The organism is Sporomusa acidovorans (genome assembly GCF_900101845.1).
Taxonomy (GTDB): domain Bacteria; phylum Bacillota; class Negativicutes; order Sporomusales; family Sporomusaceae; genus Sporomusa; species Sporomusa acidovorans.
The window spans coordinates 1-94,128 of record NZ_FNAM01000022.1; the positions used below are offsets into that span (position 1 = coordinate 1).

A 94,128-nucleotide genomic window follows, 5' to 3' on the forward strand; every position below is an offset into this window, starting at 1 on the left:
CTCAATATTTGGCTAATTCAGAAGAAGGACGTTCTACCGGTGCTTTAGATTTGGTGATTCATTACCTTGTTACCGAAGTATATAAAGATAAAATCTATTTTGATTTTGGCATTTCAAATGAAAAACAAGGTCGTTTTTTGAATACTGGTCTTATTGCGCAAAAAGAAGGTTTCGGTGCTAGAGCAGTGGTTCATGATTTTTATAGTTTAGATATTTAAGTAGGTGATAATCATGAGTGGTTTACATGATTGCTGTATTATTGATTTGCCTAAAATTACAGATCCGCGAGGAAATTTAAGCTTTATCGAAGGTGCACAGCATATACCATTTGAAATAAGACGTGTTTACTATTTATATGATATACCGGGTGGCGAAACACGTGGAGGCCATGCGCATAAAGAGTTGCAGCAATTAATTGTTGCAATGTCAGGTAGTTTTGATGTCATTCTGGATGACGGGTATAATAAGAAAACGTTTAGTCTAAACCGAAGTTATTACGGTTTATATTTAACAAATATGGTATGGCGTGAAATAGTCAACTTTTCCACTGGAGCGGTCTGCATGGTCTTAGCATCAGAGCATTATGATGAAAGTGATTATTTTCGGGATTATAGAGAGTTCCGCAATGCAGTAAAGGAGTGGCACATTTAGCATGAATATACCATTCTTAGATTTAAAAGCACCCTATCAGGAATTGAAGAATGAATTAGATGCTGCTTATACGCGAGTAATGAATTCTGGCCGGTATTTACTTGGAAAAGAATTAGAGCAGTTTGAACAAGAGTTTGCAGCATATTGTGGAGTAAAACATTGTATTGGTGTAGGTAACGGACTGGAAGCATTGCATTTGGTACTAAGAGCATGGAACATTGGTGCAGGTGACGAAGTAATTGTACCTGCTAATACTTATATAGCTACTTGGCTAGCAGTGTCTTATGCTGGTGCTGTACCGGTTCCGGTCGAACCAGATGAACATACATTCAATATTAATCCTGATAAAATTGCAACTGCTGTGACCAAAAGAACTAAGGCGATTATTCCTGTTCATTTATATGGGCAGGCTGCTAATATGCAAAAAATCATGACTGTTGCCCAAAATTATAATCTAAAGGTTTTGGAAGATGCTGCTCAAGCTCATGGTGCCGAATATGGCGGCAAAAAGGTCGGGGGTCTCGCCCACGCAGCAGGATTTAGTTTTTATCCGGGAAAAAATTTCGGTGCCATGGGAGATGCTGGTGCGATTACGACAAATGATGATAAAATTGCTGAGAAAGTGCGGCTGTTGAGAAATTATGGAGCTAAAATAAAATATGATCATGGAGTTAAAGGTCATAATTCGCGGATAGATGAACTGCAAGCGGCCTTTTTGAGAGTAAAACTTAGATATTTAGACTCATGGAATGAAAGACGCAGAAAAGTTGAAGCTTGCTATTTTCGGCAATTGAAGGATACGGATTTGGTATTGCCAATCGTAGCAGATGGAAATCGTCATGTTTGGCATTTGTATGTAGTGAGAACAAAAATACGTAGTTTGGTGCAGGAGCATTTTGCGCAAACGGGGGTTGGAAGTTTAATTCATTATCCTATTCCTCCTCATTTATCAGGTGCTTACTCTGAAATGGGATTACAAAAGGGATGTTTTCCAATAACAGAGCAATTGGCTGATGAAGTACTTAGCTTACCTATGGGGCCTCATCTTACTGAACAAGAGATTAACTATATTTGCAGTCAATTAAAAGTGTTATGTAATAAGTCATAAGCAAAACCTCCAAGGTTATCAAGGTCAGCAGATAATTTTGTGTAATTCGGGTTTCTTTGTGGCAAGAAATAGTGGCTTTTTAAGCAAATTCGTTCATTGCCCCTTGTTAAATCTAATCCCTAGACAAGACGGAAGTATGCGCGCGTTAGCGTGAATGCTTCTGTCCTGGCTGGGGAATCACACTTTTAAGGGCCAATTAACCTGTGTAGCGATCTTCGAAAAGTATAAATGGTTCAAAAACATATCCCAATCACCGCAACGTTGAATTCACTTTTTTACAATATTACTCGACGCTAAGTATAAGATTTTGCGTAAAATCCGAGAGAAATTGTTTTCTTATGTTCCTGTTCCTCTGTCCTGGCGTGACGCATTCGGGACAGTTTTTACCAACTCATCATACACCAACCCAAACTGCCGTTCCGAAACCGTTTTATTAGTCATATAATGTTCAAAATACTTCCACGAATCCTCCTCATTTAATAGTATCCCGTCTGTTGTCTTAATATGTGAGAAGCTACCGGTTTTAATATGTTTTGAACCGAAGGCCCGCAGCGAGATATTTTTCACAAAGCGCGGGTTGGGATTCATGTTAATCTTGATGGCATGGTAATCATAATGATTGAAATGCAAAGAAGCCAGCGTTCGGGCCGAGATTTGGATCATAAAGTCTAATAACAACTGATTGGCAATTGGCCGTTCAAAACGCAACCACACGTGATAGCCGCGACCACTCTTAACACTGACGGCTTCCATGCCATATGTTCCGAGATGCTGTTGTAGATAGTCGACGGCAAGCTCTATTTCCGGTATGATTTCGTTATTATTTTTCTTATAGTTATTGTCTATATTGAAACATAGTGTGTTATTGGCTGTTTCATTGAAGTATAAGCAGACATTATAGTCTTGGTTTACATGTCCTTGCAACAGACTTTGTCTACGGTGCCCTGGGACATTTAATAGCCTGTATTTGTGGATAAAATGGTTTTCCATCTGTACATAATCTAGCGTTTCCCCTCCAGCCGTCAGATCTTTGACAAACTCAAATCCATAATTTTTAGTTTCCAGTTTCACTTTATCTTCGCACATAGCTTGATAGAATGCAGATAATAATTCTACTCTTGTATCCATTGTTTAATCTCCTCAAATTGGGTAAACCCTTTTGCCGTTTGGTAAACAATTGAACTATGCTTGGTCATAATCGGGTAAAAGACCTGGATGCCATAGTGCTCACCATAGGTAATATTTAATAGATCATCATCAATTAAATAGGGCACATCCCATAACTTACAAAAAACAATTTTATTAAGGGCCATAACTAGGTAATCATAGGGAATCTGGTTTTCATACAGCCATTTTTTCGTACATTCTCCTGCTAAACGCAAATTTCGTTTTGTGCAAATAACTACTTTCCAATCATTCGCTTTTAACCAGTTCATAAATTTTACGCCATCCGCATTGGCTTGTGCGAGCGGATAACATTCTTCGTGAATGCGATGTCGAAAATCAGAAAACTTATTCGTTAAAAATTTGCTTTCAGCAAAATCATCGCGCTTTACCAACTTAAGATAGTGAGAAAATTTTTCCTGCGATATGCCGTATGAATCTTTGAATATAAACGTAGACTGGGCTAAGGTATCTGAAAAATTGTTCAAAACGTTGTCGATATCAACAGCTATTACTTTCATATAACACACCTACTGCATTTGAAATAGTAAACAAAGATTAAATATTACCTGGTTATAATTTAAGACAGATCATTGAAATGGAATAGAATTCATACTATGGTGCAATGAACGGGTAAAGCAAAGATAAAGGGAGCGTAATAATATGCAGGCTATAGTCCATTATGTTAATGAAGAAATAGTAAACATAAAGAAGCTAATGAATAAGTTCATGGAGTTTTCCAATATTGTCCGCTGGAACTACTCAAAGATAGTAGTGTCAGGGGCTGGCGACTATCAATGGGAAGTGTTGAACGATAATGGGCGAGAGATTCAAAACCAATTACGCGGCCATTATGCCCATTTAATAAAATGGATTCGATTTTTGACAACTGATATGGCGAGTACTCAGCAACGTAATTTGAATGTTTCAATTCAAACGGTACAGAACCTCATTGAACAGAATGGATTTCTTTTTAAAATGGATAAAGATGAACAGCTTAATTATGCGGTGAAATCAATGGATTTATTGTTTGATTTAGTATCATCAGCATACGAAGTGACGGAAGATTACTGTATAATGATTCCCGACAGCCGCACTTTGCTTGCTAATCCGGAGTTTGAGAAATGGACATTTGAGGGAATAGAAAAATTTAAAATATTATTATTGCCGATAATAGCAAATGAGCTTGATAAAGCGCCTGCAAATGATGAAATTAAAAATAAAATACTAGATTATACAAAACGCGGAAATCTTTTAGACGGCGTAAAAATTAATGAGAAAAATAGCATTCAGTTTGCTGGTAATTTGCAAATAGAAAAAACACTACCCTGGCTAAATCTGAATGACCACTATGATAGCATAATTGCAGCTTACTTTGAAATGGTAAAAACAAATCCGCATACCCGGGTAATTCTTGTAACAAAAGATGCAAACCTGGCGGAAAAAGCATTCTCATTAAACGTTACCCATATGAAACCACCTGCCCTAAAAATTGACAGTACACCAATAAAGAGCAGCGAGCCAGTAGCGGATATAAAACCCGCTGTTCAACCAGTGAAGCCAGCTCCGTCAAAAGATAAATCCCATAAGCCTATGCCGCCACATGCGGATAATAAGCCTGAGAAACCAACAAAAGTTACAATTCCACCTAATATACAAAATCAACCACCTGCAGGTATGAAACCAAGACCACCTAAACCTAGGATTAAGTCTAGGCTTAATAATAATGTGAAACCAGATAGCAAATCATCAAGGATAAAAACGAAACGGTAATACGGTGTAAATCCCGGTTAATGATGGTATGGCCTATTTTTATCATTATCTCATTTTATTATTGGAATAATCTTAAGTTAAATATCTGATAGGAGGCAGCAGTCCGGATTTTTGCAATTCCCGGGCTGTTGTTTTTTGGCTTTACTTTAGGTTTACCATATAAACTTTTCTTTTTGGTTCAGATACAAGTTCATGGTATATGGACTTTATGCTGCCTTCGTGCTAAACTATCATCAAATACTGAATATTAACAAAAATATAAAGTAATATATTATATATAGTTTATAATTATCAACAATATACAGATGCAATATAATAATGCCAAGGGGGAGGAACTTATTTTGGATAATAATGAAAGAAAAGAGGTTGCTGGGGATATACTTCAACTGGTGTTTCAACTTCAAAAAAAAGTTATGAGGCATGTGATGCAGGAATCTAAATTAGATGTCAGCCCGTTGCAAGTGCATGTGCTGGATACCCTTAAGGAGGAAAAGATCGCCACAATGACAATGATGGCCAAAGAAACACGGATGCCCAAAACACAAATGACACGTATTATCGACAAATTAGTGACTCAGGGCCTTGTTCAGCGGGAATATGACGCTGCCGATAGACGAATTATTAAAATCAAGCTTACCGAGGCCGGCTTAACGTTAGTAGATTGCATTAAAGCAGAAGCTGTCGAGGTAGTGAATGAAAAACTCAAAATTTTGGATGATAAACAGTTGACAAGAATAAAGGAAAGTGCAAGCCGGATGTTTGAGGTAATTAAGGGACTCCCCTGACAGAAGAATTAATCCACGCAAAAATGAAGATAGATGTACGGTGTTGCTAAGTGCAAGTTCTGCAAAATTGTAGGGTTTGCATTTTTTTATTTGTAGTGGATTTGATTTGGGTCTGGGGCGCAGTAGATTAGTGCCGGCAACTGTAATGCAAAAGGATGTCGCCAAATTTTCGTTGACAGTAGAATAGTAAAAAGATAATATATGCGTATAGTTAATATTAGTTAATTATATACAGTAATATACTTTAATTTAAAAATAACTATAATATAAAATTAACATTTATTAGATATCATGGTTTTTGCGATCCCTTGTCGCAAACCCATTGATTTTCATGCTGGTAATTTGAAATAGGCAATTACCCTGAAATAAGATTTTAAGCAGGAGGAATGGCAATTGAGTAGCAGAGGTTCAAAAAAATTGTACATAGGATTATTTTTGATAGTTATTGCGCTGGGAGTGGTTGTTGCCCGCAGCGGAATATTGTCTAAAACTCAGCCGGCTATGGCTCAGGCTGTAGCGGTGAAGGCGATGCAGGTAATAACGCGCGATACGCCGGTCAATAGTGAATTTGTGGGACAGGTAAGAGCAAAAAGTGAAATAAAAGTCATGTCCAAAATTTCCGGCAATATTGTGGAAAAAATGGTTAATGGCGGTGATAACGTTTACAAGGGACAACCGTTGTTTCGCATAGATAATAAGCAATACCGGTCAGCAGTTAATTCAGCCAGGGCCACGTTGAATAAATCGCAAGCAACGCTAAACAATACCCGGATGGATGTTGCGCGCTATCAAAAATTAGCGGCAGTAGACGGGATTGCCCGGCAGACGCTAGACTCATACATAGCTAAGGCTGAAGAGGAGGAAGCAGAAGTAGAAGCTAATCAGGCCAATTTGCAGCAAGCCATGGAAGCTGAGCAGGATACGCTAATTATTTCACCGGTTGACGGCCGGATTGACGTGAATGATGTAAGTCTTGGTTATTATGTGGTGGCCGGTTCCACTACAATGGCTACTGTATCTTCGATTGACCCTATCTGGGTACAGTTTAGCATGAGTGAAAATGAATATTTAACATTTATTCGAAGCGGCAATGGTACACTGCCGGAGTCTTTCAAAGATCACTTAAAATTGGTTCTCAGTGACGGCAAGGAATATTCGCTTATTGGGCATGTAGAGCAAATTGACAAAGGAATAAATGATACGACCGGCACGATTACCATCAAGGCTAGTTTTGATAATCCACAAAGATTTTTGCTGCCGGGGATGTTTGCCCGGGTAGTTGTGCAGGAAACTGTGCGGCCGGGAGCTTTGCTGATCCCCCAGAAGGCGGTAAAGCAGGTATTAGATAATACGTTCGTTTTTGTCGTAACCGATGATAATAAAGCAGAAAGCAGGCAGGTAAAGCTGGGAGAGCGTATTGGCGATATGTGGTTGGTAGAAGATGGACTTAGCACTACGGACCGGATTGTGGTCGAGGGAATTGACAAGGTAAAACAGGGAAACGATCTGCAAGTAACCATGGTACAGCCGGATGAACAGACTCCGGCCAGGCAATAGGGGGCGCTAGCTATGGCTAATTTTTTTATTAACCGCCCTGTGTTTGCCATCGTGTTATCCATTATTATTACCCTATTGGGCACAACGGCTGCCTTTACTCTGCCGGTTGCGCAGTATCCGCAAATTTCGCCGCCAACAATTTCGGTCTCTACTACCTATCAGGGAGCGAACGCGGATGTTGTTGATCAAACAGTTGCCCAGGTTATTGAGGAACAGGTAAACGGGGTTGAAGATATGGTTTATATGTCCTCCACCAGTACGGACTCAGGTTCTTATTCACTGAACGTACAGTTTGAAACCGAGAAAAATTCCGATACGGCATCTGTACAAACACAAAACAGGGTTTCTCAGGCTAATGCTTCGTTGCCTGGTACGGTGCAAACAACCGGAGTTACCACCCGCAAAGCCTCGCAAGATATGTCCATGATTTTTACCCTTTGGTCGCCAAGTGACAGCTATAATGCCAATTTTTTAAAAAACTATGGAACTATTTATCTGATTGATGATATCAAACGGGTAAAAGGTGTTGGCGAGGTAGATGCATTTGGCTCAGATTACAGTATGCGGATTTGGCTGCAGCCGGAAAAGATGGCACAACTCGGGATTTCAGTCGATGAAGTGACTTCCGCGATTGAAAAGCAAAATGTCCAGGCGGCTGCGGGGGCATTTGGTAAAATGCCGGCGGCGTCTGATCAGCAATTCCAGTATACGGCCAAAGTAAAAGGTCGTCTCACGGATGAAAAAGAGTTTGAAAATATCATTGTCCGTTCGCAATCAGACGGTTCCTTTGTCCGGATTAAAGATATTGCCCGGGTGGAACTTGGCAGCAAAGAATATAATTTTGACAGCTTGATGAACGGCCATGTGGCTGCCGGCTTTGCCATTAAGTTGACCAGTGATGCCAATGCTTTAGAGACCATCAGTAACGTAAAAGCCGTACTGGAAAAATCATCCAAGAATTTTCCCGGTGATATGGAGTATAAAGTTGTTGTCGATAATACCGAATTCGTACGCGAATCCATGCTGGAAGTCGTTAAAACTTTTGCCGAAGCACTGTTGCTGGTTGTCATCGTGGTTTTTGTGTTCCTGCAAAGCTGGCGGGCTACTTTAATTCCTTTGCTGGCAATTCCCGTATCGCTTTTGGGTACTTTTGGCGCCTTTAGTGTTTTAGGATTTACGATCAATACTCTTACCCTGTTTGCGCTGGTGCTGGCCATCGGGCTGGTTGTTGATGATGCCATTGTTGTTATTGAAGCGGTCGAACATCATATGCGCTATTCCGGTCTTTCCCCCCTAGCGGCCACTAAACGGGCTATGAGCGAAGTTTCCGGCCCGGTTGTTGCGATTGCCTTTGTGTTGGCGTCAGTATTTATTCCGGTTGCATTTCTAAGTGGTACTACCGGGATTTTATATAAGCAATTTGCTTTAACCATTGTGGTATCGATGGCCCTGTCAGCCATTGTAGCTTTGTCACTTACGCCGGCCTTGTGCGTGCTTTTGCTTAAGCCCGATGAAGAACAGGAACATAAGGGCGTATTAGCTCGTTTTTTTGGCCAATTTAATAATTGGTTTGAAAGAAATTTGGCCCGCTATGGCAAGGGATTAGGCAAACTAATTCCTAAAGCCCGCTTGTGCCTGGTTCTGCTTGTGGTGTTGCTTATTTTGACCGGAGGAATATACAAACTGGTGCCTTCATCCTTTGTGCCTGATGAAGACCAGGGCTTTTATATAACATCGATTACGTTGCCGGAAGCATCCAGTTTGAATAGGACGATTGAGGTCATGCGCCAATTTACCGAAAAAGTCAGTGCACAGCCCGGCGTTAAAAATATTATGTCGTTATCCGGTATGGATATCATGGGGGGCGGCACCAAGACAAATGCCGGCGCGATGTTTGTTTCCATGGATTCTTGGGATAAGCGCCAAAAACCTGAATTGCAGCTAAAGGCTGCAATTGGCCAGACTTTTGCGAGCGGCGCCCAATTTCCGGAAGGTACAGTCATTGCCTTTACCCCACCTAGCTTACCGGGATTGGGAATGGTAGGCGGTTTTACTCTGATGCTGCAAGATCGAAGTGGTGGCTCACTGAATGATTTGGACAGCATGGCCCAAAAATTCGTGGCGGCCGCCAAAGAGCGTCCGGAGATTGCTTCGATTTCGTCAACTTTTAAAGCTAATACGCCGAGCTATGAATTTGAGGTAGACAGGGAGAAGGCTGAACAACTGGGCGTGGCGGTTGATGATGTATTTACGGCGTTGCAGGTATTCCTTGGTGGTACGCAGGTAAATGATTTTAATAAGTTTGGTCGTTCTTACAAGGTTACCGTGCAGGCCGAAAATACATTTCGTGGTGATGTAAATGCAACCCGGTTTCTTTATGTAAAAAGCGCCAATAATGCAATGGTGCCGTTAAACACACTCCTTAAACCCAAGCAGATTAATGCACCAACGATTATTACCAGGTTTAATGGCGTAAAAGCGGTTCAAATCAATGGCACACAAGCGGCCGGATACAGTTCCGGACAGGCTATGACCGCCCTGGAAGAAGTGGCGCAGCAAACTTTATCTAATGGCTATACCTATGAATGGTCGGGGCAGAGTCGCGAGGAAAAACTCGCCGGTTCGCGTACGGCAATTGCCTTCGGGATGGCAATTGTATTTGTCTTTCTATGTTTGGCTGCTCTGTACGAAAGCTGGAGCGTCCCGTTCGCGGTATTGCTTTCCGTGCCAACTGGTGTGTTTGGGGCTTTCCTGTTTCAATATGTATGTGACTTAGAAAATAGTGTTTATATGCAAATCGGGCTAATTATGCTGATTGGATTGGCTGCGAAAAACGCGATATTAATCGTTGAGTTTGCCAAAGTCAGGGTTGACAAGGGGATGAATCCGGTTGAAGCTGCGATTGAAGCCGCGAAACTCCGTTTGCGGCCCATTATCATGACATCCTTAGCCTTCATTATTGGCTGTATTCCACTAGCGGTAGCCACTGGTGCCGGCGCCGGTGCCAGAAATTCTATGGGTACGGCTGTTGTAGGTGGTATGTTTACCGCTACTACACTAGGAATTTTCTTAATCCCAGTGCTTTTTGTGGTAGTAGAAAAGATTACGGAAAAAATCAATTTATTAGGTAAAGGAAAGAGCAGTAAAATCTAAAAGTACGGTCAAATAGGGAATATAAGAAAACTAAAAAAAGACTACCAAACCCAACCGGAAAGATTAGGTTTTGGTAGTCTTTTTGCAATTTATAACTGCTGATTTGGTGACTAGCCTTTTTGAAAAAGCAGCTTTAGTTAGCAGCCAAAGAAGTATCTTTCTCCTTATGTAAATAATAGCCTACTCCCCAGACAGTTTTTAGGTTAGATAGCTTGAGCTTTTTGCGTAAGTAATGAATATAGAGATTGACTGTAGTAAATTCAGCTTCAGAAAAATATCCCCATACTTTTTGAATAATTTGTTCCTTGGTTACTACATGACCATAGTTGCGAATTAATAACTCCAACAACTGAGATTCTTTTAAGGTTAACTGGATAACTTCATTGCCTTTGATGACTTGACAGCGTAGTGGGTTTAAAATTAAATCATCGGCCGTTAGCACTGTCTCCGATAACGTCTTGCCACGGCGCCGGGTCAGGGCTTTGAGCCTTGCTAATAGCTCCACTGAGAAGAAAGGTTTAACGAGATAATCGTCAGCACCGGCGTCCAGACCTTCAGCCCGGTCTTCGGGGGAATCTTTGGCGGTTAAAAAGATAACAGGCGTATCATGACCTAAGCTGCGAAATTCTTTTAGTAAAGAAACACCATCCTGGTAGGGCAGCATGCGGTCTAATACAATAATGTCATAAACCCCGGTACAGGCCATTTCCAAGCCCGCTTGCCCGTCAAGCGCGGTATCCACTACAAAGCCGTTCTTTCTGAGTAAGTGAGATAATGATTCGACTAATTTGCCTTCATCCTCTACGAGCAGTAGTTTCATTTACTACACCCTTTTTAAAACCACAACCTTGTGAAAAATTTTCCATCCATGGATATTATATTAACAATTATGACAGAGAACTGTTGGAAATTTATTTAATTCCAATATTTATTTAAAAAAAATTAAACAGTGGAATGAATGGGAAGATTAACAGTAAAGGTTGATCCTATATCAGGCATACTGCTTACGGCAATTGAGCCGCCGTGACTTTCGGTAATCCATTTGGCAATAGCCAGACCCAAGCCCGAGCCTCCTTTATTCCTAGACTTATCCACTTGGTAAAAACGGTCAAAAATTCTTTCCAAGTGTTCAGGCGCGATACCCTCACCAGAGTCGGTAACATTTATCTCAGCTTTATTACCTGCTTGTAGCAAACTGACTGAAATTGTACCGCCAGGTGAGGTATGGCGACAGGCGTTATCCAGCAAGATAACAATTACCTGTTTAAGCTGAGACTCATCACCGTAGACTTCGATAGCGGGAGTGGACTGCACTGTAAGACACAAATTTTTTTGCTGGATTACTGCCTCGAATGGAGCTAAAGCCTGTCGTAATGCGGAGTCTAAGCAAAAATGTTGTTTGTTAAGTGGCTGCCGTTTGGAATCGACCCTGGCTAAAAACAGCAGAGAATTTACAAGGTTTCGCATGCAGAGGCTTTCTTCCTGGATGTTATCCAGCCACTTGCTTTGACTGGCTACCGTTTCGTCCCGGCTCTCATTGACAATATCCAGATTGGTTTGAATAACGGTCAGTGGAGTGCGTAATTCATGCGAAATGTCGGAAATGAAATCCTGCTGCTGCTGCCAGGCTTTTTTTATTGGAATCATCGCGCGATTAGCTAAATAAAAACTGGTCCCAAAGGAGAGAACCGCACAGAAGATACCGACTGTCAGGAGGATTGTCAGTGTAAGACGCAGCACAGTCTTTTCAAAAGTTAAATCACAAAAAACAATGACCCATCCAGACGGATTATCCAACGGGGCCTTTAGATACGAATAATCTGTATCCTCCAAAGTAAGAGTGCCATAGTTATCGTTCAGAAGTAAAGCGTACTCACTCAGTGTTGCCAGCGAGTCCGCATCAAGTGGCTGGTTGGAAGACTCAAAGGTAATGGTGCCCTCTGGTGAGGTTTTAACAAAGAAAAACCCAAATTTTAACGGGGGGAGTATTACCGGCAGCTTAGACGGTGGTTCAGGCGGGGGAGGGGGAGGAGGCGGAGGGTTATCGAGCCTTTTGGCAAAGTCACGAGGCCGTGGGGGAAAATCACTAATTAGACCGGTTTGAACCTCAGTGGCAATTCGCAGTGACATAGACTCCGTACGATTGTTGATGTTGATGCTTAAGAAAAAATAGGTACCACAAATTAGCAAAAAGAAAAGGGCTAGCATGATGGCTACGTTAATTAAAGTAAGTTTAAGGCGCAGCTGTTGAAACATAGATTGACTCCTTAATTCACAACCGTGTGAAAAGTACCCATCCTTGGATATATATTTATTTTTTCAAATAAATGTTAGAATTTTATTGGTTTTGACTAGTAAATTAGCAATAATAGTTAATAAAATATCTCATTTTACATTATAAAGGAAGAATGGAAGGTTGCCAACCTTAGCCAAGAAGAGTGTTCATTTTTTCCGGCTGCCTTCCTGAACAATGTTTCAATGATTAGGTGCGAAATATAAGTGAAAGCCCACTTTTCTCGCTAGCAGGCTTGAAAGTGGGCTTTGTTTATTTATTTTAGTATTCCCAGAACATTTTTTGGATTTTTTGTGGATCAGTGGTTTTGGTTAAGGCCAGCATTAAGAGAATACGAGCCTTTTGCGGATTAAGGTTATCGCCAGCGACAAAATTGTATTGATCATCGTTTGCCTCGCCGTTGCGAGCGACTATGCCATTGCCAACACGGGCGCTTCTTACAATAACAACGCCTTTTTTCTGAGCAGCTTCAATGGCAGGGTATTCGGCCTTGCCAATACTGCCGTTGCCTGTGCCGGCGTGAACAATCTGGTATATGGTTATAAAGTTTCATTTTTATATGCATTGATATCGGTGCGGGCTAATAGGATTATAGTAGCAAATACGGAACAGGAGTAAAGAAAAATGCGATTTTGTGACTTAAATTCCAAGCGGGCGAAAACCAGGTTTAGTTTTATTCTTGCTGCTTTATTTGCTGTGTTTGGCGGCATTTGGCTGTTTGAATATATGGATGCCGCTGTTCTGAACTATTCACTGACTCAGCCGAGCAAAGCACCCCAAGGTGAAATGCGTATCCTTATTAGGATCTCCGACCGGGTACTGGAACTCTATGACGATGGGAAACTATTCAAACGATACCGGGTAGCTGTTGGCAAACAGGCGACGCCAACACCGATTGGGGAATGGAATATTGTGTATAAAGGCTGGAGTCCCAGGGAGGTGATGGGCACTCGCTGGATGGGGCTTGATGTGCCATGGGGAAGTTATGGCATACATGGAACAAGTGCGCCGTGGTCAATCGGCAGTTTTGCCAGCCATGGCTGTATTCGTTTACGCAATCAGGATTCGGAAGAACTGTATGAATGGGTGCCGGTTGGCACTCCTGTTGATATTATTGGACCGAAACCAAGGATAGACAGGGTGCTGCGCCGGGGAACCCAAGGCCCCGATGTTATTGTGCTGCAGCTTAGATTAGTAGCGTTGGGGTATTATCAGGAGCGGGCCAAAGGAACTTTCGGCAAAGAGACGGAAGCAGCATTGCGGGCTTTTCAGCGGGATAACAGGCTGCCGGAATCCGGGATAACTGATAAAAAAACCTTAGAATTGCTCAGATTGTGAAATGTAGAAGGCTCCCATTGGCATCATGCCGGTGAGAGCCTTTAGCAGGACTAGAAATACCGCAGGTAGAGATAAATGTGAGCAATAATGATTGATACAAGCATCAGCGGGAAAGCAATCTTCAAATAATAGTTGAATGTGAGCGGAATGCCGTTTTTTTCGGCAATTCCGGCCACGATTACATTGGCGGAGGCGCCAATGAGTGTACCGTTGCCGCCGAGGCAGGCGCCGAGAGATAGCGACCACCATATAGGCTCTAAATTCATGCCGGAAAGTTGCCCCATTTCCAGGATAAGGGGAATCATTGTTGCTACGAAAGGAATATTATCAATGAACGCGGAGGCTATTGCCGATACCCATAAGATAATCAAAGTTGTTTGCAGTAAATCGCCGTGAGTTACGGTAAGGGTCCAGTGAGCTAATGCACCAATTACACCTGTGGCCTTCAAACCGCCTACCAGCACGAATAATCCGACAAAGAAAAAAATCGTAGGCCATTCAACGTGCAGCAAAACATCTTCAGGTTCTTCCCGGCTGACTAACATAAGCAGAACGGCCCCTGTAAAGGCGATCGTTGCTGATTCCAAATTCAGCATACCGTGGAAGATGAAGCCGACGATGGTAATGCCAAGCACAACTAGTGATTTTTTTAATAGCTGCCAGTCTTTAATTTCATCTTTGAAATTAAGTTGCAGGATGGCTTGCCGGTTTTGGTCGTCCACCTGCAAATCTTTACGGTAAGTCAGGAGCATCAGGGCAATGGTTGCCAGCAAAATGACCAGAATAACGGGAGTTAGGTTTGCTAAGAATGCGTTAAAGTCAAGGCCGACCGCACTACCGATCATAATATTGGGAGGATCGCCAATCAAAGTGGCGGTGCCGCCGATATTGGAAGCGATAATTTCGGCAATAAGAAACGGGGTGGGGTTAACCCGCAGTTTATCGGTCAACGTTAGTGTCACCGGTACGATTAATAAAACGGTGGTGACATTGTCCAAAAAGGCTGAGGCTAAGGCGGTTATAAAGGCTAACAGTGCCAGCAGCCACAGCGGTTGACCACGGGTGATCCTGGCAGCCCAGATGGCCACGGCTTCAAAAACGCCGGTACGGCGTGTAATGGCAACCAGAATCATCATACCGATTAACAGTCCGAGCGTATTAAAATCAATATTGTCTTTGATGGCAGTTTCCTGGGTCAAAAAACCCAACAGCAGCATCAGCATGCCCCCGGCTGTCGCGACTACCATCCGATGGATTTTTTCCGAGATAATTAGAGCGTAAGTAGCCAGAAATACAAGAACCGAGCCCCAGAATGCAAGATCATGCAAGGTAAGTGCGCCTCCTAATATTGTATTCAACAAAGATTTTATTCCGATAAAATTTACATTGTCAGATGTTCAGGTTGCTATTTATTTTACTCATATTCAAAATTGCTTTACATAAAATGGCGTGATAAAAATAGTGACATGGTTCTAAGCCTACAAATTCTTTTAGCTTATCAAGCCGAAACTTCAAAGTATTCCTGTGTATATACAATTTACCGGCAGTAAGCGAGACATTTAAATTATTGTCGAGGAGACATTGCAGAGTTTGCTGCATGTCATATTTTGTCCCCATAGCTTCGAACCTGGATTTTAATTCTCTCAGTGCGAGACAGTCGTAGCCTAAACACGAATGTTCAAACAAATAGTTTGCCAATATATTGTATTCGCTAATTGAACGAATGGTATTTGGGCTTTGATAGCTCAAAGCAAACAACGCTTCATGGTAGGAGTGCGAAATCTCAGTCGGTTTTGCCGTCATACTACCGATTCCTACGCGCACATTTAACTCGTGGTGTATTAACTGCAAGCGTTTAATTGTACTGGTTGTAAAACTCTTTATTTTTCCTGCACTGCCGGAGTCCGTCGCAGATTTTAAGATACACAGATTTTTTTTATAAAATAGGCTAAAGTCATTGATGTGGAAAGAGTCGGCTTCTTGAATAAGCTTCAGAACACTTTCGCGCATCCGGTCTGAAACTAAATTTTGCAGACTGTTAGTTGCAAAGTCGTTAATCTTCGGTTCCAAATTAAACAGTATTACAACTCGCGGCAAATCAAGCCGGTAGTGGACCATATCCGCCATGGCGGCCAAGTCAGTGGCTGTATCTGCATTGTTGGCAAACAGTACATGTACTAACTGCTCCTTCATCCAATTTTCTAAGCGATAATCGGCAAGAAACATCTCACGTTCCAAGAACAATTCAGTGACAGTCTTAACTAATTTAGCGGTATTGCGCACTTCGGGCGGCTCGCCTGTCACACCAACTACGCCAACAATCTTTTCTTTGAGATTAATCGGCCACATGACTCCGGGCAGCGCACCGCAAAAATTGTGGACATCATCAGTATATATTTCTACAACGTCTTGCTCATCTACTGCTAGTTTGCCGCCTTGATGAAATGTATTTATCCGGTCAAATTGCCCGGAAGCTATGATTATACCGCTGCAGTCCATAATATTGACATTATGTTGGACAATACCCATAAGATGATCAACGACTTTCTGCGCAAACTCTTTTGAGATAATCAACTTAAATCGTCAACTCCTACAAATATAATGTTTCGATAAATGTCAACCTTACTGACATAAATTTGCGGTTTTTACATATAATATATAATATACTACTATTGTAAAATTTTCTCAATTAGTTACCGCTTAACTGTCTTGCCGAACAAGTTCTGTTACCTCGCTTTCAATTTCCATAATTTTTTCTCCGATTGTCTGTAGCGCACTGGATTGCTGCTCTGTGGTAATGGCATTTTTCTCGATACCATTTACAATACTATAAACTGAAGATTTTGTCTCAAACAATACCTTGTTGATATTTTGCAGCGAACTGGCCGAATTAGCTGAAAGCTTACGTACCTCCTCGGCTACAATGCTGAAGCCACGCCCGTATTCTCCTGCCCGTGCAGCTTCAATCGCAGCATTCAGTCCCAGCAAATTGGTCTGCTTTACAATCGAGCCAACCAAATCCAGCACCTGATTGATATCATTAATATAGTCTTCGATTTGTTTCGCAGTAATTTCCATATTATGGCTGGTAGCAGCGATTTCTTCCGCCCCGGCCGCAACTTCCTGGATGTTCGAAGAAGCATCTTGAATTTTATTAGCTACTCTATTTAACATTATTTGTTTTGCCTGTTGTTCTTTTTCTTTTCTAAGTTGCTCAACGACAATATGAGATGCCAATTTTTGTAATGGTTTAACCTCCTCAGGCTCGCCGGTGATACCCATACAACCAATTCTCTCTCCATCCATTTCAATCGCACCCATGTAACCTGCCAAAACGCCTTCCATTGCAGCAGCCTGCTCGGAAGTAAGGGATACGAATGCTGCTTCTCCGGAAACTACTCTTCGACCGCCCTCATGAATTGTACCCAACCGGTGAGGTTGCATTGTCGCAATGATTTCGCCTCCTTCACCCATGATGTTAACGTTATGACCGGTAGCCTCATGTATGATCCGCACAATATTTTCGGCGACTTCTTTTGATATTCGATGTTTCCATTCCATATTATCATCCTCCATTGTATTAAGAAGTTTATATAAACTCATAACATAAAGCACCACCTCGTGAGAGATGATGCTTTATGTTATTATTTGAATAAATTTTAATTACAAAAATGCATTAACAATTATTAGTATAATCGAAGCGCTCACCGGTATAATGGCAGTTCCAATCGACCATGATTTGAGGCTTGTCTTAACATCCATACCGCTAAAACGGGTAACAACCCAGAAATAGCTATCATTAGGATACGAAATAAACATAGCTGTGCTGCACAGGCACAGCGCCGCAATAACCGGTTCCAGACCAAGTGTAGGCAACATTGGAGCCAAAATGGACCCGCCGGTGATCATAGCAACCGTACCGGAACCTTGCGGGATCCGCAAAAGAGCTCCCAGCAGCAACGGCACCAGTATAACCGGAATACTCAGAGCAATAATCCCATGAGCGATGGTATCGCCGATATTTGTCACTCGAATTACATTTCCCAACGCGCCGCCCGCACCGGTTACCAGAATAATAAGGCCTGCGTCGGCAAGCGAGCTTTCCATTATTTTCTGAGCCTCTTCTCGGGTAAGAGTGGCGCACAAACCGTATACGGACAGTAAAACTGCAATGAACACAGCAACAATAGGGTTACCCAAGATGCCAATAACACTGCCGGCAACTCCACCAACTTTTAAAGCACCGGCAATGGTATTGGCCAATATTAACAGGACAGGTACGACAATGGGTGAAAAAGATAGCAGCGTTCCGGGAAGTTGTTCGGTTGCTGCGATTTCTTTAAAATCCTCTCCGGTCAGTTCCTCCATAGATTTATGTTTGGCCAGGATATTTTCAAGGGTTTGTTTTTGTTCACCATTAATGCTGAGATCGTCTAATGTCCTTTCCGGAATTAACGCCGGAAATCTTTTTTCAACATGCCGGAAATAGGCAAGAGAAATTAAGAAAATTGGGATTGATAATAAAATGCCGCATAGAATCATAATGCCAAGGTCAACTTTAAAAAAGCCTGCTACCGCCAAAGGTCCGGGGGTTGGCGGAACCAAGAAATGCGTAATATATAAGCCCATGCCAAGTATTCCGCCTAATCCAACCATAGATCGTTTGGTTATACGGGAAAACTCCTTGGCAAGCTCGGAAAGAATAACAAAACCTGAGTCACAAAATACAGGTATGCCAACAAGCAACCCCGATAGACCAAGCGCCACATCCGCATTTTTTACTCCAACCATTCGCAGGATGGTGAGCGCCATTTTTTTAGCTGCACCGCTTTTTTCAAGAAATTTCCCCATGATGCAGCCAAACCCGATTACAATGCCGATACTACCCAATGTTCCGCCAAATCCACCTGAGACCGCCTTCATAGTTTCGGCGGTCGGTAGTCCAGCCAGTAGTCCAACTAAAATTGAGGTAAAAATAAGTGCCGGAAAAGCCTGAATTTTAGTCTTGATAATCATCCATAAAAGTACGGCAATTCCGAGAATTAATGCAATAATACTGCCCATAATCATTCCTCCAGTTTCGTCATATAGGTGAACTCTGAGGGGCGCGCCGGCCCCTCAGTACAACACTGCATATAAAGAACGTTTCCTGGAATGTATAGAGATTTCAGTTGTCCGCAAGCTTATGTTTTTTCTTTCATCACTCCTCAATGCAAATTAAATCACCGGCCCCCACATATAAATATCCATTGAGTTGGTATACCCGGATATTTCCGCCTTTGTCATACCGCCGGATGCGACGCTTACCAATTCTTCCAAAACACGCCGTCCCGCGTCGGGAATGGTGTCGCCCCCGTCGATCACCGCACTGAGATTCATGTCAATATGGTCGCTCATTTTCTCAGCCGCGGTACGACTGCCGGTAATTTTTAATACCGGTACAAAAGGAAATCCTTGCGGCGCTCCCCGACCGGTCGCAAAAGCAATAATATTGCAGCCGGCAGCTGCTAAGCCGGTTAGAATTTCCGGCTCCCGGCCCGGTGAGTCCATAACAACCAGCCCTCTGACCTGCGGCCGTTCGCCATATTCGTAAACCGCCTGGATAGGCGCAGACCCGGCTTTGGCAATAGCACCTAAAGACTTTTCTTCGATGGTGGTAAGGCCGCCCTTAATGTTGCCGCCGGTAGGCTGTCCGCCCCGAATATCTTCTCCTACAGCCATAGCGCGTTTCTCCATACGCGAAACCAGGTTCAGAATGCCTTGTGCCACTTGCTCATTAGCGGCATGTCTGGCCAAAATATGTTCTGCGCCGATAAATTCGGTAACTTCTCCCAATACGGATGTTCCGCCTGCCGCTACCAATAAATCGGAAGCTACCCCAATAGCTGGATTGGGCACTAAACCGGATGTTGTATCTGAACTGCCGCACTTCATACCTAAAACCAGCTCGCTGATTGGAAAGGCTTCCCGTTGCTGTAAAGACGCCTCCCGCACCATTTCCTGAGCCAGGAGTATGCCTTGCGCCGTGGTCCGCGCCGCGCCGCCGATTTCCTGCACGACCAGATGCTCCACTCGCTTGCCGCTGGCCTGGATGCCTTTAATGACGGCCGTTAAGTCGGTACTCTCACATCCCAAGCTGACAATGATTACAGAATGCAGATTGGGGTTGCTCCCCAGTCCGACCAGAGTATGGTTAACACGCCCGATATCAAGCGGAGTCTGACAGCATCCCTGGTGGTGCGTGAATCTGACCGTTCCCTGAACCTGACCGGCAATTGCCTCTACTACCTCGTTAACGCATACAACCGCTGACAAAACGCCAACATAATTTCGTGTCCCAACTGTTCCATTAGCGCGACGATAACCCATAAAATTCATAACTAAGCCTCCTTCTGCAAATCACCGCGACCGCGCAAACTTTCAATATTTTGAACATGGGCATGATGCCCTGCAAGAATATCTTGTGTTGCCCGCCCGATAACTTCTCCGTATTTTATGATGTCTTGTCCCTTCCGAATGGAATATACGGCAATTTTATGTCCGTAAGGAATGTCCTCGCCGATCAGGACCTGTTTAATATCATGTCCCAAACGGACATCTGCCTTCTGTCCCGCCTTAAGTACTTGAACAGCTGTTGCGACATTATCTGCCGGGTTTAACATAATTGCATCAATGGCCAAAATCTTACCCTCCAATCTTTTTGTTCTATAATTTTTACACTATAACCGCAACTCCATCAGGAATGACTGTAATTTTGGAGTGTGAACCGGCAATCTGTCCGGCGGTTTTTAAAGCCGCCTCAAGAGTATAAGCGGTTTTCATACCTATGGTTTTTGCTATCTGATGATCACACTGGTCCGTTACTAAAATAACGGTATGCTTTAATAGGACACGGGCGATAATTTGAGCTGCCCACTGATCTGGGATAGTTGACTCTGACGGGATTTTCATAATTTTATCCATAATTTCCATCGCCCCGCCCGGCGCTTCCTGAAACCATTTATAAAAGGTATCTCCGCCATGCCCATCGTTACAAGCTGCGCAAATAATAATAACACCGCCTGGCTTACAAGTAGCCTCCGCAGAAGATAATCCTTTTACAAGCTGATAAATATTTTGATCCAGTGGATACCCGCCATTTGAAGTAATTACAATATCGGCAGGCTTTGCTGCCACTTTGGCCAGACCGCTGACAAATTTACAGCCGGCAATGTGAGCTTGTTCCCTATCGCCGGCAAAGGCTTTTATAATTCGCTTATCGGCGTCGATTACCACATTTAGAATAAATGCCAGCTTAGCCTGTTGTGCAGCATACAGCATATCAATATGGATTGGATTGCCATCAAGTATCCCTACTCTTGCTTTTTCATGGGCAATAAATTTAGCACAGTGGTTAGCCATAACGGTTACGCCGCTGACAATACCCGGCAAAATACTTTTTCGTCCGCCGGAAAAACCGGCGAATAAATGCGGTTCAATGAACCCTTCAGAGATTAATAAATCAGCCTCCATTGCCAGTTTGTTAATCACAAGAGCACCGCCGGAGGGGAGTTTGCCTATATCGACCAAATTATCCTTATCCCAGCAGTTATGAACCACAATTTTTTCGTTTTTCATGATATCATCGCCAAATTTGTCCAAAAGCTCTTGCTGAGTACTGGCGCGATGAAAGCCGGTAGCAATCAGAAACGTAATATCTGCCTCCGGATTAGTGCTTCTAATTTCTGCAAGCATTTGCGGTGCCATGATTTTTGTTGGAACCGGACGGGTATGGTCACTTGCAATAATAACAATTTTGTGACATCCCTTAGCTAAATCACGCAGACGTCGCGAACCGACAGGATGTTCGAGCGACTGCTTAACAAGTTCTGCTTCCGCAGCTTCTGGTCTGTAGTGATGGGCACTGGATTCCAAGACTGCTTCGATGCGTTCTTCCGCTACGTTGGCTTCCATAAAAGTTTTACCGTAAGGAATCTTAATTGTAGTCATCATTTACTCCTTCCAACGCAAATTCACCGATTATTTATTTTTCGGCAGAAATCAAAATTAATAAATTAGATAACAACTGTCATATAACTATCAATGTTATAAATTTTCAATCTTTTCAGCCGAAGCCCTTTGTGCCCTATTGACAACAATAATTGGTAGGCAACTTATTTTTTGTTCACTGTGCACATATCGGGCGTTTCCAACAATACTCCATCTAAACAGATCACATTTGAAGATTTCAACCAGCCGGTCGGAATGCATCTGAGTCCGAGAAATCGCTGGGTTAAAAAAGCCGAACTCATTCCATGGGATCAAATCGAAACAGACTATGCCAGGTTGTTCAAAGGATTTAAGGGCCAGATTGCCAAGCCAGCACGTATGGCTTTGGGAGCGTTGCTTATCCAAATCGAATATGGCTATTCAGACGAAGAAACGGTTGAACAGATCAAGGAAAATCCATATCTGCAGTTCTTCTGCGGTTTGCCCGGCTATGAATATAAGGCGCCATTTGACGCATCTGCTATGGTGAGATTCCGTAAACGCCTGACACCTGAAAAACTAGCGGCAATCAACGAAGAAATCATTAAAAGAACCGAGACCGCCAGAAAACAGCAAAAATACATGTATGATCACCGTCAGCATAGTGTCGGCCAGCGAATTGTAAACTTACGACAACCCTATCTGCGGCCGATTGTAAGGGGAAAGGCGAAGGCGGCGACGGAATTTGGAGCCAAACTGGACATCAGTGTCGTAAATGGACTTGTCCGATTAGAGAAACAAAGTTTTGAGGCCTATAACGAAAGCGAGCTGTTGAAGACAGAGGTAGAACGGTATCGAGAAAGGTACGGATGCTATCCAAAGCGAGTGCTTGCGGATAAAATCTATCGAAACAGAGACAATCTGTCTTATTGCAAGGAAAATAGAATTCGTTTATCCGGGCCGGCATTGGGCAGGCCCAAAAAGAATACAGTTGTGGATAAGAAAGCCGAATACAGAGATATCTGTGAGCGTATAAATTTTTGCTTTGGTATGGAAAATATGGCAAGTGACTTTTAGCGGATTAAAAGATGATCGCTTTCAAAAGGTATCTTTTGTGCAGTAGACATTAATTAACATCTTTGTGATGACAAAAAAATTAAACAGCCTAATTCGGCTGTTTAATTTTCATATAATTGAGCTGTTTGTAAGAGAGGGGTTAACCAATAAGTATCATATTTCAATATGAAAAATACTATTTCATATTGAAATATGATACGTTAATAATGGAATTCGCTGAATTAATTAGCCTAATATATCGTTATATTGATATATTAGGCTTTCAATTTGTAATAACATAATATGCGACTAATTATAATTATACAATGATTTTGATAACTTGTCCGCAATATTGCTGGTATTGCGGAAATATAAAGATTAATCCAAAAAGTGGCACGAATTTTGCATAATAAATTTTGCAAGGAGAAAAGACGAACAGCAGTAGCGCTGTTATATGTGTTTTATAGTGCCAAAGACTTTGACTAGCAGGATAAGGGGGGATAAATTAAGTAAGAGTAGAGTTTGACTGGCACTAAATAAAAATATAGGGGGAAATTATGAAGAGACTTTCTTTGGTATTGTTGTTAGTATTTAGCATTGTGGCATTGGCTGGATGCGGCGGGAACAGCGCAAAAAGTGATTCTGGCTCCGCTAAGAAGCCTGTTACATTAAAACTAGGGCATATTCAAAGTGAAACTGATTTGTGGCATCAAGGCGCGAAAAAATTTGCCGAACTTGTTGAGAAAAAGACTAACGGCGAAGTAAAAGTCCAAGTATTTCCAAACTCTACAATAGGTAATGACCGTGATATGGCTGAAGGCCTGCAAATGGGTTCTGTGGATTTTGCCTTAATTGCCGGCGTCCTTGGCAATTTTGAGCCTTCGTTGCAAATTATGGAAATGCCTTATTTGTTTAAAGATGAAGCACATTTACGCAAGGTAATCTACGGACCAATCGGTGATCAACTACTCGATAATTTGCTGAAAAGTTCAAACATTAGGGGACTATCTTTCTGGGAACGCGGCCCGCGTCAATTAACGACGAATAAGCCGGTTAATTCACTTAATGACATTAAAGGGGTAAAAATCCGGGTGCCTGAGATTCCGCCTATGGTTGCCGCATGGAAAGCGATGGGGGCCAATCCCACACCGATGGCCTGGGGGGAAGTGTACACGGCATTACAACAAAACGTAATTGAGGCCCAGGAAAATCCCGTACCATACATTCACGCCGGTAAAATTTATGAAGTACAAAAGTATATTGCTATGACGAATCACAAGTATGAGTATGTCATTATGGCGATGAGCAATAAGACGTGGGAGAAACTGACGCCTGAACAACAAAAAGCAATTAGTGAAGCCGCCAAAGAAGCTACTGAATACGAAAATAAATTAGTTGCTGAAAAAACCAATGATTTATTCAAGGATTTACAGGCAAAAGGCATGCAGGTAACCAAACCGGATACGACCGAGTGGGCTAAACTAGCACAAACTACCCATAAGGAGTTTGCTGAAAAATACGGAATTGACCTCTATAATAAAATTATTGAAGCTGGTAAGTAATTAGAACGTATACCGCTCCAAAACAGAGGATTTCTCCGGGGGTGAATCTATCCGGAGAAATCCTCTACTAAGAAAGGGGAAATGCCTGTGTTTTCTGCAATCGAAGAAAAATTGTACAAATTGCTTTTAGGAATATGCTTTTTACTAATGTTGGGCATGGTAGCAATCATATTTGTACAGGTAATTGCCCGCTACGCTTTTAGCAACTCACTGACCTGGTCAGAAGAAGTGGGCAGGTATTTGTTTGTGTGGATGACATTCCTCGGTACGGCTTTGGCTGTACGCAATAAAGCCCATGTGGCTCTCGATGTTCTGGTAGGCAAGTTACCGCCTCTTTTACAAAAAGCAGTTATCGTTTTTGGCTATTTGTCAATGATGGTATTTGCCGGTGTTTTGGTATATGCGGCAGTAAATATGATGACACTGGGCACGCGGCAGGTAAGTGCCGCTCTGCAAATACCCATGCGGTGGGTATATATGGTTTTGCCGGTGAGTGGTGTGCTGATTATTTTTTACTTAGCTAAAAACTTGTATGAAGAGTGTTGGCAAAGGAGGTCTTAGAACTTGGCTCCCATATTATTTTCAACTTTTGTCGCCTTTGTTTTTCTTGGAGTGCCAATTGCGTTTGTTTTGGGTATAGCCTCCTTAGCAGCTATGGTGTTGGTCGGTAATTATCCCTTGCAAGTAGTGTTACAGCGGATGTTTGCCGCGGTAGATTCTTTTCCGTTGATGGCGATCCCTTTCTTCATGCTCGCAGGATCGCTTATGGAAAAAGGAGGGATTACCAGCCGTATTATTGGATTTGCTCTTTCACTGGTAGGGGGCATCCGCGGTAGCTTGGCGCATGTGGTTTCCATTACCGGGGTCATTATGGGCGGTATCTCCGGTTCCGGTGTTGCCGATACGGCTGCCATTGGAAGCATCATGGTGCCGGAAATGACCAAACGCAATTATCACAGAGAGTTTTCCGCCGCGCTGGTAGCTGCTGCCGGCAGTATCGGCCTGATTATTCCGCCCAGTATTGCAATGATTATTTACGGAGTGTCAGCCGGCGCTTCTATCGGTGATCTGTTTATGTCCGGGTTTGTGCCGGGGGTTCTGATTGCCGGCGGCTTTATGGTTTATTCCCACTATATAGCCATTAAGCGTGGTTATCCTTTTGAAGGAACCAAGTCCTGGCCTGAACGGTGGGTTTCCTTTAAAGAATCGATTTGGGCGCTCATGATGCCGGTAATTATTATTGTCGGCATTCGCTGCGGCATATTTACACCGACCGAAGGCGGAGTTGTCGCTGCCGTATATGCACTCGTGGTCGGCAAGTTTATTTATAAGGAACTGAAGTGGAGCGATTTGCCTACTATTTTTGGGGAAGCCGTCATTAGTACGGCCACAATTTCTTTCCTGATTGCCACAGCCTCGTTATTTAGCTGGCTGTTAGCCTGTGAACAAATACCGCAGCAAATTACCGAGTCCATTTTAAGTATTTCCGACAACAAACTTATTATTTTATTTATGATCAACATTCTGCTGCTTATTGTCGGTATGTTCTTGGATAGCGGGCCGGCTATTATTTTGCTGGTGCCTGTGCTGGTGCCGGTAGCGCAGTCACTGGGGGTTAACCTTGTTCAGTTTGGTTTGATGATGGTAATAAACTTAACGATCGGCCTGTTGACTCCGCCGGTAGGGACAGCCCTGTATGTTTCCAGCAATGTATCGAAAGTCCCTTTAGTAACGCTAAGCCGGGCAATTCTTCCGTTTATCGGCATTATGCTGGCAGTGCTCATGCTAATTACCTATGTGCCGGGAGTAACAACATGGGTAATCGGAAAATAGTATTCTTGGAAGGCGGTGTATCAATGAAACAGGCATTGTACTTAATAACAGACACAGAGAGACCGGAAAAACTAGAACTTGTCGATATATTCCGCCAGCTTGACGAAGGATTCAAACGCCAAACGACGGGAAAATCACTGGCAGGCAAAAAAATCGGTGTGTTGTCAGGCAGCCGGGGAATTTGCAATATCAAGGAAATTGTTAAACATGTTGTCGGCCTGCTGCAGTCGGCAGGGGCAGAGGTAGTTGTTTTGCCGGCCATGGGCAGTCATGGTGGCGCTACGGCTGAAGGCCAGAAAGCTGTTTTGGCCGATTATGGACTTACCGAAGAATATCTCGGGGTGCCGATTGTTTCCGGCATGGAAGTCGAGCAGGTGGGGGATGTTAACGGTCATCCTGTGTACGCCGATAGAAACGCGCTGGCACTGGACGGCATTGTGCCTATTAATCGCGTTAAGGCACACACGGATTTCCACGGCCCTCATGAGAGTGGCGTCGTAAAAATGCTGACAATTGGGATAGGCAAGCGGGCACAGGCTGAGGCCGTTCATCGCCACGGTATTAGAGGCCTTAGGGAACTTATACCGCAAGTGACTGCTATTGTGTTGAAACGAATTCCGTTAATAGCGGCAGTTGCTATAGTTGAAAATAAGTTTGATGAAACTGCAATCATCGAAGTATTGGGAGCCAATAACCTTTTTGCACGGGAAAAGGAACTGTTGATACTGTCCAAAACGCTGCTGCCTCAAATTCCTTTTGACAACCTGGATGTCCTGGTTGTTCAGGAAATGGGGAAAAATATTTCAGGTGTCGGGATAGACCCCAATGTTACGAAGCGGATGCGTATTGAGGAAGTTATCGACGAACCGGGAGGAGCAAAGCGGATAGTGGCCCTGGATTTAACTAAAGAATCCGGGGGGAATGCAGTTGGTTTGGGAATTCCGGACGTTATTACCGAACGTCTCTATAGTAAAGTGGATTTTAAAAAGACGTATATTAACACGATTACTTCCGGTTTTTTAGAGCGGTGTTTTGTGCCTGTGAGGATGCCTGACGATTATGAAGCCGTGCGCATCGCCATCAAGACATGCGGCCGGGCCGTCGACTGGGACAGTGCACGAATCGTGTTTATCAAAAACACGCTTTCGCTTAGCAAAATGTATATTTCACCGGCATTGCTTAAGGAAGTACCGCCCCAATATATTGTTGAAAACACGGCTGTAACTGAGATGTTTAATAATAATAGAGAACTCATATTGGCATGGTAAGAATGACCGGCTGCTGACGTTATGATCGCTTCATAGCTTTACTTTTAGTGGGAAAAGTATCGAATGCAAGCAAAGGGCAGTATTGACAATCGTCCGGGTTTTGCTTATGATAGAGTCACAAAAAAATATGTTTTATCTGAGGAGGAGCCTGTCGCCAAGGGCTCCTTCTGTTTTTTTTCAGGAGAAGATCTAAATAAATTTAAGGAGTGAGATAATGGCGAATCAGGCCACTATTGCCATAGGTATATTCCTTATCGCCTATGGGTTAATTATTTCAGAAAAAATTCATCGTACGATTGTTGCTTTAGCAGGGGCGGTACTTGTCATTATGTTTGGGGTTTTGACCCAGGAACAGGCCATTCATCATATTGATTTTAATACCTTGGGATTATTGGTGGGTATGATGGTTATTGTGGCGATTACCGGTGAAACCGGGTTGTTTCGGTTCCTCGCGATTTGGGCCGCCAAGGCGGTGGGCGGAAATCCGCTGAAGCTAATGGTTGCCTTGAGTTTTATAACCGCTTTATGTTCGGCTTTGCTGGATAATGTGACAACGGTGCTGCTAATCGTGCCGGTAACCCTAAGCATTACGAAACAACTGAATGTCAAACCGGCTCCTTATCTGATATCGCAAATTATTGCCGCCAACATCGGCGGTACGGCAACCTTGATCGGCGATCCACCGAATATCATGATTGGCAGTGCCGTAAAAGAGCTGGATTTTCTGGCTTTTATTAATAATCTTGCCGGCATATCCTTTGCCATTCTTATTGTGACTATATTACTATTAGCGCTGATTTATCGCAAGCAGCTTAGGACCACTAAAGAGTTAAGCGAAAAGATTATGAGTCTTGACCCCGGTAAACAGATTAAGAACAGTAAATTGTTAAGGATTAGTCTGGCAGTTCTGGCGCTTACCGTTACCCTGTTCTTTTTCCATCAACAGCTTCACATGGAGTCGGCGACAGTGGCAATCTTTGGCGCTGTTTTACTGCTGATTCTGGCTAAGAAAAACTCTGATCATGAATTGGAATCGATTTTCCATAAGGTGGAATGGGTAGCGCTGCTCTTCTTTGTCGGTCTGTTCATCTTAGTTGGCGGGCTTGTCGATACCGGGGTAATCTCTTTGCTGGCGCAAAAGTCGATGGAATTGACAGCCGGCAATCCGGTTACTACGGCTATGCTTATTCTCTGGCTTAGTGCGCTTGCTTCAGCCTTTGTTGATAATATCCCTTTTGTGGCCACGATGATACCCTTAATCAAAGATATGGGAGCCTTGGGAATAACGAATCTGGAACCGCTTTGGTGGAGTCTGGCGCTGGGGGCCTGCCTGGGCGGCAACGGCACCTTGGTGGGAGCCAGCGCTAATGTTATTGTGGCCGGCCTGGCTGCGCAGGAAGGGTATCCTCTTTCCTTTATGAGATTTTTAAAGATTGCTTTTCCGTTAATGCTGTTGTCAATTTTAATGGCCAGTGCTTATGTTTATCTGCGGTATCTTATGTAATACAAACCGCCAGGCGAAAGAAATATTTTGCCTGGCGGTTTTCGCTATGTCTATTTTTTTAGACGTTCGGTTATAATTCTGGCAACATGCACGCCGCTGGCACTGGCTTGTGACAGGCCGCGGGTAATTCCGGCACCGTCGCCGATGGCAAACATGTTTTCAATCTGGGTTTCCAGTTCTTCGGTCAGCTTAAGCCGTGAACTGTAGAATTTAACTTCGACGCCATAGAGCAAGGTGTCGTCATTGGTCATGCCGGGGGCAATTTTATTCAGGGCATAAATCATTTCAATAATATTATCAAGATGGCGTTTGGGCAATACTAAGCTTAAATCGCCCGGGGTTGCCTTCAGGGTTGGTTGGGTAAAACTTTTCGACAGACGGTGTTCGTTGGTGCGGCGGCCTTTTAAGAGATCGCCGAACCGCTGCAGCAGGACCCCGCCGCCGAGCATGTTGGAGAAGGAAGCGATTCTTTTGCCGTATTGATGGGGTTCGGTAAACGGTTCGGTAAACCGGTTGCTGACCAGGAGAGCAAAGTTGGTATTTTTGCTGTGCAGTTTTTCATCCCGGTAGCTATGACCGTTGACAGTTACGATGCCGTCGGTATTTTCCGCTACCACATAGCCTTTGGGATTCATGCAGAAGGTGCGCACTAAGTCGCCGTACTGTTTGGTCCGGTATACCAGTTTGGCCTCATAGACTTCATCGGTAATATGCTGGAAGACCTCGGCCGGTATTTCCACCCGTACGCCGACGTCAACTTGATTATTGGTTAAAGACAGACCAAGGTCGCGGCATTGGTGGGAAAACCATTCAGAGCCGGCGCGGCCGGGAGCGGCGATCAGATAATCACATTCCACGGTTTCGTTTTTGGACGTTTCCAGGCAAAAGGTAGTGCCTTGCTTTTTAATTGCATTGACGGTTACGCCAAACAGCATGGTGATATTTTCTTTGAGATAATCGTACAATGCTTGCTGGATTTTTAAATTATTTTCCGTTCCTAAATGACGTACTTTGGCATCAAGTAAATGCAAATCGAATTTTAAAGCGTCTTTACCCAGGTTGCTGTTTTGCGTGCTGAAATATTCCGCCGGGGCGCCGTACTTCAAGTTGATTTGGTCAACATAATCAATTAGATCGAGTACGGTCTGATCAGTAATATATTCATTCAGCCAGCCGCCGAATTGGGTGGTAAAGTTGTATTTGCCGTCGGAGAATGCACCGGCGCCACCAAAACCGCGCATGATACTGCAGGGATTGCATTTAATGCAGTCAGATACTTTTTTTTCGGAAATGGGGCAACACCGGGAATAAATATCATGTCCGGCTTCTATTAAAATAATATTGATGTTAGGGTTATTGTTGACAAGTTCATAAGCCGCGAATACGCCTGCCGGACCACCGCCGACAATGCCGATATCAAATTTTTTTGCCATACGAAAACCACCTTTCTTGGTCAAACAGAATTTGTAATTGAATTCTGTTTGACATAAGTGCAACCAGCGGCTAGTGCTCTCGCCAAAGGCTCGGCGTTAGCCGGGTTTTCTAAATGATTGTGGCACGAACCGTTACACAGTATACTTTACCAAAGAAGGTTTGTAAATAGCAAATCAATCCTTAGTTATCAATCATGAATAAAAATTATATTATTTTGATCTGTTGACAATGCGTCATGTGTGCACAATGATGCACATTATGATTAAGAGTACTTGTTGCATACTACTTTCTGAAAATATAATAAAAATTTTTCTAATAGGGGACTCCGCAGTTCATCTTTTTCTGCTATTATTAAAGTAATACGGTTAAATATGGGTTGGGGGGAAAGTCGTGCCAGGGATGGATGTACTTTTGGTTATTGTACTTAATTTGTTCATTCTAGTTATTGTTCTTTATATTGCTGCCGCTTTACATCATAGGAAGAGTCCTGGTTATGGTGCGAACGGCATACTGGCAGTTAAGAACGGCACACGTTTAGTCAATAAGGAAAAATTATTTGATATCTTTTGGCGGCATAGTCCCTGCGCCATTACTGCCATCTCTCCTGACTTTCAAATACTTATGCTGAATGAGGCAGCAACCGCTATCCGCGGTATTCCTCATGAAAAGGCTATCCATACTAAGTGCTATGAGGCATTTAACAAGGATGGTCCCTGCCCCCAATGCCCTGTTGGCCAGGCGCTTACCACCGGCCAAATTCACATGCGTACCAAGCAGGAAGTGAACCATGACGGCGTGGTTAAGTATCTGGATCAGACGGTGGTGCCCATCCTGGGAAGTGACGGGGCAGTGGATTATGTGCTGGAATTCACTGTTGATGTTACGGAAAGAACTGAACTGGAACAGCAAAATCGGCAATTAGCTGTTGAGACAGTTACTTCGTTAAGCACTTTAATTGGCAGTCGCGATAAGTATACCGGCGAACACTCCATCCGGGTGCGGGATATTGCGCTATCCATTGGCAGTGAACTTAGGCTTAGTTCTGCCGTTATGAGTGAATTGGCCATTGCTGCCGTGCTTCACGATATTGGAAAAATCGGTATACCTGAACAAATTTTAAATAAAACCGGCAAGCTTACTGACAGTGAATTTGCCATTATCCAGAAACATCCGCAAATAGGGTATGACGCGCTGATTAGCATTAAGCAATTAGAGAAAATTGCGGGATATATTCTGTATCATCATGAATGTTATGATGGCCGGGGTTACCCCAGCAGGAAAAAAGGACAGGAAATTCCCTTGATTTCCCGGATCTTAAGCGTTGCCGATGTGTATGAAGCCATAACTTCCGACCGGATCTACCGGAAAGCCATGAATCTTGAGCAGACGATGATGGTGATGCGTTCCGGGCGGGAAACCAAGTTTGATCCGGAGATCCTGGACGCATTCTTTTGTGTTTTGCGGCGGGAGCGGCCGGACATTCAGTCGTCTTTGTATGAGGGCGCGGCGGTGTCATAAGCAAGATTTGATGATCGTTCACTCTTTGTTCACACTTCTGTCACACTTCAGCTGGAAAAATGCGCTATACTTAAGACAAATAATAAAATAAGGAGTGATTGACATGAAAAAAATTACTGGTTTTGCCTTGATTGGGGTGCTGGTTCTTTCATTGATCGGTGCAGTAGCCCTAGCAGCACCGGACGCCAATTCCGATCAGGGACAGCCTGGTTTTTTTCCAAGACCCTGTGGACCGACCGCTGCGCAATTAGCCAACATGACTGATGAACAAAAAGCCCAGATTGCTACCTGGCAAAAAGAAATGTTTGAACAAAGAAAGCAAATGCTGCAAAAAGAGGTTGAGTGGGGCTGGATAACGCAGTCTCAGGCCGATGAACATATTTCCTTTATGGAGCAATGCATAAAAAACGGTAATTTCGGCATGATGGGTATGGGGTTTGGTCCTGGCATGCGGCATCATGGACGAGGCATGGGACCGGCAAACGGTGGTTGTGTATATAACAACGTTCCGGCTCAACAATAGTAAATAGAGAAAGAGCCTGCTGCAGTTTGCGGCAGGCTCTTTTGGGCAGACGCAGCTTGTGGTATGCTTGAGATAAGAGGTGAAAAACATGACCGGCAAAACGGTACTCATTGTAGATGATGAACAAGCAATTCGGGAATTATTGGCTCTTTATTTAACAAAAGAAGGATTTGTGGTTCAGGAAGCGGCGGATGGTGCCGAAGCGTTGATAAAGAACCAGGAATATAAACCGGATATCATTATTTTAGATATTATGATGCCTGTACTGGACGGAATGGAAGTTTGCCGTCAAATTCGCAAATTCTCAAACATACCGATTATCATGTTGACCTCGCGGGCAGAGGACGAGGATCGTATCCTGGGGCTTGAGATCGGAGCGGATGATTATGTGACCAAACCTTTCAACTCCCGGGAAGTAGTTGCCCGGGTTAAGGCTGTATTGCGCCGGCTGGACGCTCCCAGGCAACAGCCGGAAGCCGCTATCAATTATCCCGAGCTCCTCATTGATATGGCCGAGCATACGGTTAAGGCCTATGGCCGCGAGGTTTCCCTAGCTAACAAAGAAATGGAGTTATTATGGCATTTGGCCTCGCATCCGGGCCGGGCATTTTCGCGGGAACAGTTGTTGGAGAGTGTCTGGGGATATAGCTATTGTGGAGATACGCGTACGGTTGACACTCATATCAAACGAATTCGTAAGAAATTGGCGATTGGCACAGCGACACCGTGGGATATAAAAACAGTATGGGGCATAGGTTATAAGTTTGAGGTGAAAAAGTGAGAATATCACTGCAACACAAATTGTTGGGCAGTTTCATTATTGTCGTTGCCTTAGTTCTGGCAATTGTCTCAACCGGGGTTTCGCTGCTCATCCGGGATTACTTTTTCGCCAGCAAGGAACGCGAGCTGACTGAGAAAGCCTATGAAACCGCACGGGTGGTCAATGGATATTATGATGAAGAAATTAATTATGGCCAACTGGCCGGGTTTATTAATAGTATTGACAGTATACTGGGCGCCAGAGTATGGATCGTGGACAATTCGCTTAATTTGCTTGCCGCTTCCGAAGAGCGGCAGGCACCTGTAGGGACTTTTCATCACCGGGCCGGTATGATGAAGAAAAGTCCTCTGGACAGAAGGCCGGATTGTGATATGCCGCCGGAAGGACAGGGAATGGGTTGGCGGCACGGAACCGGCAGGAGACATGGTATGCTGCCTCCTCCTGGTATGCTGCCGGGCAAGGAACCGGGACCCGGCCAGCCGAAAAATCTGGTGTCGATAGACGGAATGGAAGGGGTAACACAACAACTGACAGAGTCCGCGGGGACAGCCTGGACTAAAATTGTTTATCATCCTTATTATGAAGAAAATATGCTGCTTGTCGCCGTTCCTCTTATCCGCGACGATGGACAATCCCGGGGAACCGTGCTAATAAATGCTCCTTTAGCCGGTTTTGATAGTTTTCTTAACCGGATCTACTGGTATATTGCCGCTTCGGGAACGGTAGGTATCCTTATTACGATTTTTATTGCGAATTATCTTTCTGCCGGTATTATCCGGCCTTTGAAGTCTATGCAAGCGGTTGCCTCGGCCATGGCGGGCGGTGATTATTCGGTTCAGGCTAAGGTCAAGACCAACGATGAGGTGGGAGATTTAAGCCGGTCATTGAATTTACTGGCCGAAGCACTCAATGATTTTGTCAGGAAGACTGAAAAAACCGATAAACTCAGACGCGATTTTGTTGCCAATGTATCCCACGAACTTAGAACACCGCTAACCATTATGCGCGGTTATAATGAAGCGTTTTTGGACGGGACAATATCTGAGCCCGAACAGGCGGAAAAATACCACAAAATTATGCGGGACGAATCAGTACGGCTGGAGAAGCTGATTCATGAGCTTTTGGATCTCAGTCAACTGGAGGCCCGGACCGCCTCACTGGAAACAGAGCCGGTATCGTTGGCTGAGATTGTTGACAACCTTGCCGCCTTATTCGGTCAGCGCAGTGAGGAAAAGAGGGTAACCTTGCTGACGGATGTTGAGAAAGATCTGCCGGATATTCAGGGCAATGGCGACAGATTAACACAAATGGTGCTTATTCTGCTAGATAACGCGTTTAAGTTTACGCCGGCCGGTGGAACGGTCAAGGTTTCTTTAGCGGCAGGCAATGGTTGGGAGACACTCACCATCGCTGATACCGGTGTCGGTATTTCGGCAGAAGATTTACCGTATATCTGGGAACGGTTTTACAAATCCGATAAAGCCCATACCCGTACCGGCGGCGGTACCGGCTTAGGGCTGGCTATTGCCAGGGAAATCATAAATCTCCATGGAGCGGAGCCTGAGGTAAGCAGCCAAGCAGGTCAGGGAACAGTTTTTTTAATTAAGTTTCCGCTTGCCAAAACGGCATTGAGTTAAACGCCGACAGCAAATACCAATGCAAGAAAAATTCCTATTGTCAAAGTGATTGAAATTATGTTATTATTTTAACAAATACAGCTATGAAGGCTGTGCAGGTCGCAAGGCAAAAACAAGAGTATAATGTGAACAAATAAAACCACGAAGGGTGTACGGTTAAGAATGACCGGAAATCTTTGTGGTTTTTTATTTTGGAGGTGCGTAGGGTTAAAACTTAATTTAACTAGTAAGAGGGGGGAGTTACAGTTATATGGAGGTTATTGGCAGTAGTCTGGAACTGTTTAAAAAGGGCGGTCTGGTGATGTATCCGCTGCTTCTGTGTTCGTTGCTGGTTGTAACGATTGCTGTAGAAAGGTATATGGTTTATCGCAGGGCGGCGACCGACGACAAAAAACTGTTGCATGAGCTTATGGTTTCCCTTGACCGCTATGACTGGGAAGGCGCCAAAAAGGCATGTGCCGGTGCCGGCGGTGTTACGGGCATGATGGTGGCGCGCGGGCTGGAAAATATTCGCTTTGATGCCTGTGATTTAGAAAGTGCTATGACTGCTGCCGCCGCTCAGTCGGCGGCGAAACTTAGGAACAAGCTTGGGTATCTTGACACGATTGTTACTTTGTCGCCGCTTTTGGGACTGTTAGGTACGGTCATCGGAATGATTTCCTCTTTTAGCATTATGAATATTAAGGCGGGACAGCCTCAGGCAATTACCGGCGGTGTCGGTGAGGCGCTGGTAGCGACGGCTACCGGTCTTTGTGTAGCCGTTATGGCACTGATTGTTCATACTTATTTTAGCCATTGGCTGGATACGATTATCACCGGTATGGAAGAGTGCAGCGCGGTACTGATTGAAGCCAAGAGACGGAGTGACAGACGTGAAACTGCGTAATTTGCGGTTGGAGCGCCAGCCCAGGATTATGATTATTCCCATGATTGATATCATTTTCTTTTTGCTGGTGTTTTTTATGATGAGTACCTTATATATGGTGGAGCAGCGGACCTTGCCTGTCAATTTGCCGCAAGCGGCTGCTGCCCAAGCCGAGTTGGCCAAGAACGTTGCCATTACGATTGCAAAAGACGGAATTATCTATATCGACCAGGAGCAGATTCCGCCGGAACTATTTAAAGCGCGTATTCAGGCTCAGCTTGCCCGTCAGGCGGAAGCGGCATTTATTCTGCGGGCGGACAAGCAGGCGGAATACGGCCGGGTGGTAACGGTTCTGGATGAGCTTAAAGCGTTAGGCATAAAAAAAGTAGCTGTGGCTACAGAACAGGCGCAGAGGTGAGAGCATGCTGGAACAATCCTATGGCCGGCGTGCCGTGGTCTTCTCCTGCTGTTTTCACTGCCTGCTGTTTATCGGAGCAGGCTGGTTAGGGGGCGGTCTATTCAGTCAAGCGGCAGAACCTGAAACGATCGAGATGGAGCTGGTTAGCAGTAGCGCTCTGCCGGCTCAGGCTGCTCCTGTGCCGATCACCATGCCGCAGGCGGCCAGTTCGGTTATCCAACCCGGTGTGGCAAATTCCTTGCGGCCAATGACCGCAAGTGCGGCAGCCAGTGACGGCATTGCCGAACGCGTTAGTCCGGCGGCCGCTGTGTCTGCCGGTGGCAATGGCTTGGCCGACGCCGCAGTACCGGCAGTGGCAGCAGGCAATGCTGCCGGCGGAGAAGCAGCGGCGGCAAGTTTGACGGCAGCTCCACCGCAACCTAGAAAAATAGCGGCACCGCGGGTTTTAAACAGAGTTGACCCCGATTACCCGGACGATGCCAGGCAGGAAGGTTTTGCCGGCACGGTAAAAGTAAAAGTCGAAGTATTGGAAAATGGCCGGCCCGGCGAGGTGTTTGTTGTGCGTTCTTCCGGCAGGCAGTCTATTGATGAAGCTGCGCTGCGCGCCGTTCGCAGGTGGCGGTTTGTACCGGCGCAGGAAGTCGGCAGCGGCGAGGCTGTTCGCTGCTATACAACGTTTTCGGTAGTTTTTGAATTGAATTAGCACGCCTAAATATTCTTTTGTGTGTTGGATATTGATATTGCGCAGCTAATAGCAAGATTATAGCGATGATCTAAGGTATGAAGCCTTATGGGGATGTGATGATCCCCTTGGTCTTTATGCCTTTTATTTTTGAAGTTTGTGGGAGAGGTGCAGAAATATTGAATAAAAAATTACTTGCCATTGCGGCAGTGGCCGGTATGATGCTGGCCGGAAGTTCTGCAATGGCAGAGGAAACGCCAACCTTCAACCTTGAAGAAATTGTGATTCAGGCGGAAGGAGTTGTCAAAAGCAATGCGGATACAACCGTTAATGTCAAGACTGTTAGTCCGGGCAAAGCGTCCACGATTCCCGAACTTTTACGCAGCTCTGCCGGTATTGATATTCAGCAGCGGGCTACTGCCGGCGACAACCAGGACGGCACGGTCAAGCTGCGGGGCTTTGACGCCAGACGTTATACGGTGCTCTTAAACGGCCGACAAATCAATTCCGCCGGGGTTATGGGCGGACAGTACATAGACTGGACTACCATTCCGCTTAATACAGTGGAGAAAATTCAAATTATCAAAGGGGGAAAATCAGCCGCCCACGGCAATACCCTTGGCGGTGTAATTAACATTATTACCCGTGACAAAGGGGTAAATGGCGGGGAAATTAATATTCTTTCAGGCAGCAACGGCCGGTATGACTATTTGTTTAACTATAGCGGTTCGGCCGGAAAGTTAAATTTCAATATTATTGCCAATAAAACAGGCGCAGACGCGTATCTGCGCAACAATGACTATGACGCCAAGCAATACGGTCTGCGGCTGAGTTATGATATAACGAAAGATGATAATATTTTATTTGGCGTCAACCGTACGGAAACAAAACGGGGGTATATTATTGCCAATGTGCCGGGGGTGAATTACGATCCTAGCTATCCGGCCAGCGATGGCGAGAGCTTGTCGCCGTTTCCCTCTTTTAGTCCCTCCCGTTCCTATGCGCTTAATCCGGGTGCGTATTGGAAAAAGTACAATACCTATTATGATTTTGCCTATAAGCATAAGACGGGCAACGGCTTTTGGCAGGTTGACTACTGGAAGAATGATGAGAAACGCCGGGAGGTCAATTATAATGCCGCAGGTACGGCGGTTGACCTTGATCGTACCATTGTAAGCGACAAATCCGACAACATTGGTTTATCCGGTCAAATGACAGTCAATGGCCATACCATCGGGTATGGGGGCGAATATAAGCGGCTGCGTTACGGTTATGGATATTATGATATTCGCCCGGCAGGAGGAACCGATCAGATTTATCCGTCGCAAAAGATCAATTTGTGGGGAACCTATGTGGATGATAACTGGAAATTAAATGACCGGTGGTCCGCTTATGCAGGCTTGCGGTATGATCATTTGTCAGCAGGCCGGGATGACTCCAGAGGCACGGAGATGCGTGATTATGATACCGGTTCCCTGTCGCCTAAGCTAAGTTTGTCTTTCCGCAATAATGCGAAAACCAATACTTTTATTTCGATAAACCGGTTGTGGCGCTCGCCGTCCATGGCGGAATACTACTGGTGGTCACAAAACTATAGTCAGGCCAAAAAAGCCGGTTCAATCAATCCCGGCTACCGGCAGCAGATTAAACCGGAGAAAGGATATAGCTATGAGACGGGAGTCGAACAAACAGTAAGTGATAAATACAGTACAAAAGTTACCCTGTATTATCAGGATATTGAGGACTATATTAACTTCCAGCATGAATTTCCGTTCTTTTGCTATAACATTGATAAAGCCAGGGTGTGGGGTGCCGAGTGGGAAAACGTCTTTAAACTGGACGATAAAAATAAGCTGATCCTTAATTATACGAACGAGCATACGGCTAAAGAAGGAGCCACCCGTACTGACGCCGGCATGACCGATGCGCTGGACTACCGTCCGCTGCACAAAGCCTCTCTTGCCTATCAATATGACGCCAAGCCCTGGCAAGTACGCTACAGCGTGAATTTTACCGGTCAGCAGAAAGCCTTGTATAAAAATACGGTTCATACCATTGGCAGCTATACCATTCATAATTTGGCTGTAGTGAGAGAGCTTGACAAGACAAGAAGTATCAGTCTGTATGTAGATAACATTTTTGACAAACGGTATGTGGAGCAAATTGGTTATCCGATGCCCGGACGTGCGTACTATGTTAGTCTGACTCAAAAAATATAACGGTGATGTTATAAGCGAGAAGGTGAATCATGAACTCTACGCGAAAATTAATTTATGGTGCTATGTTTATTGCATTAGGGGTGACATTGCCGCTTGCCTTTCACTTTTTCGGCGGTGCGGGGTCGGTGTTTCTGCCGATGCATATCCCGGTGCTGATGGCAGGTATGATGATCGGCGTAAAAGGCGGCCTGGCTGTTGGTCTGCTGACGCCGGTTATTAGCAGTTTTGCTACCGGTATGCCGCCGGTAATGCCATTTCTGCCGATTATTACAGCTGAATTAGGCGTATACGGCGCTGTGGCCGGATATTTGTACCGCCAGTGCAAGCTGCCGCTGCTATGGTCACTAATCGGCGCCATGCTGGCAGGCCGTTTAGCCGCTATGCTGGTAGTGGCCGGTATGGTCACCGTATTGTCCGTTACACTTCAGCCTCTAACCTATATGATTGCTGCCGTTTCTACCGGGTTGCCAGGAATTATTATCCAATTACTATTTGTTCCGCTGCTGGTAAAGAGGCTTGAAACAGCTTCCGGGACATGCAGGCAGGTGAATGTACATGGGGAATGAATGCGAGTTTTTTGATAAAATTGCCAATGAGTGGGATAGTACGAGGACAGTTGATGCCTCAAAAATAACTGAGCTGGTAAAAATGGCCTGGTTAGAACCGGGATTTAACGTACTGGACGCCGGCAGCGGCACCGGTGTGCTCCTGCCGTTCATCAAAAAGGCCATTGGCTCCGCCGGAAAAATTACAGCCGTGGACTTCTCGGCCAATATGCTTGCCAAGGCGGAGGAAAAATACGGCGGGCTTGGCGGTATTACGTTTACTGTTGCCGATATTATGGAGTTTGAACCGGAAACGGATCTCTTTGATGCGGTGCTGTGCTTTAATTTTTTCCCGCATATCAAAGATAAGCTTAAGTTTATGACCCGCATGCGGAGCCATCTGAAAGAGAAAGGCTTTCTGGTAATCATGCATGACATCTCCCGGCAGCATGTGAATGCCGTTCACCGGGACAGTGCGGCTGTCAAAAATGACCGGCTGGCGTCAGCTGAAACTGTGGGTGGCTGGCTAATAACGGCAGGTTATCAGGTCACCAAAACGCTGGACGCCGCTGACCGTTATTTTATCAAAGCGATCAAAAATTAGACGCCAATAAGCAATAGTGTAAGATGAAAGCCGCGAATTTGCGTTTTTTAGCACGAAGCTAACGCTTACTGAATACTAAGTTTACAAAAGTGCATAGTTTATAAACGTAGGTATGAAGCCGACGGTATTTTTGCCGCGACTTCATACTTTTTTCTTTCAAAGAAATTAACTTGAAGGGGATGACGATAAACATGATTAAGGCACGAAAAGAAGTATCCAAGCTCACGATTGAAAGAATGGCTGTATACTATAACACGTTGATGAAAATGAAGGAGGAGGAGGGCGTAGAGATTTGTGCTTCAACTCAATTGGGAGAGAATACAGGAATCGCTTCTTCAGTTATCCGCCGTGATTTGGCTTGCTTTGGCGGTTTTGGCAGAAAAGGGGTTGGCTATGATGTGGATTTTTTACTGTCTTGGATTCAGGAAATTCTTGGCTACAATACAGAGTGGAATGTGCTGCTGGTGGGGATTGATATTCCGGTGACGGGAATTGTCAGCTATTACAGTTTTTTGCCGCCAGGTTTTAAAATTACTGCGGTCATTGATCTGGATAAAAATAACCGCGGCTATACATTTCCCGCATATAACCTTGCCATCCAGCCACTGGAAAACCTGAAAACTGTCATAAAAAAACAGGATATAGCAATCGGCTTTATTAACGTGCCGCCCAAACAAGCGCAAAAAGTGGTTACCATGATGGTTAAAGCCGGCATTAGGGGGATCGCTAATTTTTCGTCTGTTCCGGTGGCGGTACCGGAGCATGTTTTCCTCAGTCAGGTGAATGTGGCTTCCTGCCTGAGTCAGCTGTCTTATAGCCTGAGAACCGGCATTGCCGATGGCTATCTCTAAGGGCAGACAACATAAATTAAGGTCAGTTATGCAGCAACTATTATATTTCTATTGACAGAAAAAAACGGTACGTGTAAAATGTAACGTAGTTAGTAGCTGAAGCTACAATTAGGTGAACACGGCAGCTTGCCGTCGATTTTTTGCAAAATTAAATACGGGGTAACTCAGCCATGAAGGTTATTGTCTTATAACGAGACTGTAATTTCGTGGTTTTTTTATTGCCTTGCGGTTTTAAGGGTTAGCGGTACAATGAAAGACTGCGTTTAACCTATAAGATCAATAAGAGTTATCAAGCCGGTTAGCCATGAAGGTGAACAAATCTCGCAGAAGGTGAGATGTTCATTTGTTATGGCTATTCATATTTTTAGAGGAGGGATGCCGTAAGGCTGCGTACCAATTTATACCTACGGTAATACGCACAAGTCATTATGGGGATAGAATTTATCCTAAAAGCAATGGAGGCAACATAATGAACAAGAAATGTAAACAAAAAAGTACACTCTTAGCACTGATGGTGGGACTGACGCTGTCTTCGCTAAATTTTACTGCCGCGACAGCAGACGAGGACCCGACTTTTGACTTGGATCAGGTAGTCGTTACGGCTACTAAAACGGAGAAAAAGGTCAAGGAAGTACCGGTAGCCGTAGAGATTATTACCAGAGAAGAAATGGACAAGAAAAATATTAAGCGTGTAGACGATGCCCTGAAAAATATTACCGGTGTCTATGTTCAGCAAGGTAAAGGTATTATGGGCGGAGCGAGTACAGATAAAATTGTCATGCGGGGATTTGGCTCGCAAAAACAAGTGCTTGTTATGATTGACGGTCAACCGATTAATGAAGGTTATAATGGCGGGGTTAGTTTAGCGAATATACCTACGGACAATATTGATAGAATTGAGGTAATTAAAGGCCCGGCATCGGCGTTGTATGGTTCTAATGCGATGGGCGGTGTTATCAATATCATCACCCAAGATAAAGCCAAGCAAGAGACGATAATTCGCAGCGGTATCGGCGGCCAGGGAACAAATAGTCAATCTGTTTACACCAGTGGCAGTGCCGGTAATTTTGATTACTTCATTACAGCGCAAAGAACCTCTGCCGATGGATATGTAACCAATCCCGGCAACCCTGCGCAAGGCGACAATGGAATGAAGAGAGAACTGCTTGATGGTAAATTGGTCTATCATGTGGATGATCATAGCAAGATAAGCCTGTCCGGGGGGAGCAACAACTTTAAATATTTCTATAAGGGTATTACTGACCGTGGGGAGTCAAATGAAGATAGCTGGACATTAAGCTATGAAAATAAACTAAATAGCACTAGTTCTCTAAAACTAAGCTATGGCGAAAAAAAAGTAGATTATTGGTATGTGTCTAGCGGCAGTTATACCGCTAATCCTTCTAAAACCACCCAGGGAGAAGTCCAATATGATTTTAAGCTAAGGGACAAAGATTCGCTTACTGTTGGCTATTCATATCGAACAGAGCAGGCAAATTCTTTTGCCAAAGCTGCAAATATTGGAGGAAAAACCGAAACTGACTCCTTCTATTTGCAGGATGAACACAAGGTAAATGATAGTACCATGCTTTATTTGGGTGGACGGTATGACAACTGGCGGTTCTATGACGGGTATACCACTGTAAATAGTAAGGGGACTACTAATCAAATTCCGGAAAGCAAGGAAAACAGCTTTAATCCTAAAGTAGGGGTAGTTCATAAGGTTAATGACAAATTGACACTGCGTTCTTCTATCGGTACGGCATTCCGGGCACCTAATGAGTACGAATTGGCTAAAGACTGGGTAAACGGCAGTACGATTTATAAATGCAATCCCGGTTTGCAACCTGAAAAAAGCACGAACTATGAGTTGGGCTTTGATTATCAGGCAGATAAAACACTGCTGGCTAAGATGAGTATTTTTCACAGTAACGTTACGGACGCCATTGGTCTGAAATCAACGAAATCAGGGGCGACAACCGTAAAGCAATACATTAATTCGGATAAGGTAAGAATCAATGGCTTGGAGTTTGGCTTGACTAAGCAGTTGAGCGATGCTTGGAGTAGTTTTGTTAATTATACATATACTGATGCGAAAATAGTAAAAAGTGCCATAGCGCCTGAAGATATAGGCGAACAACTTGCCGACGTTCCCAAACATATGTTTAATATTGGCGTTAATTATTCGGCAGGCCGTTGGCAAGGCAGTCTAACCGGCAATTATCAAAGTAACTCCAACGAGCCGGGTAAACAAGGACAAAAAGGGTATGGTACCAACGAATCCCATTTTATTGTAGATACGAAGGTATCGTATAAAATGACGAAAGATACTAGTATTTCCCTTAGCGTAGACAATCTGTTTGATAAAAAATACTATGTATATTACTTGGCCGCACCCCGGACAGCTTATCTGGAACTCACTCATAAATTTTAAGGATTATCGTTAAACAGTTACATAAGTTTTGGCAATTAAGAGGTTGTTTTATTTTTGAGAATGTTTTCATTGATTTATAAGATACCAAGGAAGGTGAGGAATTTTGCCGGAAATCAGCAGCAGCATTTGTGCTCAGGACGGTGCAGCAAAACTCAAAGCGATCTATGTCAGGCAGACAGGAAAAAAATATGTCATTTTAGTATTCCTTGTTTTGCTGCTGACAACGCTGGCCTTGTTTTCTATTTCGATTGGCACAGCTTCGATCAGTGTCGGTGATGTAGTGAAGGCTATCAGCAATAAGGTGCTCCCTACGCAATACGAATATGCCAACAATCTGGCTGATACGATTGTTATGAAACTCAGGTTTCCGCGTGTTCTGTTGGCTGTTCTTACCGGGATCAGCCTGGCTGGTGCGGGCGCTGTTATGCAGGGCATTCTCCACAATCCGCTGGTCAGTCCTTATACGTTAGGGATGTCGGGGGCGGCGTCCTTAGGTGCAGCCATTGCCATTGTGCTGGGGAAAGGCGTATTTGGCAGCATTTTTGACAGTATGGGCCCCTATTTTATTGCTTTTAATGCATTTATTTTCGGGTTTGTTACCATCTTTGTCATTATCGGCTTTGCCCGGATGAAGGGCGGTTCACCGGCTACCCTGGTACTGGCCGGGGTTGCTCTAGGCTATATTTTCTCTGCCGGGGTATCGGCTTTGAAGTATTTTTCCAATAATGACGCTTTAAAAGACCTTGTTGTCTGGCTGATGGGCGGTATGTGGGGCGCAACCTGGCAGTCGGTGGGGTTATTAGTGCCTATTGTAACTATCTGTATGCTGATTTTGCTAAGTTTTTCCTGGGACATGAATGCGCTTGCGGCCGGCGAAGCCGTGGCATCCAATCTGGGGGTGGATATCAAACGCCTGCAGTTTATCTGCCTCACGGTGGTGACGCTGGCCGCCTCCGCTACCGTGGCGTTTACCGGTATTATCGGCTTTATCGGCCTGATTGCGCCGCACATATCCCGGATGCTCATCGGCAGTGACAACCGTTTTTTAATTCCCTGCTCCTGTATCATGGGGGCGCTCATTTTGCTTTGTGCCGATACCGTGGGCCGAACGATCATTTCGCCTGTCGAGATTCCGGTCGGGATTGTGACCGGTTTGCTGGGCGGTCCCTATTTTCTCTATATGCTTTTAAAGAAAAAACAATTTAGTTGAAAATCCGCAACATAAGGGTGGGAACCATGAATATTGCCGTGCAGAATGTCTGCTTTTCTTATAACAGTCATCCTCTGTTACAGGACGTGAGCCTGAATGTACAGCAGGGTCAGGTTGTCAGTATCGTTGGGCCTAACGGCGCAGGCAAATCCACACTGTTAAAATGTATGGCCCGCTTATTGAAACCGCAAGCAGGTGCAGTGCATTTAGACGGCAGGGATATTGCCGGGAAAAATTCGCGTGAACTGGCAAAAGCGCTGGGGTATGTGCCGCAAAACACCGGCGATGTTTTCACATTTACCGTTCTGGAAACCGTATTGATGGGCAGAAAACCGCATGTTGTCTGGGAAGTCGGCGATGAGGATTTCCGGGTGGTTACACAGGTTATGCATTTTTTAGGTATAGAAAATTTGGCCGAGCGGCCGCTTGATCAGCTAAGCGGCGGACAAAAGCAAAAAGTGTTTGTCGCCCGGGCATTGGCCCAGCAGCCGGCGATATTTCTGTTTGACGAACCGACAAGCAACCTTGATGTCAGACATCAACTGGAGGTTTTTGCCACCATTAAGCAATTGGCGGCGAACGAAGGGCGGACGGTTATTGTGGTGGTTCATGATCTGAATCTGGCAGCCCGGTTTTCCGATACTATGGTGATGTTGAAACAAGGCTCAGTCTATGCGGCGGGAAAACCGGCTGAAGTAATTACGGAAGACAATATTCGGGACGTGTATCATGTTTCAGTTGCAGTTATGGAAACGAAATACGGCCGGTATGTTGTACCCATTGAGCCGCTATAAACAGCGACAGCATAAAAACCCGCCGTTATTGAGGAAAGGAAGTAAAAAATGGCCAAAAACGTAATTTGGATAGGTCTGGCAATTATTTTGGCAGGGCTGTTTGTAACAGGCTGTGGCCGGACAGAAACGGCAAAACAACAAGCTGTCAGTGGTTCGGCAGCCGGAGCAACCATCAAAGACTCGACAGGCAGAGAGATCAAGATCCCGGCGAAACTGCAGCGGGTAATTGTGTTAAATTCCTCAACCTTTAATGTGATTACAGCCATTGGCGCGGCTGATGCCGTTATCGGCGTAAATGACAGCACGCAGCAAACCGAGCCGGCGGCAGCCAAGCTGGCGGTTTTCGGCACGTTCAGGCAGCCGAATGTGGAAAAAATAATCGAGGCCAGGCCGGATGCGGTGCTTGGAACCAGCAATATCAACCCGGCGCAGGTCAAACAACTGGAAGATGCGGGTATTACGGTACTATTTTTTGAGTTGTATCTGCCATCCATTTTGCAGGAAGAAATTTTTACCTTAGGAAAACTATTTAACAAGGAAGCCGAGGCCCAAAAGTATGCTGACTTCATAATGAGATATCAACAGCTTATTGAAGACCGGGTGAAGGATATTAACCCCCAGGATAAAGCGACTGTGTATTTTGAGGGCTATGGCGATTATTCCACTGTGGCTAAGGGAACAGGCGGTGATGAACTGGTCAACAGGGCCGGCGGCATTAACATTGCCGGTCAGGAAAATGTAAAATACCCCAAAGTCAGCGCCGAGTGGGTATTGCAAAAAAAACCCCGGGTTATTGTGAAAACGGTTTCCAGCAATAGCCGGGCAATGGGAGAAGGCTATACGGACAGGACGGCCGTGAAGGCTGTTTATGACAAGGTGATCTCCCGGCCCGGCTGGAACGAGCTGGCAGCGGTAAAGAATAATAAAGTGATCTTGCTGGCACAGGACATCGGCACGACGCCGGAAGGCAGCATTATTGGTATGCTATATATGGTAAAAACGATGTACCCGGACAGATTTTCGGACATTGATCCTTATGAAATTTATAAACAGATGAAAAAAGAGTTTTATCATGTTGCGGCAAAAGGGATTATTATTTATCCCTGATAGTTGGCAAGCGAGGTTTATGTTAGTTACTATTCTCTATAGGGGGAAATGCTGTGTACAAAATCGGGGCAATTATGTGGACAAGTTATATGGTGCCTTTAGCGGCGGCAGCCAGGGAGATTGCCGGCTTAGAACTTAAGATGTGCAGTATGCGTGACCTGGAAGATAGCGGATACCGGGAAGAATTTTTCCGGTATCTGCAAAAAGAGGCTGACGCGCTGCTGATGTTTCCCTCTACGAACGGTATTTGGGAAGAAATAGCCGGCGATATCCGTAAGATAACAGCACACAGGCCAACAATCGCTTTTGGCTATGATCCGGGTTTGCTGGCCTACAATACCGTTGACGCGGAAATAGCGCTGACCGTACAACGTTACTTGACAATTGGCGGTCAGGAAAATGCGAAGAATGCCCTGCTGTATATCATGAAAGAGGTTTTGGGTGCTGCCGTAGCGATTGCTCCGCCGGAAGAAATCGCCTGGCAGGGTATCTACTATCCGGGCAGCGAGGTCTTATATAAAGATATTGACAATTTTATGAACAATTGTCCGGGCTGGCGGCCGGGCAGGCCCGATGTAGGCATTTTGTTCTACCGTCATTTATGGGTAAATTTTAACACGGAAAGCATTGATGCCCTTGTTAGCGAATTGGATGAGCTGGGGTTGAATGCCATCCCGGTATTCAGTACCGGACGGCATGATATAGAAACAGGCTCGCGGGATAATGCGTATGTGCTGAAAACTTGTTTTTTCAAAGATAATACCCCGGTGATTGACTGTCTTATCGATTTGCAATCGTTTCTGCTGGTTAAACAAGGTAAGAACGAGCGGACAGCCAGACCGGCAGGCGAGGAACTGCTGAAACAACTGGATGTGCCGATTGTCAAGGCGCTGTTTACTTATGGGAAAACCGCGGCAGAGTGGCGGAGTGACCCGCGGGGAATCGGCGGCGCGACAATGGTCATGTCGGTTTCCATGCCGGAGATGAACGGGGTGATTGAGCCTACCGTCATTGGCTGTCTGGACAGGATGGTGAACCCGGAAATTGGCGGGTCGCTGGAATATTACCGGCCGTTGGCCGGGAGGGTGCAATATTTATGCCGGCGGGTAAAAAAATGGATTCAGCTCCGGCGAAAAAAACCGGCCGAACGTAAGGTGGCATTTATTTTACATAACAGTCCCTGCCATGGCGTGGAACTGGCTGTCGGCGGTGCGGCCAATCTGGATTCGCTGGAAAGTGTCGCCCGCATTATGGCGGCCATGCAGGCAGCCGGGTACTGCATTGAAAATCCACCTGCATCAGGCAAAGAACTGATTGAGCGTATCATGGGGGCGAAAGCCATTTCCGATTTCCGCTGGACACCTATTGAGGAGATTGTGCAAAAAGGCGGTGTTATCAAGTATCTGGCAGCAGAGGAGTACCGGCAGTGGTTTGACGCTTTTCCGGCTAAGGTGCAGCAGGCGATGATTGATACCTGGGGAAACCCGCCGGGCGAAGAAAAGGACGGCGTTCCTGCTGCCATGGTCTATGATAACAAGATACTGATTACCGGTGTGGAATACGGCAATGTCGTTGTTTGCTGTCAGCCCAAGCGGGGCTGCGCCGGTCCGCGCTGTGACGGCCAGGTCTGTAAAATCCTGCATGACCCCCAGTGTCCGCCGACGCACCAATATGTTGCCACCTACCGGTATCTGGAGAAAATGTGGGGAGCCGATGCGGTGGTTCATGTCGGGACACATGGCAATCTCGAATTTCTGCCGGGTAAAGCGGTGGGATTGTCGGCGACCTGTTTTCCGGAGGTTGCTTTAGGAACACTGCCGCATTTATATATTTATAATACCGATAATCCGCCGGAAGGCACTATTGCCAAACGCCGCAGCTACGCAACCCTTGTCGGTCATATGCAGACCGTGATGGTGGAAGCCGCTACCTATGGGAATATTGAGGAGCTGGAACATTTGCTGGATCAATATATCCAGGCCAGGCATACCGATCCGGCCCGCAGTCATGAATTGGAACATTTAATTATGGAAAAAGCGGCAGAAGCCAAGCTGACAGAGGATATCGGCCAGCAGCACGGCGAGGACGGTGCGGCGGTTGCGGAAAAGCTTCATGGCTTGATTACCAAGCTGAAAACCCGGATGCACCAGGACGGTCTGCATATTTTCGGCGATATACCGGCAGGCGAACGGCAGGTTAGTTTTATTCAGGCTGTATTGAAGCATGATACCGGGGAAAAGGGAACGCTGACCGGTTTGGTTGTAGAACTCATGGGACTTGACTATGACGCAGTCAAAGACAACCCGCAATCCTGGAGTGAAGAATTTGGCAAGCCTTACAGTGCGGTACTTGATGCTGCCAACGGCATGGAAAAAGATTTTGTCCGGACATTTATTGGATGTGCTGCAGAATTCGACCTGCCAGCACTGGTCAGGCAGGTTATGGGTGAGTTGTTGAAAGCGCCCGGTAAGGTGGACGAGCTGGGCTTTTGGCTGGCTAAGGTCAAGAATATTGCTGACGGTCTTGCTGCTTCCAGAGAGATTGACAGCCTGCTGCATGGTTTTGACGGCGGTTACCTGCCCGCCGGACCTTCCGGACTGATTACCAGAGGAAGAGCCGATATTCTGCCGACCGGACGCAATTTTTACAGTGCCGATCCGGAACGGATTCCGACCAAGGCGGCCTGGAAAGTAGGGCAGAAGCTGGCCGAAGCTTTGATTGCCAAACACAGGAACGATACCGGACGCATTCCGGAAAACTGCGGGATGGTGCTGTTTGCCACCGACTGTATGTGGACTGACGGTGAACAGGTGGCGCAAATACTGGCGCTGCTGGGCGTAGAGCCAACTTGGATTGCCGGCGGCAGGGTAAAAGGTTTCCGGATCATGCCTTTGGCGGAACTGGGACGGCCGAGGATTGATGTTACGCTGCGTATTGGCGGCGTGACCCGCGATTGTTTTCCCGGCATGATTGACTATCTGGACGAGGCCATTCGGGCGGTGGCGGAACTTGACGAGCCCTGTGAAAAAAATTACATCAGAAAACACGCCTTGGAACAGCTAGCCATGGCCGGAGGGAATACCCCGGAAGCCTGGGAACAGGCGACAGCACGTATTTTTGGCAGCAGGCCGCAAACCTATGGGGCGGGCGTCAGCCTGGCTGTGCATGCTTCTGCCTGGAAAACAGAAAAAGACCTGGCAGATATATTCATTGATTGGAGCGGTTATGCCTATGGTAAGAACCGCGGCGGACAAGCGGCGGGTGAACAGTTCAAGCGCCAGTTGACTACCGTTGATTTGACCTATAACAAAGCGGCGACAGATGAGTATGATATTTTCGGCTGTTGCTGTCACTTCTCCTATTATGGCGGGCTGACGGCTGCCGCCCGCAGTGAGAGCGGCAATGCGGTCAAAACCTATTTCGGTGATACTCGCGATCCGGAACGCCCGGGGGTGACAACTTTAGCAGAAGAGATTAACAACATTATCCGGGTTAAAATTCTTAATCCAGACTGGATCGAAAGCATGAAGCGTCATGGGTATAAGGGAGCGGGCGATATGGCCAAACGCATTACCCATGTTTATGGCTGGGAGGCGACAACCGGCGAGGTGGCCGACTGGGTATTTGACGATTTGGCCAAAACCTATGTGCTGAATGACGCGATGCGGGAATGGTTTGAGGAGAATAATCCCTGGGCGATGGAGGAGATCAACCGTCGTTTGCTGGAAGCGGCCGAACGGGGTCTGTGGGAAGCCGGGCAGGCTGTGCTGGAAGAACTTAAGGAAACCTATATGGAAATCGAAGGCTGGATGGAAGAACGTATGGGCGATGTGATTGGAGAATACCAGGGCGGCAGCATTGACATTATGACCGCTGCCGACGTTCCGGCCTGGAAGGCTAAGTTGGTTAAATAGGAACTCGAACGCTGAGGCAATTTAGTGAAATAGAGGCGAGAGTATGGAAAGATCAACCAAACAGCGCCGGGTGCTTTATCCTTTTGCGGCTTTGGCGGGGCAGGAGGAGTTACAATTGGGGCTTTTGCTCCATGCTGTTAATCCCCGCCTTGGCGGGATATTGATACGCGGCGAAAAAGGAACAGCCAAGTCGACGGCTGTCCGGGGACTGGCCGAGATGCTGCCTGACATCCAGGCCGTCGCCGGTTGCCCCTATCATTGTGATCCGGAGGATAAGAGCAAAGCCTGCGCTGATTGCCGCAGCGATGAGGGAGAGTGGCAAACCTTCGCCATGCCGGTGCCGGTCATCGACATTCCGGTATCGGCGACCGAAGACCGGGTAGTGGGCAGTCTGGATTTTGAGCAGGCCATCAAAGCCGGCCGGCGTGCTTTCCTGCCAGGTTTGCTGGGAGAAGCCAACCGGGGGATTATCTATATTGATGAAATTAACCTCCTGGACGACCATATTGTGGATGTACTCCTGGACGCGGCCGGCAGCGGCCTTAATGTGGTTGAGCGGGAGGGTATCAGCATCACGCATCCGACCGAATTCATTTTGGTGGGCACGATGAATCCCGAGGAGGGTGACTTGCGGCCGCAGCTTTTGGACCGGTTTGCCCTTTGTGTGGAAGTGGCCGGCCTTACCGACCGGGAGGCGCGGGTTGAAATTATTAAACGCCGTGAAGCCTTTGAGTCCGATCCGGCCGCTTTCCGGCAGGAGTGGCAGCCAGAGCAGGACAAGTTGCGCGCGAAAGTAGTTGCCGCCCGAAAGCTGTTACCGGCAGTGGCGGTTCCGGATAAACGGTATGAAATGATCAGCCGGCTTTGCACCGAGGCGTACGCTGCCGGCCACCGGGCCGACATCATGCTGGTGCGGGCCGCTGCAGCTTTGGCCGCCTGGCGGGGGCATCAGGCGATAACCGGGGAGGATGTGCTGGATATTGCGCCGCTGGTACTGGCGCATCGCCGCCGCGAGCCACCGGAGGACGCAGAAACACCGCAGCAGCAACAGCAGGAACAGCCTGAGCCGCCGGAAGACCAAAGTGACGAGCTGGAGCAGCAGGATAATCCGCCGCCCCCGCCGCCTGGCAATCAGCAGCAAGAGGAGCAGCAGCAGGACAACAAGGATGACAAAGAAGATAATGATAATAATCAGGAAGCCAGTTCTTCTGCCGAAGTTGTGTTTGCCATTGGTAAACCTTTTGCCATCAAACGAATTACCATGGATAAAGACCGCCAGGCCAGACGCGGTTCCGGCAGGCGTTCACGCACCAAAACGGATTCCAGTGTGGGCCGCTATGTTAAGAGTACCTGCCACCGGGAGCGTGATGACCTGGCGATTGATGCCACGATCAGGGCCGCCGCACCCTTCCAGCGCAGCCGCAAGTCAAACGGTATGGCAGTGGTCATTGAGACGAGTGATATCCGAGAAAAAGTCAGGGAGAAACGTATCGGCAATTTTATGTTGTTTGTCGTTGATGCCAGCGGTTCCATGGGAGCCAAGCAGCGTATGATTGAGACCAAGGGTGCGATCTTGTCTTTATTGCAGGATGCCTATCAAAAGCGTGACCGGGTGGGCATGGTCGCTTTTAAAGGCGATCATGCGGAAGTATTGCTGCCGCCAACCAACAGTGTTGAAATGGCGCAAAAATGCCTGGTTGAGCTGCCGGTGGGCGGCAAGACGCCGCTGGCAGCCGGACTTGTTAAAGCGCAAAAAGTAATCAGACAGCATTTGCAGCGGAGCCCGCATATGCGGCCGATTGTTGTGATTTTGTCTGACGGCAAAGCCAATGTCGCCATGGCGGACGGTAAGCCGCTGGCCGAAGCCCACCGGGTCGCCGAGAATATGCGCGAAGAATTCGACATTAAATATATTGTGGTTGATACCGAGCAGAAAGGGCTGCTGTCATTTGGTAAGGCACAGGAACTGGCAGTCCGGCTGGGCGCGGAATACTGCACTATTGACCAGTTGAAAGTGGACGGTTTGGTCGATATTGTGCGCGGCGCGCTTGCTTAATGAAAGAATTGTCAGGGAAAAGAGGAGAAATACGATGCATAATCACAAACTAAGGAATTATCCATTTTCCGCCATTGTCGGCCAGGACAGCATGAAAAAAGGCTTGATGCTGAATGTTATCAATCCGCGGTTATCCGGTATACTTATTCGCGGCGAAAAGGGAACGGCAAAATCGACGGCGGTGCGTGCTCTGGCCGAACTGCTGCCGGAGATTGAGGTAGTGGCCGACTGCCCGTATCATTGTGATCCTGATCAGCCGCTCATGCATTGCCCGCAGTGTCATGAACGTTATGAAAAAGGCGAAGTGCTGCCGCGCGCCAAACGCCCCATGACAGTAGTTAACCTGCCGGTATCGGCGACCGAAGACCGCGTTGTCGGCACGCTGGATATTGAATATGCCATCAAACATGGTGAGAAGAAATTTGAACCAGGGGTACTGGCGGAGGCTAACCGCGGGATTCTCTATGTGGATGAGGTTAATCTCTTAGACGACCATATTGTGGACGTACTCTTAGATGCGGCGGCCATGGGGGTCAATACGGTGGAACGGGAAGGCGTGTCGTTCTCCCATCCGGCGCAGTTCATTCTTGTCGGCACGATGAACCCGGAAGAGGGTGAACTGAGACCGCAGCTTTTAGATCGCTTCGGTTTGTGTGTTACTATTGAAGGAATTGCCGACCCGGGCAAACGCGTTGCTGTCATGAAACGCCGGACGGCTTTTGAAGAAGACCAGGAAGCCTTTGCCTTACAGTGGGAGGAAGAACAAAACAAACTCCGGGACAAGATGGCAGCCGCCCAGAAGCTCTTAACATCTGTCAGCTATGATGACGAGGTGCTGTTCCAGATTGCCGATATTGCCATTCAAATGGGCGTTGACGGTCATCGCGCCGATCTGGTCATGCTTAAGGCGGCCAAAGCCCTGGCGGCGCTGAATGGGCGGAATAAGGTGGAAGCCTCGGATGTTGCTGAAGTTGTCGAACTGGCGCTGATGCACCGCATGCGGAAAAAACCGTTCCAAGAAATTGGTTCAGACCAAAAGAAACTTAAGGAAATTATGGGACATCAGCATGCTCACAATCATGAGCATTCCCATACCCATGTGCATAGATGATGGGGGCTGGAAAGATGATCGTGATCGACGGGCTTGTTAAGAAATTCGGGAATCGTACGGTAGTCGATCCATCGGCGGCAGAAAGCATTCGTGAAGGACTTGAAGAAACGCTAACATTACACAGGCTTGGTATACCTGGGCTTTGAGAATATCTCTATCATCTACAAACTCTATAGAATCCGCCCTGTCAACTGTAAGAAAAACAACAGGAAGAGTAAAGCACTGGCAGAGTGGTATACAGGTACTAAGATGGCTTTCATGTGGATTCTTGGGGTGCGGAAAAGAAGTTCAGAAAGATTAACGGCTATAAATTGATACCAGTTTTGATAAATGCAATTCAAGGGAAAGAGAGTTCTACTTATGAATTAGTAAAAGATAAAATAAATGTTCCAAACCTATTGTTTCACACCACGAAACATAAAGCACTTTGCTTATCATACACAATACTCCAAAAGAAAAAACCATAGGACTTGCAGAATTTGATATGCCACCCTTTGCAATGTGGTATCAGTATTTTTTAGATAATCCAACGGTAAGAATGCGAATAGGCGAAGAAATACACGGAAGGATAAAACGATTGGTTTTAGAAAAACAAAAACTAATATCAGAAATTGATAGCTTTAAGTCATTTATTCATTGTGATTTCCGACCTGCAAATATGCTTGTTGATGAACATAGAAAAGTGTTTTTTGTTGATTGGGAAGCTGCATGTACAGGACATTCTTTTATGAGGAGGGCTAATATTTATAAATAAGTGAAATATTTCATTTAAACAATGAAAGACCAGCTATTAAAAGTCAATAGGGAATCAAGCTTCTAGGTCTCACTGGGGTATCGAAAATAACAAAGAGTAAGGCTAGTTAGCCTTACTCCTCTGTTGTATCAGGAAAGATATCTTCCAGTTTTATTTCCAACGCAGGGAAGCTAATAGGGATTATGGTATTATCGCGGGCAAAATACTCTGGCTCTCGATACTTAAATAGTTCCTCATTCAGATGGAAGCGGGTGATTATTTGGTTCGATGGGTCAACGATCCAATATTCCAGAACTCCGTTTTGTTCATAAAGCCGGCGTTTTTTAATAACATCATGGCTGGCAGTAGATCGGGACAACACTTCTATGATTAAATCGGGAGCGCCTTTGCAGCCTTGCGCGGTAATTTTGGACTTATCACAGATTACCGTAATGTCAGGCTCGACGGCATGGGGATTAGTTTCGTCTTTGGCAGTCTTATCGAAGGTTACTCCAAAGGGAGCGATAAAGGCCTCACAAGGCTTACCTTTAAGAAAAGTGGCAAACTCGACAAACAAGTTGCCAATAATCCTTTGATGCGTGGTGGAAGGAGGGGCCATAGCATAAGCAACGCCGTCAATAATTTCCCAGCGTTCATTCTCGGGCCAATTTAGGTAGTCGGCATATGTATATACTCGATCGTTCTTAATGGCGTTATTACTCATGCTGATCATCTCCCCTACAACATTGTTTGTATGTATTATATCAAATTATTGATGAACTACAAATAAGCAATGCTAATTTTGGGAATTTAGTTAATGAAATGTCAAATAAAAAAATAGGCCAACTTGGCCTATTTTTTTATTTGCTGTATAGCTAGAATTTTTGACTTAGCTCAATAAACACTGTTCGTCCGGCAGCTAAGGCGAAAAAGACTAAAATTGATTAAATAATCTGACGAAATGGAACCGCTTTGCCAAAGTAAGAAAGGTATGAAGCTTTAGAAAGGATTTATTATCCTTGTAGCTTCATGCCTTTTTATTTGAGTGAATTTTAAGCTTGACAGGAGAGTTATTATTTATGATAACGGTAACGCATGGTAGATAGTTATTTCTGGTATTTGGAATTTTCAAAATGCGCTGTGTTGGCGCAATATGATATAATATAATTTAGTTTGGCACTAATGCACGAAAAGGAAGGCATATCATGAACTGGTTTTTTTGGAAAAGGAATAACTGCAAGGAAGCGGATACCAGAATAGAGCAATTGGACGAAAATCTGCAGCAAATTAAAGATATGATACTTGCTGTAGGCAATACAGTTAATGATTGCTTGCTACAGCAGGAAGAGAGCGGTAAACAACTGACAAGATTGACTCGCCTGCAGTATAAAAGCGGGCAGGAAACACAGAGCAAGCTGGAACAGGTAGCGCAAGGCTTGCTGGCGGCGCAGCAGTGGCAGGACAAGTGTGGCGAGCTTGAGGCGCAAGCCAGCGTATGGAACCGGCAGCGGCAGTATGCGCTGGATGTATTGATAACCCAGTTAGATGACCTTGACAGTGCTTGCGCCGGGTTTAAAGGGGCTGAAAGTAATGATTGGCAGCCGTTGTTTGCAGGGTGGGCTCACAGAATAGTAACAGCGCTTGCGGAAATGGGGATTTATGAAATCGAGGTCATTGGGAAGGTATTTGACCCGCAAATAGCTGAAGGGCTGGGAACCGTGCTCCGGCCGCCGGCAGTTGAGGCTGCTATTCCTTATGAAGTGGCAGAAGTTGTAAAACGCGGTTTTATCAATAGCGAGGGACAGTTATTGCGTAAAGCGCAAGTAATTACCTATCTGGAGGGAATAGGATCAAATGATTAACAAAACACGTCCGGTAGTAGGCATTGACTTAGGAACAACAAATTCGGCAGTAGCATACATTGCTAAGGGCAAGCCGGCGATCATTCCGTCGCCGCAAGGACAGCGGATTATTCCCTCAGTAGTTATGCTTGATCTGCAGGGCAAAATTCTGGTAGGCGATGCGGCAAGGGCTGCGCAAGTAGCTATGCCGGACCGGGTTGTAGCGGCAGTTAAACGAAAAATGGGCTCGAATGAGCCAGTCGTTATGGCCGGGCAGGCTTTTTCTCCTCAAGAAATTTCGGCCATGATTTTAAAGGAACTCAAAAGCTTTGTGGATAGCGCTTTGGGGGAAGGGGAAAAAGAAGCTGTTATTACCGTGCCGGCTTATTTTACTGATGAGCAGCGCCGGGCGACCAAGCAAGCGGGGGAATTGGCCGGGTTTGTGGTAGAACGGATTGTTAACGAACCGACAGCTGCCGCCTTGGCGTTTGGATTAGAACGGCTCGAGGAAGACAAGCATATTCTGGTATATGATTTAGGCGGCGGCACCTTTGACGTTTCGGTTGTCGAAATGATGAGCGGTATTTTGGAGGTAAAAGCATCAGCCGGCAATAATCACCTTGGTGGCGAGGATTTTGATTGGCTGTTAGTGAATTGGCTGGCAGGCAAGATTAAAAAAAGCCATGGAATAGATCCGCTAAACGATATGCGGGCTAAGAGCTTGCTTAAGGAACAGGCCGAAAAGATTAAGATCGAATTATCTTCTGCTGAAAAAACAGCCATCCATTTGCCCTTGGTAGTGATGAAAAATAATCGGCCGGTAGGTTTATCCACAGAAATTACCAGGCAAGATTTTGTCGGCCTTATTGAGAACCTGCTTACCGAGACTGTGGAGTGTGTACGGCGAGCCATGGCTGACGCCAAGGTGGAAGTGTCTGAGATCCAGGAGATTTTGCTGGTGGGCGGCTCGACCCGCATACCACGGGTGCGTGAGCTGCTGACAGCGTTTTTTGGCAAAGAACCGCGGTGTGACGTTAATCCTGATGAGGCAGTGGCGTTAGGGGCAGCGGTGCAGGCTGGCTTAAAATCAGGCGAGTTGTCGGACAGTGGTCTGATTATTACCGATGTAGCACCATTTTCATTAGGGACAAGTATCTTGGATGAACACAGAGGGATGACCCGCGACGGTGTATTCAGCGTAATTATTCCCCGGAATACTACTATACCGGTAACCCGTACTGAACGGTTCTATACAGCCACGCCGGGGCAAACTTCCGTCCAGGTTGATATTTATCAGGGTGAGCATGAACTGGTAAAATATAATCACAGTTTGGGAGAGTTTTTGCTGGAAGGTATACCGGCTAATTACAGGAAAGTGGAGCCTATTGATATTACATACCGGTATAATCTCAATGGTATTTTAGAGGTTACTGCCAAATGCGTCAGCAATGGCCGGGAAGAGTCGCTGACCGTCCAGGACGCATTAGCAAGAGATTCTGAACAGCAATTTGCGGCAAGTGTGGACAAGCTGCAGGCCCTGTATGAAAATGCGCCAAAAGAGGAACCCGATATGGACAGTGAATATTATTTACCGGATTTTGCCGATGATGAGGACGGGGATGGGGCGGCAACGGCTTCCTTGGAAGAGCTCCGCGAAGAATTAGGCATGCTGCAGAACCGGCTAGCGGCAATCAAGCAAGAAAGCAACGAACTTACGCGGAAAAAGCTAGGTAAGCTTGAACACCGTTTGGACGAGGCCAAGTTGTTGGAAGATACGGCAGATATCCAAAAAATTATCGACGAGGCGACAGATGTGTTGATTGATTTGGAGATGGAGGCTGAGGAATAAATGCCGGAGCAGGAAACGCTTTTCGCTGAGTTGCTTCACCAAGAGAGTAGTCCGGTTCCCGGACAGGCGGCTGCCGGGAAAAAAGGCGGCAAATCAGGACTAAAGCGGCGCAAGAAGGCCAAGCGCGAGGTAGAAGACTATTATGCTCTGTTAGAGATAAATCAAGATGCTGCAGCTGCTGAGATCAAGCGGGGGTATTTGCAAAAAATCAGACAATACCCGCCGGAGAACTATCCGGTAGAGTTTGAACAGATACGCAAAGCCTACGAAACCTTACGGGATGCTGAACTGCGCAAAGAGTATGATATTGTGCGGCAGTACGGTGAATCTATTCAAGATTTAATGGAAGAAGCGGTTGGCGGCAAGGGGATAACAGCCCAGTCGGTCAAACTTTTAGAGCGGGCTGTTAAGATTGATCCATCGCATGTCAGGGCCCGTCTGGCGCTTGCCTATGCCTATATTTCCCGTGGCAATGATATTGCTTTTCAGGGACATTTTTATGAACTTATGAGGCAAGCGGAGCCGGATAAGCGGCTTGAAATAAAGGCGACTAAAATTATGCAGCTGCTACGAGTAGGACGTACAACAGCGGCATTTGATGAATTGCAAAAAGTCACAGCAGCGCAGCCGGATGCGATTAAGAAAATTTGGCCTGTGTATATAAATGTTTATGGCGCAGCTTGCCGGGAGGATGAACTGCTGGCAGAGCTTGAAGCGGCCGTAAAAGCTATTGAAATACCGGAACCGGCTGACGCCGAGCTGTATTCAGCTTGGATTCAAGCTGTCAATGCTTTTGACGAGGGCGGGAGAAAAGCCGACAGAGTTCTGAGCACCGCGAAAAAATGGTTGAAGAATTTTACGAATACGGCAGACCTGGTGCACATTTCGAAAATTTTTCTTAAAAAATATGAAAAATGCCGGGAAGAAACCGACTATTATGGCGCAAAAATATTCATTGATTTAGCCGGTATGGCCGACCGGAAAAATCCGGATTTGCGGCAATATGCGCAGGAAATCCAAACAATCGTGCAGATACTGCGGGAAGTTGATCGTATTTTTGAAGATGAAAGACTGTTTCCCGGCATTATTATTGAGGTCTTGCGCTGGGTAGGTGATGAATTCCATGTTTTGGAGGACGAACTGGAAGAAATGTCCTACTGGCTGCCGCCAGAATTTCATGAAGAGATGTTAGACATGGATGAAGCTTATGCTGCCGGTATTTTGCTTTTGAAGAAGCGTTATCCTGTGATATACCGGCATTATCAACAGCGCTGGGAGGCTTTGTTTAAGGAAAAAACGGCTGGTTTAAACAGGGAAGAACGGCGCAGCTTAAGGTTGTAGGGTGTCGGTGAGTGTAAATGCCAAATAAAAAATAGGCCAAGTCGGCCTATTTTTTATTTGCTACGATTATAATTAAAACTTTTGAGTTAGTTCAACAAACACTGTTCGTCCGGCGGCTAAGGTTTCCCGGTAATACTGGCGGTCAAATAGATTGCTTACTTCCAGAGAAATGGCAGTATCGGGTGTAAAGCGATAAGAAAACTTAGTATCAACAACAAAGAATGGTTCGTAAGCACCGTAGCCGTTAGCCGGTTCGGTATTATTGTCCGATTCATAGGTACGGGATAGATAACGGCCCTCCAGGTTGGCAGTTAATTTTTCATGCTGATAGGTAAAACCAATATTAAAAGCATCTTTAGGTACGGTTGGAACTTGTTTGCCGACAAGCGTTGTGTCGGAATTGGCGGTGATTTTTGAATTGTTGTGGGTGTAATTGATATAACCGGAGGTTTCTGGACTAAACTTGTGGTTTAATTCCAACTCGATGCCTTTGATTTCCGCTTTACCGGCGTTTTTCCACTGTAACTCTTGTTTATCGGCAGTGAGCATGCGAATAAATGACTGGTAAATCATATCAGTGACATTGTTTTGAAAAACAGAAACCTTTGCTGTCGTATTAGGGGAGACCTTGTGCGTTACGCCAAGCTCGTACGAATTGGCTTTCTCCGGTTTTAAATCAGGGTTCGGTAGTAAAAGCGTCCGGGTAACATCCCAGCGGCGGGATAGATTAAAGATAGACGGACTGGAAAAAGATTTTCCGGCGGAAGCATACCAGGTGGTGCTGGCATCTGCTTTAAAAAGAAGAGATGCTTTTGGCGAAAAGTTATTCTCCGATTTTTTTTGCATGCTGCCAGCGAGATTATAACCATTGGTAAATTTCCAGTTATCATAGCGTCCGCCAACGAGCATGGTAGTTTGCGGAGTGAATTCCATCTCATCTTGAAAGTAAATAGAGTTTGTGGTGGTTTTCCCGCCGGATCGCTCGAGTAATTTATTGATACTACTAATGTCACGCGGATTGGTTAATAAATAGGTTTTGCCGTCGCATTTATCTACCTTTGAACTGACACCGACGGTTAGTGTATTATTAGGGTTGATTTTCCAGTTGAGGTTGACTTCACCTTCACGGGTTTTAACCGGATTGGTATTATAATTTTTACCGGTAATTGTCCAGTAATCGCTGAAGTTCAGTTCACTGAAACGAAAATTTAGCATTTTATCCGGGGCAAGCTTCGCCTGATAGCCTACCTTTAGGGTTTCATTAGTGCGATTGCCTCTGTCGGTTTTAATGGAGTATTGGTAAGTACCTTCAGAACGCCCTTTGCTGATGATAAGTTTATCGGTAGCGTTAATATGATAAATGATTTTACCACTGTATTGTTTATTGTCCGAACCAAATTTACCTTCGTCAGGGTTTGCCGGATTAAGAATATAGCCGTCGGTATCATTTTTACTATAGTTAAGATAATATTCCAATTTGCCTTCAACACCGTTATGGCTGAAGGTTTGGGAGTGGGTGCCGTTGGTGCCTGTGCCCGCAGTTACGGTAGTTTCGGGCTTAGCCGCTTCTTTAGTAATAATATTGACTACGCCGCCCATGGCGCTTGAGCCGTACAAGGCAGAGAAGGGGCCACGGATGATTTCTACCCGTTCAATACTATCAATAGGGATACCGGACCACTGCGGGCCGCCAGTATAGCCATTATTAAGCGGCATGCCATCTTGCAGGAAAAGAACACGGTTTTGGCTAAGACCACGTATGGATATTTTAGTGCCCTTCATACCGCTTTGCTCTTTGATATACAAGCCGGGAACATTGCGTAGGGCATCGCTGAGGGTTCTTACATTGGATTTCTTCATGTCTTCTGCGGTAATGACCGTAACGGCGGCCGGAACATCCTTAATACTTTTCTCAGTTTTAGTGGCAGTTACAACGACTGTGTCTAAGTCAAATTGTTTGGTTTCTTCTGCGGTTGCGGCCACTGCTGAATTGCTCAGCAGCAGGCTTGTCAGTGCTGTCATTAGGGTTAATTTGTGCGGTTTTCTTATCATAATAGGTTAGCTCCTCTCGTCATTGGACAATTTTTTGCAGGGAGTACCATGTTTCTTCATTAAGAACGCCGTACATGGGGCTTATCTTCCAACCAGTCAGCGTCGCATTGTGCGGTTGGATGAAGTTATCCCAATAAAGCGGGATGGCGGGGAGGTTTTCCGCATAATATTGCTGCAGGGCAGCACTGTATTTTTTGTATTCTTCAGGAGCAAGGGTGCTATTCAGCTTGTCTGCAAGGTCTTTAAACTTGGTGTCGCCTACCATTGCCCAGCCGATATTGCGGGCATCGATATAGCCTGTGCCCATGCCGCCCCACATCATCATGCCCCAGGGAGTGGTGCGGGAGAGCAGGCTGGTATGGGATTTGTCCTTATCGCTAATGGTCCGGTAGAGCGTGGCATCCACTGTTTTGAGGGTAAGCTTAACCCCGATGTTGGCAAAATATTTTTGCAGAAGTTCAGCCAGTCGGATATTTTCCGGGATATCGTTGCGCAGGAGCAGTTCAAAGGTGAGCGGCCGGCCGTCTTTTTCCCGGATAGCGCTGCCTGTTAGGCGGTAGCCGGCCTGTTCCAGCACAAGCCGGGCTTTTTCCGGATTAAATTCCAGCGGGCGGGTTTCGACAAAGCCTTGTGTGCCTCGCGGCACAAGGCCGGCAGTTGGTACAGTACCATTGTTAACCGCAAATAAACGGACAAGTTCGTCATAGTCAATGGCGTAGGAAAGTGCGGTGCGGACCTGCGGGTCGTTGACCAGGGGCTTAGTAACATTGAAGATCAAGGCTTTGCCGACACCCAGATTGGGAATATTTATGATTTTTAGCTTGGGGTTCCTAGCCAGACTGGCGGCATAAATGGGGTCGGTTCCCGTCGAATAGGTATAGGGCAGGTCGACTTCGCCATTTTGCAATGCCATATAGAGCGCATCGGGATTTTTAAACAGCCGGACTTTGATTTCCGGTATGGGCGGTGTGCCGCGAAAGTAAGTATTATTAGCTTTAAAGGTAACAATGCCGGCATTGGGATCAAATTTCTCAAATTTATACGCTCCGCAGCCGATGGCCGCTTGGGGGTCATTATAGGCAGCCGGATTATCCACCATCGCAAAAATATGCTGCGGCAGGACTCTCAGTACTAGCAAATTGACCAGAAAACGGGGATTAGGCTGAGAAAGGGTGATGACAACAGTTTGATCATCAGGGGCTGCTATTGATTTGACCAAGGAAAAATGCCGCTTATACTCGACGCTGTGTTTGATGCTGTATTCGATGGTGAATTTTACATCAGCGGCTGTCACTTTAGTGCCATCATGCCAGGTTACGCCGTCCTGCAGGCGGAAGGTCCAGGTTTGACCGTCGGGAGTATTCCAGGACTTAGCTAAATCACCGGTAAAATTACTGTTTTCATTCAGTTTGACAAGTCCTTTATGAGTAAAGATGGAACGCAGTATACCGAAGTTATAGTCATCAATATTGATGTTTTCTATTTTCATAGTGCTGCCGATGGTTAAAGACTGTATTGCCGCAGAACTGTCGGCAACGGCTTGCTTGTGATTGCCGCAACCGGTAATGAGGCAAGTGAAAAGCAGGATTAATAAGAGTCCGAGAGCAGGTAAACGCCGCATTCTATTCCTCCATTTATGTTTTGTATAGTTTGCCAATACACCATCCGCCTGCAGCATTCTTCATCACGTAGATAACATGGCCTGGCGCAGGGAAAACAGGCCGCCTGACCGGGGTAGAATTTCTGAGGGAAGACCGGCTATGACAATTTTGCCGTTTGCCATGCTGACCATGTGATCGGCGCAGCTTTTGATAATGTCGGGGTCATGGGAGATTAAGATAAGGCTGAGACCGGTTTGCTGCTGAACGGTTTTGAGTAGAGCAAGGATTTGCGCTTGGACGGAATTATCCAGCATAGCCGTAGGTTCATCGGCAATAATAACTTCCGGCTCAAGACCTAACGCTCTGGCGATAACAATACGCTGCGCCTGCCCGCCGGAGATTTGCCAGGGGTATTTTGCCAGCACATCAGGCGATAGTTGGGTAATATGTAAAAGCTTGTCCAATTTGTCTAAGCCCTGGCGGCGAGAGTGGATTAGCTTATGGACATAGAGCGGTTCAAGCAGTGCGCTGCCGATTGTTTGCCGGGGATCAAGCGCCAGGCCGGGGTGTTGAAATATCATTTGCAATTTGCGGCAGAAAAGTTTTCGTTGGGACGCTGTCAAGCGGGTAAGCGAGCTTCCCTGATAAACAACCTGGCCGGCCGTTGGCGGGAGAAGTCCGGCTATCAGCCGGGCTAGCGTTGACTTGCCGCTGCCGCTTGCTCCCATGATGCCTAAGGTTTTTCCCGGCGCTACCTGGAAAGAGACATCGCGTACGGCATACGTTATGTTCTTGGTTAATAAACCGTGGATAAAATATTTGGTTAGATGGATTACTTCAAGCATGCCAGCACCTCACAACAGAATATGATCCGCACTGTTGCAGGGAGGGATGTTCGGTCAGGCAAAGCTGTTGCTGAGAAGCACTTAAATTGGTATACAGAGCGCACCGCTCTGCAAAACGGCAGCCGGCAGGCAGTTCGGTCATCATAGGCGGCAGACCGGGAATGGGAATAAGGCCCTGCGACGGGTGGGCGGCTAATAATTGGCGGGTATAGGGGTGTCGCGGCTTAGACAGGATGGTTTCAGCCTGGCCTGTTTCTACAATCTCACCGGCGTACATGACGATAACAGCCTGGCAAGTGGCAGCAACCTCAATATCGTGGGTAATGATGAGCAGGGCGCTACTCTCCAATATCCGGTGCATGAGCAAGACATTTTGATTACGGGTGTCAAGGTCAAGTCCTTTCGTGGGTTCATCGGCAATAACCAGCCGAGGTGTGCCGGCCGTAGCGATCGCCAACAATACCCGCTGCGCCATTCCCCCGGACAATTGATGCGGATAGGCATGATAGACTGTCTCCGGCCGGGCAAACCCGGCCGCATGAAAAAGTTCAAGGGTGGCGTGATAAAGATCATTTTTATGTAACCTGGGTTTGACTTTTTGCAGAGCTTCCCTTACCTGGAACCCTGCCGTGAATACCGGATTAAGACTTCCCGCCGGATTTTGCGGGATAAGGGATAATTCTTTGCCGCGAATGCTTTTTAGCAGCCGCCCGGATAGCGGTTGGTCCTCCCAGGTAATCTTTCCCTGCGCGTGGGCATTAGCGGGCAGAATACCGACGATAGCCGCCGCCAGTACCGACTTGCCGCAGCCTGTTTCGCCAATGACAGCTGCTTTTGTTTTTTCGGCCAAAGCAAGATGGACTTCATTGACAGCCTGCAAGCGGGAGGGGCCGACAGTAAAAGTGACGCGTAACCGGTCAATGTTAAGCAGCATCGGCAGTATCATCCGGTGATGTCTGTATTTTATTTTCCCTGGACATTTGCTCCAACGAAAAACCAAGCAGCGTGAAACCCAGTGTGGCGGCAGCAATGCACAGGCCGGGCGGCAGATACCAGTGCCACAGGTCGTTGACGAAGCCGCCGCGATGAAAAGCGTAGTAGAGGATTGTCCCCCAGCTTATTGTCAAAGGGTCGCCAAGTCCGAGAAAGCTAAGTGCCGATTCATTCAGCATAGCGTACGCTACGGAAAGAATAAATTTGGCGGCAATGACTTCCGCTACGTTGGGAAAAATATGTTTGAGGATAATTTGATATTCCGGAATGCCAAGCCCCTGCAGGGCTTCCACAAAAGGAAGATTTCGAAGCTGCAGTACACGGGCTTTAACTACTCTGGCTGTAGAACACCAACTGAGCAGGCCAATAATGGCAACAATATTGCCAAGGTTTGGTCCAAGATAAGCGGCTAAGGTTATCATGAGCGGCAGCATCGGAATCAGCAGGATAATATCAATGAAGCCGTTGAGAAGATGGGCTGTATAACCCCGGCAGTAACCTGCCAAGATACCGATGGTCGCACCCAAGCCGGCGGAAGCGACCGCGGCGGTGATACCGACAAGCAGAGAAACACGGCTGGCAAGCAGGAGTTGCGTGAAAATATCATGACCGACATCATCGCAACCTAATAGATGCTCAGCTGAAGGCACCGCAAACGGCGTAAACCGCTCAGAGGAGGAGTAAGGGACCAAGAGTGGCGCCAATAGTGCGAGCAGTAGCAGCGCCAGCAGCAGCAATAAACCGCAGTACGCCGTAGCCGGCAGGCGGTAGAGGGACATAAAAAAGCCTCCGTGATGTTAGTGTGAGGGTGAAATGCGGGGGTCGGCTATGCCGTAAGCCAAGTCGGCAAGCAGGTTCGCCAAGACCACAAATAGTGTAAGAATAAGAAAACAGCCCTGTAATAGCGGATAATCGCGATAAATGGCGGCTTCGTAAATGAGCGTACCCATACCGTTGATGGAAAAGACAATCTCAATTACTAAAGCCCCGGATACAATAAAGCCGATGTTTAAGGCAATCTGACTTAGCAGTGGCAAGCAGGCGTTGCGCAGCAAATGGACAGCCAGGATGCGGCAGGTGGATAATCCTTTGGCGGTGGCGTACGTGATATAGTCTTCATGCCGCTCTTTGGCGGCACTGTTACGCATGAGCAGCAGTTTGGACGATGTGGCCGCTATGGTCAGAGCCAGTATCGGCAGTGCTAAGTGCCACAAAGTATCCAGAAGATAGGCAAAGCTTGAATGATTGTTGCCTGAACCCAGGCCACCCAGCGGAAAGAGCCGCAGTTCAAAAGCGAATAGCTTTAACAGCAGCATGCCGATGAGAAATTGCGGGAACGAATAAAACAGCAGTGATCCGCAGGTTAGCGTGCTGTCAAGCTTGGAGCCGCTTTTCCAGCCGGCAATTGTTCCCAGAAGTATTGCCAATAACGAGGAAAAGACAACAACCGGGACCAGTAAGGCCAGCGTCCAGCCCAAGTGTTGTTTGATTGCCTGGGCAACAGGCTGGCGGCAATGGTAGGAATAACCAAGATCCCCTTGGCTTAAGGCCTGCCAATAAGACAGATATTGCTGCCAGAGCTGTTTGTCCAGACCGTATTTGCTCCGTAATTCCGCAAAATCAGCGCCTGTTACTACCGCCGCATCCTGTCCCAGCAGTGTGATTGCCGGATCACCAGGCATGAGCCTGGGCAGGGCAAAATTAAGGGTTATAATAAGAAAAAACGTAATAAGCAACCGAAAAGATCGTTGAAAATATAGCGTATTAACCATTACCCCCTGCACAAAAAAATAAAAGGTATGAAGCCATGGACATAGACACAGGCTTCATACCTTGTTGTTAGAATCTTCATGATTCTTATAATCATATTAATGATACACTTATTTGTAAAAGTATGTCAATACTAAGAAGTTGATATTTGTACTAATATTTCACAAAGGGGTCACTTTTCTTTCTTATACAAATTTTATATGTACAGTTTTTTTAAGATAAAAAATAAGAAGCAACTGGCTCAAGGAAAGTTATACTTAAACCAGATTTGCTTCTTAATGTAGTTCTATCAATACTATGCAAATATAACTATCAAAATTCCAGATAAAATTCCTAATGTAATACTAACCTTAAGCCGTAGACTTCTGTTATAAATTATAGGATCATCTGGCTTTGCATAAGTATGCATCATATAGTCCCACAAATAATATATAAACACAAAACCTACTAACCCCATGGAAATAAATTTAAATGCAATTAATCCTAAAGACATTATTCATTTCCCCTTGATTTTTATGTGCAAATATCGACAATGCTGTTAGCAGATTGACGAATAACCCCTAATTTTTTTTGATATACCACATTAGGCTTTATAACAGAAAACTGTTTTTCATCAATTTGGCGTAAATCTACAAATAATGTTGCTTTCCATAGACCGTATAGTTTTTTCGCTCAATAACTGCCATTTTTATATAGGTAGCCAACCGGTGGCAACTACAACTTTTGTCGAATATAGCTGCGTTCATTATTTGCTTAATTCTAATATTTGTTTCTAAATGTGTCCATACAATGCGTATATTTATAGGTTGCTTATATTTGAATTCATCTAATATGGCAATAGCCACAAGTAATTCATCTGACGCTAAAAAGCGGTTGGTTATATTAACGGGATTAGCATTTGTTGTGCTTCCTTTACATAGTATCAGCATATTATCTACAGCGTTTTACCAAAATTATCCAGCTACATAACCTTCGTCTACAAAATCTACATTATCCATTTCTGTAACACCAATTGAATCCGGTCCTTCTATACCGGAAAAGACATTTTCAACTCCAGTAGCTATCCCATTTACAGCCAGTGCTCCAGCACCAAAAACACCTGCGCCTGCAGCTGCCGCAGCCATACTAAAATGGCCAGTCACTTCGCCATGAGCATTTAAAGCTACGTCTGCAGCAACCGCACCTGCCCCTCCAACTGCAGCGCCTGCAGCCATTGCTCCACTAACCGATACAATTTCAGCCATCTTTTTTCCCCCTCAAATTTATTAACTTTCCCAGTACCACCTGTTTTTTCAAAATACTAACCTTGTTGTTAACCTGACATTTTGACACCTACTTTCTATTTAAGAGTATAAAAAAACCACAAAAGACATCCGCCATTCTTGGCGAAATTCCTTCATGGTATTTTTCAAGATATAGAATTGTCCTTTATTGTCATTTTTCAAAATTAGTATTCACTACTAATTAATTACAAGTTTAGCATATTTAGTTAAAATATGTCAATAATTTTATCGGCTAGAATTTGGCATTTCACAAATGTATTGTTTTTATTCCCTTATATTTGATTGAATGATAAATATCTTAATAGACTTAAAAAAGAGGAAAAATTAAAAATAATATCTTGTATAAAAGAGAAAAATAGGTTACATTATAAATAAATACTTACTACCTTGGTAGTAATAAACAGAGGCGTTTACAATAAAAAAACAAAATTATTTTTCTGAACATGAAGTAATTAATTGCTTTAGTGAACTAGGACTGTCAAAATATGAGGGAAAAATTTACTTAGCGTTACTTCGTCATAATCTTAGTTATGGCAGTGAGATTCAGAAACTTTCCGGTGTTCCCGGCCCGAAAGTATATGAAACATTAAATGCTCTTATAGATAAGGGATTGATCTACCCTTCCGGTGAAAATCCGGTTCGTTATCAGCCTTTGCCGCTTGAAAATTTTATAAATTGTAATATTAAAAAATATAAGAGAATTAATAACTATTTACTTATGCATAAGGATGCTATAAGCCAAAATAAATATCCCAATTGGCTGTGGCAGATTCAAGGCGATGATAACCTTGTGGACAAGGCCAGGGAGTTAATTGATAAAGCGGAAAAAACTATTTTGCTAAGTTTTTGGTATGAAGATGGCGTCAATATCCAAAAGCAATTGGAGGCTGCAATTAAACGTGAAGTAAAAGTAATAAGCAATCAGATGAGTGAGAGAATATTACCACTTGGGCAGGTATTTGGTCATGAATCCTGGACAGTTGTTGAAAAAATACATGTTTCTGAGTTTATTATGGTAGTTGATGATTTATATGGGATGTTTGCTTTTAAAAATCAGGACCAAAAAGTCGAAGGTTATTATTCTTTTAATCAAGGTGTGATTAGGATACTGGATACTTATATCCGGCATGATATATACATTAATAGGCTGCTTGCTGATTTTAGGGAACCAATAATAAAAAAATATGGAAAAGACTTGGAAAAATTACTGAATTTATTCGGTGACTAACTAACCTTCAGATGAGGTTAAGATTCAACTGAAGTTAAATTTATTCTATAACGATTTGAAAATCGTTAAGTCCGTATTTGTTGTTGAAACGACAAAAAAGGTCACTTTCTTTGTCTATTGTAGAAACAATAGGCTAAAAGAAGGTGACCTTTTTTATTAGAATTAGGCAGGAAAGGAGGTGAAAAAAACGATGAGTAGTAACGTCAGGTGCCTGGCACCGCATAAACGGGAACAGGTGCTTCCCTTGCCGGTTGTATTACTATCTACTATGAGTAAAGACGGAATTCTAAATTTAGCTCCCTGGTCTAACATTACACCCATTCTGCGTCCGCTGGATGAAATTATTCTGGCTTCCTGGATTAAGCGGGATACCCTCAATAATATCAGAGATACCGGTGAGTTTGTCGTCAATATTCCGCCGGTCAGTATGACTGAGCAGGTTATGGTTTGTTCAAAAGATTATCCGCCGGAGGTGAATGAGTTTGCCGAAGCCCATTTGCAGCCACGTTTGTCGCAAAAAGTTCAGGTTCCCGGTGTAGAAGGTTGTCTTGCTTGGCTGGAATGCACGTTGACAGAGGAAATAAAAAGGGAAAAATACTATTTAGTGATTGGCAAAGTTGTGAATTTGGCAGTTGATCAGCAGTATTTTAATGAAGCCGGTGAAATGGATTACGAGAAGGCCCAGCCATTGTCCGGTATCCTGGGAGAAAAAGGTATGTGGTTTACTAGGCCTGTTTTTGGCGGAAGGTATGCAGAATATGCGGAAATGTTTACCGGTAAAAGTGTAGCGGCAAAATAGGAGTTAAAGGAATAAAGCCTACCGGATGAAGCAGACGTGCCTTCATCCGGTAGGCTTTATAAAAAAGAAGCAAAAAAGTGGTGATATGGAATGCCTGCAAAAAAAAAGATTTTAACCTGTACAATAGTATTGGGGTTCGGAATTTGCGGAGCTTTTTCTCCCGTGCGGGCGGAAGAGGTTGCTAACTTTGACATGGAACAAATTATTGTTACTGCCGATGCCGAGAAATCGGCGGAGCAAAGCGAGAGCAGTATAGTCAGTACAAAAATTGTTAAACCGGGTAAAGCGACTAATGTTTCCGATTTACTGACTGACTTGGTGGGTGTGGACATCGTGCGGCGGGCCATAGTCGGCGACAATCAAGATACAGTAAAACTCAGGGGCTTTGACGGTTCGCGGTTTATGGTTTTAATTGATGGCAGGCCGGTTAATTCTGCCGGAGTCGTAGGCGGCTGTTATGTGGATTGGGGGACATTTCCCCTGGACAATGTGGATAAAATAGAAGTAATTCGGGGTCCGAAGTCTGCCGTCTACGGTAATACGCTGGGGGGAGTTATCAATATCATTACGAAACAGGGCGGCACAAAACCATATACCAGTCTGCAAACCATGTGGGGCAGCAAAAACCTGGAGAGATATCAATTTGAGCACAGTGGCAAACAAGGTAATTTAAGCTACGTGATAACTGCCGGCAAAGATAAAAGGGATGCTTATTTGCGTAATAACTATTTTGACAGCGAAAACTATTCCCTGAAGACCACATATTCTTTTCCAACTAAAGAAGAATTGACGGTCGGCATTCAATCGACAAGGACAAAACGCGGATATATTATGAGTAATCGTCAGTCACAAGACCCGGACAATCCTTTATATTACGAACCCATAGACCCGGACTACCCTGTAGCGGACGGTGAAAGCATTCCGCTCGGCGGACCGCCGGTTTGCAGCCCTAATTCCCGTGCCTACGCAGACAAAACCAAAACATATTACGATATCTCTTATCGTAAGCCTACCCGTGACGGTTTTTGGAAATTGCAATGGTTTAAGAACAAGGAAGACCGGAAAGATTATAATTATTCCGCCGCAGATGCCGGTAAACTGATTTTTGACCGGAAGACAGGAACTGACCGGTCTCAGGGGTGGGCTTTACAGCAGGTAAAAAACATTGGAAGCCACAAGCTAACGTATGGCTGGGAACACCGGGATATTGGCTACGGCGACATCATCAATAATTATATCGATCCGGCCTTGATGGCCTATGCTTATCCGAATGAGCTTTCTTCGGAAAAGATGGATGTTGAAGGAGCGTACTTGCAGGATGAATATCAGGCGAATCCCAAGTTAACCTACTTATTTGGCTTACGCTACGATAAGTATGAGGGCCGTTCAGACAGAGATCCTAACGTTAAAATGAGACCCATTGACGGCAGCGCATTTAGTCCGAAGTTTGAAGTCAGTTATCAGTTTGACCCCCAAACCGTTGGCTATTTGTCCGTAAACCGAGGGTACCGGGTGCCGACTTTGCCTGAATTTTATTGGTGGTCGGAGGGATATATGAAAAACTATCCTGATATCAAATTAAAAGCGGAAGACGCCAGATTTTACGAGATCGGCCTTAAGAAAAAAATCAGTGACAAGACCAATTACCGGATTTCCGGCTATTATAGCGAAATCGGTGATTATATTTTCAACAATTTCAAAAGTGCCGGCAGTACCAATCAATATATGATATACAACATAGACAAAGCCAAAATTTGGGGATTTGAAGCGGACGGAGAGCATAAACTGCGGGATAACTTAACTGTTTTTGCTAATTATACCTATCAAAAGACTAAAAAACAGGGCGACCGCTATGATACTTTTCAGTTAAGCGATGAATTGGATTATCATCCTCGCAATAAAGTAAATGTCGGTTTTCGCTATACAACGGCAAATAATACACAAATTGCAATGAGTGCCCGCTATGTAGGGGAACAAAAGACTATTTACCGTTACACGAAAAACGGCGGTGTAGCCAACAAATTGGTATCATTGCCGGATTATACAACAGTTAACGTTAGTGCCAGCCGGATGATAAATAAAAATACGGAGGTTAGCTTGTTTATTGATAATATTTTTAATAAAGGATACAGTGAAACTTTCGGCTATCCGATGGAAGGAAGAACATATGGTGTTTCCTGCAAATATCAATTTTAATTATCCCTGATTAAAGGTATGAAGCCGATCAAGGACGTGAATAGTCCCTGATTGGCGGTAAAAATACGGTTCGGTTAGCCGTGAATCGAAAAATTAATAACGATACTAATATTTATGCATCCTGGGGCCAGTTCTTCAGAGCACCAATTGTTGAAGAACTGTATAGCCTTGGCTTGCCAATGGGTAATCCGGATTTACGCCCGGAAAAGGGGGACACGGTTACTTTGGGTATGAATACGAAGCTGAGTACTGGTACGAATTTGCAGGCCAGTGTTTTTAGCAACCGCCTTGATGATGCAATAGTATGGCAGCCCGCCACTTCTATTTTGGCCTGGAACAGCGGATGCAAGGCTAAGCACCGCCGGCTGTTTGTCGCTATGATCCGACAGGTTGGCATAAACACTTTTTGGATTTTGTATTTTGAGACAAGGTTGTCAATAGCTATTTCTGAGTAAAAACCCATATTTTTATAATTTTTTACAAAAATTATAAAAATATGGAAAAATACTCAAAACAATATTGACAATATATAAAATATATGGTAAATTTATGAAAGACAAGGGGGATTGTGAAAATATTCCCAAAAATATGATACGAAGATCATAGGTTCTTACTTTTTAACTAATTTAATAATCAATGATTAGTGGTCTGAAGGTCATTAGTTTTTTTGCTGTTGCTGAAGTGACAGCAGGAAACTAATGGCTTTTTATTTGAGAAATATGGCAGAAAGGAGGGATGTGGCAAATACGGAATAAAAGCCCTTGGTGACAGGAATTCACGCTATAAAGTTGATCAAGTGGATTGGTGGCCTGAAGGTCATTAGTTTTTGCTGTTGCTGAAGTGACAGCAGAAAACTAATGACTTTTATTTATTTAAAATCGCGGTGCTCCTAAGACGCCGGCACCAACAAGTAGTAAAGGACCATGGCAGGTGGTAAAGCGCGGCAATATTCCGCGTCGAAGGAAAGCGGGCAAGCCTGCTATAAGTAATTTGGACGAATAAATAGTAGGGAAAATTTTATATTTGATGTTGCTATACTGGAGGTGAAAACAAGTGAGTAATCAGGGCGAAATTTGGAGTGATGATTGAAAGGAGAGTTCTGTATGGAACTGTTGGCATTTTGGGTATTAGGCATAGCGATTGGAGCATTCGGTACGCTAGCTGGAATAGGCGGTGGTTTTTTTCTAGTACCTTTTTTTACTTTAGTTTTACACTGGTCTCCCCAACATGCGGTCGGGACTTCACTTTTTGTCGTCTTTTTAAATGCAGTTTCGGGTTCATTTGCCTATATTAAACAGAAAAAGGTTTACTATGATGCAGCAGTTCGATTTAGCCTTGCCGCCTTGCCCGGATCAATTATCGGCAGTTATATGGTCCAATACTTTTCAGGTAACAGCTTTCACATAACCTTCGGAATTGTACTTTTGCTTCTTGCCCTTTTCATGGTTTTTCGCTCATCTGTTAAAGGAGTAGAAGAAAACTTTCAAAAGGAATCTTTTTCCTACAACCGTCCCTTAGGTATTGGTATAAGTGTTATAGTGGGGTTTTTATCCAGCATATTAGGAATAGGCGGCGGCCTTATCCATGTTCCCGCTATGGTATACCTGCTTTTATTTCCTGCACATATCGCTACGGCCACCTCACACTTTGTCCTTGCCATTTCCACCCTCTTCGGAGCTGCTTCTCATTTGCTACTTGGCCACGTACTGTTACTACCAACAATAACCATAGGAACCGGAGCGGTTATCGGCGCACAAGCAGGCGCCAAATTATCCCTAAAAGTAAAATCCCGCAGAATAATCCTCCTGTTGTCTTTTGTTCTGTTTTCCGTAGGATTAAGACTGGTATGGGGCGGGTTTTAAGAGAAGGGATAAATAAAAAGTCCAAGGCAAAAATCCTTGAACAATAAATACTTTCGGGTTTCCGAGAGCGTACTACTGAAGAGGGGAGGGTTAATCAATGAATTGGCGAATCGAATTTCGGCGTTAAACTTACGTTTTTTTGTCCTTTGCATCCTTACTTCTCCGGCCACGAGATTTCTCTCGGTCGGCCGCCACTAAGATGCTATATCTTTAATCAGGACAAACCTTACGCCACCGTCATAAATTGGCAATGGCAGTAAGTTCCAGCTATTCAACACAGTTGCTGAGTGTATTTGTAGGTGGCAACAACTTCGGCTTGATCTAACAGAACGATTGTTGGTTTCAGTAGCGAGTTCCGAGAGGATAGACAAGCCCATCCCCATTGAGCTTTCAGAGTGGGAAGCCAACCTTGCCTGTGTTCAAACTGCGGTTTGCATAAGGTCAATGCAATCATCTGTATCGCGGAGATGATAGTCAAACGTACCAGGTAGTGCGATTGTGGTCTTTTTGCAAATGTAACTCCTGTAATAAAAACAAAAGGAGAGAAAATTAAAATGAATATGGAAAATTTGGCTAATATTAATGAATTCGGTGAAGTGTATGGACGGTTTTGTAAAACAATAGAGGACTTTGACTTGCTAAATGACATTAAAGAGATAGTATTTCTTTTTTCGGGCGGAAAAGACGCCACTTTTGGTTTCTATTTCATGAATAAATACATCAGAGAAAATATGCCAAATATAAAATTACATGCATTAATGGTTACGTACCCAACTCATGTATATTATAAAAAAGACAAAAAAAAGTACGATTCTTTTCAACGGGTTATAAATTTTTGGAATAATATAGGGGTGTCATTTGAAATATTTGATTCGGACAAAGAGGACCTTAATAAAGAATCTACTGATGGTTGCAAAACCTGTAAGTCAATCAGAAAAAAGATTATTGATAATTATTTAAGCAATATTACCGACAAAAAAAATACGGCTATTGTTACAGGCTATACTCTTTATGACGTTTTAGCCTATCTACAAGAATATAGTTTAGTAACTAATTTTAGTCTTAAGATGGATGGCTATGATAAAAGGACTACTGGAAGAGTTATGAATTGTTTGCATAAAATGAATATAAAAGAAAATTTACCAAACGGATTTCGAATTATTCGTCCGTTATTAGTGTTTAAAGAAGATGAAATTAGAAATTATTTGCATAATTTCAATATTCCTTATGTTGACACTCCGTGCGTTGTAGCGCCAACTAAACATAAGCGAGCATATTTTCAATCATTAAACGTTGTGTCTCACATCAATAACTCAAACTATTCCGGGGTGCTCACCTTTTTGAAAAAGAACCACATTGAATTTCCCAATTCATTTGAAGACATCGAATATGACAATTTTTTCACGGATTGTTAAATGGCGATGCAATTGTTCCTGCAAGCTCCCATTATAAAATATTGAAAGAGGTGTTTTTAATGCAAAATGATAGAAAGCTTATAATAAATGCAGCGTTAACCGGATTAGTTCCTCAAAAGGCAGATACACCATATGTACCTATTACGATTGATGAAATAGTAAAAGATGGAATATTATGTTATAAAGCCGGAGCAAGTATGTTGCATATTCATGCTAGACATGAAAACGGTAAGCCAGCCTATGAAAAAGAAATATATAAAGAAATTTTATCTGGAATTCGAGAAGCCTGTCCAAATGTAGTTATTGCAGTTACTACTTCTTATAGAGTGCACAAAGATTTTGATTGCAGAACCGAGGTTCTTTCCCTTGAAGGTTCTGCAAAACCTGATATGGCTAGTTTAACATTAGGTTCTTTAAACTTCAGAAATTCTGTTTCAATTACTGAACCTGCTGAGATTCAGAGATTAATTTCTATTATGAAAGAAAGGGATATAAAGCCTGAAATTGAGTTGTTTGATTCTGGAATGGTTAACTATTTAAGTTATCTTATAAGAAAAAAAATATTAGAATTTCCAATATACGCAAATTTTATATTGGGGAATATTGCAACAGCTCAAGCTTCAGTTTCCGATGTAGCTTACCTTGTTAATATGTTACCAGAAGGAGTGATATGGGGGGGTGCAGGAATAGGCGTTAATCAACTTATGGCTAATGCAAGTGCTATTATAATGGGCGGACACGTCAGAGTTGGACTTGAAGATAATTTATATTATGACATGGCAAAAACAGAGCTTGCTACTAACGAACAATTGGTTAAAAGAGTTGTAGAGATAGCCAAGTTGTTTCAAAGAGAAATAGCTGACCCTTTATATGTCAGGAATTTGTTAGGCCTTAATTCAAACATATCCTAAGATGCTGTGGAATAACGAATTAAAAATTTAAACTAATTTCCTTTATTTGGTTATTTAGTGCGGAATATTATACACAGGGATCCGTAGGCTAAGCACACAATGCCTTACCGGTAGCGGCAGGTTTTTGTGTGCTTGCCTCCGAACCGTACGTGCACTTCTCGACACATACGGTTTCTCTGCTTTTAAATCTTCCAAATTCGGTCTGTTCCAACAGGAATAGCGCACTCACTTCCGCGTGATTTGTAGTTGCCTGTAGCTCAACAATGTAGTTTTACAACAAAATAAGCTCAAAGACAACTGGTTTGTGCCGTTTTGAGTTTTGAGTCAAGCGAAAGGACTGGTTTAAGGATGAAAATGCAGGATAGAGAAATAAAGTCAGAATGCCATTGGGATAATGGTACATATATTATAAAAATTTTGCAAACGGATGCTGTTAATTTGTCTGGAAACGATGAGAATCCATTTGAAATACGAAAATATGGAATAACTGCAATATTTGACGATGAACTTGTATTAAAGGATATCACCGTCGACTATCTGCAAGGAAGCAAAAAAGAATTATGTGCTCCTGTAAAGGAAACGATAAAGCAACTTATTGGGGCGCAAGTAGGTAAGGGTTTTGGGAAAAAAGTCAAGGAATTGTCGGGCGATAAATTCTGTATGCATTTTGAAGTATTGCTACCGCAAATAGCATCATTAGCATTTCGAGCAAAATTTTTTCGAATGGCTCATACTGATGGAAGAGATTCGTTTTCAAAAGCTTATGGGAAAGTTTTTAATGGGAAATGTCTAGGACATAGCATAAAGGAAATCGTTACATAATGGCATCTTTTATTCACATGACAACTTGGGCTTAAGAGGGATGTATGTTTTGTCATACAAGGAAGGGAGAGTAGTCATGTATATTGGTCAAAGCAAAATATTAGAAAACAAAATTATTATTTATTTTAAATGCCAGACTTGTGATAGTCCTGAACAATTGATATCTAGTGAATTATTTGCCCGAGTTCTAAAAATGGCTGTTCAAGAACTGGCAGAAAAAAACTCGATGTTGTTGGATATATTTGAAAATAGAAACAATATTAACGATGAGGATATTCAGAAGTTAATAGATACGCTTTTATATGCTTACAGGATGCCAGTCAATCTTATTACACAAGTAGTCAAAGGATTGGAACAATTTCTCAAAAATCCGGTCCTATTAAGTGATTTTATCCAATATTTGCACGATTATTGGCGTAAATTTGAAAGAATTATTATTATTTGTCGTTCTTCAGAAGAGGACAAGCTGGAGGAACGACCGTACATGACTTTTCAGGAAACCGTTGAGAAGCTTAAATATTTGATAAGCAAAATTTACTGCAACTTACAAATTAATATTGCTCATCAAAGCGTTCATCAAGTAGCAACTGGCGGGGAATTAGCAGCCATTGTCACAGAGAAAACCTTTCCCTTTAAAGGGGCTGCATATAATAAGCTCAACGAGATTCCGGTTATTCGTCAAATTTGCATATATCCGCCCATTATTTTAAATTCACCAACGACTAAACGGACAGGAAATTTTGAGCAGATTGCCCAAAATCCTATAGAAATTGTTGATATTGACCCTGAAGAATGGCTGTGTTATCCCGCCAAAGTGGGAAACCTGGTTATAAATATATATTTTCACCAACGTTTTTTCACACTCGGTCTTTCGTTATGTAATCTTTTTGAACTAGCAAAGGACCATGATTTAAATAAATGTCCGGATGCCATTTACTTATTTGGTATTCCCGGTGCTGCAATAGACGGTTTAGCAAAGCTGCCGATTGTTTTCTACGACGATGAGGAAAATAATATGATTGTCGGAGCAGTTCCCAATTATGATGAATTTGGGTACTTTGGCTATTTAAAAAAGATGGTCTTAACATTGCATAATATTTGTATTATGAAAATCGGCGACATGCCTTTCCATGGGGCGATGGCCAGAATCGTATTAAAAGGCAATAAGGCCGCCAATGTACTGCTTATGGGCGACGGTGGAGCAGGTAAGTCAGAAATGCTGGCTGCTTTTCAAGTGCTAGCTGGCGAATACATTCAAGACATTAATATAATTGCAGATGATATGGGGTCTTTATCGATTAATGAACACGGCGAAGTCATTGCCTATGGAACTGAAATTGGTGGTTTTGTAAGGCTTGATGCTTTGAATCCAGACTATGTCTTTAGTCAGATTGACAAGGCCATCATTATGAATGTCAATAAAAAGAATGCAAGAATTGTTTTGCCGCTTACCAATTTAGATTATGTAACTAAAGGGTATAAAGTGGATTGTATATTGTATTGCAACAACTATGAAGAAGTTACTGAAAAACAGCCTGTTATTGAACGCTTTGCTTCCCTTGCTGAGGCCATCAATACGTTTCGTCAAGGTGCTGTTATGAGTGTCGGTGTTTCCAGTTCAACAGGATTAGTGCATAGTTATTTCGCGAATGTCTTTGGTCCTGCTCAATATCGCCAACTTCATGAACCAATTGCTGAAAAATTTTTCAATAGATTCTTTGCCAATAAGCTTTTTGTGGGACACATGAGGACACGATTAAGTATAAAGGGCTGGGAAAGAAAAGGTCCGGAAGAAGCGGCGAAAGAGTTGTTTAAAATAATACAAAACAGTGATTGGTAATTTGGGATACGAGCATGATTTTTTTGCATGAAGCGGCGGGTGCTTCAAGATGGGTGATGTTCGGTTTCTCAGCTGGGAGAAGGTGGTTTGAAAGAACGCCGTACAGATATAAAGGAGATGGTGAAACATGTTCAGAAGAATGACCGGCATGATTATAGTTCTGGTTGCAGCCATAATCGTTCTCGCCGGTTGTGGGCATAGTGGCGTCCCAACGCAGGCTACGACGGCAATGAGCAAGGTGACCGATATAGTCGGACGGGAAGTGAATGTCCCTGTTGCAGCCAACAGAATTGTGGCTGTCGGTCCTGGAGTTCTGAGGCTGGTCTGTTATGATCAGGCAGCGGATAAAGTGGTGGGTGTGGAAAGCGTTGAGAAACAATGGCCTGAGGCTATCAGGCCGTATATCCTGGCTTACCCGCAATTAAAGGACCGGCCGGTCATCGGCCAGGGCGGGCCCGAATACGTACCGAACACGGAAAAGCTGGTCGAGGTGAAGCCTGACGTTATCTTTGTCAGCAGTGTCTTGGTGAATGGTTCTCAGGCGGACGAATTACAGTCCAAAACCGGTATCCCGGTGGTGGTTCTGAGCTACTCGCATGGTCGGGTGGGCTACTTTGACGATGACCTGTACCGGTCCCTTCAGTTGATTGGCCAAATTATTGGCAACGAACAGCGGGCCAACAATGTAGTTGCATTTTTGAAAAACTGCCAGCAGGATTTGGATATGCGGACAAAGAATATTCCCGCCGATCAAAAGCCGACAGTTTATGCGGGCGCCCTGAGTATGAAGGGTACTTACGGCATTGAAAGCACGCAGGCTCAATATCCGCCTTTTGTGGCGATCAACGCCAAAAATTTAGCCGATGAGACTGGCACGACGGGAAGTGTAATGATCGACAAAGAAAAACTGCTGATTTGGAACCCCGAAATCATTATTATCGATGAACTCGGGTTAAGCCTGGTGAGGGACGATTACAAGAACAATCCGCAGTTTTACCAGTCCCTGAGAGCCTTTAAAAACGGTCGGATCTATGTCCAAATCCCTTACAATTTCTACGCCACCAACATAGGTGCAGCTTTAGTCGACGCTTATTATGCCGGAAAAGTGATCTATCCCGTCCAATTCAGCGATGTTGATCCTCCTCAAAAGGCGAATGAAATTTACCAGTTTCTTTTAGGCAAGCCGTTGTATCAGCAAATAGCAAACGGTGACGGTGGTTTCAGAAAATTGAACCTTGAGGAATCGTCGCCAAACTAGCAATTAGAATGGAGGTCGTAAAGATTTGAGTCAGGCGACCACGGAAAATATTCCGGAAAGTTATTTAAAATACACGCGCCGAAAGCTTCTTGTTATCGGGCTGCTCCTTTTGATGACCTTGGCGCTGGGGGTATATGCCGTCAACGCCGGGTCGGCGAACATTACGCCGGCTCAGGTTTTGATGACCTTGTTGGGCCGGGCCGCAGAAAGCACCGATGTAATTATCTGGAACATCAGGCTGCCCCGGTCGCTGGCGGCGGTGGTGGCCGGGATGGGCCTTGCCATGGCCGGCTGCGTGATGCAAACCGTTTTGCGTAATCCCCTGGCCTCGCCGTTCACCCTGGGCATTTCCCAGGGCGCGGCCTGCGGTGCCGCTGTGGCAATTACGCTTGGCGCCGGCAGCACCGGTGCCGTCATAGCCATCAATAACCCTTACCTGGTTACCTTTGCCGCTTTTCTGGGGGCGATGACGGCCACTTTGGTGATCCTTTTCCTGGCCCGTATCAAAGGGGTCACTCCCGAAGGCATGGTCCTGAGCGGCGTGGCCATGGGCTCGCTCTTTTCGGCCGTGCTCGTCGTATTGCAGTATGTAGCCAGCGATGTGCAACTGGCCGCCATTGTTTCCTGGACCTTCGGCGACGTTGGCCGGGCTTCGTGGTCCAATCTGAAAATCATGGCCGCGCTGACAGTCATTGCGTTTGTTTATTTCCTGGCCAACCGGTGGAATTATAATGCTTTGACCAGTGGCGATGAAACAGCCAAAGGACTGGGCGTTGACGTGGACAAGATCAGGCTGACCGGCATGTTTTTGGCCTCCCTGGTCACAGCCGTGGCCGTTTCCTTTCTGGGTATCATCGCTTTTATCGGCCTGGTCGGTCCGCATATAATGAGACGAATAGTGGGCGGCGACCACCGCTTTTTGATCCCGGCCGCCGGCCTGGCAGGGGGAGTGCTGCTGCTGGCCTCGGATATCGTGGCCCGGACCCTCGTCGCTCCCGTAGTGCTGCCGGTGGGCGCGATTTCTTCCTTTATGGGGGCGCCTTTGTTTCTTTACCTTCTTGCCAGGGGGTACGGAAGAAGATGATTTTAGTAGTAGATGGGGTGGAATTTAGCTATAACGGCCGGCCGGTTTTAAAAACGGTCAGTTTTACGGTTGCTCGGGGCGAGGTTGTTTCTATTCTGGGCAACAACGGCGCCGGTAAGTCCACTCTGCTCAAATGTATGAACAGAATATTGAATCCCCACAAAGGCGCGGTTCTAATTGAAAGCGACGCCCTTAGCCGGCTTAGTCGACTGGAGATCGCCAGGAGAGTGGGCTACGTGGCGCAAAAGTATGAAAGCAGTCGCTTTACGGTTATGGACGCCGTATTGCTGGGGCGCAAGCCCCACATAAAATGGGAGGCCAAACTCAGGGATATGGAAATTGTCCAGCGTGCCCTGAAAAATCTTGGCTTGACGGAGTATGCTATGCGCTATTTGGACGAATTGAGCGGCGGGGAACTACAAAAGGTAGTTATTGCCCGAGCGTTGGCCCAGGAACCAAGAGTACTTTTGCTTGATGAACCTACCAGTAACCTGGATTTAAAAAATCAACTGGAAGTCCTAAGCACTGTCAGAAAGACAGCACATGAGCAAAATATTGCCGTACTTGTTGTGCTGCACGACCTTAACCTGGCTTTGCGTTTTTCGGATAAATTCCTGCTTTTGCAAGATGGAACCACCTTTGCCTGCGGTGGAGTGGAAGTTATGAGCCCGGAAAATATCGCTAGTGTATACGGAGTTCCGGTGGCAGTAGAAAAATTAGGTGGAGTTCCGGTGGTCATACCTTTTCCTGGTTAAACGGCGCACGTTGGTTCCGGCGTGTGTGATTGTGATAAGGGTGTCAGTTTCTATATCTCTATTATCGGGAAAGGGTGAGACTCACTTAGGGTTGTTGCAATGAATTAAAGGGGGAGAGAAAATATGAGGAAAGCAATGATTCTGACATTAATTCTAGCATGTTTGCTGAGTATTGGCGGCGTAGCCTTGGCGGCAAATTTTACGGATGTGCCTGCCAAACACTGGGCATATGATGCTGTGGGTCAACTGTATAAAGCCGGCTTGATTGACGGTTACGGCGACGGTACTTTTCGCGGGGACAAGCCGTTAACACGTTATGAGTTTGCGTTCGTTACGGCCAGGGCCTTGGAAAACTATCATAAAGCCAATGTTGAGCAAAGAGCGTTGTTGGATAAACTGTCGGTTGAATTTGCCACAGAGCTGAACAACATCGGCGTCCGGTTGACCAAACTGGAGAAAAACCAACCGAACATCAAGTTTACCGGGAGTTTGCGGGTACGATATAATATAACCGACTATACGGCTCCGTCTACAAAAACCAGTGATGTTTACGGTCAATATAATTTACGTCTTGAAGCGGCGGCCAAAGTGGACGATAATACGACCTTCAACGCCCGGTTTATGTCCAAAGTACCGGACAAAAAAAATCTTAATTTTAATATCTGGCAAAAATTTGGCGAAGCCGGTCAAAGTACGGAAACCGGTACCAGCACGTATGGCAATGCTGCTATTGACCGCGCCTATTTTCAAACTAAAATTGGCACAGTCAATGCGGCTGTCGGCCGCCAGCCGTTAAAAGTCGACGATCTGAATTTCCTGTTTGCGGGTGAGATATTCAACTATGACGGTGTTAAGGCCAATTTCAAGATTGACAATCTAAAAGTTGCGCTTACATATGGCCGGTTTATCAAAGGAGCAAACTATCTCGATGCCAGGAAAAATGACATTACTCAATTCAACAATCTTTTTGGCGATCTTGATGTGAGAGGTGCGGATGTCCGTTCCAACCTGGGCAAGTTAAAGTGGGCTCTCAGCTATTATAATTTTAAAAATCCCGAACGTAATCTGGATGCTTTGAAGTGGAGCATTGCCAACCTTGAGTATGATTTTGACAACAGGTTCAGCCTGACAGGCCAGCTTTCTCATAATGCAGGTGTTAACTTCGGTACTGCCGGCGGCGGACGGAACATGTATGTACTGAAAGCAAAATACGGCAATCAGACCTTGGGTAAGAAAGGCGACAACAATATTGTTGTCCAGTATGTAAACGCCCAAGCTAATTCGGTCTTTAACCGTTTGACCAACCTTCCTGCTAATAGCGGTATGCTTTTGCCGGATGTAGTTGACTACAAGGAGTATATTTATCAGTACAATTACGCTTTTAGCAAAAACTTTACCTCTACGCTGGAATATGCCAAAGTCCAGGCTGCTAGCAACAAAGATAACAACGATAAGAACCAGTTCAGGTTTATTACCAGCGTGTTCTTTTAAGGGATAGGTGAAGGTATGGACCAGTTGTGTGTAATTGGTACGTAAGGGTGAATCATAGCCCAATAAAAAAGTATAAGCCGCTAATCCTTTGTTTTATAAGGGGGTTAGCGGCTTTATATGTTGCTTTTTCATGTGAGAGTTTGATAAAAAATCAATATGGGTCGATGGTTGCCCTTATTCGTCCATATCAATTACGGCGACGATAGCCGTAATTTCTACCACCCCCGCGTGTACTCTTCGTTGCACGACAAACACGCGATCTTCCCGTTCTTTAAGCGGGCGCGAGGCTCCATTACCTCTTCGCCACAGAAGTCGCAGGTTACCGACTTGAATATTCTTGCCGGGTGCGGTAAAGGCATTTCTACCAAATCTACTTTAAATAAGCTGTCGGTCGCTTTTGCTAGGAGTTGTTGACTTATCGCCTGCTGCATTGCTTGGAATTCCCTGATCTGCTCGTCGGAGGCTTGGCCGCTGAAAACAGCGGCCCGTAAATTTTCCTGGTGGGTAAATACATTTGCCTTCAGGGCTACCCGTACTGCTTTATCTTGCTTGCGGCTGGCAATGGTATAGACTTGTTTGCCATAATCCTTATAAATAAGATTGCCTTTCCCAATAGTACAGCCGAGTAATGACTGTACAGCGTCGACACCGCAGGCATCGGTCTCGACAATGGCGATTAATTCTTCATCTTCGGCGCGCTCTGCCTGCAGCTTTTCCATGGCTGCCTTGGCCGCCCTGTAGCCGATAGCCAGGCCGGGACAAAAATGTCCGTGAAAATCAATGGCCTTTTGTAAATCTTGCGGATAGTTCTGATCCATATGAATAAATACCTCCCTAAGATTATTCTTTATCGCCAACAATAGCCTACTTAGAACAGCTTCTGGATCACTCGGGTATTTCCACGGTTCTTCCAAGATAATAAAAAATGAAACGCCAAAAGAGCTTGTCTCCTTCAGGTTTCATACCAGGTAATTGTATCAAGTATAATGTTTTTAAAATTTACGGTATCAAGGCGGCGGAAATCTTCAAAATTTCCATTACTAGTAATAATATAGCTTTTTAGGATTTTTTTGTCAATTATTAATCCAATATATTGCAGAAAAATTACGGATATGCTGAAATAATTTTCACTATCGCCGATCATACGGGCAATCATGGCTTTCCTCCCCCTTTTGTCCATTACTTTCGCGGTCCTGGCTATCTGCGCATGAGTTTACTGTTCGATACTTTAATATGGAAGGATGATAAAGGTTATATTCCTGCGTTAGCGGAAAGCTGGGAATATAATCAAGAGGAAAACTCTTACCTCTTTCATTTCCCCAAAAGGGCCACCTGGCATGATGGTCAATGATCAAAGAGAAAAAAATCACAAAATATATATTTACAAAAATTCCTGAAAATGCTAAGATTTGACATAGAAAGCGAATTTTGAAAATTTGCAGATGTGACTGATGTCACGTTACCGGTTAAAACATAAGCCTAACAGCATAGACGACAAAAATCTGGTATGAGGCCATTAGAGCAAAAGAATGCTCAGGTTTCATACTTTTTTTGTCCAAAAATGTTGTTAGCAAACTATTTTGCGGGAGGGTACAATGAACAAACAGCAATGGGACAAGTGTGTGGAATTTCACGGGCACGAGTGTCCGGGTCTGGCTATTGGCTTCAAAGCCTGTGAAGCGGTTAGGGAAAAACTGGGGATTACATTGTTTGAAGAATATAGCCAAGGCTGGTGACTTATGAATATTGAATATTTTACTGCAGCATGGAAAAAAGATCTGTCTGAATTACAAGAAACCCAACAATTCTGGAATATGCGGGCCGATGATTTTAATAGCCAGCATGGCAGCAATCAAGGCGGCAAACGGCGGCAGCAGGTTGTTGAGTTCTTAGCAAGCCGGGATATGCTGCCTGCTAATGCGGAAGTTCTTGATATTGGCTGCGGTCCGGGCAGATATTCTATTGAATTTGCCCACAGAGCCCAGCGGGTAACAGGAATTGACATTTCGCCCAAAATGCTCGAATATGCCGGCGAGAATGCCCGGCGGCACAAGCTGGATAACATATTGTTCAAACTGTCACCATGGGAAACTCTCAATCTGGAGGAGTTCGGCTGGCAGGAAAAGTATGACCTGGTTTTTGCTTCCATGTGCCCGGGCATCAGCAGTGCCGACAGTTTGCTGAAAATGTGCCAGGCCAGCAAAAGTGCCTGCTTTCTCAGCGGTTTTGTCGAGCGTCAGGATGACCTGCGGGACAAGCTGCATCAGGAGGTATATGGCAAAGAGCCTGACCATCGCTGGGGCAGAAATATCTATTATGCCGTTAATGTACTGTGGCTGTCAGGCTATTATCCGGAAATAACGTATCAAGATAGTGAGTTTGATCATGTCTGGCCGCTGGATAAAGCCATCGAACTGTACCGCCATCAATTAAAGCGCATGACAAAATCAAGCCAGGTAACTGGTGATGTTGATGAAAAAATTGCCGGGTTTCTGGGCCGTGTCGCGGTTGATGGGATTGTTTCCGAAAAAGTACAGTCCAAAATTGCCTGGTTATGCTGGAAAGTATAAGTTCTGAAATTGGTAATGGGGCTGAGAGAATGAGTAAAAAAGGGAAGTCGCTGTTACTGTCAATGGTGATGCTGCTGCAGGTTTCTCCATTAGTCTACGCAGATGAAACCACGCCTGATTTTGCTTTGGAAACCATTGTGGTTACAGACAGTAAAATTGTTGGTGAAGGCGAGACAACCAAAGTAACCTCACTTAATGTCAAAGATAAAATTGATGCCGGACAAATCAATAGTGTTACCGACCTGTTACAAGATGTTGCCGGCATAGTCGTTTCTACAAACCCGCAATCAGGAACAACGGTTACTATGCGCGGGATGACCAATGAACGGCTGGTAGTGGCGATTAACGGAAATATCATTGAAAACCAGGGGGGCCTATACCGGGGACGGGCCTTGGAATGGGATTCGCTGCCAGTCAGTAATGTCAAAAAAATAGAAATCATCCGTGGCGCCAGCTCGGCTCAATATGGCGGAACCTGGGGCGGGGTTATCAATATTGTGACAACCGATACGCCGGGAGAAAACAAAACCTATCTCAAATCCAGCGTGGGCAGTTATGGTGACAGAAAATATTCGATAAGCAATCAGGGAACCAGTAAGGATGGGAAAATATCGTGGTCGGTCAGTGCGGATAAAAAAGAAAGTGACGGTTTTTACCGGAATAATTTTAAAAACAGCCATGATACAAATTTTAATGTAATTTACCATTTTACTGATAAAAAAAAGTTATCTGTCGCGGTAACCGACAGCTACCGCAAAGAGGGAATTATCGTAGGGAATAATCAAAATGCCAATAATGAAAATGGCTGGGATTCTGATTATCCGATTGTTCCGGCACAACCAAATACCACCGTAAACAGTCAATATTTAGATGGCAGTTATCGTAAATTTAATACGCAGAATTATTCCTTGAATTATGCTGATGACAACTGGAAATTGGCTTTATATAAGAATAAGCAGGAAAGGAATGATTGGCTGCGGTATTCAACATCAACTGATACGGCGGAGTTAACAACCGATAACAGTGGCTACAACTGGCAGCAAAGCCGGCAGTTGGGCAATCATATGTTAACAACCGGTTTTGATTATCGAAAACTAAAATTTAAGGTAAATACCAGCAGTCCAAGTTCTTTGGAAGCGGAAATCAACGGTTACTTTGTTCAGGATAACTGGCAGCTAAATAAAAAAATACTGCTGGGATTGGGTTTGCGTTATGATCAGTATCAGTCAAATAATCTGCTGACTTCCAAAGAATATTCGGATACATCGCAATTAAGTCCTAAACTAAATCTGACCTATCAAATTACTTCCAAGGAAGCCGTATATGCCAGCGCCAGTAGGGTATTCAGACCGCCAACCGTATCTGACTATGTAAGGTGGCAAATGAATTACACACCAAGCAAGATAAGCAATTCTAATTATACAAAGTATATAACCTATAATAGCTTGAGCTGGACACTGGCAGATTGGCAAAAGACGATCGGAGAATTGGATACGGAAAATGGTATGGCTTATGAATTAGGGTGGAAAAAACAATTTAATGATAAATTTGGTGCGAAAGTTACAGGCTTTTTCAATGATATTGATAATTATGTAACTACTTACATGAGCTCCGGCATCACTTCAGGTCCCCCTACTTACAATATTGATAATGCTAAAATCAAAGGCGTGGAAATAGCTACCGACTATCAGTTTTCAAAAACGCTGGGAATGGTATTTAACTACACGAATCAACATTCCCGCAAAAGTGGCGATCCGTTAGACCCTGCAGGCACCGAAGTTACCACACTGCCGAGAGAAACCCTGAATCTGGGATTGCGCTATAATAATCATCAGGGCTTCCGGGCTTCACTGGATGGACAGAGAATCAAAACAGTAGATACAGCAGATACGGCAGGTTATACCTTGGTTAACTTAGGGATGTCGTATACCACCAAGAATGAGCAGACAATTGCCCTGGCAGTCAACAACCTGTTTGATGTTGATTATGAGCAAACAGCAGGTATCCCGATGATGGGCAGAAACTACAGCCTGTCCTATCAAATTGGCTTCTAAAAAATATAAAAAAGGAGTTGTTACCATGTGTAAGGAAAATTTTCAGTGTACTCCTGGTCCTGTCGTGTCTCTTATGGTCTGCCAACGTAGCCTGGGCCGGTCAGCCTGCGGACAAAGGCTATCTTTTCTGGAATGCCGTAACTAAAAAGCTGAGTCAGGACGCCTGGAAACTGATGGGGACTAAGCCTGACAATATGATTGTGCTGACAAATGGAAGTTATGTAAAGTTTGGACAATATTCTCCCCAAGCAGCCTTAGATGGCTTGAGCAAAGAAACCGGCTGTACAACAGGTAAGGGAACTTTGTTAGAAGTTCATGCCGCCCGTACGAGTCCGCTTTGGTTTGTCTTGTATGATAAGGACTCAGGTAAAGCCGTATATGGTGTTGTCAATAAAGAAAAGGCAATGGAATTACTGGATAAAGGGGTAACAGATCTAAAAGGCGTAACCTCCCCGGAATTGTTTAGCAAAATAGTCTGTGAGAACATTAAAGCCGACTATTTGTTTGCCCATGCGCAGGCTTGGGATAATAAGATCAAGGAAAAGGTGTTTGACGGTAATGAATTTAGAATTGTAACCATTGTCAATGCCGCAGCCAAAGGCGCACCGGCCGATTTTATGAAAGGCGTGCTTTACCATGACCATTTTTGCCCGGGGGTTACCAGTGGCTATCTGCTGGCAAACTTTTTAGAGAGAGAAATGCCGCTGCGCTCGGCCAGCGATTCTTATTTTATTATTTCTTCTCCTGTCTGGTGTAAGGAAGACGCATTGCAAACACTCCTGAATACTACGCCGGGTAAATCCGGCATGGCGGTTTTGCCGATGGATAACCAAGCTAAAGGAAAATTGCTGCCGGAAGCCAAGAATTTGGCTGGAATCTATTTCCGCACTGACGGAAAGACCAAAAAGAGTGAGGCTTTGGTTTTGACTTTCGATTTTGCTAAAGGGGCTGCTTTAAGCGGTTTAGATAAACAACAGAATCTGCCTGAGTGGGAGAAAAAAGTAAAAACAGTTTTGTGGGAACTCGATAACCTAGACAAACCCGAACTGTTTATTACTGTGTTGAAACGCTTTGAATTGAAAGAGGGGGAAACTCCCATGAGTTATGTTCAACCTGGGGTAAATCCGTTAGAACGGCTTGGATTAGTGAAATAATCAAGAAGTATTTGTAAAGTGGAAAATTTGAGTGACTTTGCTTTATTAACAGAACGTTGTGCTGCTGGGACCTGGCTGGAATGTTACACTGCAAAATTTATCACTGCAAGCCATTGCAACTTATGCAATGGCTTGCAGTGATTTTTTTCTAAGCAAAAATTACAACCTTTTGTGGAATATTGAGCAAAGCTTGTTAGCGGAGTAATTGCCTATATATTTATCCAAAGTTCTTTGTGGCACATTTTTTGCTACTAAGTAGAATGAATGATTGCCATTTTATAGGAGGGGTATTATGAAATTCTAAACAAAAATATCTCAATTTTCTAATAATAAAGGAGGGGACAAAATGAATTTGTTTCGTAAAAAAAATATTGCGGAACTGATCCGGGGGACAGAAGGAAATAGTTTGAAAAAGACTCTGGGAGCGATGGATCTGGTTTTATTGGGAATCGGCTGTATTATTGGCACCGGAATTTTTGTGCTTACCGGTGTCGCGGCTGCAAAATACGCAGGTCCGGGAATTATGCTGTCCTTTGTTTTATCAGGTCTTGCCTGTGCTTTCGCTGCTTTAGCCTATGCCGAGCTGGCATCCATGGTGCCGGTAACAGGCAGCGCCTATACGTTCGCTTATGTCGCCATTGGTGAAGTGGTTGCTTTTGCCGTAGGCTGGGCGTTGATTTGCGAATATACGATCGGGTCGGCGGCGATAGCGGCCGGCTGGTCGGGCTATATGGTCGGTTTACTTAAATCAGCGGGCATTGCATTACCCACCGCCTGGACGGCTGTTCCTGCTGACGGGGGTATTTTAAATGTCCCTTCAGTTGTAATTATTGCTTTCCTTACTTATTTATTGATACTAGGTACCAGAGAAAGTGCGTCGCTGAATAAAATACTTGTATTTATAAAATTAGGGTGTATTGGCTTTTTCCTGCTTGTGGCTACTCCCCATATTAATCCGGTAAACTGGCAGCCGTTCCTTCCTTATGGCCTGGGCGGTGTGGCTGCCGGGGCCGCAATTGTGTTTTTTGCCTATATCGGGTTTGATACGGTGTCTACTGCCGTAGAAGAATGTAAAAATCCCAACAGGGATATTCCCATCGGTATAGTTGGTTCGCTTGTTGTCGCGACAATACTTTATATTGCTGTTGCGGCAGTGCTGACAGGTGTTGTGCCGTACTCAACTTTGAATAACAGTGAGCCGGTAGCCTTCGCACTGCGTGCTATCGGTATGAATTTTGGCAGTGCGCTTGTGGCGTTGGGCGCCATTTGCGGCATTACCACTGTGCTTTTGGTGTTTATGTACGGTCAGACCCGCATATTTCTGGCGATGGCGCGTGATGGCATGATTCCGCAAAGTCTGGTCAAGATCCACCCTAAATATGGCACCCCGCATATTATTACAATGATTGCCGGCTGTGTTGTGGCTACCTTAAGCGGCTTATTGCCTATCAACATCATTGCTGAGTTATGCAATATGGGAACACTGTTTGCTTTTGTTATAGTCTCAATAGGTGTATGGGTGCTGCGCAGCACCCAGCCCGACCTGCCTAGACCGTTCCGCTGCCCTGCCGTCAAGGTGATTGTGCCGTTTGCCGTGTTGTTATGCAGTTACCTGATTACCAATTTACCGGTGGAAACATTAGCCTTTTTCGGGTGTTGGTGCGTAATCGGGATGGTGGTATATTTTACCTACAGCCGTAAGAACAGCGCCATGGTCTCAAAAAATACGAATATTTCGCAGAAAGGATAAAGTGAGGTGATGTAATGATAAAAAAGTTTGATGAAATTATCAAGTCAGCTGCAGCGAAAGGCCCTAAAACTATTGCCGTAGCCGCAGCTCACGATGCGGAAGTAATACTCGCTCTAAACAAGGCAAATATTCTGGGAATCGCTGATGCCATATTAATAGGGAATCGAAGGAAGATTTGCCGGATAGCGGAAGAGTATCAAATTGACATAGGTAAATTTACAATTATCGAAAAAAACGATAATGTTGAAGCCTGCAGGACGGCAGTGCAGCTTGCTGCCAAAGGGCAAGTTCAGGTTTTAATGAAGGGCCTTGTTGATACCGCAACAATTCTCAAAGCGGTACTTGATAAAGAGGCTGGGCTGCGGACAGCAAATGTGCTGTCTCATGTTGCCGTAGCAGATATCGATGGCTATGACCGGTTGTTCTATATTACTGATGGCGCAATGAACATTGCACCGAATGTAGCTATGAAAAAACAAATTATTGAAAATGCCGTACAAATCGCCAATGCGTTAGGCAACGATAGCCCCAAGGCAGCTTGTATTTGTGCGCTAGAAAAGGTGAATCCCAAAATGCAGGCAACCCTTGATGCTGCCGAATTAGCGAAGATGAGCCAGACGGGCGAGTTAAAGGGCTGCATGGTCGCCGGGCCGCTTGCACTCGATAATGCCGTTTCATTAGCAGCGGCAACCCATAAAGGAATTACAAACCCGGTAGCAGGTAAAGCCGATATATTAGTAATGCCTTTTATCGAAACAGGCAATACGCTGTATAAATCAATCGTATTTTTTGCCCAAGGCAATATTGCGGGAATTGTTGCCGGTGCAAAAGTTCCTATTGTTTTGACTTCAAGAGCCGACTCGGAGCTAACGAAGTTAAACTCAATTGCCCTAGGGATTTTAATGGCAAGCAAAAATGGAGTGAAGTCATGAAAGATATTTTCAGAATATTAGCAATCAATCCTGGCTCGACATCAACCAAAATTGCAGTATATGACAATGAAACGTTAGTGTTCGAAAAGGTAGTACGGTATTCCCGTGAAGAATTGACGTCTTTTGCCAACATTATTGGACAATATGAGTTTAGAAAAAATGGAATACTGCAGCTTTTACTGGCAAATGGCATCGATATTGCCGGCTTAGATGCCATAGTTGGCAGAGGTGGTCTTTTAAAACCGATTGAAGGCGGCACTTACATAGTCAATGAGAGTATGATTGAAGCTTTATGGTTGGCTGAAAGAGGTGAGCATGCAGCAAATCTGGGCGGAGTTATTGCTAAAGAAATAGCGGATAAACTTGGTATTCCCGCTTACATCGTGGATCCTGTAGTAGTGGATGAACTTGCTGATATTGCGCGATTATCCGGGTTGCCCGGGTATGACAGATTAAGTATATTTCATGCGCTGAATCAGAAAGCGGTAGCCAGGAACATTGCGAAACAATTAGGTAAAACTTATGAAACAGCTAAGCTGATTGTTGCCCACATGGGAGGGGGGATAACCGTAGGCGTGCATCAAAACGGCAAAGTTATTGACGTAAATGACGGTCTTTATGGCGAAGGACCATTTTCACCCGAAAGAACAGGGACGATACCGGTTAGTCATCTGCTTGAGCTTTGTTTCAACGGGAAGTATACTCTTGACGAGGTTAAGAAAAAACTTGTCGGCAAGGGAGGTTTAGTGGCTTATTTAGGTACCAATGACGCCAGAGAGGTTGTAAGGATGATCGAGAATGGCGATGCCAAAGCAAAATTGGTATATGAAGCGATGGCGTATCAGATCGCCAAAGAGATAGCCGCCAATGCAGCCGTGCTCTATGGAAAGGTGGACGCCATCGTCTTAACGGGAGGACTGGCCTATGATAAGATGCTGGTAAAGCTGATTGCCGACCGTGTCAAGTTTATTACAGAAATTCTGGTAGTTCCGGGAGAAGATGAAATGCTTGCGTTAACAAAAGGAGCGTTGCGTGTGCTGCGAGGGGAAGATAATTTTAAAGAATATATATAATGTCATATACCACGCAAATATGTTAAGGAGTGATGATAATGGCAAAACTCGAATTTTCCCAGGAAAGGTGCAAAGGCTGCGAATTGTGTACGGTGGCGTGCCCCAAAAAGCTGATTGTTATGTCGTCAACTTTTAATGGCAAGGGTTACAATTACGCAACCTGCCCCGATGATTCGGAATGTGTGGGCTGCTGTCTTTGCGCAAAGGCATGCCCGGATTTAGTCATTAAGATTTATAAATAAGGGAGTGGTGAATGTGTCGGAAAAAATACTCATGAAAGGCAATGAGGCGATTGCCGAGGCGGCGATTGCCGCAGGCTGCCGCCATTATTTCGGCTATCCAATTACGCCGCAAACAGAGATCACGGAATACATGTCCAGGCGTATGCCGCAATTGGGGGGCGTGTTCTTACAGGCGGAAAGTGAAATTTCGGCCATCAACATGGTCTATGGGGCGGCCGGGGCGGGCGCCAGAGTGATGACCTCTTCGTCCAGCCCGGGAATCAGCCTGAAACAAGAAGGCATTTCCTACATTGCCGGCGCCGAACTCCCCTGCTTTATTGTCAACATTATGCGCGGCGGTCCGGGGCTTGGCGGCATCCAGCCGGCCCAGGGCGATTATTTCCAGGCTACCAAGGGCGGCGGCCATGGCGATTATCACAATATCGTGCTGGCTCCCAATTCCGTTCAGGAAATGGTAGACCTGACCATGACCGGTTTTGCCTTGGCCGATCAATACCGCAATCCTGTTATGCTATTAGGGGACGGGGTTCTCGGTCAAATGATGGAACCCGTTGAAATCAGGGAAAAGAGCGATACGCCTGTGGAAAAACCATGGGCTACGGTAGGAATGCGCGGCCGTGCCAAGCCTAACATCATCAACTCCTTATACCTGAAAGCCAACGAGTTGG

82 protein-coding genes and 2 pseudogenes are annotated in these 94,128 nt (G+C 44.8%); 60 read left to right on the top strand and 24 right to left on the bottom strand.

Features of this window, described 5'->3' with window-relative positions; genetic code table 11:
* The 3 genes from BLR65_RS15405 to BLR65_RS15415 all read left to right on the top strand — a co-directional run.
* The coding region (locus tag BLR65_RS15405; protein ID WP_218130640.1) for a hypothetical protein at nt 1-218 on the top strand (218 nt) is incomplete at its 5' end.
* Between the two features lie 13 nt (nt 219-231).
* A complete protein-coding gene (locus BLR65_RS15410) occupies nt 232-651 on the top strand; it encodes a sugar 3,4-ketoisomerase (protein ID WP_093795080.1) in 420 nt (139 codons plus the stop codon).
* A 1-nt stretch (nt 652) separates the two neighbouring features.
* Nucleotides 653-1,759 carry a DegT/DnrJ/EryC1/StrS family aminotransferase gene (locus BLR65_RS15415; RefSeq protein ID WP_093795081.1) on the top strand — a complete coding sequence of 369 codons (1,107 nt, stop codon included), beginning with the start codon at nt 653-655 and terminating at the stop codon, nt 1,757-1,759.
* Between the two features lie 336 nt (nt 1,760-2,095).
* Here BLR65_RS15415 and BLR65_RS15420 read toward each other — a convergent pair whose 3' ends face one another.
* Nucleotides 2,096-2,887 carry a hypothetical protein gene (locus BLR65_RS15420; protein WP_093795082.1) on the bottom strand — a complete coding sequence of 264 codons (792 nt, stop codon included), beginning with the start codon at nt 2,885-2,887 and terminating at the stop codon, nt 2,096-2,098.
* Nucleotides 2,872-3,444 carry an HAD family hydrolase gene (locus tag BLR65_RS15425; protein WP_093795083.1) on the bottom strand — a complete coding sequence of 191 codons (573 nt, stop codon included), beginning with the start codon at nt 3,442-3,444 and terminating at the stop codon, nt 2,872-2,874. The genes BLR65_RS15420 and BLR65_RS15425 overlap by 16 nt, the downstream gene beginning before the upstream one ends.
* 142 nt (nt 3,445-3,586) lie before the next feature.
* Between BLR65_RS15425 and BLR65_RS15430 the strand changes: the two genes are divergently transcribed.
* From BLR65_RS15430 to BLR65_RS15445, 4 genes are all read left to right on the top strand, one after another.
* Nucleotides 3,587-4,696, top strand: coding sequence for a PIN domain-containing protein (locus tag BLR65_RS15430; RefSeq protein ID WP_093795084.1), 1,110 nt, complete (start codon nt 3,587-3,589; stop codon nt 4,694-4,696).
* Between the two features lie 341 nt (nt 4,697-5,037).
* Nucleotides 5,038-5,481 carry a MarR family winged helix-turn-helix transcriptional regulator gene (locus BLR65_RS15435; RefSeq protein ID WP_169716954.1) on the top strand — a complete coding sequence of 148 codons (444 nt, stop codon included), beginning with the start codon at nt 5,038-5,040 and terminating at the stop codon, nt 5,479-5,481.
* A gap of 417 nt (nt 5,482-5,898) precedes the next feature.
* Complete coding sequence (locus tag BLR65_RS15440) at nt 5,899-7,038, top strand: efflux RND transporter periplasmic adaptor subunit (protein WP_373657742.1); 1,140 nt, start codon at nt 5,899-5,901, stop codon at nt 7,036-7,038.
* 12 nt (nt 7,039-7,050) lie between these two features.
* Nucleotides 7,051-10,191: an efflux RND transporter permease subunit gene (locus BLR65_RS15445; protein WP_093795087.1), complete on the top strand. Its 3,141-nt coding sequence runs from the start codon at nt 7,051-7,053 to the stop codon at nt 10,189-10,191.
* A gap of 133 nt (nt 10,192-10,324) precedes the next feature.
* Here the strand turns inward: BLR65_RS15445 and BLR65_RS15450 are convergent, their stop codons facing one another.
* The 3 genes from BLR65_RS15450 to BLR65_RS15460 all read right to left on the bottom strand — a co-directional run bounded on the left by BLR65_RS15450 (nt 10,325) and on the right by BLR65_RS15460 (nt 13,027).
* Nucleotides 10,325-11,011, bottom strand: coding sequence for a response regulator transcription factor (locus BLR65_RS15450; RefSeq protein ID WP_093795088.1), 687 nt, complete (start codon nt 11,009-11,011; stop codon nt 10,325-10,327).
* Nucleotides 11,012-11,133: 122 nt separating this feature from the next.
* The gene (locus tag BLR65_RS15455) at nt 11,134-12,447 is read right to left on the bottom strand and encodes a sensor histidine kinase (RefSeq protein ID WP_245692820.1); all 1,314 of its coding nucleotides are present in this window, start codon (nt 12,445-12,447) and stop codon (nt 11,134-11,136) included.
* Nucleotides 12,448-12,745: 298 nt separating this feature from the next.
* Nucleotides 12,746-13,027, bottom strand: coding sequence for an L-asparaginase family protein (locus BLR65_RS15460; RefSeq protein ID WP_342741394.1), 282 nt, complete (start codon nt 13,025-13,027; stop codon nt 12,746-12,748).
* 81 nt (nt 13,028-13,108) lie between these two features.
* On the opposite strand from BLR65_RS15460, the gene BLR65_RS15465 reads away from it, so the two are divergent.
* Nucleotides 13,109-13,822, top strand: a complete 714-nt coding sequence (locus BLR65_RS15465) for a L,D-transpeptidase family protein (RefSeq protein WP_093795089.1) — start codon at nt 13,109-13,111, stop codon at nt 13,820-13,822.
* A 50-nt stretch (nt 13,823-13,872) separates the two neighbouring features.
* Here BLR65_RS15465 and BLR65_RS15470 read toward each other — a convergent pair whose 3' ends face one another.
* The 7 genes from BLR65_RS15470 to larA form a co-directional block, all read right to left on the bottom strand.
* Entirely contained in the window at nt 13,873-15,150 is a 1,278-nt protein-coding gene (locus tag BLR65_RS15470) for an ArsB/NhaD family transporter (protein ID WP_093795090.1), read from the bottom strand.
* Between the two features lie 61 nt (nt 15,151-15,211).
* Nucleotides 15,212-16,396, bottom strand: coding sequence for a CdaR family transcriptional regulator (locus tag BLR65_RS15475; RefSeq protein WP_093795091.1), 1,185 nt, complete (start codon nt 16,394-16,396; stop codon nt 15,212-15,214).
* A 126-nt stretch (nt 16,397-16,522) separates the two neighbouring features.
* A complete protein-coding gene (locus BLR65_RS15480) occupies nt 16,523-17,383 on the bottom strand; it encodes a methyl-accepting chemotaxis protein (protein WP_093795156.1) in 861 nt (286 codons plus the stop codon).
* Between the two features lie 102 nt (nt 17,384-17,485).
* Nucleotides 17,486-18,886, bottom strand: a complete 1,401-nt coding sequence (locus tag BLR65_RS15485; protein ID WP_093795092.1) for a GntP family permease — start codon at nt 18,884-18,886, stop codon at nt 17,486-17,488.
* 153 nt (nt 18,887-19,039) lie between these two features.
* Nucleotides 19,040-20,200: a UxaA family hydrolase gene (locus tag BLR65_RS15490; RefSeq protein ID WP_093795093.1), complete on the bottom strand. Its 1,161-nt coding sequence runs from the start codon at nt 20,198-20,200 to the stop codon at nt 19,040-19,042.
* A gap of 2 nt (nt 20,201-20,202) precedes the next feature.
* Complete coding sequence (locus tag BLR65_RS15495) at nt 20,203-20,502, bottom strand: UxaA family hydrolase (RefSeq protein WP_093795094.1); 300 nt, start codon at nt 20,500-20,502, stop codon at nt 20,203-20,205.
* Between the two features lie 34 nt (nt 20,503-20,536).
* The gene (gene larA, locus BLR65_RS15500) at nt 20,537-21,814 is read right to left on the bottom strand and encodes a nickel-dependent lactate racemase (RefSeq protein ID WP_245692822.1); all 1,278 of its coding nucleotides are present in this window, start codon (nt 21,812-21,814) and stop codon (nt 20,537-20,539) included.
* Between the two features lie 252 nt (nt 21,815-22,066).
* Between larA and BLR65_RS15505 the strand changes: the two genes are divergently transcribed.
* The 6 genes from BLR65_RS15505 (at nt 22,067) to BLR65_RS15530 (ending at nt 29,013) form a co-directional block, all read left to right on the top strand.
* Nucleotides 22,067-22,867 (top strand): transposase, encoded by an 801-nt coding sequence (locus BLR65_RS15505; protein ID WP_093795096.1) that lies wholly within the window; start codon nt 22,067-22,069, stop codon nt 22,865-22,867.
* Nucleotides 22,868-23,403: 536 nt separating this feature from the next.
* Nucleotides 23,404-24,408 carry a TRAP transporter substrate-binding protein gene (locus tag BLR65_RS15510; RefSeq protein ID WP_093795097.1) on the top strand — a complete coding sequence of 335 codons (1,005 nt, stop codon included), beginning with the start codon at nt 23,404-23,406 and terminating at the stop codon, nt 24,406-24,408.
* An 87-nt stretch (nt 24,409-24,495) separates the two neighbouring features.
* Nucleotides 24,496-24,969: a TRAP transporter small permease gene (locus tag BLR65_RS15515; protein ID WP_169716783.1), complete on the top strand. Its 474-nt coding sequence runs from the start codon at nt 24,496-24,498 to the stop codon at nt 24,967-24,969.
* A gap of 3 nt (nt 24,970-24,972) precedes the next feature.
* The gene (locus BLR65_RS15520; protein WP_093795099.1) at nt 24,973-26,241 is read left to right on the top strand and encodes a TRAP transporter large permease; all 1,269 of its coding nucleotides are present in this window, start codon (nt 24,973-24,975) and stop codon (nt 26,239-26,241) included.
* Nucleotides 26,223-27,509, top strand: a complete 1,287-nt coding sequence (locus BLR65_RS15525; RefSeq protein ID WP_093795100.1) for a nickel pincer cofactor-dependent isomerase, group 22 — start codon at nt 26,223-26,225, stop codon at nt 27,507-27,509. Before BLR65_RS15520 ends, BLR65_RS15525 begins: the two co-directional genes overlap by 19 nt.
* A gap of 214 nt (nt 27,510-27,723) precedes the next feature.
* Nucleotides 27,724-29,013, top strand: coding sequence for an ArsB/NhaD family transporter (locus BLR65_RS15530; RefSeq protein WP_093795101.1), 1,290 nt, complete (start codon nt 27,724-27,726; stop codon nt 29,011-29,013).
* A 50-nt stretch (nt 29,014-29,063) separates the two neighbouring features.
* Here BLR65_RS15530 and BLR65_RS15535 read toward each other — a convergent pair whose 3' ends face one another.
* Complete coding sequence (locus BLR65_RS15535; RefSeq protein WP_093795102.1) at nt 29,064-30,446, bottom strand: NAD(P)/FAD-dependent oxidoreductase; 1,383 nt, start codon at nt 30,444-30,446, stop codon at nt 29,064-29,066.
* 400 nt (nt 30,447-30,846) lie between these two features.
* Here BLR65_RS15535 and BLR65_RS15540 point away from each other — a divergent pair, with 400 nt between their 5' ends.
* The 20 genes from BLR65_RS15540 to BLR65_RS15635 all read left to right on the top strand — a co-directional run bounded on the left by BLR65_RS15540 (nt 30,847) and on the right by BLR65_RS15635 (nt 54,470).
* Nucleotides 30,847-31,965 (top strand): HD domain-containing phosphohydrolase, encoded by a 1,119-nt coding sequence (locus BLR65_RS15540; RefSeq protein WP_245692825.1) that lies wholly within the window; start codon nt 30,847-30,849, stop codon nt 31,963-31,965.
* A 103-nt stretch (nt 31,966-32,068) separates the two neighbouring features.
* Nucleotides 32,069-32,488: a DUF2680 domain-containing protein gene (locus tag BLR65_RS15545; protein WP_093795104.1), complete on the top strand. Its 420-nt coding sequence runs from the start codon at nt 32,069-32,071 to the stop codon at nt 32,486-32,488.
* 88 nt (nt 32,489-32,576) lie between these two features.
* Nucleotides 32,577-33,269, top strand: coding sequence for a response regulator transcription factor (locus BLR65_RS15550; protein WP_093795105.1), 693 nt, complete (start codon nt 32,577-32,579; stop codon nt 33,267-33,269).
* The gene (locus BLR65_RS15555) at nt 33,266-34,906 is read left to right on the top strand and encodes a sensor histidine kinase (protein WP_093795106.1); all 1,641 of its coding nucleotides are present in this window, start codon (nt 33,266-33,268) and stop codon (nt 34,904-34,906) included. Before BLR65_RS15550 ends, BLR65_RS15555 begins: the two co-directional genes overlap by 4 nt.
* A gap of 250 nt (nt 34,907-35,156) precedes the next feature.
* Entirely contained in the window at nt 35,157-35,792 is a 636-nt protein-coding gene (locus BLR65_RS15560; RefSeq protein WP_093795107.1) for a MotA/TolQ/ExbB proton channel family protein, read from the top strand.
* Complete coding sequence (locus BLR65_RS15565; RefSeq protein WP_093795108.1) at nt 35,779-36,189, top strand: ExbD/TolR family protein; 411 nt, start codon at nt 35,779-35,781, stop codon at nt 36,187-36,189. Before BLR65_RS15560 ends, BLR65_RS15565 begins: the two co-directional genes overlap by 14 nt.
* Before the next feature lie 4 nt (nt 36,190-36,193).
* Nucleotides 36,194-36,892, top strand: coding sequence for an energy transducer TonB (locus BLR65_RS15570; RefSeq protein ID WP_093795109.1), 699 nt, complete (start codon nt 36,194-36,196; stop codon nt 36,890-36,892).
* 158 nt (nt 36,893-37,050) lie between these two features.
* The gene (locus BLR65_RS15575) at nt 37,051-39,090 is read left to right on the top strand and encodes a TonB-dependent receptor (protein ID WP_169716782.1); all 2,040 of its coding nucleotides are present in this window, start codon (nt 37,051-37,053) and stop codon (nt 39,088-39,090) included.
* A gap of 29 nt (nt 39,091-39,119) precedes the next feature.
* On the top strand, nt 39,120-39,656 hold the full coding sequence (locus BLR65_RS15580) for an ECF transporter S component (RefSeq protein WP_093795111.1): 537 nt from the start codon (nt 39,120-39,122) through the stop codon (nt 39,654-39,656).
* Nucleotides 39,646-40,239 carry a class I SAM-dependent DNA methyltransferase gene (locus BLR65_RS15585; protein WP_169716781.1) on the top strand — a complete coding sequence of 198 codons (594 nt, stop codon included), beginning with the start codon at nt 39,646-39,648 and terminating at the stop codon, nt 40,237-40,239. Before BLR65_RS15580 ends, BLR65_RS15585 begins: the two co-directional genes overlap by 11 nt.
* 191 nt (nt 40,240-40,430) lie before the next feature.
* Nucleotides 40,431-41,090 carry a redox-sensing transcriptional repressor Rex gene (locus BLR65_RS15590; RefSeq protein ID WP_169716780.1) on the top strand — a complete coding sequence of 220 codons (660 nt, stop codon included), beginning with the start codon at nt 40,431-40,433 and terminating at the stop codon, nt 41,088-41,090.
* 469 nt (nt 41,091-41,559) lie between these two features.
* Nucleotides 41,560-43,524 carry a TonB-dependent receptor plug domain-containing protein gene (locus tag BLR65_RS15595; RefSeq protein ID WP_093795114.1) on the top strand — a complete coding sequence of 655 codons (1,965 nt, stop codon included), beginning with the start codon at nt 41,560-41,562 and terminating at the stop codon, nt 43,522-43,524.
* 103 nt (nt 43,525-43,627) lie between these two features.
* Nucleotides 43,628-44,734, top strand: a complete 1,107-nt coding sequence (locus tag BLR65_RS15600) for a FecCD family ABC transporter permease (RefSeq protein WP_211285102.1) — start codon at nt 43,628-43,630, stop codon at nt 44,732-44,734.
* 26 nt (nt 44,735-44,760) lie between these two features.
* Nucleotides 44,761-45,528, top strand: coding sequence for an ABC transporter ATP-binding protein (locus BLR65_RS15605; RefSeq protein WP_093795115.1), 768 nt, complete (start codon nt 44,761-44,763; stop codon nt 45,526-45,528).
* 48 nt (nt 45,529-45,576) lie between these two features.
* Nucleotides 45,577-46,635, top strand: coding sequence for an ABC transporter substrate-binding protein (locus BLR65_RS15610; RefSeq protein WP_093795116.1), 1,059 nt, complete (start codon nt 45,577-45,579; stop codon nt 46,633-46,635).
* Between the two features lie 53 nt (nt 46,636-46,688).
* Complete coding sequence (gene cobN, locus BLR65_RS15615; protein ID WP_211285101.1) at nt 46,689-50,549, top strand: cobaltochelatase subunit CobN; 3,861 nt, start codon at nt 46,689-46,691, stop codon at nt 50,547-50,549.
* A 43-nt stretch (nt 50,550-50,592) separates the two neighbouring features.
* Complete coding sequence (locus BLR65_RS15620; protein ID WP_093795117.1) at nt 50,593-52,605, top strand: putative cobaltochelatase; 2,013 nt, start codon at nt 50,593-50,595, stop codon at nt 52,603-52,605.
* Between the two features lie 34 nt (nt 52,606-52,639).
* Nucleotides 52,640-53,716 carry a magnesium chelatase ATPase subunit I gene (locus BLR65_RS15625; protein ID WP_093795118.1) on the top strand — a complete coding sequence of 359 codons (1,077 nt, stop codon included), beginning with the start codon at nt 52,640-52,642 and terminating at the stop codon, nt 53,714-53,716.
* Between the two features lie 14 nt (nt 53,717-53,730).
* On the top strand, nt 53,731-53,862 hold the full coding sequence (locus BLR65_RS31450) for a hypothetical protein (protein ID WP_281241548.1): 132 nt from the start codon (nt 53,731-53,733) through the stop codon (nt 53,860-53,862).
* 281 nt (nt 53,863-54,143) lie between these two features.
* Nucleotides 54,144-54,470, top strand: a complete 327-nt coding sequence (locus tag BLR65_RS15635; protein ID WP_143122593.1) for a phosphotransferase family protein — start codon at nt 54,144-54,146, stop codon at nt 54,468-54,470.
* Between the two features lie 112 nt (nt 54,471-54,582).
* Here the strand turns inward: BLR65_RS15635 and BLR65_RS15640 are convergent, their stop codons facing one another.
* Nucleotides 54,583-55,173, bottom strand: a complete 591-nt coding sequence (locus BLR65_RS15640; RefSeq protein WP_093795121.1) for a Uma2 family endonuclease — start codon at nt 55,171-55,173, stop codon at nt 54,583-54,585.
* A 481-nt stretch (nt 55,174-55,654) separates the two neighbouring features.
* Between BLR65_RS15640 and BLR65_RS15645 the strand changes: the two genes are divergently transcribed.
* Genes BLR65_RS15645 through BLR65_RS15655 form a run of 3 tightly spaced genes read left to right on the top strand, consistent with a single transcriptional unit; the run spans nt 55,655 to nt 59,480 of the window.
* Nucleotides 55,655-56,311, top strand: coding sequence for a nucleotide exchange factor GrpE (locus tag BLR65_RS15645; RefSeq protein ID WP_093795122.1), 657 nt, complete (start codon nt 55,655-55,657; stop codon nt 56,309-56,311).
* Nucleotides 56,304-58,139: an Hsp70 family protein gene (locus tag BLR65_RS15650; RefSeq protein ID WP_093795123.1), complete on the top strand. Its 1,836-nt coding sequence runs from the start codon at nt 56,304-56,306 to the stop codon at nt 58,137-58,139. The genes BLR65_RS15645 and BLR65_RS15650 overlap by 8 nt, the downstream gene beginning before the upstream one ends.
* Nucleotides 58,140-59,480 carry a DnaJ domain-containing protein gene (locus BLR65_RS15655; RefSeq protein ID WP_093795124.1) on the top strand — a complete coding sequence of 447 codons (1,341 nt, stop codon included), beginning with the start codon at nt 58,140-58,142 and terminating at the stop codon, nt 59,478-59,480.
* A 72-nt stretch (nt 59,481-59,552) separates the two neighbouring features.
* Here the strand turns inward: BLR65_RS15655 and BLR65_RS15660 are convergent, their stop codons facing one another.
* The 8 genes from BLR65_RS15660 to BLR65_RS15700 form a co-directional block, all read right to left on the bottom strand.
* Entirely contained in the window at nt 59,553-61,532 is a 1,980-nt protein-coding gene (locus BLR65_RS15660; RefSeq protein ID WP_093795125.1) for a TonB-dependent receptor, read from the bottom strand.
* Between the two features lie 19 nt (nt 61,533-61,551).
* A complete protein-coding gene (locus tag BLR65_RS15665; protein WP_169716779.1) occupies nt 61,552-63,153 on the bottom strand; it encodes an ABC transporter substrate-binding protein in 1,602 nt (533 codons plus the stop codon).
* A gap of 63 nt (nt 63,154-63,216) precedes the next feature.
* Nucleotides 63,217-63,978, bottom strand: a complete 762-nt coding sequence (locus BLR65_RS15670) for an ABC transporter ATP-binding protein (RefSeq protein ID WP_093795127.1) — start codon at nt 63,976-63,978, stop codon at nt 63,217-63,219.
* Nucleotides 63,971-64,912: an ABC transporter ATP-binding protein gene (locus tag BLR65_RS15675; protein ID WP_169716778.1), complete on the bottom strand. Its 942-nt coding sequence runs from the start codon at nt 64,910-64,912 to the stop codon at nt 63,971-63,973. Before BLR65_RS15675 ends, BLR65_RS15670 begins: the two co-directional genes overlap by 8 nt.
* Nucleotides 64,902-65,750 (bottom strand): ABC transporter permease, encoded by an 849-nt coding sequence (locus tag BLR65_RS15680; protein ID WP_093795129.1) that lies wholly within the window; start codon nt 65,748-65,750, stop codon nt 64,902-64,904. Before BLR65_RS15680 ends, BLR65_RS15675 begins: the two co-directional genes overlap by 11 nt.
* Before the next feature lie 18 nt (nt 65,751-65,768).
* Nucleotides 65,769-66,743 (bottom strand): ABC transporter permease, encoded by a 975-nt coding sequence (locus BLR65_RS15685; RefSeq protein ID WP_093795130.1) that lies wholly within the window; start codon nt 66,741-66,743, stop codon nt 65,769-65,771.
* A 627-nt stretch (nt 66,744-67,370) separates the two neighbouring features.
* Nucleotides 67,371-67,670, bottom strand: coding sequence for a hypothetical protein (locus BLR65_RS15695; RefSeq protein ID WP_093795132.1), 300 nt, complete (start codon nt 67,668-67,670; stop codon nt 67,371-67,373).
* Nucleotides 67,671-67,694: 24 nt separating this feature from the next.
* Nucleotides 67,695-67,985: a hypothetical protein gene (locus BLR65_RS15700; protein WP_093795133.1), complete on the bottom strand. Its 291-nt coding sequence runs from the start codon at nt 67,983-67,985 to the stop codon at nt 67,695-67,697.
* A gap of 514 nt (nt 67,986-68,499) precedes the next feature.
* On the opposite strand from BLR65_RS15700, the pseudogene BLR65_RS31835 reads away from it, so the two are divergent.
* The 14 genes and pseudogenes from BLR65_RS31835 to BLR65_RS15765 form a co-directional block, all read left to right on the top strand.
* A pseudogene (locus BLR65_RS31835) lies at nt 68,500-68,676 on the top strand (helix-turn-helix domain-containing protein); the annotation flags it as partial.
* Nucleotides 68,677-69,252: a TrmB family transcriptional regulator sugar-binding domain-containing protein gene (locus BLR65_RS15705; protein WP_143122594.1), complete on the top strand. Its 576-nt coding sequence runs from the start codon at nt 68,677-68,679 to the stop codon at nt 69,250-69,252.
* 190 nt (nt 69,253-69,442) lie between these two features.
* Complete coding sequence (locus tag BLR65_RS15710; RefSeq protein WP_093795135.1) at nt 69,443-70,051, top strand: flavin reductase family protein; 609 nt, start codon at nt 69,443-69,445, stop codon at nt 70,049-70,051.
* Between the two features lie 90 nt (nt 70,052-70,141).
* The gene (locus BLR65_RS15715) at nt 70,142-72,247 is read left to right on the top strand and encodes a TonB-dependent receptor plug domain-containing protein (RefSeq protein ID WP_093795136.1); all 2,106 of its coding nucleotides are present in this window, start codon (nt 70,142-70,144) and stop codon (nt 72,245-72,247) included.
* Between the two features lie 80 nt (nt 72,248-72,327).
* Nucleotides 72,328-72,702 (top strand): TonB-dependent receptor domain-containing protein, encoded by a 375-nt coding sequence (locus BLR65_RS15720; protein ID WP_169716777.1) that lies wholly within the window; start codon nt 72,328-72,330, stop codon nt 72,700-72,702.
* A gap of 648 nt (nt 72,703-73,350) precedes the next feature.
* Nucleotides 73,351-74,109: a sulfite exporter TauE/SafE family protein gene (locus BLR65_RS15725; protein WP_093795138.1), complete on the top strand. Its 759-nt coding sequence runs from the start codon at nt 73,351-73,353 to the stop codon at nt 74,107-74,109.
* 554 nt (nt 74,110-74,663) lie between these two features.
* Nucleotides 74,664-75,524 carry a tRNA lysidine(34) synthetase gene (locus BLR65_RS15730; RefSeq protein WP_211285100.1) on the top strand — a complete coding sequence of 287 codons (861 nt, stop codon included), beginning with the start codon at nt 74,664-74,666 and terminating at the stop codon, nt 75,522-75,524.
* Nucleotides 75,518-76,435, top strand: a complete 918-nt coding sequence (locus BLR65_RS15735; protein WP_218130641.1) for a beta-keto acid cleavage family enzyme — start codon at nt 75,518-75,520, stop codon at nt 76,433-76,435. The genes BLR65_RS15730 and BLR65_RS15735 overlap by 7 nt, the downstream gene beginning before the upstream one ends.
* Nucleotides 76,436-76,783: 348 nt before the next feature.
* Nucleotides 76,784-77,257, top strand: coding sequence for a DUF2889 domain-containing protein (locus BLR65_RS15740; protein ID WP_093795140.1), 474 nt, complete (start codon nt 76,784-76,786; stop codon nt 77,255-77,257).
* A 76-nt stretch (nt 77,258-77,333) separates the two neighbouring features.
* Nucleotides 77,334-79,097, top strand: a complete 1,764-nt coding sequence (locus tag BLR65_RS15745; RefSeq protein ID WP_093795141.1) for a hypothetical protein — start codon at nt 77,334-77,336, stop codon at nt 79,095-79,097.
* A gap of 127 nt (nt 79,098-79,224) precedes the next feature.
* Nucleotides 79,225-80,355, top strand: coding sequence for an iron ABC transporter substrate-binding protein (locus tag BLR65_RS15750; RefSeq protein WP_093795142.1), 1,131 nt, complete (start codon nt 79,225-79,227; stop codon nt 80,353-80,355).
* Nucleotides 80,356-80,380: 25 nt separating this feature from the next.
* Nucleotides 80,381-81,439 carry a FecCD family ABC transporter permease gene (locus BLR65_RS15755; RefSeq protein ID WP_211285099.1) on the top strand — a complete coding sequence of 353 codons (1,059 nt, stop codon included), beginning with the start codon at nt 80,381-80,383 and terminating at the stop codon, nt 81,437-81,439.
* The gene (locus BLR65_RS15760; RefSeq protein ID WP_093795143.1) at nt 81,436-82,194 is read left to right on the top strand and encodes an ABC transporter ATP-binding protein; all 759 of its coding nucleotides are present in this window, start codon (nt 81,436-81,438) and stop codon (nt 82,192-82,194) included. The genes BLR65_RS15755 and BLR65_RS15760 overlap by 4 nt, the downstream gene beginning before the upstream one ends.
* A gap of 123 nt (nt 82,195-82,317) precedes the next feature.
* Nucleotides 82,318-83,685 (top strand): S-layer homology domain-containing protein, encoded by a 1,368-nt coding sequence (locus BLR65_RS15765; RefSeq protein ID WP_093795144.1) that lies wholly within the window; start codon nt 82,318-82,320, stop codon nt 83,683-83,685.
* A 215-nt stretch (nt 83,686-83,900) separates the two neighbouring features.
* On the opposite strand, the gene BLR65_RS15770 is transcribed toward BLR65_RS15765, so the two are convergent.
* Entirely contained in the window at nt 83,901-84,503 is a 603-nt protein-coding gene (locus BLR65_RS15770; protein ID WP_093795145.1) for an FmdE family protein, read from the bottom strand.
* A gap of 134 nt (nt 84,504-84,637) precedes the next feature.
* Nucleotides 84,638-84,841, bottom strand: coding sequence for a hypothetical protein (locus BLR65_RS29860; protein WP_169716776.1), 204 nt, complete (start codon nt 84,839-84,841; stop codon nt 84,638-84,640).
* A 439-nt stretch (nt 84,842-85,280) separates the two neighbouring features.
* On the opposite strand from BLR65_RS29860, the gene BLR65_RS15785 reads away from it, so the two are divergent.
* The 9 genes and pseudogenes from BLR65_RS15785 to BLR65_RS15825 all read left to right on the top strand — a co-directional run.
* On the top strand, nt 85,281-85,421 hold the full coding sequence (locus BLR65_RS15785; protein WP_093795147.1) for an FmdE family protein: 141 nt from the start codon (nt 85,281-85,283) through the stop codon (nt 85,419-85,421).
* 3 nt (nt 85,422-85,424) lie between these two features.
* Nucleotides 85,425-86,255 (top strand): class I SAM-dependent methyltransferase, encoded by an 831-nt coding sequence (locus BLR65_RS15790; protein WP_093795148.1) that lies wholly within the window; start codon nt 85,425-85,427, stop codon nt 86,253-86,255.
* A 29-nt stretch (nt 86,256-86,284) separates the two neighbouring features.
* Nucleotides 86,285-88,309 carry a TonB-dependent receptor gene (locus BLR65_RS15795; RefSeq protein WP_169716775.1) on the top strand — a complete coding sequence of 675 codons (2,025 nt, stop codon included), beginning with the start codon at nt 86,285-86,287 and terminating at the stop codon, nt 88,307-88,309.
* Nucleotides 88,310-88,326: 17 nt separating this feature from the next.
* The gene (locus BLR65_RS15800; protein WP_093795150.1) at nt 88,327-89,463 is read left to right on the top strand and encodes an FmdE family protein; all 1,137 of its coding nucleotides are present in this window, start codon (nt 88,327-88,329) and stop codon (nt 89,461-89,463) included.
* Between the two features lie 346 nt (nt 89,464-89,809).
* Complete coding sequence (locus BLR65_RS15805; RefSeq protein ID WP_093795151.1) at nt 89,810-91,213, top strand: amino acid permease; 1,404 nt, start codon at nt 89,810-89,812, stop codon at nt 91,211-91,213.
* A 14-nt stretch (nt 91,214-91,227) separates the two neighbouring features.
* Nucleotides 91,228-92,145 (top strand): phosphate butyryltransferase, encoded by a 918-nt coding sequence (locus BLR65_RS15810; protein WP_093795152.1) that lies wholly within the window; start codon nt 91,228-91,230, stop codon nt 92,143-92,145.
* The gene (gene buk, locus BLR65_RS15815) at nt 92,142-93,218 is read left to right on the top strand and encodes a butyrate kinase (protein ID WP_093795153.1); all 1,077 of its coding nucleotides are present in this window, start codon (nt 92,142-92,144) and stop codon (nt 93,216-93,218) included. The genes BLR65_RS15810 and buk overlap by 4 nt, the downstream gene beginning before the upstream one ends.
* A gap of 38 nt (nt 93,219-93,256) precedes the next feature.
* The gene (locus BLR65_RS15820) at nt 93,257-93,460 is read left to right on the top strand and encodes a 4Fe-4S dicluster domain-containing protein (protein ID WP_169716774.1); all 204 of its coding nucleotides are present in this window, start codon (nt 93,257-93,259) and stop codon (nt 93,458-93,460) included.
* Between the two features lie 13 nt (nt 93,461-93,473).
* Nucleotides 93,474-94,128 (top strand): annotated as a pseudogene (locus BLR65_RS15825) (3-methyl-2-oxobutanoate dehydrogenase subunit beta); the annotation flags it as partial.

Coding starts and splice junctions, on each gene's coding strand:
- BLR65_RS15410 (WP_093795080.1), top strand. CDS start 232: ATGAGTGGTTTACATGATTGCTGTATTATTGATTTGCCTAAAATTACA.
- BLR65_RS15415 (WP_093795081.1), top strand. CDS start 653: ATGAATATACCATTCTTAGATTTAAAAGCACCCTATCAGGAATTGAAG.
- BLR65_RS15420 (WP_093795082.1), bottom strand. CDS start 2,887: ATGGATACAAGAGTAGAATTATTATCTGCATTCTATCAAGCTATGTGC.
- BLR65_RS15425 (WP_093795083.1), bottom strand. CDS start 3,444: ATGAAAGTAATAGCTGTTGATATCGACAACGTTTTGAACAATTTTTCA.
- BLR65_RS15430 (WP_093795084.1), top strand. CDS start 3,587: ATGCAGGCTATAGTCCATTATGTTAATGAAGAAATAGTAAACATAAAG.
- BLR65_RS15445 (WP_093795087.1), top strand. CDS start 7,051: ATGGCTAATTTTTTTATTAACCGCCCTGTGTTTGCCATCGTGTTATCC.
- BLR65_RS15450 (WP_093795088.1), bottom strand. CDS start 11,011: ATGAAACTACTGCTCGTAGAGGATGAAGGCAAATTAGTCGAATCATTA.
- BLR65_RS15455 (WP_245692820.1), bottom strand. CDS start 12,447: ATGTTTCAACAGCTGCGCCTTAAACTTACTTTAATTAACGTAGCCATC.
- BLR65_RS15465 (WP_093795089.1), top strand. CDS start 13,109: ATGCGATTTTGTGACTTAAATTCCAAGCGGGCGAAAACCAGGTTTAGT.
- BLR65_RS15480 (WP_093795156.1), bottom strand. CDS start 17,383: ATGGAATGGAAACATCGAATATCAAAAGAAGTCGCCGAAAATATTGTG.
- BLR65_RS15485 (WP_093795092.1), bottom strand. CDS start 18,886: ATGGGCAGTATTATTGCATTAATTCTCGGAATTGCCGTACTTTTATGG.
- BLR65_RS15490 (WP_093795093.1), bottom strand. CDS start 20,200: ATGAATTTTATGGGTTATCGTCGCGCTAATGGAACAGTTGGGACACGA.
- larA (WP_245692822.1), bottom strand. CDS start 21,814: ATGATGACTACAATTAAGATTCCTTACGGTAAAACTTTTATGGAAGCC.
- BLR65_RS15505 (WP_093795096.1), top strand. CDS start 22,067: ATGCATCTGAGTCCGAGAAATCGCTGGGTTAAAAAAGCCGAACTCATT.
- BLR65_RS15510 (WP_093795097.1), top strand. CDS start 23,404: ATGAAGAGACTTTCTTTGGTATTGTTGTTAGTATTTAGCATTGTGGCA.
- BLR65_RS15525 (WP_093795100.1), top strand. CDS start 26,223: ATGGGTAATCGGAAAATAGTATTCTTGGAAGGCGGTGTATCAATGAAA.
- BLR65_RS15530 (WP_093795101.1), top strand. CDS start 27,724: ATGGCGAATCAGGCCACTATTGCCATAGGTATATTCCTTATCGCCTAT.
- BLR65_RS15535 (WP_093795102.1), bottom strand. CDS start 30,446: ATGGCAAAAAAATTTGATATCGGCATTGTCGGCGGTGGTCCGGCAGGC.
- BLR65_RS15540 (WP_245692825.1), top strand. CDS start 30,847: ATGGATGTACTTTTGGTTATTGTACTTAATTTGTTCATTCTAGTTATT.
- BLR65_RS15545 (WP_093795104.1), top strand. CDS start 32,069: ATGAAAAAAATTACTGGTTTTGCCTTGATTGGGGTGCTGGTTCTTTCA.
- BLR65_RS15550 (WP_093795105.1), top strand. CDS start 32,577: ATGACCGGCAAAACGGTACTCATTGTAGATGATGAACAAGCAATTCGG.
- BLR65_RS15560 (WP_093795107.1), top strand. CDS start 35,157: ATGGAGGTTATTGGCAGTAGTCTGGAACTGTTTAAAAAGGGCGGTCTG.
- BLR65_RS15570 (WP_093795109.1), top strand. CDS start 36,194: ATGCTGGAACAATCCTATGGCCGGCGTGCCGTGGTCTTCTCCTGCTGT.
- BLR65_RS15580 (WP_093795111.1), top strand. CDS start 39,120: ATGAACTCTACGCGAAAATTAATTTATGGTGCTATGTTTATTGCATTA.
- BLR65_RS15585 (WP_169716781.1), top strand. CDS start 39,646: ATGGGGAATGAATGCGAGTTTTTTGATAAAATTGCCAATGAGTGGGAT.
- BLR65_RS15590 (WP_169716780.1), top strand. CDS start 40,431: ATGATTAAGGCACGAAAAGAAGTATCCAAGCTCACGATTGAAAGAATG.
- BLR65_RS15595 (WP_093795114.1), top strand. CDS start 41,560: ATGAACAAGAAATGTAAACAAAAAAGTACACTCTTAGCACTGATGGTG.
- BLR65_RS15605 (WP_093795115.1), top strand. CDS start 44,761: ATGAATATTGCCGTGCAGAATGTCTGCTTTTCTTATAACAGTCATCCT.
- BLR65_RS15610 (WP_093795116.1), top strand. CDS start 45,577: ATGGCCAAAAACGTAATTTGGATAGGTCTGGCAATTATTTTGGCAGGG.
- BLR65_RS15620 (WP_093795117.1), top strand. CDS start 50,593: ATGGAAAGATCAACCAAACAGCGCCGGGTGCTTTATCCTTTTGCGGCT.
- BLR65_RS15625 (WP_093795118.1), top strand. CDS start 52,640: ATGCATAATCACAAACTAAGGAATTATCCATTTTCCGCCATTGTCGGC.
- BLR65_RS31450 (WP_281241548.1), top strand. CDS start 53,731: ATGATCGTGATCGACGGGCTTGTTAAGAAATTCGGGAATCGTACGGTA.
- BLR65_RS15640 (WP_093795121.1), bottom strand. CDS start 55,173: ATGAGTAATAACGCCATTAAGAACGATCGAGTATATACATATGCCGAC.
- BLR65_RS15645 (WP_093795122.1), top strand. CDS start 55,655: ATGAACTGGTTTTTTTGGAAAAGGAATAACTGCAAGGAAGCGGATACC.
- BLR65_RS15650 (WP_093795123.1), top strand. CDS start 56,304: ATGATTAACAAAACACGTCCGGTAGTAGGCATTGACTTAGGAACAACA.
- BLR65_RS15655 (WP_093795124.1), top strand. CDS start 58,140: ATGCCGGAGCAGGAAACGCTTTTCGCTGAGTTGCTTCACCAAGAGAGT.
- BLR65_RS15660 (WP_093795125.1), bottom strand. CDS start 61,532: ATGATAAGAAAACCGCACAAATTAACCCTAATGACAGCACTGACAAGC.
- BLR65_RS15665 (WP_169716779.1), bottom strand. CDS start 63,153: ATGCGGCGTTTACCTGCTCTCGGACTCTTATTAATCCTGCTTTTCACT.
- BLR65_RS15670 (WP_093795127.1), bottom strand. CDS start 63,978: ATGCTTGAAGTAATCCATCTAACCAAATATTTTATCCACGGTTTATTA.
- BLR65_RS15675 (WP_169716778.1), bottom strand. CDS start 64,912: ATGCTGCTTAACATTGACCGGTTACGCGTCACTTTTACTGTCGGCCCC.
- BLR65_RS15680 (WP_093795129.1), bottom strand. CDS start 65,750: ATGTCCCTCTACCGCCTGCCGGCTACGGCGTACTGCGGTTTATTGCTG.
- BLR65_RS15685 (WP_093795130.1), bottom strand. CDS start 66,743: ATGGTTAATACGCTATATTTTCAACGATCTTTTCGGTTGCTTATTACG.
- BLR65_RS15695 (WP_093795132.1), bottom strand. CDS start 67,670: ATGCTGATACTATGTAAAGGAAGCACAACAAATGCTAATCCCGTTAAT.
- BLR65_RS15700 (WP_093795133.1), bottom strand. CDS start 67,985: ATGGCTGAAATTGTATCGGTTAGTGGAGCAATGGCTGCAGGCGCTGCA.
- BLR65_RS15710 (WP_093795135.1), top strand. CDS start 69,443: ATGAGTAGTAACGTCAGGTGCCTGGCACCGCATAAACGGGAACAGGTG.
- BLR65_RS15715 (WP_093795136.1), top strand. CDS start 70,142: ATGCCTGCAAAAAAAAAGATTTTAACCTGTACAATAGTATTGGGGTTC.
- BLR65_RS15725 (WP_093795138.1), top strand. CDS start 73,351: ATGGAACTGTTGGCATTTTGGGTATTAGGCATAGCGATTGGAGCATTC.
- BLR65_RS15730 (WP_211285100.1), top strand. CDS start 74,664: ATGAATATGGAAAATTTGGCTAATATTAATGAATTCGGTGAAGTGTAT.
- BLR65_RS15740 (WP_093795140.1), top strand. CDS start 76,784: ATGAAAATGCAGGATAGAGAAATAAAGTCAGAATGCCATTGGGATAAT.
- BLR65_RS15745 (WP_093795141.1), top strand. CDS start 77,334: ATGTATATTGGTCAAAGCAAAATATTAGAAAACAAAATTATTATTTAT.
- BLR65_RS15750 (WP_093795142.1), top strand. CDS start 79,225: ATGTTCAGAAGAATGACCGGCATGATTATAGTTCTGGTTGCAGCCATA.
- BLR65_RS15760 (WP_093795143.1), top strand. CDS start 81,436: ATGATTTTAGTAGTAGATGGGGTGGAATTTAGCTATAACGGCCGGCCG.
- BLR65_RS15765 (WP_093795144.1), top strand. CDS start 82,318: ATGAGGAAAGCAATGATTCTGACATTAATTCTAGCATGTTTGCTGAGT.
- BLR65_RS15770 (WP_093795145.1), bottom strand. CDS start 84,503: ATGGATCAGAACTATCCGCAAGATTTACAAAAGGCCATTGATTTTCAC.
- BLR65_RS29860 (WP_169716776.1), bottom strand. CDS start 84,841: ATGATTGCCCGTATGATCGGCGATAGTGAAAATTATTTCAGCATATCC.
- BLR65_RS15785 (WP_093795147.1), top strand. CDS start 85,281: ATGAACAAACAGCAATGGGACAAGTGTGTGGAATTTCACGGGCACGAG.
- BLR65_RS15790 (WP_093795148.1), top strand. CDS start 85,425: ATGAATATTGAATATTTTACTGCAGCATGGAAAAAAGATCTGTCTGAA.
- BLR65_RS15795 (WP_169716775.1), top strand. CDS start 86,285: ATGAGTAAAAAAGGGAAGTCGCTGTTACTGTCAATGGTGATGCTGCTG.
- BLR65_RS15805 (WP_093795151.1), top strand. CDS start 89,810: ATGAATTTGTTTCGTAAAAAAAATATTGCGGAACTGATCCGGGGGACA.
- BLR65_RS15810 (WP_093795152.1), top strand. CDS start 91,228: ATGATAAAAAAGTTTGATGAAATTATCAAGTCAGCTGCAGCGAAAGGC.
- buk (WP_093795153.1), top strand. CDS start 92,142: ATGAAAGATATTTTCAGAATATTAGCAATCAATCCTGGCTCGACATCA.
- BLR65_RS15820 (WP_169716774.1), top strand. CDS start 93,257: ATGGCAAAACTCGAATTTTCCCAGGAAAGGTGCAAAGGCTGCGAATTG.